A 115343-nucleotide genomic window follows, 5' to 3' on the forward strand; every position below is an offset into this window, starting at 1 on the left:
TAACCTGGTTAACATTAACGTTACGCGCATTATGGAGCGTTCGTCGGAGATTGGGGTGCGTAAGGCATTTGGCGCGTCGTCGCAAACATTGGTATACCAGTTTATTGTAGAGAACCTGATACTCACTTTTTTGGGTGGCCTTATTGGCGTAGTGCTGTCGCTTATAGCCATGTATTTTATTAACAATGCCAGACTTATAGCCAACCTCGAACTAACATTAAACTTCACGGTACTGGGCTATGCGCTGGCGATATGCATATTTTTCGGCTTGTTTTCGGGTGTGTACCCAGCCTGGCGCATGTCGAAACTTAACGTGGTAACGGCCTTAAAGGCTCAATAGATCGATCATTTTTAAATCAAGATATTATGTTAAAGCATTTATTTAAACTCATCTGGAACAAAAAGAAGCAGAACTCCCTGCTTATCGTCGAGATCCTGTTGTCGTTTATGGTGATGTTTGCGGTGTTTGCATTCGCTGTAAACTCGTATCAAAACTACGTAAAACCCATAGGTATTAAATACGAGCACGTATGGGTAATCAATTACAACAACACGCTTAAAACCCAAAATTCCGATTCGCTTACTATGTTTTATGAGGGCTTGCTTCGCAATATTAAAGCCATGCCACAGGTAGTAGATGCCGGTTTTTCGAGCACCAATGTGCCATTCTCGTCGGCTCACATGAGCGGTGGTATAACCGTTAATGGTAAGAGGATAACCTACGTTAATCAGTTCAATGTTGATGATAACTACCTTAACACGCTCGGTGCAACTATGCTTGAAGGACGTTGGTACAATAAGCAAGACGGTATTTCGAAAGAAAAAGTAACCGTAATTAACAACACTCTTAAAGAAAAGGCTTTTGGTAAGGGATCTGCCGTAGGTAAATACTTTAATGATTACGACAATAAGTTTAAAATCAAAGTAATAGGTGTGGTTAACGACATTAAGTTTGACGGTGATTACCAAACAGTAGGACTTAGCCAGTATAATCGCTTCGACACTTCAGCTTATCATTGGCTACAACGTATTTTGGTAAAGGTACAACCGAACGCCGACGCGGCATTTGAAAGCCGGCTGTATAAGTTTATGGCCAATCAAATGAAAAATTCCAACATCGAAATAGAGCATTTACCTAACAAGCTGGTAGCCTACAATAAGTTTACCTTGGTACCGCTTATTATTCTGTCTATTGTGGCTGCTTTCCTCATCATCAATGTTGCTTTGGGTATTTTCGGGGTGCTGTGGTATAATATTAACAAGCGCCGCGGCGAAATCGGGTTACGGAGGGCAATAGGGGCAAGCGGCAGTTCGGTATCATCGCAATTGGTGAGCGAGGCTTTGATATTGGCAACTTTCTCTCTCATCATCGGGACGTTTTTTGCGGTACAGTTTCCGTTGCTAAATGTATTCGACCTGTCGGCCGGGGTATATCTTACGGCTATTGGTTTTGCTTTAATATTTATTTATTTCATTGTACTGGTTTGCTCCCTGTATCCGGGTAAGCAGGCAGCGGCAATTTATCCGGCTGTTGCGTTACATGAAGAATAATTACGACCTTAACGCCTTGATATGATACTTGTCATAGATGACGATATTGCCGTACGTACCTCCCTCGTTTTACTTTTAAAAAACGAGGGTTACGGCGTTATAGCGGTAGCCACTCCTGTCGAAGCATTGTCGGCTATAAAGAAGCAAAAGCCCCAGCTCATTATTCTCGACCTTAACTTTTCTATTGGCACCACAGGCGAAGAGGGTATAGCCTTACTGGCTAAAATTAAACAGGTGGATACATCCATCCCCGTGATATTGATAACCGGCTGGGGCAGCATCGAACTGGCGGTGCAGGGGATGAAAATGGGCGCTAACGATTTTATTAACAAACCCTGGAGCAATGAGCATTTGTTGCAATCTGTTAGGACATTTTTAGACCTCGGCGATAATAAAAATCAGCAGCGTACACGTAAACAACTGGATACCCAGTATAACTTTCAGCAAATTATCGGGCACGATCCGCAGATGCTGGACATACTGGAAACCATTGGTCGCGTTGCCGGTACAGATGCTTCGATATTAATTATGGGCGAAAGCGGTACTGGCAAAGAATTAATTGCTGAGGCAATTCACCAAAACAGCAAGCGCCGTAATAAGCCATTTGTAAAAGTAAATTTGGGGGGAATATCCACATCGTTATTCGAGAGTGAAATGTTTGGCCATATCCGGGGGGCTTTTACCGACGCCCGGTTTGATAGGATGGGCCGGTTCGAAATGTCAAACAAAGGCACTATATTTTTAGATGAAATAGGCGATTTGGATGCGGGTAGTCAGGTTAAATTGCTGCGCGTATTGCAGGATCGTACCTACGAAGTGCTGGGCAGCAGCCGCACCAAAACTGTGGATGTGCGGGTGGTTTGTGCTACCAACAAAAACCTTAACGATATGGTTGCAAAAGCCAGTTTCAGGGAAGATTTGTTGTACCGCATCAACCTCATTACCATTTATCTGCCGGCCTTGCGCGAACGGGCGGGCGACATACCGTTGCTTGTCAATTACTTTATAAGCAACCTGAAAGAGATTTATAATCGTCCCGAGCTTTCTATAACGCCTGCGGCACTGAAATGGCTGCAGCAACTGCAACTACCAGGCAATATCCGTCAGTTAAAAAACCTGGTGGAGCGCGCAGTATTGGTTAGCAAAAAGGATAAGCTGGATATAGAAGATTTTCGGGCACAATTGGATAATTCGCCGGTTAAAAAGGATAGCAAACATCTGCCTGGAGTAGGTTCGCTCACGCTGGAGGAGATGGAAGTGGAGATGATTAAAAAGGCCATGGAATACCATAAACACAAGGTAACCAAAGCGGCACAGTCTTTAGGTTTAACCCGTAGCTCGTTGTACCGCAGGTTAGATAAATACCAAATACCTTACGATGAAGCTGAGGACTAAATATATCCTGTTTGTATTCATCCTGCACCTTACCACGCTGGTGCTTACTTACTTTATTTTTAAAGAAAATAAGATTCTGTTTTTGGTGGCCGAGGTGTTTGTGATCATATCCATCCTTATCTCGTGGAATTTATACATGCAGCTGATCCAACCGCTGAAATCTTTGATGGTAGGTATAGATGCCATCCGCGAGCGTGATTTTAATATCAAATTTTCGCCAACGGGCAAGTACGAAGTAGACCAGCTGATTGGTGTGTATAATCAAATGATAGATCAGCTTCGTACCGAACGTACCTTGCAAGAACAACAGCATTTTTTCCTCGAGAAGTTGATCTATACTTCGCCAACCGGTATTATTATTTTAGACTATGACGATCTGATTCAACAGGTTAACCCCAGGGCTTTGCAAATATTGGGCGTGGAGGACAACGCATTGATCGGCCACTCGTTAACCGATTCTAACAACGAATTGCTGGGGCATATTTTAGCGTTGAATTCGGGCGAGACCAGGATGATAAAATATGGTGGGGCTGCCACCTTCAAAATCCAAAAATCACACTTTGTAGACCGCGGCTTCCCACGAAATTTCGTAATGATCGAAGAATTGACGGCCGAGATACTAGCTGCAGAAAAGAACGTCTATGGCAAGGTGATCCGTATGATGGCCCACGAGGTGAACAATACCATTGGCCCGGTAAACTCCATTATGCAATCGACGTTAAAAACTGAGAGCCTCTGGACTGTGGATGATGATCTCTTAAAGGAAGCGCTGCAAATAGCCATTGACCGCAACCAAAACCTCAACCTGTTTATGCGCAACCTTGCCGACCTGGTAAAGCTGCCGCCACCTAATAAAAAACAACTGGAGCTACAGCACGTAGTTAAATCTGTGATGAAGCTGATGGAGATAAAGGCAAACGAAAACAATATCACGTTTACAACCAGCCTGCCGGAAACCCCTTTCTATATAATGGCCGATGAACAACAGCTAGAGCAGGCTTTAATTAATATTGTAAAAAACGCTATCGAAGCGATAGGAACGGATGGCCATATCGCTTGCATAATTAACCAAACCAAGAGGCAATTAACCATAACCGACACCGGTTCCGGAATCTCAGCCGAACAAAGCGAACAACTTTTTACCCCTTTCTACAGTACCAAAAAGGATGGGCAGGGAATAGGCCTTACTTTAGTGCGTGAGATATTAATGAATCACGGTTTCGAGTTTTCGTTGAAAACGATAGCAGAGAGACAAACGGAGTTTAGAGTGAAGGTTTGATCCCTCTATTTTTTCTCCCCATTTTCTTTGGTCCTCTCACTATCTTCCAATTCGCCTCGGCGGTTAACTACGTAGCGCGACCGCATAAGTGTTTGCTGGATTTGTTGCGACGAGTTGCCGCCTGTTCGCCGGGCACCCGTTAGGGGGAGGATGAGGAATGCCAGTATTACCGAGATCTTTAAAAATGTCATCATAGTAGCCCTGTTTTAGTAGAATATAAGTTAGCTATGGGCGCTATATAACAGGGGTACAACTAAAAGTACGGTTTTTATGCATTAAATGCGCTTTTCGTAGCAAAAAAACCTTAACCCGGGGCGTTTCGCCAGGCCAATTTCGCCGCTGTAGGTATAACCCAATTTCGGGAAAAGCGATTGTGTTACCTTATTTTCGCTATTGGTATCTACCCGCAAAATGCGGATGCCGCGCTGCACAGCAACGGTTTCGGCCTGTTGCATTAAAGCTTTAGCAATCCCCATGCCCTGAAAATCGGGGTTAACCGCTATGCGGTGGGTAACAATGGCTTCTTCAGTAATATCCCAGCCTGCGTCGGTATATTCCGGATCCTGATCTGTGGTGATAGCTGTTACGCCGGCAATGGCACCATTAACATCGGCTACCCAAAGCTGGCTAAGCTCAATGTCTTTACCGAATACAGTAGGGTTGGGATAATCATCGCCCCATTGAAAATTGCCTGCCGCGCGCATTAGCGGCACAACTTTAGCAATCATTTGCATTATGGCGGGTATATCGGCAGGGGTGGCAAGTCTTATCAGCATGGTGGCAAATATCGCTTTTGAGGACAAAATTAGGTAGTTGTATTTGTCACACAGTCGCAATACCTTGTTTAACAGTCTGATATTGTTAATTTTACTTGTAACGCTAGCATGCATTAAACTGTGCGGTTATGATACATGGTAAAGATGGGATTTTGATTTATATTGTTGATTATCAGTTGAATAGTGTAATGGCACGGTTTCTATATTTATAATGCCAGTCAATTTTTTGTTAAACTGTAAGTTATGATAAAGAGTTATTTTAAAATCGCGTGGCGAAACCTAAGTAAGCATAAAATATTTTCGATGATCAACGTTTTCGGACTGGCTATCGGTATAGCTTCGTTCTGGATCATTGCGCTTTATGTAACTGATGAACTGAGCTACGATCGCTTTAACACCAAGGCTGATCGGATATTCCGCGTAGCACAACACGGTACCTGGAATGGCGGTAAGTTCGACCTGGCCGTGACCTCAGCTCCTTACGCCCCAGCTTTAAAAGCCGAATACCCCGAAGTAGAAGACGTGGTACGTATCAATACCGAAGGGGGCGGAAAAATTAGCGTTGGCGAAAAGGAGCTTACCGCAAACAATATCATCTTTAGCGATAACTCTATTTTTAACATTTTTAGCTACCATTTCCTTTACGGCGACCCTAAAAGCGCGCTGGCTAAACCACAGTCCATAGTGCTGACTAAAAGCATGGCAGTTAACTTATTCGGCGACGCCTCGCAGGCTATAAATAAAACTGTATTGTTTGATGGAAATGTTCCCAATATGGTTTCGGGTGTTATTGACGATGTGCCTGCTAATTCACACCTTACATTTGGTGCCATTCGCTATATGCCCCAGGAATTGAGTACAGGCAAAAACTGGCAAAACTCCGAACTTTATACCTACGTACTGCTAAAGCATCATAACGACTATCAAAAAATAGAAGGTTCGACTACTCGCTTTTTAAAGAAATATAATCCTGGCGGCTCTGATAAAGTACACTTCCGCATGGAATTGCAGCCGCTTACCTCTATCCACCTGCACTCTAAATTGGATTATGAGCTGAGTGAAAACGGCAATGTTATGTATGTGTACGTGTTTACGCTCATCGGATTGCTGATACTCGGTATCGCTATCATCAATTATGTAAATCTGGCTACTGCGCGTTCATCAATCCGCGTAAAAGAAATTGGGGTGCGCAAGGTTATCGGGTCGGACAGGGTGCAATTAATGATGCTTTTCTTCGCCGAATCTGTTTTACTTGCAGCCCTGGCTACTGGTTTGGCAGTGGTTGTTATCCATACAGCACTGCCTTTCTTTAACCAACTTTCGGGCAAGGCGCTTACGTTAATGCAATTTGGTACCTGGCAAACTGTTGGCTTATTTGCTGGCTTTGCGTTGTTTACCGGAGGTTTAGCGGGTGTTTATCCGGCTTTGTTCTTGTCGGGATTTAAAACCATTCCGGCCATGAAAGGGCAGATGGGCAACCAGGCATCCACCGTTTTATTCCGTAAATCGCTGGTGGTTTTCCAGTTTATTATCACCATGGTGATGATTACCGGATCGTGTGTAATTTATACGCAGTTGCATTACGTAATGAACAAAGACCTCGGCTTTAATAAAGACCAGATCCTAACCTTCCATATCCATAGCCGCGATGTAAGGGCTAAAGTAGCTTCGCTGAAAAGCCAGTTACTTCAAAATCCATTAATACAAAGTGTTGCGGTGGCAGGCAATCCCATAGGAAATAACGATATAGGCACAGGCGATTTCTCTTTAGATGTAGGAGATGGAAGTGCTTCCAAAACAGTAGTGGAGAATCTGATTATAGACGAAGATTTTGTGCCAACCATGCAAATTAAAATGCTACAAGGACGCAACTTCATCAATAATAGCGACGCCGACAGAACCGGATCTGTTTTAGTGAACGAAACCCTGGTAAAAGAAATGGGCCTCAAAAATCCGGTTGGTAAAACGGTACGCACCCAGGTAAACTATGGCGGGGCAGAGCAGCGTACTATTGTTGGCGTTATTAAAGATTTTAACACCTATTCGCTTCAGCACAAAATTTCGCCCATGGTACTGGCAATGCCTACTGAAAGTAAAGATGGCGACAACTTGTATGTACGTATCAATAAAAACAACGTAAGCGGCGCGCTTAGTTATATCCGCAAAGTATACGCTACTTTCGACCCCGATAAATTAGACTTCAATTTCCTCGACCAAAATTTCGCCCGCAATTATCAAACCGAACAGAAGCAAGGTAGCCTGCTACTCATATTTACCATACTGGCCATCAGCATCGCCTGTTTAGGTTTGTTTGGGCTGGTTACGTTTACGGCACAACAACGTAATAAAGAAATCGGCATCCGTAAAATACTTGGTGCCAGCGTTGGCAATATTGTTAACATGTTATCCAAAGACCTTATTAAGCTGGTAATCATAGCCGCAGTCGTAGCCTGTCCAATTGCCTGGTGGGCAATGCAGACTTGGTTACAAGGTTTCGCCTACCGTATAAACATTCAGTTATGGATGTTTGCGTTGGCAAGTGGTGTTGCCATACTGATAGCGTTTGCCACTATTGGTTTTCAATCAGTAAGAGCGGCATTGGCTAACCCGGTACGTAGTTTACGGAATGAATAAGTATATAAAATACTGATTGTCAGTGTAACCAATTTTGAAAGTACGTGGTCAAATGATCTGACGAGGTTGTAAGCTGCCTCGTTTATAACCTTAAATTCAGATCAAATGATACTAAACTTTAAACGTGCCTTTGGCTGGTTCATAGTGGCTTATATTGTTGTGTCTATACTGGCTCCTGCTATTTCCATAACTTACGCAATGGTTAATCATTCGCCACCACCTGCACCCGGCGTAAGCGTGTTGCAGTCGGCCGAATTTGTTGCTACCGTGCCCTATCATGTGTTGGTCATGTTCCTCATCTGGCCGTTGTTTGCCGGTATCTATTTCAAAAAGCGGCATAGTGGAAGGCAAAATCTAACCAGGGAAGTTTGGGGGCTCGCCATTTTCTGGCTATTTGCTACTATCATTACCGACTTGGTTTGCTTTGTGCTCATCAAGCATCCTTACTCGCTAACTGCACATGAGTTTTATGTGCTTTACCAACCATGGATCAGCCTTATTTACCTAGCAATATTTCTAAGCCCGTGGATCTGGTACGCTTGCGTAAGTATTCGTAAAAAATCTTTTTAAAAATTTTTATAAAGTGGCTTATACATTTTAAAATTTGTACATTAGTTCAGTTTTACCAATAAGCCAATTCATGCGATACCTTTTTACAGCAGTGCTTGCTCTTGTTTTTTGCGTAGCCGAAGCACAAACCGATTTTAACGCCCGCGACCTATCGATCAGCTGGCAAGCAGTACAGAACGATTATCAGAATAAGCCTAATCGTTCGTTACAAGCCATTGTAATTACTAACAATGGCCACACAGCCTTACCTGCTTCGGGGTGGAAGTTATATTTTAACTCGGCACGCACTATAGAACCACAAACTGTAGCCGGCAACGCCAAAATTGAATTGGTAAATGGCGACTTGTTTACCCTAACACCTACCGAAGGTTTTAAAGGTATTAAAGCAGGCGACAGCACCCGTGTAGAAATTATAGGCGATGAACCGGTGGTAAATATATCAGACACGCCTGAAGGTTTTTACCTGGTTTGGGATGCGCATCCCGAAAAAGGTTTGCCAACAGGTAAGTTTACCATTAAACCGTTTAAGCCAAACTATGTAGGCCTGTATACGCCCGAGGTGATTTATCAGCAGAATAAAAGCATTCAAGATGTACCCGAATCGCAGTTAACAAAAGTTTTCCCAACTCCAATTGCATATCAGGAGAATGGTGGCTTTTTTACTATAGATGATAAAACTTCCATTTCGGCAAGCTCTGAATTTAAGAACGAAGCCGGCTATTTAATAACTGAGCTACAGTCTCTTGGTGTAAAGTTATCTTCTGTTAAAATAAAAAAGATTATCAACCTGAAAATGGTTGCCGGTATGGATAACGAAGCTTATGAACTGGTTATCGATCCGCAAAGTATCACCATTAGTGCGTCGAAGCCAGCTGGGGTTTTCTACGGTATCCAGTCATTAAAAACATTGATGTCGCCTACTGTTTGGGCAGCGCAGCATAAGCCTATTCAACTGCCCTGTGTAGAAGTAAAAGATGGTCCGCGTTTCCCTTACCGTGCATTTTTGCTGGACGTAGGGCGTAATTTTCAAACCAAGGCACAGGTGTTAAAACTGCTGGACGCTATGGCGCTTTATAAGCTCAATACCTTCCATTTTCATTTAACAGATGATGAAGGCTGGCGTTTGGCTTTGCCATCGTTACCAGAATTAACCGAGGTTGGTTCGCAACGTGGCCATACACTGGACAGCAAGCAACATTTGCCGCCATCGCATGGCTCTGGTGCAGAAACAGGTAAGTTGGCGGGCAGCGGTTTTTACAGCCGTGCAGACTATATAGAAATATTAAAATATGCTGCAGCACGCCATATTGCCGTTGTGCCGGAGATAGAAGCGCCCGGCCACGCTCGTTCGGCCATTAAAGCTATGGATGCACGTTATACCCGTTTGATGGCTGAAGGCAACAAGGCAGAGGCCGAAAAATATCTGCTGCGCGATCTGAACGATCAATCGCAATATGCATCGGTGCAGTACTGGCACGATAACGTGATTGATGTATCACTACCATCGACTTATAACTTTGTTGAGACAGTGATTAACGACATTATCGGCCTGTACAAAGAAGCAGGTGCGCCGCTTGCCACCATCAACTTCGGTGGCGATGAGGTTCCGCCACATGTATGGGAGAAATCACCAGCGTATTTAGCGCTTAAGGCAACTCATCCGGAGATTAAGGAAACCGGTGACTTGTGGTATTATTTTTACGGAAAAGTAAACCAGGCGCTTAAAGCTAAAGGTTTGTACCTATCTGGCTGGGAGGAGATTGGTCTCCGCAAAACTACCATAGACGGTGCTACGGCCTACGTACCTAATCCTGATTTCGAGCCGGAGCATTTTCAAACCGAAGTATGGAATAACACCATTGGCGGCGGACAGGAAGATTTGGCCTATAAATTGGCAAATGGTGGTTATCACGTAGTGTTAACGTCGGTTACGCATTTGTACCTGGATATGGCGCACTACAAATCATTTGATGAGCCTGGTTACTATTGGGGCGCGTTTGTAGATATCGACAAGCCTTTCTCATTTATCCCTTACGACTACTTTAAAAATACAACTGTTGATAAAAACGGTATCCCGATCAACAAGTCGATCTTTATTGGCAAGCAACGTCTTACGGATTATGGAAAAACTAATATTATGGGTATCCAAGGTGCTTTATGGGGCGAAAATATTCACGACGGCCAGCGTATGGAGTATATGATCTTCCCTTCTATATTGGGTATCGCAGAACGTGCCTGGGCTAAAAACCCGGAATGGGCTACCGAGAAAGATACCACCCAAAGCAAGCAACTTTATCAAACTGCCTGGGTAAATTTCTTAAACATCATAGGCAAACGCGAGCTGCCGAGATTAGACTATTACCACACCGGTTATAACTACCGTATCCCTAAACCGGGCGTGAGTGTACAAGATGGTAGGTATGTAGTTAACGAGCAGTTTCCGGGTCTAATGATCAGGTACACTACCGATGGCACAGAGCCTGACGCGAAAAGCAAGATCTACAAAGGAGACCTTTCGAGAAAGGAGACCAACGTGAAATTTAAGGCATTTAACAGCGCCGGCAGGGGTAGTAATACTTCCGAACCGGTGCAAAACGCTAATAGCACACTTTAATAAAAAATGCCCCCGAATTATCGGGGGCATTTTTTATTAAGCTATTTGCCGAAAGGCTGCCTGCCGACTAGCTGACGATAAACCGGAAACTCTTCGTGAGGTGTTTTGCTGATATGGAAATCTTTGCAGTAATAAACCTGTAGATGCATTTCGTCGACTCCGTTGCGTTTAATAATGATGTCGCGGAGTTGGGTTACAGTGTCAAAAAATGGCTTAACATTAATGTCGATACTGGCTTGATGATCTTGCCCAATGATCACAGCGTCGTCGCCGATTAAAGTTTTTGGTTCAATTAAAAAAGCAAGGTTTCTCGGGTCTTCATCAAATACAACGATGGGCTTTTGCCCCCGTAATGCCCAGTCTATCTTACCGGTAAGCCACCAACGGGTGCTGCCGGTAAAAATATGCTTGTTGTTTAACCAGCCCTCGCGTTGATACCTATCGCGCAAGTCATTATAGTCCACGCCTTGAATGGTTGGGTCCCACTTACCGCCGCCTAAGCTTACCACCCATTTTGGGCCGTATGATTGCCAAAAGCCAGTAACCATGTGGAGATTAGCAACCGCTACCGTAATTACCGTAAAATAAACCGAAAATGACAGCCACCTTTTGGTAAGCCGATGGTTTTTAAGACTCTGGTTATCGAGGCTCTGACTTACCGTGACTCCCAAAGGAATAAACAACATCATATAACCCGGTGCCTGCCAGTGAAAATGATATTGCAGATCGCTCCAAAGCGTTACTAAGGTGAAGAAAACCAAGGGAAGTACGGCAGTCCAGAAAATGAAGCCATATGCCTGTATGGATCGTCTCAATTTATAACTTCTTATTAATTGAATGATAAGCGGCAGCCAGATCCAGGGCAACAACCAAACCGCCTGTCCCGCAATACTGCGGAAAAACCAATCGAAATGTAATTTGAAGCCACCGCCAGTGCCTGCCCGCGAACCCTGGAAGACAAATGACACCCAATGGTGATGATAGTTCCACAAAAACACTGGAAAGGCAATTAATAATGACAATAGAAACGCCAGATAAGGGCCAGGATGACGCAACCAATGCCTTTGAGTTTTGTTGCTTACAATAAATATAAATGTGCCTGCAAATAAAAACAGCACATGGTACTTGCTTAAAATATCTAACCCCATGCTGATACCTATCAGTAGCCACAGCAAATATATTTTACCGCTATGCCGATTGACTGCAACTTCGCTGCGATAGGTAAATAATAGTTTTACAATAAAATACGTGCTTAATAGCCAGAAGAACATCAATGGAGCATCGGGCTGAAACCAGCAGGCGATGGGCATTGTAAATACCGCGCTTAGGTTAAGCAGCAATATAGCATAAAAGCCCGAACGGGAATTAAACAGCAGGCGGGTTATCAAAAACATTAGCCAGCTGGTGCCAGCAAAAAGTATAACTGACGGTAATCTCAGGCCCAATGCATTTAAACCTAAAATGCGTGTGCTTAGTCCACCCAGCCAGAAGAATAATGGGGGCTGGTCAAAATAGCTTAGATTGAGGTTAAGTGCCCCTCTGAAGTAATACGATTCGCCGATACCTAAACCTGTATATCCTGCAATGAACAGCCGAGCTATAAAGGTTACAAGTATGAGATAATATGTATAAATGCGCGCGTTAGCTTCTGTAATAAATTTCATAAAGGGGGGCATGAAAAAACACTGCAAAGCGATTGAAAATAAAATCAATTATCAACGATGCCAAGCTGATATTACATTGCTTTTACACGGCAATAATCAATTTAACACGCCACAGACAAATGAATTAACAGAGCAATTCTGAATTTTTATTGAAGTATCACTAAGGAGCTACTAAAGAAGAATATATGAGTGATTATATCTCAGAATGGTTGAACGACCGATTATTATATATTATGATTATTTAAAATTAGCTTAACATCAAAAACAAAAAATCGATTTTAAGGTACTTATGTCAAATGAGTTATAATTTATTAGGCCGGTTATAAAGCCTGCAGACTCATCTGTTATTTAAAATCCATTTACTGATAATGCTGAAACGAATACTATTTATTGCAGTGTGCTTGCTACCGGGGGCGTTATTTGCTCAAGACGCATCTAATATGTTGCCTCAAAAAGATTCTACCATAAAAAAGGATACGGCCAACCAGGTAGACTTAATTGATATAGCCAAAGATGTATTTCACTTTCACGGTACCAAGGTGAAGCAGGAGAAAGGCAAAAGAGTGTATTTCTCTTTTCTGCCTACCAGTTCGTCTGTGCCGGGTGGTGGGGGCAGGGCCCTGGTTACCAGTACAACAGCTGGTTGGTATTTAGGTCCTCGTAAAACCACAAATTTGTCCAGTATCAACTTTGCGCCTTATTGGAACTTTGGTAGCCGTTATGGTTTGCCTTTGCGCTCTAACGTTTGGTTGCCCAACAATACCTGGCTGATACAGGGCGATATGCGGTTTTTGGTTTATCCGCAATACACCTGGGGCTTAGGTAACCAAACTAACGAAGACCGGAAAATATTACTGGATTATAAATACATCCGCTTTTACCAAAGTGCGCTTAAACGTATTAAACCGTACTTATTTGCCGGTTTGGGATATAATTTGGATTACTACTTCGGTATAAAGTCTGACGAGCCTACCGTTGCCGCTAAAGATTTTGTTAATTATCCCTTCGGCACAGGTAGCCATTCATTTTCTTCGGGCTTAACATTTAATTTATTGTACGATACGCGTAACAACTCTTTAAACCCGCTGCCTGGTGCCTATGCTAATATTGTTTTGCGTGTTAATCCTACTTTCTTAGGCAGTAACCAAAACTGGCATTCACTCTTTCTTGATTTCAGAAAATACCTGGCCATGAACCCGGCCAACCCAACCCAGCAAAACACACTGGCTTTCTGGACATATTTTTGGTCGGTGTTGGATAGTAATGCCCCATATCTTAGTTTGCCAAGTATCGGCTGGGACCCCTACAATCGTTCGGGCGAGGGTATAGAGCAAAATCGTTATCGTGGTAAATCGTTGTTTTATTTCCAGGGTGAGTATCGCCGCGATATTACCCGTAATGGCTTGCTGGGCTTTGTAGTGTTTGCAAGCGCCACAACAGTAAGTAATTCGGGGCAGGATGTGTCTGGTAATATATTTACTTCATGGCATCCGGCTGCGGGTACTGGTTTAAGGGTTAAGTTTAACAAAGGGTCTAACACCAACATCGGTATGGACTTTGCTGGCAGCAAAGGCTACAGCACCGTTATATTTAACATTGGTGAGGCATTTTAGTGCATTGGCGAAAATATATTTTAACTATATTTATTGGGTAGCAAAAGCTGCCCTTTTTTATGGTACTTATCATACTCAATGTTATCTTCTGCCTGGCGTTTTTAGCCTTCGCGTATGTAAATTTAAATGATATTGATGCATGGCTTTGGGTTAGCATCTACGTTGCTGCTGCTGCATGCTGCGGGCTGGTGGTGTTTAAACTTTATTATCCTATGGTTTATCTTGGCCTTTGTGCATTTTATCTTATTTATGCCGCGATACTGTTTTTTGCTAAAGATGGTGTGCGCGACTGGATAGTGAAATACAACAAGCCGAGCATTGTAGAAACCATGCAGGCCGAAAAGCCCTATATCGAAAAAACGCGCGAATTCTTTGGGCTGCTTATAATTACCGGTGCTTTGCTGATCAACTACTTTGCCGTTTAATTTTTAACCTTACTGCTTATGGCAAATTATAAACAAGACGCAGCGAAAGCCTGCCTGCAGTTTTTAAAACCCTTGCAGGTAATTGGTTTGGGGGCGGGCGCAACCATTGCCTATCTGGTAGATTTTATTGCCGGGGATGTAGAACTGGCGAACTCCATTACGTTCGTATCCTCTTCCTTTCAAACAAGGTTAAACCTGGAACAAAAAGGGTTGAAGGTTAAAATGGCTTCACAGCTGTACGCTATTGATATTTATTTTGACGGCTGCGACCAGTTTGATGCCGAACTGAATGCCCTGAAAAGCGGCGGCGGTATCCATACCAGCGAAAAGATTTTGGCATCTACAGCCAAAGAGTTTATACTTATAGGAGACGAAAGCAAGTTTGTACCCGATCTTGACCATACCTATCCGGTGGTTATTGAGATACTTCCCGAAGCTTTGAATATTGTAACGGTTAAAATAGAGGACGATTTTCCGCTGGCTACCGTAAACTTGCGGAGCGGCAAAGAAAAGGACGGCGCTGTAATCTCAGACAATGGCAACCTATTGGCTAACGTTAAGTTTGATGAACTGCCCGATATTGCCGAACTGAACACCTACTTTAAAATGATGCCCGGTATTGTAGATCATTCGCTGTTTTACCAGATGGCCACTAAAGCCGTAGTAGCGGGCGAACATGGCGTTCGGGTTATTACGCCACAACGATTTTAGCCATTTATTCCGGATCTGACTCCGATTCTCGTCGTCTCACCAATTGAACCAGGGAGATGGTAACCAATATAACGATGATCGGAATAATCACACATAGATCTACACGCACAATATGCCCTGGCGTTGTTTTGCCCCAGTTGCGCACCAAATGCAACTCGTAATAGCTGTATGCAAGGAGAAAGAGTACGGTGAAAATTTGCGTCTTTGTCATTTTAGCAATGAATTATTAAAACCCGTGGTGGCATTTCAATATACAAAGCAATAGGCTATTTGTTATAAATGGCTTGCTTATTTAGCTGTATGCAATAGCCTGTAGCCCAGCTGTCGGCCACATCTACGTACAAAATATTGGGTTTGTTATTTTTGTTGAGGGTTCCATCGGCAAGCCATTTGTTCATTAATAAAAATATGGGCTTTTTACCGGTTAAAGACAGGTCGCGAATGCTGTGGTGTTTTCTGAATACGTTGGTTAAAAATATAGCACCATCTACAATTGGATTTAATTCTTCACTCTGAAAATCGTTGCATACCATAGCTGCTTCATCCGCCGTTTGGGTTAGTTGCCAGTCCAGCCGTACAAGGTCGTTATACTTTACTTTGTTGTTGCCAATAGTAGTAAAAAAGGCTCTCTCCTTGGTCACCAGGTTAGCCAGTACATTCGTAGCGGCGTACTCTCTCCTGAAATTGATGAAGGCCTTCGATTCTGCTGCTATCGTACACGAGTCGATCCGGTTGTCGGCAGAAGCATACTCTTCAAAAGTTATGATAGCTTTCCCTGCTACATCTTTGAGGGTAACCTCATTCAGTTTTCTTCCGCTACTGAAGAACATCTTGTCTTTACCCAAGCTATCCACAATAAACTGGGCCACCTCGGCGGCAGGTGCCTCCTTTTCGCAAAAATGACTGAAGGATATAATTACCGTTTCTTTTTTGTTGGCATCCAGAAAATCTTTTATCGCGGTAATAATGCTGCCCAACCGCTCGCCGTAACCACCGCCTATGGCATCGGCCATGCAGTCTGATGAACAGTGTTTAGTATAGAGCTTTTTATTGTAAGAGCCTATCCTCAAGTCGAGCATCCGGATGCCGGCGTTAAGTTGCCCTTTAACATCCTGGATTTGCGTAAGGGTATTACATTCATTAATAGTCTCGCTCTGCTGACCGCCTGCCGCAGTTAAAACAGACATGCCTGCATCGTGTGCCCCAGGTATAATAATGTCTGTTAAATGGTAATCCTCTTTGCCGTGGAAAAAGGTATCCTCCATCCAAGTGGCAGGGTTGTAAGTAGTAATTCGCGATTGATATATCTTATTATTAATGCCCACATAGCTTAGCAGATGATTTTCGCCCACGTCGGTAACACTTACCAAATTTAAGGTGCTAATGTACTCCGGTACAAAGGTTGCTTTTTTTGAACCCGTACCATTATCGTCTGTGAGGTAGTAAAGTTTGTTGTCTTTTTTAACACCTTTCCAAAGGTAAAATAGGTTGTCGGAGTTTTGGAATTGATGCACTGCAACCGCAGACCCTGCTGGTATTTGTGTTAACTTTTTAACGTCTGTCCAGTTGTCTTTACCTAAACTGAGATCAGCATAAGCCACAGCGCCTTTACCGCCCGACCAGATAACTCTTACGTTATTATCTTTAATATTTGCCGCACTCATGCTGCCATAGGGAATGTGATAAGGCGCCTTTTTTAAGGACGAACAATTGATGAGTCCGTCTGGTGCGAAAGTAACCGTAGCGTACCAGGTTTCGGTTTTGGTTTGCAGCAATACTAACGACTTGGTGTCATCAATCTTCAGCCCGAAGATATTAACCGCCACCGACGGCAGGTCGCAGTTTTGAAACTGGTGAGTGGCGCTGTCTTTAAAATCTGCTTCATTGGTGTTGAAGGTATAATTGATCTTCCCGGAGTGATCTATCCAAAGCACATAAATATGTTCCCGGCTCGAGATTAGAGCCGGAGCGGAACTGCTTTGACTACTTGTTATGCTTTCGTCGGTAATGCCGGATTTAGTGGCTGGTTCACCTAGGTTTGCGATGTGAATGCTGCCATCGGCTTTATCATTCCAGCATATAAAATTATTCCCTTTAAACACAATACTGCCAACAGGCTTGTCGGTAATGGCTGCGGTATTTATACTATCAGGCAAAGAAAAGCTTAACTGCTGTTGAGCAAAAGTAGTTGTATATAAAAAAGCGCTAGGTAACAGTAATAAAGCGATTCCTTTTATCATAAATTTATGATTATCAAGATGTAGCGGTAATTTAAAACTTAAAATCAAGAAAAGATGGCCAAACTTTATTTTGCGCGAATAATTTTCCTGTCCGTGTTTCTGGGTTTCGTTTTGAATGAAACCAAGGCTCAGGATACCAATTACTGGTCGTCGGAATACGGGCCTGCAGGGTTTCTAACACCCGGGGCGGCTGTTGCATTTACAAGAGATAGCGGAGTGCTTTATTATAACCCAGCTTTATTGGGTTACAATACTAAAAGCACAGCAAGTATAAGTGGGTCTATTTATCAGCTTAATTCAATCAAAATAAAAAACGGGGCGGGGCCGGGTTATAACCTTAATTCGAGTGGGGCGGCCATTATACCGGTTGCGGCGTCGGGTATTTTCGCTTTTAAAGGGAAAAAGAAGTTTACCATAGCTTACGCCATTATCCATAACCCGGTGCTCGGTTACCAAGCCTCCCAACAGCGCGATGATAAGTTTAATGTGCTTAACGATGCTTACAGCCCCGGTAACGAGGTTTTTATAGGCCAGTTTGATAATCAGAACACTATTAACGAAACCTCCGGCTCTTTAAGCACCGGCTTTAAATTATCAAAAAATCTGGCAGTAGGTTTCTCTACAGAGCTTTTATTCCGAAGGCAGTTCTATCAGAGCAATCAGAGCACAAGAGTAGAGATTAATACGCCAACTACTTTAGGTATACCACCCCTTTCAGACGTAGAATCGCTTTATCAAACTTCCTATAATTATCTGGGCCTGCGCTTTAAAGCGGGTGTTGCTTATAATATGGAACGTCATCATTTCGGGCTGAACATTTCGTCGCCATTGGCGCGATTGTACGGCAAGGCCGATTTATTGTCCAACACATTTATATCCAATCTCATATTTGCCAATAGCGACACCGCTAACCTGCTGGCTTCCACTAAACAAAGCAAGTTAAAAGCAACGTATAAAATGCCGGTAAGTATCGCCGCAGGTTATGCCTATGATACTGGATGGGGGCAGGTATACTTAAGTGCAGAGTACTTTAATAGCCTGGCCGAGTACAATATTATAACGCCTAAAAATAAACCCTTCATCCGTGATGACGGCCCGGCGGATGATCCATTTACCTCGTCTTTCCTAAAATCCATAGACGGACGAAAATCCATTACCAATTTTGGGGTAGGGGTAAGTTATAATGTTAACGCTACATTAACGGGCTATGTATCTGCCCGTACAGACTTTACTTACGCACAAAAGCAGGAGGATATTGATGCCGACGGTTATTTACCCCGCACCTCTTACTTCAACAATTATCACGGTCAAATTGGAGCTAATATTAAAAAAAGGAAGTTTAATCTGCGTACAGGGTTGTTGCTTACTTATGGGCATACCAACAACTACCCGCAGCCCATCAACTTCAGTAATCCAAACGAGAATAATTATTTAACAGGGAACACTACGCTAACAGCCCAGTCCTTTTTTGGCGTAGGGCTAATGTTTGCATATATCTATAATCTTTAAGCCAGTACTGGTGCCACGTTGGTTAAGTTCATGATCTCTTCAATCAGATCATCGCTTGGGTTTACCTTTATTGTTTTAGATGGCATCTGAATATTGTAGCCCTCGTCATCGCGCACTATAAATTTAAGCGTGCAATTTTTAGATGGGTATTTCTCAATATTGGTATCTACCGCTTGTTGTAGGCTTTGCAGTAACTCGCTGTTAATGTTATGCAGTTCCAGGTGCACGGTTAATGATTTGGTGAACTTATCCCGCATTTCCGATAGCAGGGAGATAGCGCTTATGCGCAAATCCCAGTTATCTTTTTGGCGAAACTTTTCTTCGATATTACCCTTAATATGCACAAAGTAGCCTTCCGACATCAGGTTGCGGAATTTAATATAGTCATCGCCAAAGAGCGCAAATTCGTACGATTCGTTATAATCTTCCAGCACAAAAGTTCCGAACGGCTTACCGGTTTTGGTCATCCGATGTTGCACGCTGCCCATCAGGCCGCCAATGCTTAGCTCGCCTTTTTTGCGCAGGTCAGCAAAGGCTTGGGCAATATCATCGCCACCCTCACCGCTGCGGGCTTTAACCATCAATTTAAGGTCGCTCACATTACTATTGCAAAATCTTTGCAACTCTAGTTTGTAATTATCTAAAGGGTGCCCGGTCAAATAAATCCCGATTACATCCTTTTCGTATTTCAGTTTCTCAATCAGCGACCACTCTTCACACTCGGGCATCGGAGGCTCTGGAATATACGAGGCTATAGATCCACCAAATAACGATGATTGCGAGCTGTTCTGCGTATTCTGGTAATCGTTCGAGAATTTGATCATGCGCTCGATACCGGTTAACAAGCCGTTTTCTGTTTTGGCAAAGAATTGAGCGCGCTTTAAATTGAAACCGTCGAAGGCACCACTGTAGACCAGGTTTTCGTACGATTTTTTGTTTACGTTACGGCCGTTAGAGCGTTTGGCAAAATCATATATAGATTCGTATGGTCCGTTGGCGTTGCGCTCGTCGATAATACTTTCAATAGCTTTTTCGCCCACCCCTTTAATACCTGAGAAACCGAAACGGATTTCGCCTTTTTTATTCGGTGTAAAGGCCATGTCGCTCTCGTTAATATCCGGTCCTAAAACCATGATACCCATGCGGCGACACTCATCCATAAAGAAGGTGATCTTCTCAATGTTGTTCTGGTTGTTTAGTACCGCCGACATATACTCCGAAGGGTAATGCGCTTTTAAATAGGCTGTTTGATAAGCCACAAAGGCATAACAGGTAGAGTGCGATTTGTTGAATGCGTATTGCGCAAATGCTTTCCAGTCGGTCCAGATTTTGGTTAGCTTATCTTTGGGATGGCCGTTTTTGATAGCCCCTTCAGTAAACTGAGATTCCATTTTATTCAGAATCTCAATTTGCTTTTTACCCATCGCCTTACGCAAAACGTCGGCATCACCTTTACTAAAGCCTGCCAGTTTTTGCGACAAAAGCATCACCTGCTCCTGGTACACGGTAATACCATAGGTTTCGCCCAAGTATTCTTCCATGTCAGGTAAATCGAATGTGATGGGTTCCTGGCCGTGTTTACGCTTGATAAAGTTAGGGATGTATTCAATCGGCCCCGGGCGATATAAGGCGTTCATGGCAATTAAATCCTCAAACTTATCGGGCTTTAGGTCGCGCAGGTACATTTGCATACCATCACTTTCAAACTGGAAAGTACCGTTGGTATCGCCACGCTGGTAAAGTTCAAAGGTTGTCTGATCGTCTAACGGAATGTAATCAATGTCTATATCAACACCGTGATTTAGTTTGATCATCCGCAACGCGCCCTTAATAATGGTCAGCGTTTTCAGACCCAAAAAGTCCATCTTAATTACCCCGGCATCCTCAATTACACGGCCATCATACTGGGTAACCAACAGGTCGGAGTCTTTGGCTGTGGCAACCGGTACAATATTTGTTAAATCCTCGGGCGCAATAATGATACCAGCGGCGTGTACACCTGTATTACGTACCGAACCTTCCAGCTTTTCGGCCTCGCGCAATACGATACCGCGCAGATCGGGGCTTTTGTATATATCCTGTAGTTCGGGTACTTGTTCAATGGCGGTCTTTAAGTTAATACCCAAAGTATCGGGTACCAGCTTCTTCATTAAGTTTACCTCGGATAGGGGCATATCCAACACCCTGCCCACATCCTGAATACTGGTACGGGCAGCCATCGAACCATAGGTAATGATCTGTGCAACCTGGTTGCGGCCATATTTATTAACCACGTAGTCAATAACCTTTTGGCGGCCTTCGTCGTCAAAATCCGTATCAATATCGGGCATCGACTTTCTGTCGGGGTTAAGGAAACGCTCAAATAGCAAGTTGTACTTCATCGGGTCGATGTTGGTGATCCCGGTACAATAGGCCACTACCGATCCGGCAGCCGAACCACGACCCGGGCCAATAAAAACGCCAATATCGCGTCCGGCTTTAATAAAGTCGGCCACGATGAGGAAGTAACCCGCAAAACCCATGGTGCGGATGGTGAATAACTCGAAGTTGATCCGCTCTTCTACTTCGGGTGTAATATCTATGTAACGCTCTTTTGCGCCACGAAAGGTCATGTCTTTCAGAAACTCCCACTGGTTCATTACATCCGCTTCCGGGCCGGTATGGATAGCAAATTCCGGCGGGATGGGGAAGTTAGGAAGCATAATATCGCGCTTCAGTTTCAGCACATCTACCTTGTCAACAATCTCATTGGTGTTGTCTAATGATTCGGGGATGTCATGAAACAGTTTACCCATTTCGGCCTGCGTCTTAAAATAAAACTGGTCGTTAGGGAAGCCGAAACGATAGCCCTTGCCACCTTCTTCGTCGGTTGCGATTGGGGTGCTCTGCATATCGCCGGTGTTTACGCACAGCAAAATATCGTGCGCGTTGGCATCCTGCTGATCCACATAATGCGAATCGTTAGAGCAAATTACTTTTACGTTATGTTTTTTCGCGTACTTAAGCAGCGTTTCGTTAATAATGGTTTGCTCGTTAATCTCGTGCCTTTGCAGCTCAATGTAGTAGTCTTCGCCAAACAGGTCAAGCCACCATTTAAACTCGGCTTCGGCCTCTTCTTCAGTTTTCTTTAAGATAGCCTGCGGAACAGATGCACCAATACAGCAGCTGGTAGCAATTAATCCTTTATGGTGTTTTAATATCAGCTCTTTATCAATACGCGGCCATTTGCTGTAAAGCCCTTCCATATAACCGTACGAGCACAGTTTGATAAGGTTGCGGTAGCCTTCGGCGTTTTTGGCAATCAATAACTGGTGGTGGCGTACATCTTTCTTCTCTTTGGTAAACTGCTTTTTGTGGCGGTCTTCTACCACGTAAAATTCGCAGCCAACAATGGGTTTTACGTTATGCTTACCAGCTTCGGCCACAAACTTAAACACGCCGAACATGTTACCGTGGTCGGTAATAGCCAAAGCCTTCATGCCATCCGCAGCAGCCTTTTTGTAAAGCTTGCTAATGTCGGCAGCGCCGTCGAGCAATGAAAACTGGGTGTGTACGTGTAAGTGCGAAAAATCTGGCATAACTAATCCTGTCGTTCAAAAAAAGAAGAGTACAAATTTACCAAAATTGTTAGTTTTTGGCCCGATTAAATGATCCGTTTTCTTAACATTTTTTTAATCTCATTACAAGGTCAATATTGCGAATTGGTTACATGCGCCGCTATAATAAACAATACTTTTGCCCGCATGAATGAACATGTGGAAAACGTTGCGGTTAAGCCCGCTTTGTCGTTTGGTTTTGTGGTGGGAGCAACCAGTCTTGCCTTTGTAGTGTCGCAGCTAGATGTCTCGATTGTAAATATAGCGCTGCCACAAATCTCAAATTCTTTTAAGGCCGACGTAAGCGAACTGCAGTGGATTGTTGATGCTTACACCATCGCTTTCGCAGTGCTGATGTTATCAGCAGGTGGCATGGCTGATCTGTTGGGCGCAAAGCGTTTGTTTCAGTTAGGCATGTTGATATTTGGTATTGCATCTGTGGGCTGTGGTGTGGCCTGGAATGCACCGAGCCTCATTGGCTTCAGGGTGTTGCAGGGCATAGGTGCTGCCATCATGATCACGAGTTCGTTATCCATTCTTAATCAAAACTTCGAACACGATAAGGCGCAGCGCGGCCGTGCTGTGGCCATGTGGACCGCCGCGGGAGGCGTAGCCATTGCCGCAGGCCCAATTTTGGGCGGCTTACTAATGCATGTTAGCAATTGGCGAATGATATTTTTTGTGAATATCCCGCTTTGCCTTTTAGGCTTATTGCTGAGCATAAAACTAAACGAAAGCGAGAAACATCCCAATAAGGGTTTTGATATACCCGGTCAGTTTACCTGGATGCTAACCATTACAGCGCTTATTGCTGCTATTATAGAGTGGCACCACCTTGGGTTTAATAATCCGCTGATATTTGGCGGGATCATATTTAGCGTCGTTATGCTGCTGCTTTTTCTTTACATCGAAAAGAAAGCTACATCACCCATCTTGCCGCTCGATCTTTTTTCCAATTCCAATTTTAATGTACTGGTGTTGCTCGGCATGATGCTCAATTTTGCTTACTACGGTACCGTGTTTGTGCTGAGTTTATACCTGCAAGATGTTTTGCATTATTCGTCACTGGCAGCGGGGATGGGCTTTTTACCGTTAACCGCCGGGTTTGTTATTTCTAACCTCATCAGCGGAAAAATAATGGCAACGCATGGTACGCGTTTACCCATTGTCATAGGCCTAATAATTGTTACGGCCGGGTATGCCGGTTTGCAAATTGCCCATGCAGATACACCTTACTGGCACTTGTTTTTCCCCTTTATTACTATCCCATTGGGAATGGGTATGGCTGTTCCGGCCATGACTACCAGTATATTGGCCAGTGTTACCAAAACCCGTTCGGGCACGGCATCGGCTGTGCTAAATACAACCCGGCAAGCCGCTGGGGCAACTGGTGTTGCCGTGTTTGGGGCAATGACCAACGGAGGTCCATTGGCCATTGTTAAAGCGATAAGCGTGAGCTCGCTGCTTTCGGTAGCTGGGTTGATAATTGTTGGGATACTAATTTTTAAATACCTTGTGCCTGCTAAATCGGCAACATAAATTCTATAAACATGGGAGTAGAGATAGAACGCAAATTTTTGGTTAACCAGGAGATCTGGCAACAACTGGAAAAACCAAATGGAGTCCATTACCATCAAGGTTACATCCCAAGCGACGATAGCTGTACTGTAAGAGTTCGTATTGCCGGCGAACGAGGCTATCTTACGCTAAAAGGCAAAACAAAAGGTTTCAGCAGAAAGGAATTTGAATACGAAATACCTTTTGCAGATGCCCAGGAAATGCTAAACGAATTTACCCGCACAGGCACAGAAAAGATCCGTTATCATATTGCTATTGGCACCCACGTTTGGGAGGTAGACGAATTTTTAGGCCCGAACAAAGGCCTGTTTGTTGCCGAAATTGAATTGCGCGATGAAAGCGAGCCATTTGCAATACCTGCCTGGATTGGCGAGGAGGTAACTAACGACAGGCGATATGCAAATTCTAACCTGGCAGTTCATCCGTTTTTGGAGTGGTAAATCGGCTATCATGTCAAGTAAAACCTTACCAATAAAACCATCCTGATAGTAACCGGCTTAGTAGCAAAGCCCATTTTGCTCGTTCATACAACTCAAAGTTGTATATTATTCACTTCACTTTCTTTTCTGCATTAATAATTTAAATTATTAATAAAAAGTGTCCTGTTTGCGGCCAATTCACAAACAAGTGATAGCGCCTGTTTGTAATACAAGCGTTAACATCAAACATCACCTCTGAAAACACACTAACTTGGAACGATTTGGGCGAATTGCTATAAAGACTATTCTTTGGATTATTGCGAGTGTCATCTTTCTGGTGCTGCTTGTATTTGTATTAATACAGGTTCCCGCCGTTCAGGAGTTCGCAAAAAACAAAGCCGTAAATTATTTACAGGGAAAGATACATACCAAAGTGGCCATTGGTCATATAACCCTTGGTTTGCCCAAACTGCTGGTGCTGGAAGATGTTTACTTTGAAGACCAGAAACGCGATACGCTGATAGCAGGCGATAAATTGAAAGTCGATATCAGCATGCTGAAGTTGCTGAACCATAAATTGGAAATCAACGAGATTAACCTCGATGGTATTACCGCCAACATAAGCCGTAATAAAGACAGCGTTTTCAACTACGATTATATTGTTAAGGCCTTCGCTGGTGAGCAAAAGAAAGAACCCAAACCGGAGGATACTACTTCGACCATGAAGTTTTCGGTTGATAAGATCATCCTCGATAAGATCAACATTAAATATAAAGACCTGACCACAGGCAACGACGTTAAATTTCTACTGGGCCACTTCGATACCCGTATCAAAACCTTTGATATGGATAAAATGAAGTTCAGCATCCCGAAAATTAATCTTTCGGATGTTAACGCGCGCATTATCCAAACTCCGGCAGGCTCATCGATAGCTCAAACTGCTGCTGTTGATACCGCCACCAAACCGCTCAACCTTACGCTCGATCTGGGGATTGTTGACGTAAGCAAGATCAAGGTTTATTATCAGAGTAAAGAGATGAAAACCAGCGTGGATCTGGGTAAGTTCTTAGTAGAGTTTAACAAGCTTGATCTGATTAAGCAAAAGGTAGATATCAAATCTTTAGAACTGAGTAATACCGATGCTGCTTTAAGATTTGCCAAACCGCAAACCGTACAAAAAGCCGCAGTAAAAGCTGTGAAAAAGTTAGACACCTTGGTTACGCCGGTGGCATCGAGCATGCCGTGGTCGGTAATGGTGGGCAAAATTACTATGGCAGGTAACCATGTTAAGTTTGATAACGATGCACAGGCCCCGCTTAAAAAAGGGCTCGACTATGCGCACATGGATATAGGTAACCTGAACACTGATATCGAAAACCTCAACTATACGGCCGACAGTACATCTGGCCGGGTAAATGATTTTACTTTTAGCGATAAGAGTGGACTAGCGCTACGTAAGTTTCATACTACTTTCTTCTACGGGCTTAAAAACGCCTATTTGAACGATCTATATGTAGAAACACCAAACTCTGTGCTGCAAAAACAGGTTGCTGTGGCATATCCTTCAATCGATGCCATTACTAAGGATCTGGGTAAATTGAGTATCAATGCCAATCTGGATGGTAGTCGTTTAGGCCTAAAAGACATTTTACTGGTGATGCCTACTATGGCTTCGATGGAGCCTTTTAAAAGTTCGCCAAACGCAACTTTCCGGATAGATGGTAAGGTGGCGGGATCGCTCAATAACCTGCGTATTCCGAATTTAGAAGTAAGGGGCTTGTCTGATACCCATATCAAAGCAACTGCTGTGATTAGAGGTATGGTAGTGAACGGTGTGACCGACCCAACCAAAGCTACATTCGACGTTACTGTGTCCGATATTACCACTAGTCGGCGAGATATTTATCGCCTGGTTGATAAAAAGATGATCCCGGCCAGCGTGAGTATTCCCGAAAAGCTGAGCCTGAAAGGCAAGTTGAAGGGTAATATGAAAGACCTGAACACCAATCTCAGCCTGCGGTCGAGCTATGGAGCTATTGATGCCATTGCGCACGTTAAAAACGCTGATGATATGAAACGCATTGCCTATACGGCTAACGTAAAGGTAAATAACCTTAATGCAGGCGCTCTAACCAAGCAGCCGCAAATGGTAGGCAACCTCACGCTTTCAGCTAATGTAAAGGGTAGCGGCGCTGATCCGAAACACTTGAATCTTCAGTTTGATACCCACGTTACCAGCGCCTACGTAAAAGGCTACATGTACCGCAACCTGGTAGCAAAAGGCACTGCTGTTGATGGCCGTTATACCGCTATAGCAACCATGAAAGACCCAAATATCAGCTTCAATATTAATATGAAGGCTGATATGAATAAGAAATACCCGTCAGTTGCCGGTACCGTAATGGTGGATAGCATTAATTTGCAAAAGCTGAAATTTGTAGCAGATGATATGCGTTTTCACGGAAAGCTGGCAGTTGATTTTAAAACCGCCGATCCGGACTATTTGAACGGCAACGCTATACTGACCGATATGGTATTGGTAACTAAAGGCGAGCGTGTTAAAATAGATACCGTTAGCCTGGTATCAACTGCTAATGCCGATAGCAGCAGCCTACGCTTAAAAACACCTATGTTATCTGCACATCTTGGGGGCAAATACAAGCTAACCGAAATTGCTACGGCTCTGCAGGCTACTATCGACAAATATTACAACACCACTATGGCCAGCGGGGCGGCCAAGCCCAAATACTCACCGCAGCAGTTTACATTTGATATCCGCGCGGTTAAAACCCCAATGCTGTCGCAACTGGTACCCGATTTGAAACAGATGGACCCGATAGTAATTAACGGTCGTTTTAATAGCACCACAGGCGAGTTATTGGTTAATGGATCGATACCAAAAGTGGTTTATGCCACGAATACTATCAGCAATGCCAAGCTGAATATCAATACCGATAACAACGCTTTAAACTATGCATTAACGGTTGACGATATTAAGGTGGGCACCTCTATAGATCTTTTGTTTGCCAGCATAACCGGTAATGCCCAAAACAATAAGTTGAATTTAAAAGTGCAGATTCGCGATGCGGCTAAAAAAGAACGTTTTAGGCTGGCAGGTGTATTTAATGCAATGCAGGGAGGCTATCAGTTCAGCTTTTTGCAGGATGGCCTGATGCTCGATTATCAGCCCTGGGCTGTTAACCCTAACAATGCCTTGCAATTTGGAACCAAAGGTATTTTAGCACGCGATTTTACCATATCAAATAGCAACCAGATACTAAGTGTAAACAGCACACCGCAGGAGTTGAATGCGCCTATTAACGTTAAATTCAACAATTTCAAAATTGAAGGACTGACCAAAATTGCCCGCCAGGACTCACTACTGGTTGGTGGTACTTTGGATGGCGATGCAACCGTAAGTAATTTCCAGAAGTCGCCGGTGTTTACGGCCGACATTAAGGCAACGGATTTTAATTTTAGGGGAGATACGGTTGGTAATATTGCGCTTAAAGTAAACAACCAAACAGAGAACGCCTATGCAGCTACCATGAGTATTACCGGAAAGGGTAACCAGGTTGATTTGGATGGTGTATATTATACCAAGCCTGATAGTAGGTTCGATATCAATCTCAACATTGTGAAGCTACGGATGAAGAGTATCGAAGGCTTTACCTTCGGCAGTATCCGTAATACGAAGGGAGATATTACCGGGCAGCTTAAAATAACAGGTACTACAACGGCTCCGGCCATTAGAGGAGATGTGAAGTTTAACCAGGTTGGTTTTAATGTATCGATGCTGAACTCTTATTTCCAGATGCCGAATGAGAGTATATCCTTTGCTGATGATGGAATCCATTTTAACGATTTTACCATGGTGGATTCTACCGGGGCTAAAGCGGTAATAACGGGAGCTGTTTATACCAAAACCTACACCGACTTTAAGTTCGGACTGGATATCAATGCCAAAAACTTCAGGGTGATAAATTCTACCCATGCTGATAATAAGCTATTTTACGGTAAGCTGTTTATAGATACCCGCATCCAGGTGCGTGGCGATATGGTTAAACCTATAGTTGATGGTATGCTGACTGTAAACGACAAAACAGACATGACCGTAGTATTGCCAACAGCCGACCCGAGCGTCGAAGACCGGAAGGGTGTAGTGGAGTTTTTTGACGAGGATGCACCAAAGTCTGACTCGGTATTGCTGGTGAAACAACTGGACTCACTCAAAAAATCGGAAGTTACCGGCATGGACATCAACATGGTGGTAAACGTGAGCAAACAGGCCAACTTTAATATTGTGGTTGATGAGCGTAACGGCGACGTTGTGCATATTAAAGGGGAAGCATCGCTTCAAGGTGGTATCGATCCAAGTGGTAAGGTTAATCTTACCGGTACATACACCGTAGCTTCGGGTTCGTATACCTTGGCATACGCAACGGTGGTTCGCAAGTTTAACTTTAAACCGGGAAGCACCATTGTATGGACGGGTGATCCAACATCGGCCAATATCGACCTTACCGCTACTTACATAGCCAAAGTGCCGCCTATCGACTTGATACAGGATCAGTTAGGCGATGTGCAAACTACTATGTTGAAGCAAAAGCTGCCGTTTAACGTTAATCTGAACCTCAAAAATCAGCTCATGTCGCCGGCGATCAGTTTCGACATTATATTGCCCGATAGTAACTACACCGTTACGCCTAATACGGTTCAAATTATTAACACCCGATTAGATCAGATCAGGTCAGATCCTAATGAGATGAACAAACAGGTTTTAGGCGTGTTGGTACTTGGGCACTTTATAGGTGATAACCCGTTGGAAAGCAGGGGAGGCAGCACTACTGCCGAAGGCCTGGTGCGCAACACAGTAAGCGATTTGCTTTCAGATCAGTTAAACCGTTTGGCAGGAAGCCTTATATCGGGTGTAGACCTGAACTTTGACCTCGAATCGGGCGAAGATTATTCGACGGGGCAGGCGCAAAACCGTACAGATTTGAATATTGGCTTGTCGAAACGTTTCCTGAATGATAGGCTAACGGTTACCGTGGGTAACAACTTTAACCTGGAGGGAGCAAACTCCGGCGAGAAAACCAGCAACATTGCGGGCGATATATCTGCTAATTATAAGTTGAGTAAAGATGGCAGGTATACCCTGAGGGCATATCGCAGGGATGAATATATTGTGTTACAAGGCCAGGTAATAGAAACAGGTGTAGGCTTTACCTTAACTATGGATTATAACAGGTTTAGCCAGTTGTTTAAACGTAGCACCAAGCACGAAAAAGATTTGAACAAGAAATATAAAAAGGATCAGAAGCAGGAGAAGAAAGAAGAGAAAGCAGCAGATGATGCTAAGCAGCCGCAACCTGCCGACGATAAGAAAACAGTAACCTCTGGAACAGCCGCACCGCAACAGGAAATGGAACCGGAAGAAGATGAATTATTTAATTAAAACATGACTAAAAATCTATCATATATACTTCTGTTTGCTATTGTATTAAACGCGTGCAGTAATACTAAATACTTGCCTAAGGGAGAGAAATTGTATACTGGCGGCCAGGTTAAAATTGTTAACAAGGACATTAAAAAAAGCGACTCGAAATTGTTAACCACACAGTTGGAGGCACTGCTTCGGCCTAAACCCAATAGTTCGTTTTTAGGCTTGCGCCCAAGCTTATATTTGTGGAATATTACCCAAACCACCAAAACTAAAGGCTTTAGAGCCTGGTTGCACCGAAAAGGGCAGCCACCTGTGTTTGTAAGTGATGTTGACCTTGACAAAAACAGCCAGATACTGGCCAATCGCTTACAAAACCTAAGCTATTTTCAGGCACAGGTAACGGGCGATACGATCCCCAAAGGTCGCACGGCAAAAGCTGTTTACACCGCCAACACCGGTCCGAATTATAAGATTAGAAAAGTGGTATTTCCAACAGGTACCGAGAGTATCGACACAGCTATTGCAGGCACAGCTAAAGAATCGCTGTTAAAAGTAGGCGACAACTACGACCTCGATGTAATTAAAAACGAACGCCTGCGCATTGATGCTCGCTTGAAAGAAAAAGGGTTTTTCTATTTCGCCCCAGAGGATATTAAAGTGAGGGTAGATAGTACCATTGAGGGTCATCAGGTTGATATGTTTGTGAAGCTTAAAGAGGAAACCCCAGACAAGGCCCGAACTATTTATACCATCAACAAAATTTATGTTTATCCTAATTATACCCTGCGCGATACGGCTTTAAAGCTCGACTCGGCCATTAGTTACCGTTGGTACAACATTGTACAAGGCAAGCGCCAAACTGTTAAGCCATGGGTGTTTAAAAACACCGTATTGCTGCATCCCGGCGAAGTTTACAATCGTACCGATCATACCAAATCCTTAAATCGTTTTGTTGAATTGGGCCCGTTTAAATTTGTTAAAAACAGGTTTGAAGATGTATCTACAGATTCGCCAAAACTAAACGTGTTTTACCAGTTAACGCAGTACCCACGAAAATCGATTTCGTTTGATTTACTAGGGCGTACTACCTCGGCAAGTTACAATGGTATCCAGGCCAGTGTAAGTTGGCGCAACCGTAACGCTTTCAAAGGTGGTGAGTTGTTAACCGTTACGGCCTTTGGTAGTACCGATGGTCAGGTAGGCCAATCAAATGGCGGGTATGCGGTGTCACAGGTGGGTTTAAAAACGTCGCTAAGCTGGCCACGCTTTGTTAGTCCGTTCCGATTTAAGGCCGATAACGCATACATACCACGTACTATTTTAAGCTTGGGTGGGTCATTGATTATCCGTAGCCAGCTGTATACTTTAGACTCATACAATGGTGCATTTGGCTACCAATGGAAACAAAGTCAATACAAAACACATGGACTTAATTTGCTTGAAGTAACTTATACTCACCCGCGTAATGTAACTGCCTTGTATATGGATAGTATCAGAAATACGGGTAATCCTACTTTGCAGCACGTTATCGATCCGCAGTTTACCTGGGGACCAAGCTATAGTTACACCTATGATAATACCGTAGATACTTACCGTACAAACTCAATTTTGTACTACGGAAAAATAAGCCTTTCTAATAATCTATACGGGATACTAAGTGGCGCCGACGTGAAGAAAGATGGCGAACAGAAAAAGTTTTTCGGATTGCCATTCGATCAATATGTAAAATTGGAGAACGAGTTTAGATACTTTCATAAACTTGGGCCGAATAGCAAGATTGCAACACGCGTATTTGGCGGGTTTGGTTTAGCTTACGGCAACTCAACCAATTTGCCTTACACTCAACAATTTTATACCGGTGGTGCCAACAGTTTACGAGGTTTCAGGGCGCGTTCTGTAGGGCCTGGTACTATTGATCCTTATTACTATGTGGGTGGCAACAGCTTTTTGCCAGACGAATCTGGTGATATTAAACTCGAGGCAAACGTAGAGTATCGTACAAAGCTTTTCAGTATTGTTAACGGCGCATTATTTGTAGATGCAGGTAACGTTTGGAACTTAAATCACCAGGATTTAAGAGATGGACAAGGTAACCCCGCACCGGGTCAGGACACCTTTGGAAAAAACTTCTACAAGCAATTGGCCGGCGACATCGGCTTCGGTTTACGCTTTGATGTAACGGTATTGATAATCCGCACCGATTACGGGATCCCTGTACTACGCCCATGGCAGGAGGGGAGCAATTGGGTTACACCAAAACTTAGGAATGGGATATTTAACTTAGCTATTGGGTATCCGTTTTGATAGTGTTGCTTAATTCTTGATAAATTGCCTGCATGGATAGTAATAGTTCGGCTTATTGGATAAAGCATTTGGGTTTACAACCTCACCCTGAAGGAGGTTTTTATAAAGAAGTTTTCCGGTCGGGTATAAAAGTATCAAAGGATTCGTCGCTGACGAAGAAGAATGCTTGCACGTCAATTTACTATTTGCTGGAAAGTAATGATTTTTCAGCTTTCCATCGTTTAGCTTCCGACGAGATCTGGTATTTTCATAAAGGTTGGCCAATGGCTATTCACGCTATTAGTGAGGATGGAATTTATACATTACATCAACTTTCGGATACGGCCGAGGGTAATCTCTCGGTCGTTATAGAAGCAGGAATTTGGTTTGCTGCCGAAATACCGTCATGTAGTGGCTTTACATTGGTAAGTTGTGCCGTAGCACCGGGTTTCGACTTTGCGGAATTTGAGATGGCCGAACTACAAACGCTTGCCAACCTTTATCCACAGCACACTAATTTACTGCAACGGCTCTGCCGCAAATAAAAAGATCCCGCCAGTTATGCTGACGGGATCTTCGGTTTAATTATTTCAATCGTTGTGTTTTATGCAGGGCTACCGGCCCATCTAATAGCGGGCCAACTTCTTTACCAAATTTTTGGTAGTGCGGTTGCTCGGTATGTAGTTTTAAGCTTTCGGCATCTTTCCAGGTTTCGTGAAAAATGAAAAGGTTTTCGTCTTCGCTATCCTGGTAAAGTTCATATTGCAGGCAGGCTTCTTCTCGCACCGATGCAGCAACCAGATATAATAATAGGGGTTTTGCGGCTTCGGCCTGGCCGGCTTTACATTTCAATAACGCTGTTAGATGAAGGCTCATGTTGTTCGTTTTTAATAAATAAATTGTTTAAGTGTGCACGGTAACGCGCCATTATATTTTCAATATCCGGATTTTTCATCACATCGTGAAAATGGATGCTGTCCAGCGGTGTCATCCCGGTAAAGGCGTTCATGCGGTGGAAGCCAAATAATACTCCTTCGTCCACACTTTTTTGGTTAAAGAATTCGCCCGGTAGGGTAAAAGCTTCTTCGGGGGCATTCCATGATGAGGTTACCATGTAATGCTTTCCGTGCATTAATCCCCCGGTGCCATAGTTAATAGCCGGATTGACTGATGATCTGCCATCGCTTTTATAAATGCCATTATTGTAGCCAGCGGTAAATACCTCATCTATATACTTCTTAAACTCATTAGGTAACTGAAACCACCATATTGGGGTGTGATAAATAATTACATCGGCCCATTTATAGCTCTCGGCCTCTTGTTGAGCATCGTAGCCATCGTTAATATCAGTATAACGTACATTGAAATCGGACTGATCTTCAAAAAATGCAACGGTAGCATCAAGCAACGATCTGTTAAATTTTCCGCCGGAATGAGCGAATACCTGACCGCCGTTTATTACAAATATATTCTTCATCTTATTTTCTGTGTTTATTGTTGAAGCAAAAATACTTGCATAGTTTCTACTATTAAAATAATATAAATCATAGATTTGTATTATAATTATGATAGATAGGTTATGGTAAATTTAGAATGGTTTCGCACGTTTAAGGCTATATATGAAACTGGTTCGCTAACCGGTGCGGCCGAGGCTCTGTTTATTTCGCAACCTGGCGTAAGCCTCCATCTCAGTTCGTTAGAAACCTATGTCGGTTATAAGCTGTTCGACCGTACTTCGCGCAAAATGGTGTCTACCGAACGTGGCAAGATCCTGTATAACTATGTGCAGGAGGCCATTTGTAAACTGGAGGATGCCGAGCGCCATTTTCATAAAAGCACGGAAAAGGATATACCGACCATTAGCATTGGTATGTGTTTCGAAACATTTCAGTTTACGCTGGAATCGTACCTGCCTACGCTGCCTTTTAACGTCTTTATCAAATTTGGCGAATACCCGGAAATGTTGAGCGACTTGGATTCGGGCGTTTTGGACATGATCATCACCCCGCAAAAAGGCGATTACAAAGGCTTGGAGTACAAAGCTTTTTCTAAGGAGAAAATAGTGGTTATTGCAGGCTCCGAAACCGCCACCCAAGATTTTGATAATTTAGATACAGCAAAGGACGTTAAAGGCATTCACGACTGGCTGATACAACAAAAGTGGTACGGTACTACAAGTGATATGGAACATTTGCGCAGATTCTGGCATGCCAACTTTGGCAAACGCCCCGATTTTAAGCCCAACTACATTGTACCTAACATGGGTTCTATTATTCGTTGCCTCAGTAACGGTACCGGCGTAGCCGTAGTGCCCGATTTTCTCTCTAAAAAAGAACTTGAGGCCGGCCACATTAAAATACTTTGGCAAGGCAATAATATCATAGAGAATACCCTATACTTCGGCACCAGGAAAAAAACGATCTATGCTGAGCAAATCAAAATGATAGAGGAGATTTTTGAGCGGGAAATGGTGTAACGATAGAATAATAGGCATTGGTCGCAAGTCGTAAATTCGCTCAATAACTTTCCTCTCTATGTTATCTAATTACGGTAACATAGCCCGAACGGTCTACCGGATTTCCCCTAAGGTCTGCAGCTTTAATTACGTAATAATAAACGCCTACAGGTACAGGGCTGCCATGAAAGTTGCCATCCCAACTGTTAAATGTACTTTGCGACTGGAACAGTGTTTCGCCATATCGGCTAAAGATGCGGATATTATAATTGACAAGATCAGTAAGCGACACTATAAACTCATCGTTAATTCCATCTCCGTTGGGAGTAAATGTATTAGGGATCAGAAGGCCGCCTCCATCCAAAAGTATGTAGTCGCCCTTGGTTATCGATGCAGAACAAGCGGATTGTTTAAATGCGGTGAGGGTAACTTTATAAGTACCCTTAACACCATAGCTATGTTGGGGACTAAAATCAGAAGATGTTACGCCGTCCCCAAAATCCCACAAATAGCTATCTGCATCGGTAGATTGGTTGTAAAATTTCACAATCGCCGGGATAGACAGCTTGGCGGGCGCGGCCGGTTCGGTATAAAAGGAGGCTTGAGGGGCGTCGTATATTTCGGGTATAGTTATGCTGGAAGGGTCGCTGGTACAGCCGCCTCTCGTTAAATATAGCTTATAAACGCCTGCTTGTTGCTTGCTGGTTATCGGTATATTAACCTCCGGCGAATCGGAAGTGAAGTTATTGGGGCCAGTCCATAAATAGGTGTCACCCGGTTGTTGACTGGCGCTCAATACCAAATTGTCTTGCAGGCAAAAGCTTGGTTTGTTTGCAATTATTTGCGGAGGTGTTGGCTTTTGGCCTACATTAAAGGTTTTAAAGTCAACATCAATGCAGCCATTAGCTGTAGAGGCTTCCAGCGTAACTGTTTTCGGTCCAGGTGTTGTATAGGTTATGGTATAGGGCCCAATCCCGTTCGCAGATGTTATACTGGCATCAGCCCCAAAATTCCATTTTAAACTCTCGTAGTTAGTAGCTTGGCTGGTAAAAACAAAGCTCTGTTTAGGTTCACAGCTATTTAAAGAAACCTGGTCTATAGCGGCCTTAGGCCCTGCAAATACAGCGTCGCCCCTAACACCTTCCTGATCTGCAAATTCGAGCGTAAAGCCGCTGTTTTGACTCACAAAGTTGTTAACGAGCAAGGCATAGTAATGGCCTTGCTGCAAGGTAAGGTATTCAACTTTGCCATTTTGGCCCGCGCCGCAACCGCCAGGTTCGCTAAGGTCAAAGTCGTGAAAATCCAACCCTGTTTTATAATAAGATGGTCCGGAGTTGCAGCTAACGCCACTTCCGGCAGCACACCTAACGGCGTTTACGGCATTAATATTTGCCTCATCGTCGGTTAACCCGAGGTCATACAATACAAAATCAAGATCATCTGTTTTTTTATTTGGGGTTAAGGTAAATACGAGGTTGCCGCTATTTGCCGCCTTCCATTTGTACCAAACGGTGTTTTGCTCGTTGGCTTGTCCGGGGTTATCAAGGCATGTACCCATGCTTTCGTTATTGTTGTTGCCCGCCCCGCTAACCTTACTTTGCGAAATGGTTTGCGTGCTGCAAAGCAGTAATGCAGTTGCATAATCTTGGCCAGCTTGTAAAACAGGGTTGTAATTGTTAATGCATAATTTAAAACTGCCTGGTACTCCGCTGCTGCTGCTCACAGCAATGTAATAAGTGGCGCCTACAATTAAACCTCCCTTATAAAAGCTCGTTACATTGTCTGTAATAGTTGAAGTTCCGGGCAACTGCGTGCCGCTACAATCTGCAGATAAAGTAATTTCCGGTGAAGCCAAAGTCGCCCCCGAAACAGTAATATTAACATCGTATTTGGTGGCTACAAATTTAAACCAATAGGTAGGTTTAGCGGCGGTAGTAGCATACTGAGCATCCGCTGAACAAAAATTGTTTACCTGGCTAATTAAAGTTGCTTCAACGCAATCCGGAATGTCGGCCGAAGGATGCGCATTGCAGATATTTATGAGAAGTAATAAAAGCAGGGAAGCAAAAACTCTCAATGATTTATTGGTTTGTATAACAAATTAATAAATCATTTACAATCTTACGCTCTATTTTCCGTTTTTATTAGATGTTTGTAGCTTAATTAGTGGAAAAAAAGCAAAATGTTGAAAAAACTTTAGTTAAAAGTTGTGAAAAATGCGATTATAGCATTAGCTTGCCTTTGCGATTGATATAGCTAAAAGTTGTAATAATTTTTAAAAAAATGAACCCTAATGGCGGGCAATACCGTATACCTGTGTTAGAACATGTATGCGCGTGTTTTTGCCCTGCTTTGCATTTAAAACTATTTAAAAGATAATGATTGCCGATCCGTCTAGAACTGAAATCATGGTAAACGAACTATTGGATTTAATTAACGACTACGTTTCGTGTTCAACCTACATGTGTGGTTCGCTAAAAGACTTTTATGATGTTGAGGGGGACACGTCTTTAACTTCACAAAATAGAAGTAACGCTATACCTGAGCAAGGAAACCTGCCCGATGGAATACACTTTACATTTCACGGAAACGGTTGCTATTTTGAATTTGAAAATGGCGGCATTGATGTCGACTTCGGGCCCAATAACCGCTGCGACGGCTTTGACCTTTATAGATTAAGGGAGTATTGGCTGATGTCAAAAAAGTCGGTTTATAAAAACCTTACCGAAGAGGCCTTTATGCAAGGTAAGTTTGACGAGATTGTAAAAAAAGGATTTATCTGCAACCCCAATTGGAACCCAGGGAAAGAACTTTTCTACCTTTCTGAATTAGTAAATTAGTCTTCGATTCTTAAACTTACAGACTCATAGTAAAAGCAGGTTAAAGCTTAACTATTTACACTTAACCGGAATTGTGAACGTAAATTCGGTACCAATACCGGGTTTGCTTTCAACCTCAATTTCTCCATTACATTTCTCGATCAGGTCTTTACAAAAGAGCAATCCCATGCCCGTGCCCGATTCGTTCTGTGTGCCGGCTATGCTATCCATACGGCTTTTAAACAGCTTATTCAACTGCTCCTTCGACATGCCAATGCCATGATCTTTGATCTTAACTATTACCTTACCTTCTTTCTCCTCGGCTGATATTTCGATGTTATCGTCGCGGTGCGAAAATTTAATGGCGTTGGTGATCAGGTTCCTTACCACAATGCGGATCGAATTCGGATCTGCTGTGGCGGTCAGGTTTTCGGCAACATCGGTCACAAAACCAATCCCTTTTTTTTGAGCCTCATCGCGGTAGTTATCAATTTCATTTAAAACCAGTTCGGATACCGAGAAAGGTTTAAGTGTGATGTCAAAGCTCTCCATCTGGCTGTTTACCCAAAACAAAAGCGTGTCGAGAAAATCTGAGGTATAGTCGAGTTGCTTAAGCACGGCGGGCAGCATGTCTAGCATTTCCTGGTGGGTAATACTACTATCCCTTAATAAATAAAACAAGCCTTTTAAGGTACTCAGCGGTGCGCGCAGATCGTGAGCAAGTATCGCAATAAGTCTGTCTTTTAAATGATTAAGCTCGTTTAGTTTTTTTGCCTGCTCATCGAGATCGGTTTTTTGATGCAGTACCTCTGTGTTTTTAAGCTCCAGTTTGGTGTTGATTTCCTTCTGACGTTTCTTCTCGCGGTAATAGATCCAGATGGTTAACAACATCCCCACAATAATGATCAGAAATATGGCAATAACCAAACGCTGCCTTTGTGAACGCTGCTGAAATAGCATTTCGCGTTCGTGCTGATGTTGTTTCAGCTGCCGTTCTTTAAGCGCAAAGGTAAGTTCGAAGTTGTAGGATGTAGATTTCTCGATACTCTCATTACTTTTCAACTGCTCTTTGAGGTTGATGTATTGATTTAAATATTGGTAGGCGTCGGCATTTTTGCCCAAACCCGCTAAGGCCTTGCTCATTTGTAAGGCTGCACTGGCCTTTACGGCCAAATTGCCCAGTTTAACCGACAATTGCTGGCCTTCCAATGCATATCCGTAAGCTTTTTGGTATTCGTGCTGTTGATTATACAGGTTAGCCAACCCCACGAGCGCATACGCCTGGTTGTAAACTATTTTGAATTTGCGCGCAATTTGTAAGGAAGTATCTATATAACTGTTAGCCCTCGCAAAATCGTTTTTAGCGGCATAGGCTAGCCCCAGGTCGGTGTAAACAGAACTTAGGCCATCTTTATCATTTTGGGTATTTACAATTTTGTTGGCTGTATTTAAATATCGAATAGCGCCGTCGTAGTCGTTTTGCGCCAATAATATTTCGCCAATGTTTTGGTTAATGGTGCCCAGCGCCTGTATGTTATCGGTGCCTTGTAGCAGATTTAGCGCTTTTTTAAAATGAACGAGTGCATTCGGATAAACCTCCATGTTTTGCAACACCGCACCAATATTGTTATACAAATTACCAGATAATAGCGCGTAATGATTCTTGATTGCAATAAAGAGCCCCTTATAATAGTAGTCGAGCGCTTTAGAAAGTTCGCCACGGCTAAAGTATACGTTGCCAAGGCCCTTATACAGATTGGTTTGTAGTAGCTCGTTGCCGTTGTCCTTATTAAGGTTTACAGCCAGGTTTAAATATTTAAGGGCCAGCTCATAGTCGGCAATTAAAGTATACATGCCACCATAAGCCTGGTAACAGGCAATTTGCCCTTTTATGTCGTTTAATTTTTTAAAGATGGCAATCGCCTCATCCAATTGTTGCTTTGCTTCAGTGGTACGGCCTTTAAAATAATCTACGTGCGCACTTTGCAGCAGGCCGTTAGCCAGGCCTTTATCATATTTGATGCTGCGCGATAGGGAGATACTTTTTTGTGCGTAATAATAGGCGCTATCTGGCGTAGATTGAAAGTAGTTTTCGGAAAGCAGATTTAACCTGTTTATAGTTAAAGTGTCGGCTTTGAGCCTGTCTTTTGGGCCGAGTAATTTTAGCAGGCTATCTACAGCACTATTTCTTGTAGCTGCATTGCCCGTAAAAATTATCAGTAACAGAAAAGATGTAAAAAAGTATCTCAAGACAGCAGGCTTTAGGCTATTTAATTTTAGGTTAACTCATCTCTAAATATAATACAAAAAGTATGCAATAGTGTGTTGTAACTTGTAATGAATATTCTGAATAAATCTACAATTGTTGGTTTTAGGCATCTTAGAAAGATAATTTGGTTTGTAAATTTCCCGTTATGCTTTTCGCTAAAATTAAGTTGTGGATTTAACGACTAATATTGAATCCTAAATTGGTGGTGCAGTGGTGCAATGCACCACATGCACCACTGTGTTCCTACTTAAAAGTCATTTTGTTTAAATGGACTTATTTATGTGGTTGATTTTTAGATGGTTATTAGAAATTGTTAATCGGTGTAGAAATGCCGATACACCACTTTTCAGTACTTAAAAGTCATTTTATTGCCCGAAGTTGGATCGTTAGATTCCATACCTGGCTGTTTACTTGTAACGTAAAAAGAACCGTAAACGAAAAAAGCCTTCATTACTGAAGGCTTTTCTCTTGCTTAAAATATGATCTGCAATTATACGTCGATGCGGGCGTATTTCGCGTTTTTCTCAATAAACTCGCGGCGAGGGGCAACTTCGTCGCCCATCAGCATAGAGAACGTATGGTCGCACTCGGCAGCATTTTCAATGCTTACCTGGCGAAGGGTACGGCGGGCAGGGTCCATAGTGGTTTCCCATAATTGCTCGGCATTCATCTCACCCAAACCTTTGTAACGTTGTATGTGTACGCTATCCTCTTTACCAGCGCCTTTTAAGCGTTGTACAGCGGCATCACGTTGCTCATCCGTCCAGCAATATTCAAACTCTTTACCTTTTTTTACCATGTAAAGTGGTGGGGTAGCAATGTAAACGTAACCAAACTCAACCAGCTCTTTCATGTAGCGGAAGAAGAAGGTTAAGATCAACGTTGTAATGTGCGAACCGTCAACGTCGGCATCCGTCATGATCACAATTTTGTGGTAACGAAGCTTGGTAAGGTTAAGTGCTTTATCATCCTCAGGAGTACCGATGCTTACACCTAAACCGGTAAACATGTTCTTGATCTCCTCGTTCTCGTAAATTTTGTGTTCCATGGCTTTTTCCACGTTCAGGATTTTACCACGTAAAGGTAAAATGGCCTGGTATTCGCGGTTACGGCCTTGTTTGGCAGTTCCACCTGCCGAGTCGCCCTCAACCAAGAATAACTCGCATAATGCAGGGTCGCTGTTGGCGCAATCTGATAATTTACCAGGAAGGCCAGAGCCGCTCATTACGCTCTTACGCTGTACCATTTCGCGGGCTTTACGCGCAGCCGCACGTGCGGTAGCCGCTAATATCACCTTGTTAACGATGAGGCGTGCTTCTTTCGGATTTTCTTCTAAGTAGATAGACAAAATTTCGCCTACGGCAACGTTAACCGCGCCACTAACCTCGTTGTTGCCCAATTTTGTTTTGGTTTGGCCTTCAAATTGAGGCTCGGCTACTTTTACAGAAATAACAGCAGTTAATCCTTCGCGGAAGTCATCACCGGTAATTTCTACTTTTAAGTTTTTCAGTAAGCCCGATTTATCTGCGTAGCTTTTCAGCGTACGGGTTAAGCCCATACGGAAACCTGCTACGTGGGTACCACCCTCAATAGTGTTGATGTTATTTACGTAAGAGTGTACGTTTTCAGAGTAGGTATCATTGTACTGCAAAGCCAATTCAACCGGGATACCTTGTTTATTACCTTCTACATAAATAGGCTCGGGAATAATAGGCGTACGGGTACCATCTAAAAACTTAACAAACTCTTTTAAGCCGCCTTCAGAGAAAAACTCTTCTGTACGGAAAGTGCCATCTTCTAATGTTTCGCGTTCGTCTGTTAAGGTTAAGCGAATGCCCTTGTTTAAGAAAGAGAGTTCGCGTAAACGAGCTGCAAGGGTATCATATTTATACTCTAATGTTGTGGTAAAGATTTCCGCATCTGGCTGAAACCATTGTGTTGTACCGGTACGGTCGGTTTCGCCAACCACCTTAACATCATACATTGGTTTACCTTTTTCGTATTCCTGTTGAAATATTTTGCCTTCGCGGTAAACGTTAGTTTTTAAGTGGATAGATAGTGCATTAACGCAACTTACACCTACACCGTGCAAACCGCCCGATACTTTGTAAGTGTCTTTATCAAATTTACCACCGGCGTGCAAGATGGTCATTACAACCTCAAGTGCCGATTTTTTTTCTTTAGTGTGCATAGCGGTGGGGATACCACGGCCATTATCTTTTACAGATATAGAATTTCCCGGATGGATAGTTACGTTGATAGTATCACAATAGCCGGCCATAGCCTCATCTATTGAGTTATCTACTACTTCATAAACTAAGTGGTGTAAACCTTTAACGCCGGTATCGCCAATGTACATCGACGGTCTTTTACGAACCGCCTCTAAACCTTCTAAAACCTGTATATTGTCTGCTGAATAATTGGATCTGTCCTGATTTTCTTCGCTCATTGGTTAATAATAAAATAACTAACAAAAGTACGAAATTTTGGCCACATTAGGGGTGTGTTGTGGATAAAAAAGCATCTGTTAATAAGCGATTTGAATAGTTAGGATAATTAGATTGAAATTTTATCTTTGTCGGTAAAATTTATAAACGTAGAATGGAAAAAATGAGTTCGGTTTTTACAAAACTTACTTTAGGTGTTGCATTGGCAACTGCGGTTGTTGCCTGTAACCAAAACAAAACCGCCGATAAGGCAACCGCTACAGTAGCGCCTGCTGCAGGTTCTACTGCTGCAAAATCAGAAATTGTTTACATTAATCAGGATACACTCCTTACAAAATATAACTATGTAAAGGATATGACCGCCAGGTTAGAAACCAAAGGCAAAGCTGCCCAGGCTGATCTGCAATCAAGAGGTCAGGCGTTTCAACGCGAAGTTGCCGAGTATCAGAAAAATGCCGCTACTATGGCTGCTGATGCACGTGCAACAACAGAGAAACACTTACAAAGCAAACAGCAAGAATTACAAGCTTATCAGCAAAATACCGGTGCACAAGTACAACAAGACCAAGGTGCTGAGCAGGTAAAATTGTATGAAAAAATTGCTGATTACGTAAAGCAATATGCTAAAGACAAAGGCTACAAACTGGTATTAACTTACCAAAAAGGTAACGCTAACATGTTATATGGCGATCCTAGCCTTGATGTTACTGCTGACGTTTTGAAAGGCCTTAACGACGCTTACGCTAAAGACAAAAAATAATAGCCAATAAAAATTTTTCGGTTGAAAGCCGCTCCATATTATATGGAGCGGCTTTTGTGTTTTAAGCCTACCTGTCATCCAGAGCGGTAGCGAAGGGTCTTCTTCGCCCTGTATGGCCGCTAAGCATAGTTAAGAAGATTATTCGCTGCGCTCTGAATGACAAATTGAATATGAGAAAATGACAGCGATAAACGATCAATTGAAAATAAGACTCATCCCCAATTAAACCTGCCGCGCTGTTCATAGTCAGACAATTCTGAATCTGCTTTTGAAAAATGCCTATGAAATCAGCCCTCAAATATTTGTTGTCTGTAATGTTGATCGTCGGTGCGGTAATAACCTTGTCGTCGTATTTTACAGATACTCAAAACAGGTATACATTTAAATTTCCGTATCAGAAAGCCGGACTCACCAAAGAACAAGCTGCCGCGCATTTGCTGAGCCGCTTTACTTATGGCGCAACGCCCGAGGAAGTGGATGAAGTGCGAAAAGAAGGCCTTGAAAACTGGTTTCAACAACAACTCAATGGCAACCTTGCCGACGACTCCCTCAACCGGTTGTTAAATAAGTATGATGCGTTGAAGTTGAGCAATACCGAAGTGGTAGCAAACTACCCCAAGCCGGCACAGGTATTGCGCATGGCGATAAAAGATAGCGTTATCAATAAAGATTCTGTTAAAACAGACCGCAAAGCATATAAAGACGATATACAGACATACATGACTCAAAAAGGTCTGAAGCCCGAACAGGAATTGTTTCGCCAGTTTATTAATCAAAAAATATTAAGAGCTGCCTATAGCAACAACCAGTTACAGGAAGTGATGACCAGCTTTTGGTTTAACCACTTTAACGTTTCGATCACTAAAAACGATTGTTCGCAATTTATCCCTGCTTATGAGCGCGATGTGATCCGCCCGAATGCCTTGGGCAAGTTCAACGATTTGTTATTGGCAACAGCGAAATCACCTGCGATGCTATATTACCTGGATAACTTTAGCAGTTCGGCAGCTAATGACAATAATATGCAGGCAGCAAACTTGCGACCACAGGTGATGATGACGCTGCAGAATGCAGTACCCGATTCTGCCAAACGCGGCGTTTTAGTTAATAAACTACAGCAAGCAAAAAAAGCGCAGGGTTTAAATGAAAATTATGCCCGCGAGGTTATGGAACTACACACTTTGGGTGTTGATGGTGGCTATACCCAACAAGATGTTACCCAGGCCGCCAAAGTGCTTACAGGGTGGACAGTTTACCCCATGGGAACTTACGGTAACGTTGCAAAAAATCTTTTCGAACGTTTTACGCCCGAACAACTGGCAAATAGGGGCTTTGTACATGATGGCGATTTTTTATTTAACCCTAACCGCCACGACCGCGCCGAGAAAGTGGTGCTTGGTAAACACTTCGGCTCCAATGGCGGCTATCAGGAAGGGGTAGACTTACTTAACATGCTGGCGCATAGCCAGTCGACCGCAAAATTTATATCGCGTAAGCTGGCTGTGAGGTTCGTAAGCGATAACCCTCCGCAAAGCCTGATAGATAAAATGACCAAAACCTTTACAGAGCGTGACGGCGACATCAAGCAAGTGCTGATTACGATGGTTTCGTCGCCTGAATTTTGGAGTGCGTCGGCCTTGCGCGAGAAAACCAAATCTCCGTTTGAGCTTACCATTGGTGCTGTGCGTGCCCTGCATGCCGACATTAAGCAGCCTTATCAGCTGTTTACCTGGATAAGCAAAATGGGCGAAAAGATATACTACTACCAGGCGCCGACCGGCTTCCCTGATAAAGGCCAATACTGGATAAATACCGGTGCTTTGTTAAATCGCATGAACTTCGGCCTGGCTATAGCGTCGAACCGCATACCAGGTGTTACGGTTGATCTGGCAGCTCTGAATAACCACCATGAGCCCGAGAGTGCGCAGGCCGCCTTAGTTACCTATAGTAAATTGATTATGCCCCAACGCAACCTCGACGAAACCATTAAGCGTTTAACCCCTATGCTTAACGATCCTGAATTGGTAAAAAAGGTAGACGAGGCCAGTGCTAAAACACCATCAAATACCGATATACAGGCTATGGCTAAAACCGGAGATGAAATGGATGGCAAAACACCTGCTTTACTGCGAAAGGGGAATAGCGAGCCGCTGCAAATGGCGGCTGGCAATAATACGATGCTGGCTCAAGTGGTAGGGGTAATTATCGGCTCGCCGGAATATCAACGACGTTAACTTTTAAAGATATACGATTATGTTATCAAGAAGAGGTTTTTTAAAGGCAGGTGGGTTAAGTCTTTTAGGTGTAGGCCTAATGGGCGGCATCCCCGCATTTGTTGCTGAAGCTGCCGCAAGTGATAAGTTCCTGGCTCCTTACAAAAAAGCGAAGACGCTGGTCTGCATCTTTCAACGGGGAGCAATGGACGGATTGATGGCCGTAACGCCTTTTACTGATCAATACCTACAGGCAGCACGCCCTAATCTATTTATGTCGGCAGCTAAAGGTAACGGAGTTTCGTTGATAGATCTGGATGGGCATTTTGGTTTGCATCCGTCTATGAGCGCCTTTGAACCCATGTTTCGCGAAAAACGATTGGGCATAGTGCACGGTATTGGTTCGCCAAATACTACCCGTTCGCATTTTGATGCGCAGGATTATATGGAATCGGGCACGCCGTTTAACAAGGGTACCTCAAGCGGCTGGTTAAACCGTGCCGTTGGTTTGCTGGGCCATGATGCCATAACGCCTTTTACGGCTGTGAGCATGACTTCGGCCATGCCAAGATCGTTGTATGGCGATAACCCATCGGTAGCCATTAGTAACCTTAATGATTTTACCATCCAAATGCGGGGTAATCAACAAGGCGCCAACATGGCCGCCAAAAGTTTCGAAGATCTGTACGATCAAACTTCCTCAAACTTGTTAAAGCAAACCGGTAAGGAAAGTTTTGACGCCGTTAAAATGCTACAGAAAACCGATGTGCGTAATTATAAACCGGCTAATAATGCCATTTATCCAAATTCGCCATTGGGTAATTCGTTAAAACAGATTGCTCAGTTAATTAAAATGGATGTTGGGTTGGAGATGGCCTTTGCCGAATCTAACGGTTGGGATACGCACTTTAACCAAGGTACTGATAATGGCATTTTTTCCCGAAACGTAGCCGATTTGAGCAATAGCATGATGGCATTTTGGAATGATCTGGAAGCTTATCAAGACGATGTAACCGTGATGACCATGACCGAGTTTGGCCGCACCGTACATCAGAACGGAACCGGCGGTACCGACCACGGCCGGGCATCGTGCAATTTTATTTTAAGTAACCGTGTAATAGGAGGGCAGGTTTATGGCGACATTAAACCCCTCGCTAATGAAAACCTGGAAGACGGCCGCGATTTAGCCGTAACCACAGATTTTAGAAGTGTATTTAGCAATGTAGCCGATAAGCACCTGCGAATTAATAATGATAAACTTTTATTCCCGGATTGGGACGGTAAAGCCGCCAATATAATGAGGGGATAACAGCGACTATTGAGTGTGTGTTAGGCGCCGGACTGTACCCTACAGCCGGCGCTTTTGTTTAAAAATGTACAATGTGTTTAAAACTTTTAAACTTTACATTTGATCCCGCTTTTATATTTACAAAAATGGAAACTACACAACACGATAAATTTATGCAGCTGGCAATTGAGCTGTCTGTAAAAAATGTGCAGGAAGGACTAGGTGGTCCGTTCGGCGCTGTAGTGGTTAAAAAAGGCGAAATTATAGCCGCCAGCGCCAATAAAGTTGTGCCCACAAATGATCCCACAGCACATGCCGAAGTGTCTGCTATTCGGTTAGCTTGTCAGCAATTAAATACCTTTAATTTAGAGGGTTGCGTGATATATACCAGCTGCGAACCTTGCCCCATGTGCCTTGGAGCTATTTATTGGGCCCGTATAGATAAGATCTACTACGCCAATACCAAAGCAGATGCAGCTGCGATAGGTTTCGATGACCATTTTATTTACGATGAGTTAGACCTCCCGATGGACAAACGCAAACTACCCGTTGAGCAATTGATGCGAAATGAGGCTTTAACAGCATTTAAACAATGGGAAGAAAATATTAATAAAACGGAGTATTAGGGATTTCGGATTTCGGATGTTCGATTTCAGAATTAATAAATGGGAGAAATACTAAATCCGAAATCGAACATCCGAAATCCGAGATCAATCGCCACTCTTTGTCAAAAGAAAACATTCGGATAATTTAATTGTCACATTGTCATACTTGCTCTTGTGGCAAGTAATTTGAATAGTATATATTTGTTGAATATTAAATAAAGAAAATCATGGCTTTAGAAATTACTGACGCAAACTTCGAACAGCTTGTGTTAAACTCAGATAAACCGGTATTAGTTGACTTTTGGGCAGAATGGTGTGGTCCATGTCGTATGGTTGGCCCGGTTGTAGAGGATATAGCAAAAGAATATGACGGTAAAGCCGTTGTAGGTAAAGTTAATGTTGACAATAACCCAGGTATATCAATGAAATACGGTATCCGTAATATCCCTGCTTTATTATTCTTCAAAAACGGAGAAATTGTTGACAAACAAATCGGTGCAGTGCCAAAATCGGTATTGTCCGGTAAACTTGAAAAACAACTGGTATAATCACCATAAATAATAGCTTAAGAAAAACGCCGTAACCTTAGTTACGGCGTTTTTTGTATTTTAGGACATGGCACAATTAAACAGCGATCAGCAGGTAAGGCATCTGGCCAATCTCGAACTTCTGGCCCGGCAGGTGGTAGAGGGCTTCATAACGGGCCTGCATCAAAGTCCCTTTCATGGGTTTTCTGTCGAGTTTGCCGAGCACAGGTTGTACAATACCGGAGAGTCTGTAAAGAACATCGACTGGAAACTTTTTGCCCGTACAGATAAGCTTTTTGTTAAACAATACGAAGAGGAAACCAACTTGCGCAGCTACTTGTTGCTGGATACCTCATCGTCTATGAATTTCCCGGCCAAAGGGATGAGTAAGCTGCAGTTTAGCGTGTATGCTATCGCATCGCTCATGTACCTTTTTAAAAAGCAACGTGATGCATTTGGCCTTTGCCTCTTCGCCGATGAAATTGAATTATTAAGCGCGGCGCGTTCAACTACCACTCATTTATTTTATTTGTACGCCCAATTAGAGAAGGCGTATAATCAGCCCAAAGTAAATACAAGCACTAACATTACTAAAGTACTACATCGAATAGCAGAGGAAGTTCATCAACGGTCTATGGTGATTGTGTTTAGCGATATGCTGGAAAACAGCATGAGCACCGAGAAAACCAACGACTTGTTTGCAGCCATACAGCATCTCAAGTACAACAAACATGAAGTAATTATCTTTAATGTTAACGATCGCGGGCAGGAGGTGGAATTTAATTTTGATAACCGCCCGCATCATTTCATAGATATGGAAAGTGGGGAAGAAATTCGCGTGCACCCCAACAAAGTGCGCGACAGTTACCGCGAGGCCTTGCAAAGCTACCGGGCAGAGCTGGAATTAAAATGCGCTCAATATCAAATAGATCTGATAGATGCAGGGATTCATAACGGTTACTACGATCTATTGAAAGCTTACCTCATCAAACGAAACAAAATGATATAAAAAAGGCTGCCCGGAACTTTAAACCGGACAGCCTCCAAATAGGGGTAACTCGAAACTAAAACTTTACATCTCAAAGATGCGGTTACTATATGAAGATTTAGTGAAGTTGTTGGTCCTCGTTAAACTTTAAGTTAATCGTTGTTCCCTTGTCTTTTTCCGACACCACATTGATGCCGATTTGGTGAAATGCAGCAATACTTTTTACGATAGCCAGCCCTAAACCGTAGCTCTCGCGTTCGTCGGTATCCAGTTTTTCGAAGCGTGTAAAGGCCTTTTCTATCTGCACATTGTCCATCCCAACGCCCGAATCTATAATCTCGAGTTCATAATGTCCGTTTGTTTTTTTATCGTTTATTATAATGGTGCCGCCCTGATGGTTGTATTTAATGGCGTTATTAATGAGGTTAAACAAAAGGGTATGCATCAGGCTGCGATTGCCGATAATCAATTGCGTACGTTGCAGGTTATTGGTTAACTTAATTTCTTTGTCCTCCAGCCTGTCTTCCAGTTCTTCCTCAATTTCGTGCAATACCTCGGGTATTTTAACCAGGTCGTTTTTATTGAATTGATTATTTTCTACCTGCGATATGAGCAATAAGCTATTTATAATTGATTTGAGCCGGATCAGTGTTTTCAGCGAAGCGAAAATCTTATTCTCCGTTTCCTCCGATAGATTTTCCTGCAGCAATATGTTTTCTAACCGCGAACTGATAATAGAGATTGGCGTTAGCAACTCGTGCGATACATTGGCTATGAATTGCTTTTCGAGCATAAACATATCCGTTATCTTTTTCATCAACGAATTGATGCTTTCATCCAGTAGCTTAAAGTCGTGTGTAGACGTTTCTACTTTGGTATAATCAAAGTTCAACGGATCATTTACCCTAATCAGTTTGTGCTCTATAATGCCATACAGTGGGTTCAATAAGTATTTGGTAAATATCAAATCGCTCACTAAGGTTAGCGACAGTGCAAGCACCAGTATAATTAGGGTAAAACCTTTAATGGTTTTTTTAAGCTCTTCTACAGCATCTATCGTATTACCAACCTCAAGCTGATAGGTATGATCTTTATAATTGAATCTGCAGGTTAAAATGCGGTAAGTATCAGTACTACCGTCTATAGTACGCCTGGCGGTGGTGAAAGTGTCTATTACGGTGGTAATAGTTTGGTGCTGTATTTCTTTAAGAATGATATAATCGTCGCGCAGAATATTGTAATCAGAAAACGTTTTCTTTTTACGGAGGATATGATCAAAATCGCCCGATTTAAGGTTGCCCAGTAATTCATTCTTCTTATCCTCCAAACGCAGCGAAATATGGTGATACGAGATATTCTCTAATGAAAGTAGAATAACCAGGCCCGTGACCAATATAATCGCAAGCTTTGTAAGCGTGTTATACAGGGCCAGTTTAAACTGCAGCTTCATAATCACTTTTTATAGATTTACCCGGTAGCCAATGCTGCGCACGGTTTCAAACCAATCGGTAGGGGCAAACTGGGCCAGCTTTTTACGCAGGTTTTTAACGTGTACATCCACAAAGTTAGAGTCGGAGTTAATTTCCAGTACGTCGCCCCAAACATGTTCTGTTAAGTTAGTGCGCGATATTACTCTGTTTTTGTTTAAAACAAGGTAGTTGAGTATTTCAAACTCTTTGCGGGTGAGGTTTATACGGTCGTTGCCAAAGTTAATGGTGCGGTTTTGGATGTTTATTTTAAAGCCTTTAACCGTAATTTCATTGCTTTCCAGCTTATGTTTGCGCCGGGTAATGGCATGCATGCGCGCCAGCAACTCGTTAAGCGAAAATGGTTTGGGCAGATAATCATCTGCGCCTTCTTCCAGACCGCGTACGCGGTCGTCAACCGCGGCGCGTGCGGTGAGAATTATTACAGCATCGTCTCGATCTTTTAATTGCTTAAACATTTTAAGCAACTCGAAGCCATCGCCATCGGGCAACCCCAAATCCAGCAGGATAAAATCATAATTGTTCACAAATATTTTTTCCTCTGCCGATTTGCGGGTACGGGCATGTTCAACCGTAAAACCTTCGTGACTTAAGTACTCGTCAACCTCCAGGGCTAAGCCTTTTTCGTCTTCAACAATTAAAACATTCATAATTAACGGCAAATTACAAAAAACTAAAACTTATCATCAAAATAAACGTGTTTGAATAAGCACAATATAAAGTTGCAAAACAACTTAAGGTTTCTGAAATTACTTCAATCAATTTTGCTGTGCTGGTGTTAATGTGTTAACTGTTTTTATATGAGACTTTCTATTGAGCGTAAGCCCGTAAGAGTAAACCCCGATCCAAAGCGTGTTATAGCGCGTTTCTTTTTCAATGGTAACGACCGTGCCAAAGAAGTAATTGAAAGGGTAATGGAGTTAACCGAAGATGAAGCATTTGGCATTATTTCGCCTTTGTTGCAAGAGTATTCCAAACGGCACCGTAATATTACCCGTGTTTTAAACCGGCATTGCAGTAAGCTTAAAAACTTATTCGAAGAGCTGAACATCGATTACGACAGCCTTACCGTTTATTTGAAACTGCTTATCGGATCGTATTTTACACACGAATATTCTATCGAATCTGCAGCGTTCTTTAATCCGTCTATAATTGAAGATCCCGATCAAACTGAACTGGAAGATGGCGAACGCCGCGTAATTATCAGCTTCAGGGCAGTGGGCGAGGGGCACATATCGTCTATTACCTTCCGTCGCGCGCTGATAGATCGTTATAATAATATTACCGTTATACCGGCTGGTAGCTATATTGATGAGGCCGAAATAGTACGCAATGCCGTTTATAATAAGAAGCTATTTTTTGATAAAGCGGTAATTACCCAGATAAATCTCGACGTATTGAACGAGATTGAAGGAAAGCTGGACCATCATTTCGAATACGCTAATCTACGCCGGATCCTCATCGATTCACAGCGGCTGCAGGAAGACGATATGAAAAAGCTGGAGTATGACAAAATTCTGTGGCTGGCTGATTCTTATTATGAAATTGTGTTCTCGATGGATACCGATATTTCTGACAGGGTTATATTTCCGATATCGGAATACGAACGTAAAGGTATTGAGGATGCGCGTTTTGTTAAATTTACTAATGATGACGGCAGCTCGGTTTATTACGCTACCTATACCGCTTACGATGGTGCATTGATTATGCCAAAACTGCTGCAAACCAACGATTTCTATAACTTCCGTATTATGCCGTTGTATGGCGACGGTGCACAAAATAAAAACCTGGCGCTGTTTCCGCGAAAGATCAATGGCAAATACGTGATGATTTCTCGTATAGATGGTTGCAACAACTACATCATGTACTCGGATAAGATCAACATTTGGGAGAAGCCGGTTCAGTTACAAAAACCAAAATTTAGCTGGGAGTTTGTGCAGATAGGTAACTGTGGTTCGCCTATAGAAACCGAGTACGGCTGGCTGATGATAACCCACGGTGTAGGTCCGATGCGTAAATATGTATTGAGCGTAAGCTTGTTGAAACTAGATGATCCTGCCGTGGAAATTGGCCGTTTAAAAGAGCCTTTACTGGTGCCTAACAGCGAAGAGCGCGAAGGTTATGTGCCAAACGTGATTTATTCTTGCGGTTCTATTATCCATAATGATAAGCTGATTATCCCATACGGACTGTCTGATTATTCTACATCCTTTGCCGAAGTTCCGGTAGGGGCACTGATAGAAAGATTGTTGAGCGATGGGGTGTAAATTCGGTTTTTGGACGAGGAGAAAAGACAACTGATATTAAGAAAAGCGGCCTTAGGGTCGCTTTTTTAGCGAAATCGTCATTGCGAGGTACGAAGCAATCTCAAATTAACCTAGCCGCTCTGCTCAACGGTGATTGCTTCGTACCTCGCAATGACGATCATAATTATTAGATGTTAATATGAGCACTACAACTTTATCCGCACGTCAAACACAAACATCTCTGTACGAAGTAACTTGATCTTTTTAAAATCAGGGTGTTTCGGGTTAAGCAGATAATTAGTTTCCTCTTCTATAATGGCCGAGGGTACCTGCATGGTAGCAGTTTTACCGCCCTTAATCCATTTTTCGCCGATGGCTTGGGTGAGAGGCATTTGCTGAAATTCGCGCCAGTCGTGCGGAAGTTCCGTATGGTTAACGATATCTTTTTTAAGCTCATCTGGTATCTCGATAGTCATAACGCTAAAGAGCTGGTTTAAACCCAGCTGGCTACGATGTACCACGTTTTCTAAGCAAGCTAACGATCGTGATGATGCCGTGTAGATAACTTCTGTTTCGTTAGGGTTCCAACGCGCAGCGCGGCCCGATGCAAAGAGTTTATCAGCATATTTGGTTAATGCGATTCTGTAAACCAGCATAACTTATGCTAAATCGCCATATTCGAGGCGGATAAGCTCTTCTTCGATGAGGTTGATGCCGGTAAAAGTATCTAAAAGATCAAAAGGAGTTTGGTTGCCCAAGCCGTAAGCAGGCTTATTAAGCCAGTTATGAAAAACATCGGCAGAGCCAAATAAACCTATGCCTTTTTCGAAGAGAGCGAAAGCCTTTAAGATTTTTTCGCTGAGGGATGCATCAAGCCTTTGTGCCTGGTTGGTGTAGTTTTGGATGGTTTTAACCGTAGTTTTAAACGTATCCTGAAACTGTTGATGGCTAAACCCCGATAAGTTTAAAAAATCGAGAGCTGCTTTAGCATCGAGGCCTTTTTTAGAACTGGTAAGCAAAGCTACCTCATTGGCATAAAATGGATGGTAAGCGGCTGCATCAACGCCGTTGGCAGTTTTTACATAAGCCACGGCATAATCATTTACTATGTTTTTGCTGGCATTGGTTTCTGCTTGATAGACAGCCTTTTTAGGGGTTGATTTTTTGTTTCCCTTTTCCATATCTCAAAGATAGAAATTTTTCTAATAAAAATGGAATTTTTTCCAATTTTGTTTTAGATAAAAAACATAGTTCACAGACGATAATTCGCCCAATACCCAATAACTAGCTCAATATCTTTTGATACAGTTTGTGGTAGTCGTTTACCATTTTATCGCACGAGAAATTCGCGGATGCCCAATCAAAACAATCTTTGCGCTTAATATTGGGTAACAGCGATACTGCTTCTACCGCTTCATCAATGGTATTAACCAAAAAACCCGTTTCCTGATGTTTGATCAATTCTTGCATCGAACCCCGGTTGAAGGCAATAACGGGCGTTCCGCAAAGCATGGCTTCGGCTACGCTCATGCCAAAAGGCTCGTTAAAATTTATGGGGTGCAATAACGCCGCAGCTTTACCTAAAAGTTCTTTACGCTTATCTGGTCCGGCATGGCCTACATACACAATTTGTTCGTTATCGATGTATGGTTCTACTTTGCTTTTGTAATAACCTTCATCTTGTATAATGCCGGCTATCAGTAATTTGCGTTTAGCTTTCTTCGCAATCTCAATAGCTTCGGCGGTGCCTTTATCATGATGTATACGGCCGAAGTATAATAGATAATCTTCGGGCTGCTCAACAAAGGTAAAATCTTCAGTATTCAAACCATTGTAAACCGTTGCCAGGTATTTCAGCTCCGGGCTACGGTCGGCATTGCTGATGGATACATAATAGCCCAGATCATTATACTTTTTATAAACAGGTACAATCCGTGTAGATGAAAATCCGTGTATAGTAGTTATCAACGGTGTCTTAATCAATCCCGAATAAGTAAGCGGCAAAAAATCGAAGTTATTATGGATGAGGTCAAACTCAGAAGCCTTTTCCATCAGATTGCTAATGTGCAGGCACTCCAGCACTTTAGCATCTTGTGTGCGGTCTTCTTCGTAACCCTTTTCGCAAATGGAATCCAGGGTACCTGCGGTAATGGAATCCCCCGTTGCGAAAAGAGTCACGTCGACGCCTTTTTTTATTAATCCTTCAGCAATGTTTGATGCTACTTGTTCCCACGGGCCATAGTGCCTGGGTGGAGTACGCCAGGCAACAGGGGCTAAAACGGCAACTTTCATTAACAAACTTTAATGTTGTGATCGTATTTTTTGTACTCGTACTCCAATTCAAAGGCCTTCAACACGGTTAAGTGTGATATCAGATACGCTAACGTACTTTCGGCACCCTGGTTACGGTTTATACCGTTCGGCATTAAGCCATCGCAACAACCTTTGGTTTCATAGTCGTACAGCGGTGCGCGTAGTGTGTTTTCGCCCAGAAACCACTTATAACTCAAAAACATTTTCTCGATGTATTCTGGCTTACGGAATGTTTCATACGCCTGGAAATGCATCATCACCATAGCCATTGTCTCAATAGCCTGCTGATCAAACGTTGGGAACACACCACCACGGTAATACCAGCCATCGTTACCAACAGGGCTTAAATAGCCGTTAGACAAGGTTAGCTTATCTAAAAATGCCATTGTGTTTAGTGCAATGCGTTTTGCGTTTTCATTTCCTGTAATTTCGTAAGAGTGTAACAGTGCTAACGGAAGTATGGCGTTATCATAAGTCATGCCCTCTTCAAACCACTGCCAGTCTGGTGATTGCGTGTTTTCGTAGGCATCTATTAATGGTTGGGTTAGCCTTACCATTTCGGCCATCATACCCTCGTCGGTAGGATAAACTTTAAGGTAGAGGCAGATACCAATGATAGTATTTGCCATACCGCGAATGTATCTCAGATTTCTAAAATGAGGGTACGATTTATGGAAGATCTCCATTGCAAACTCACGGTAAGAGTTATTGGCAGCGCAACTGATCAAATGACCAAGCGACCAAATGGTACGGCCGAACGAATCTTCAGACCCAACTTCGTCCAAATAACGACGGTCGAAGCTGAGGAAGTTGCGGAAGTTACCATCATCACACTGCATGTAGTGGATGTAGCTAAGGTATATCGGCAATAACTCCAACGCCTCTTCGCTCTTATTACGTTGATAAGCCATCAAGGCCATAATTAAGGCCCGGGCATTATCATCCAGGCAATAACCTTCTTTTAAGTTAGGTATGCCATATTTAGCATGTTGAACAATACCGGTGTCGTCTGTTAAACGTTTTACGTGCGCCAGGCTAAACTTAGGAAGTACTTCGGGGTCAACAATGCTGTTCCTTAATATCTTGTCGCTAAAATCGTGGTTAAGGCACGATTCCTGGGCAACACGGATAAACTCAGCACCGGTTTTCGGCCAGCGCAGGTGTAGGCCGTATTCGTAGGCATTTTGCTTAAGCGTATTTAAAATATCTTCATTATCCAGCAAGTCGTTTACATTATCGGCCAGGGCATCGGCATCTTTAAAATCAAACAAACGGCCGCGGTTATGGGCCAATAGTTCAGTAGCATGCCAATATGGGGTAGAAACCACGGCAGCGCCCGAACCTACTGCATAAGATAGCGTACCGCTGGTAATTTGCGCCTCATTATGATATGGCGTAACATATAGCGTACAGGCTGTAAGATAATTAATGAGTTCTTCTTCTGATACAAACTTATTGATGAAAGCCAGATGGTTCGAAACTTTTAACTGCGCGGCTAAAGATTTCAGGCTGTCGCGGTATTCTTCGCCCGAGTGTTTTACCACGCCAGGGTGGGTGTTACCTAGTACCACGTACATTACGTCGGGGTGTTTCTCAACTATCTTAGGCAGTGCTTTTACAACTGTCTCTAAACCTTTGTTACGGCTTATTAAACCGAAGGTTAACATTACGCGTTTGTTTTTAAAAGCGGTAAGCTCGCGCACCGGGTTTTGTTCCGGCTCTTCCAAGTCAGGAACGCCGTGTTCGATGATTTGAATTTTCTCCGGCGCTATGTCGTAAATAGTAGTAAGAAACTCAACTGCACGCTGGCTCATTACAATTACTTTTGAAGACTGCTCTGCGATTTCGCGAATGATAATGCGTTGCACATAGCTCGGCTCTTTCAAAATGGTATGCAAGATAGAGATCAGCGGTTTTTCTAATCTGTTAAGCAACGGTAAAATATAAATGCCGCTCTCGCCGCCATAAATACCAAACTCGTGCTCCAGTATGCAAACATCCGCATTGCTGGTGTTAATGTAGTTTGCCGCGCGGATATAATCCTTCTGATGGTTTTGGCGAATAACGTATTTTACCTCTTCAGGGTATTCATATTCCTGCAGGTTTTCAGAGTCGTTAACGGCAACAACAAAGCCGCTTTGTGACAGACTCTTCCGCTCAGGAAAGTTCGCACTGATGGCACGCATCAGGTTTTGGTTAAAGGTTGCAATACCGCATTCGCGCGGAGGGTAGGTTGAGATGTAAGCTATTTTCATTTTCAGTAGGATGTCTTTTAAAGGCAAGTGCATTTATGTATTTTTTCTTTTTTTATTGACAGTGAATGACTTAAAAAAAGGCCAACGTTAAGCTAAAAACAAGCTTTTTAGGTGGTTTATGTGCAGATGCATACTTGCGCACTATATAATGCACAAACTATACCAACGTGCTGGTTAGACCCCTGAAATAGGATCTGATACTGAAATGTTACAACAATAGTCTACTAACTGAAATAGCCTATCGCTTCGTTAATAATAGCGCAGGCCTGTTTAATTTCATCGGGGGTAATAATCAGGGGAGGGGCAATGCGCATAGAATTGTCGCAATGCAAAAACCAGTCGGTAATAAGGCCATTCTCGATGCAGCGGTCTATCACCTTTTTGTTAAATTCGAAGCTCTCTAACTCTACAGCCAACATCAGTCCTTTACCTCGAATCTGTTTTATGGCGGGGTGGGTAAGCAGCTGATGAAATAGTTGGCCTTTCTCTTCCACTCCATCTACAAGGTTTTGATCTAATAGTACATTTAACGCAGCAAGCCCAGCCGCGCAACAAACCGGGTGACCGCCAAATGTGGTAATGTGGCCTAGTATCGGATTGTTTTTTAAGGCACCCATAATTTCTGTTGATGCAATAAAGGCACCCACCGGCATGCCGCCGCCAAGTGCTTTAGCCAAAAGCAATATATCCGGCTCTATACCGAAATGCTGAAATGCAAATAATTTACCCGAACGCCCAAACGCTGCCTGGATTTCATCGAGTATTAATAAGGTACCTGTTTCATCACAACGTTGGCGGAGAGCCTGCATGTAGGCTAAATCAGGCACGCGGATGCCGGCTTCGCCCTGTATGGTTTCGAGAATTACACAGGCTGTTTGTTCGGTAATGTTAGATAAGTCACCGGGGTCGTTAAAGTTGATGAAACTTACATCGGGCAATAACGGGCGGTAGGCAGTTTTAAAATGCTCGTTACCCATTACGCTTAACGCTCCATGTGTGCTGCCATGGTAGGAGTTGTTGCAGGAAATGATCTCCTTGCGCCCGGTGTAACGTTTCGCCAGTTTTAAAGCACCTTCTACGGCTTCGGCGCCGGAGTTTACAAAGTACACCGAGTTTAGGGTTTGCGGTAGCAGGCTTACCAGTTTCTCGGCAAAGCGAACCTGAGGGGTTTGCACATATTCGCCGTAAACCATCAGGTGCATGTACTTATCAACCTGGTCTTTTATCGCTGCGATAACTTCATCATTGCTGTGGCCAATGTTGCTTACGCCAATGCCTGAGATCAGGTCCATGTAAGCTTTTCCTTCGGCATTATACATGTAAACACCTTTAGCACGCTCAAACTCCAGTAGTAAAGGAAAATCTGTAGTCTGGGCGTTGTTGGCTAAGAAAAGCTGGCGAAGAGTAAGCATGTTAATTTGTCGATTTGTTAATTCGATAATTATTAATAAAAAACCGGAATTCTATTGATGATCCGGTGAGTTATCAATAAAAAAGCTTCGATTTCAATCGACAAAGTTGCCAATTAAAATTGAAGCTTTTAATCTTTTTAAACGAATATTCGATAAGTCTCTTTAGCTAATACGACAAATTAGCGTTATCGATAAATTATTTCTGCGGATCCTGCTGTTTGCGTTCACGCAGTTGTTTGATCAATTCGTCTTTAAACTCGCGTTCGCTTTTATAGAGGAGGCTTACCTTGTCTGGTGGAAGTACTTTCAGGAATTCATCTTTATAGCGTTTCCTGATAGCCAGAATTTGTTGCTCGTAATTAATATCACGGTCAACCTGGTCTATGCCGTTTGCCTGGGGGTTAGAGTTATTGATACGGCGCTGACGCAACACACTACCCAAATCACTTTGATATTGGTTGTAAATTGGCCAGAAACGATCTGCCTCGTCGGGCGTAAGCTCAAGCCTTTTGTTGATATACGCGTTTCTAACAGCATTTAATTTATGCATGCCGTTATTGGCAGACTTATTATTATCGGTACTGTTAAAGTTAGGCTTGTAGGTAGGCGCAGTACTGCGATACGGAAGAGCCCCCGGCTGCGCACTTGTTTCATACCGCAGGCAAAAAAGCAGCAGCACAAAAAAGAGGTATTTCATCAGCTTATTCATTCCGTTTTATTAGATATTACTTAGATAATCTGCCAGATCATCGGTACTTACATTGTTAATTTTGCCCTGGTCGGCCTGATCTATCACGGTGCGGGTATCGCCAGCATCCATGTGCAGTTGCAAATAACTTTCGATAGCGTTATCCGGAACACCAGATAATGCTTTATGCAGGTAAGAGCTATCGTGCTTAGCCGTTGGCGAATTAATTTCGCCAATAAAAATGGCAGCACCAACTATCAGTGTAAAACATGCCGCAGTAGCATATTTAAAAGCTGTGTTTGATACCAGCCTGCGGATAACACCACGGCGGTTAGCAGCTTCTAAACCCGCGGCCTGATTTAACACTTTACGGTTTAATCCTTCAAAATAATTCTCCGGAACAGTAAATGGCGTTTTGGCATTCAAGGCTTCGTCAACCGCAATACGGCTTTTAATCTGCTGAGCCATGTCCTCAAAATAACCCTGAGGTACAGCAAAGCCCGGCTCTTCGGTGTTGAGGGCCTCCTCAACTGCAATGCGGCTCGTAATCTGTTGTGCCATGTCCTCAAAATAGTTTTGAGGTACGCTAAAGTTCTGCTCGTCTGCCTTTAAATTTTCTTCTATTGCAATGCGGCTTTTGATCTGCGCTGCCATATCCTCAAAATAATTTGCAGGTACGGAAAAGCTCGTTTCATCGGCCTTTAATTTCTCTTCAATATTTATCCTTGCGGTAATATTGCTGCTTAATTCTTCAAAATAATTGTCTGGTACAGCAAAAGGCTGCGACGATGGTGACACGGTCTCATTTAAACGAACGCCCGATAATATCTGCTCCTCAAGTGCAGAAAAATAGCCGTCAGGCACTGTAAACGGGTTATTTGCGTTAACCTGTTTCAATGACGGATATTCATCTGCCCACTCTTTGTTGTCTATATCGCTTGTCATATCGTATTATAGATATAAATAACGTTTAAAGGTTTAAAGCAAAAATTAAAATTAATCATGAGATAACAGAAAACTTTCGATTTTTTTAACGGCGAGGTGAAAGGATGCCTTTAAGGCTCCCACGCTAGTGCCCAGTACGTCCGAAATCTCTTCGTACTTCATGTCGTCGAAATATTTCATGTTAAATACCAGCCTTTGTTTATCGGGCAAGGTTAACAGCGCCTGCTGCAATTTCATCTGTGCCTTATCGCCATCAAAGTATGATGATGAAGCCAGTGTATCGGCCAGCTCGTACGAAACCTCGTCTAACGGAATATTATTCTTCTGCTTCTTTTTATTTAAAAAAGTAATGCATTCGTTGGTGGCTATCCGGTACATCCAGGTGTAAAGCTGGGCATCGCTACGGAAACCTTCGAGGTTTTTCCAAACCTTTATAAATACGTCCTGCACCAGGTCATCCGCATCGTCATGATCAATAACCATACGCCTCACATGCCAATAGATCTTCTGCTGATATTTTTTCAGCAGAAGATTAAAGGCCTCATTCCGGGTTTTTTCGTCCTGGAACTTACTTAGTATTTCAGCATCTTCAACCTGTACAGACATTTACTTTGTTTGATAGTTTAAATACTATAATGCAGTTACGTTAACTTTGTTTTCTTTTGATGGCACGCTTAGCCGCTTCAACTATGTGAGCTGCATCTAAACCGTACTTGGTCATCAGTTGCTCTGGCGTACCGCTTTCGCCAAAAGAATCGTCCACAGCCACATACTCCTGCGGAGTTGGCAGTTTGGTTGCCAATACCTGTGCAACGCTATCGCCCAAGCCGCCTAAACGGTTGTGCTCTTCGGCAGTAACCACGCAACCTGTTTTACGTACCGATGCTAAAATGGCTTCAGCATCAAGCGGTTTAATAGTGTGTATGTTGATGATCTCGGCGTTGATGCCTTCTTCAGCAAGTTTTTCACCAGCTTGTATAGCTTCCCAAACCAGGTGGCCTGTAGCAAAAATACTTACGTCTGTACCTTCGTTAACCATCCATGCTTTACCGATCTCAAATTTTTGATCAGGATCTGTAAAAATAGGTACAACCGGGCGACCGAAGCGCAGGTAAACCGGACCTTCGTGCTCGGCAATAGCAATAGTTGCTGCTTTGGTTTGGTTATAATCGCATGGGTTAATAACCGTCATGCCTGGCAGCATTTTCATCAGGCCGATATCTTCCAGTATTTGGTGAGTAGCACCATCTTCGCCCAAAGTTAAACCGGCGTGTGAAGCGCAAATTTTAACGTTTTTGTTTGAGTACGCGATAGACTGGCGAATCTGATCATAAACACGACCAGTTGAGAAGTTAGCAAATGTACCTGTGAAAGGAATTTTGCCACCAATGGTTAAACCTGCTGCCATGCCCATCATATTGGCCTCGGCAATACCGGTTTGGAAAAAACGCTCCGGAAAAGCAGCAATAAAATCCTGCATTTTAAGAGAGCCAATCAGGTCGGCGCAAAGCGCAACTACCTGGTCATTGCGTTTACCGGCCTCTAATAGTCCGGCGCCAAAGCCCGAACGGGTATCTTTTTTATCTGTGTAAGTGTATTTTTTCATGCCTCACCCAACCCTCTCCTGAAGGAGAGGGCTTTGATTTTATGGTTTTATGTCTTGATTTTTGTCTCTTGATTTTTGCATCTTATGCTCCCCCCTTTAGGGGGCTGGGGGGTTAATAATCCCCAAGCGTTTCTTCTAACTGCGCTAATGCTTGTGCTAATTGCGCATCATTAGGTGCTGTACCGTGCCATTTGTGGGTACCCATCATAAAGTCTACGCCGTAGCCCATATCAGTATGAAGTAATATTACAACAGGTTTGCCCTGTCCGGTACGAGATTTAGCTTCAGCCAAGGTTACAAGCAGGGCATCGATGTCGTTTCCTTTAGTTTCCAAAACTTCCCAACCAAAGGCAGTCCATTTAGCGTTTAGGTCGCCTAATGAAAGCACTTGTTTAGTAGAACCATCAATTTGCTGGCCGTTAACATCGATAGCAGCAATCAGGTTGTCAACTTTATTATGCGGGGCGTACATAGCAGCTTCCCAGATCTGACCTTCCTGTAATTCTCCATCGCCGTGTAGGGTGAACACCAAATGCTTGTCGCCGTTTAGCTTTTTAGCCTGTGCAGCGCCGATAGCTACAGACAAGCCCTGACCCAATGAGCCCGATGCAATACGGATACCCGGAAGGTGCTCGTGAGTAGTAGGGTGTCCCTGTAATCTTGAATTTAACTTACGGAATGTAGCAAGCTCGGCTTTATCAAAATAGCCGGCGTGTGCCAGTACGCTATAAAAAACCGGAGAAATATGGCCGTTTGATAAGAAGAAAAGATCTTCGTTAATACCGTCCATTTTAAAATCGGGATTGTGCTCCATTACAGAGAAGTAAAGGGCAACCAGGTAATCGGTACAACCTAAAGAACCACCAGGGTGGCCGCTTTGGCATCCGTGCACCATACGTACAATGTCGCGGCGTACCTGTGAGGCTACGCGCTTCAGTTCATTAGTATCAGTAGTCATTAATTAAAGGTGGTTGAATTCGTATTCTAATTATTATTTCAGCAAGTCTAAAACTTGCTGCGATGAGTTCTTGGTATCTACTTTCTCGATGATCTTGCTAATGGTGCCTTCTGCATCAATAATAAAAGTAGTGCGGGCTACGCCCATATATTTTTTGCCGTACATGTTTTTTTCTACCCATACGCCGTAGGCTTCTACAATGTTATGGTCGGTATCGGCAATCAGGGTAAAGGGCAAGTTGTATTTGGTTTCGAATTTTTTGTGCGATTTTTCGTCGTCAACACTTACGCCAATTACTTCGTAACCCTGGCCACTCAAAAACTGATAGTTATCCCTAAAATCGCAAGCCTCGGCGGTACAGCCCGGGGTGTCGTCTTTAGGATAAAAATACAGGATCACAGTTTTGCCTTTGTAATCGGCTAACGAAACTGTTTCGCCATTCTGGTTTTTGGCGGTAAAGTCTGGAGCTTTGGTGCCTTCTGTTAAAGTTGCCATTATCTGTAAAAATCTGCGGTGTATGTTGCCGCGTTATCTTTATTATCTGTAACTGTTAGTTCGAGGGTATGCTTGCCTGGGGTAATGCTGGTATCAAAGGTATAATTTAGAACCTTAGTTTTAAAATCCCATTCCATCAGCACCCATTCACCATCAATTTTGCCAATGTAAGATTTTATGCCCGATAAGCTGTCGCCAATTTTAAATGAAATTTTTGGCTTGTGCGCCATGCTACCACCTTTAACAATATTTATGGGCCTGATGAAAGGCGGCTCGTTATCAACCTTAACATAAAAATCGCCGAAGCCTTTGGCCTTTGCTTTAACATAACCATCCTCGTAAATGGCGTCGCCAGCGCCAATGATAACGGCTTTGTTGGCTAATTGACCGATGGTGCTGTCGGGTTTTATCCAAACGTCAAACTCATCATGAATAGGTGTTAAACGGTTATGCAAATGATACGTAGCTGAGTAGGCCCCAACGTGTTTAGGCAATTTGGAGAATGTAAAATCCAGATCGTCATATAAATTGCCCGGAGGGATAATTACTTTCAAACCGTCGTTAGTAAAGGTGTTGGTTTGGTCATAATGAAAACGTGTACTGCCCGGAGTGGTTGGTACAATTGTGCTTTTTTCGTCGGAGCCTGCTTTTACTTTAATAGCGATAGTTGAGGTATTGCCCGCAACGTCTTTCACTACATATTCCACATCGTGCACCTCATCGTCGGTTAACTTAATAATACCACGATTGATTGCCTGCGGGTAAATGGAAATTTTGCTACCAGGAAGAACGAAACATTTCTGGATCATCCGGCCGGTGGTTTGCGCCGTTGGATAATCAATATAAGCGTTAATGGCATGCGTTTGGTCGAAGGCAAAGCGTTCCATAGCCATAGTGTAAATTGTTGTGCCATCCAGTTTCACTTCGATGGAATAGGCGCCATTGCGGTTGGCGGATGCGCTGTTCTGATCGATACAGGCAATACCTAAACCTGCCTCGCGACCAATTTCTAATACCTGCGGTTGCAGCATGCGGTAATGGCCCGCTGCTCCCGTAACAGCATAAAAGTTATGCGCTGTTTTTTCGCTGAAAGGGTTACCGTTAAGTCGATATACCGCAATGGCCGAAATGGATGGAGGTACCTGATCTGGAATTGTTAATCCAAATAGTTGCGCGTTAATGGTTTGTTCAGTTTCGCTATCGCGCAATTCAAAGTGTAAATGCGGACCGGCTGAACCACCCGTATTACCCGACCACGCCACAATTTGCCCCTTATAAACCGGGAACTGCATAGGGGTAAGGCTAAAATCGACTATGTCCTTCTGCTGCTTGCGCTGTTCGTCGCGTATGGCTTGCAATAATTCGGGGCTAAACCTCTGCAGGTGACCATATACCGAGGTATATCCATTGGGATGGGTTATATAAACGGCATTGCCAAAACCGCCAAACTGAACGCGCAAACGCGAGATATAACCATCGTAAGCAGCATGCACGGGGTAGCCTTCGCGCTGGTTGGTGCGAAAATCTAAACCCGAGTGGAAGTGGTTGCCCCGCAGTTCGCCAAAGCCACCGGCAGTGCTAGGCGGTATATCTAACGGATAACGGAAAATATTTTGGGGGTAGGTTTTGCTTTGTATTACTGGTGTTTGTGCTTTAGTACTTTGGTTAGATAAGAATGCAAGAAAAAGTAAAAAAGCAGTAACGGGGTATTTTGGCATGCGTTATTTGATGTAGAAGTCTAACAGTTTTTCGTGCTCCAGGTAACCCTCCAGGTGGTCGCCAACGTTTACTTTGGCCACGCCTTCGGGAGTGCCGGTGTAAATAAGATCACCTTTTTTTAGGGTGATGTACTTAGATACAAAAGCAATGATCTTTTCGAACGAGAACAACAGGTCTTTAGTATTACCAACCTGACGTGCTTCTCCGTTTACGTCGAGTTTAAAACCTATGTTATATAGATCGGCAAATTTATCTTTAGGCAAAAAGTTGCTGATAGGTGCAGAGCCGTCGAATGCTTTGGCCAGTTCCCATGGCAGGCCTTTTTCTTTATGCTTTTGCTGGATGTCGCGTGCAGTAAAATCAATGCCGATAGCGATCTCGTCGAAGTAATTGGCAGCAAACTTCTCGTCGATGTGTTTACCTTCTTTGCTCACTTTTAAAACCACTTCTATTTCGTGATGAACGTCATTAGAGAAATCGGGCAGGTAAAAAGGTTTGTTATCTTTTAACAAAGCCGTGTCGGGTTTCATAAAAATAACCGGTACGGTTGGTACAGGGTTGTTAAGTTCTTTGGCGTGTTCGGCGTAGTTACGGCCGATGGCAATTATTTTCATAACAGGATAAACAGGTGTAAATGCCAAAGCTAAACATTATTAACTCCAGGATGTTGGCTGTAACTGATTTTTTGCCGAGGAAGGTTGGATAATTGTGTCGTTCACGGTCGATGACAGCACCGACCATAGGTTGAACTGGAAGCCGTCTTGATTCTTGTATCCCGATTCCTGCTTCTCTTTTTAAAGTACTGAGATCCTTCTGATAATAGATTCAGTACCTACCATAACGCGCACAAAGTAAAAACCGCTGGTAAGTTGCTTGTTAAGGTTGTAAGAGAATTTTTGTTCTCCCGGGTCCATGCGCTGAGAAAGCAGGGTTAATACGTTGTTACCCAATACGTCCATGATTTTTATGGTAACGTTGGTATTTCGGGTAATGGTGTATTTAAGATTAATCTGATCGGTAACCGGGTTAGGGAAAATGGTTACGTTGCTTAATAATTTATCATCTGCCGGTTTGGCCATGCCTGCTTTTGACGATGGCGATACCAAAGATTTTAACGAAGGAAAGGGTAAATGAAAGCCGCCTTTTAAGTAAGACTTGTTAGCAGTTTTGGCATTTTTAATACGCAGATATGCGGTGTCTGTCTGCGCTCGAACCGCCGAAGCAAAGGCAAAATTTATGGACATTGCTCCCGCAATTATAAATATCCATAAAAAATTAAAAGTAAATTTTTGCCTCATAAATCAAGTTCACATTGCAAAACTATAAATTAACAAGCTTAATGTACTATATACAATATGTTTTTATTAATAAATTTAACAATTTTTAACAAAATTAACGCTTCTATTGTTGTGCAGTAGTCCCTCTCTTAAGTATACGAATATTAAGAGGGTTATGTTATAACCAAACATTTAATACTTTTGCAGAATCTTTTAACAATATAGTGACACAACACAAAGATTTAAACAAGCTCACCGCCGCTGGTATCCTTATCAGTTTGGGTATTATTTACGGTGACATCGGAACATCCCCCCTGTATGTTTTTAAAGCTATAGTAGGAGGCCAGCACATTTCAGAGATACTGGTTCTCGGTGGGGTATCATGTATTTTCTGGACGTTAACTTTACAAACAACACTTAAGTATGTAGTAATTACGCTTAGAGCCGATAACAAGGGTGAGGGCGGTATTTTCTCCCTCTTCTCGCTGGTTAGGCGGCGGGCCAAATGGCTCATTATACCGGCTGTGCTGGGAGGCTGCGCTCTTTTGGCCGATGGTATCATTACACCACCTATTACGATATCGGCAGCAATTGAGGGTTTAAAAACCTATTATCCCGAACTTCCTACCGTTACCATCGTAATCATCATCATTGCTTTTCTATTTTTTATACAGCAATTCGGAACCTCGTTGGTAGGTAAGGCATTTGGGCCTATTATGTTTTTGTGGTTTAGTATGATGGGGGTTTTGGGCATTATCTACATTGCCCAGGCACCTTATGTAATTAAAGCACTTAACCCATATTACGCTTTCGAACTGTTAAGCACAAGCCCTAAGGCTTTCACCATATTGGGCGCAGTTTTCCTGTGTACAACGGGTGCTGAGGCATTGTATTCTGACTTAGGCCACTGCGGTCGTGATAACATCAGAGTAAGTTGGGTTTATGTAAAAAGCTGTCTGATCCTTAACTATCTTGGCCAGGCGGTGTGGTTGTTAAAGTACCAAGGCCAAACAATGGACCTTAACTTAAACAACCCTTTCTATAAAATTATGCCGGCTTGGTTCCTGCTTTATGGTATCAGCATTGCCACAATAGCCGCTATTATCGCCAGCCAGGCGCTAATTTCGGGATCGTTTACCCTGATCGCCGAGGCTGTACGTTTGAACCTTTGGCCTAAGGTGAAGATCAATTACCCGTCTGAACAGAAAGGCCAACTCTATGTACCAAGCGTTAACTGGCTTTTATGCGCCGGTTGTATTGGCGTGGTACTGTTGTTCCGGGTGTCGGACAAGATGGAGGCAGCCTACGGTTTAAGTATTACCGTAGCCATGTTGATGACCACTATTCTAGTGTCTAAATTCCTGCGGAGGCGTAAATACCCGGGATATATTATTACCATATTCCTGGTGGTATACCTTAGTATCGAGGGCACCTTCCTGTTTGGTAACCTGGTTAAATTTGTGCACGGTGGCTGGTTTACGCTATCGGTAGGTGCTATACTGTTCGCCATTATGTGGACGTGGCACACCGCCCGGAAGATCCGTAACCGCTATGTTAAGTTTGTAGAAATAGAAGATTACTACACCATTATTAAAGAATTGAGCGACGATAATTCCGTTTCGAAATATGCCTCGCAACTCGTTTATTTAACAAGTGCCAACTTTAATTCGGAAGTAGAATCTAAGATCATTTATTCGATACTACAGAAACAGCCAAAACGTGCCGACGTTTACTGGTTGGTGCACGTTGATGTAATGGACGAACCTTACACCCGTGAGTACGAGGTTGACTTTTTAGTGCCGAACAAGCTGATCCGTATCGACTTTAAATTAGGTTTCCGCGTTGAGCAACAAATTAACCTGTTGTTTAGAAAAGTGGTAGAAGACCTGGTTAGAAAAGGAGAGGTGGATATTACAAGTAAATACGATTCGTTAAATAAGCACAAGATCATTGGCGACTTCCGTTTTGTGGTGATTGAGAAAGTAATGTCGCGCTCGCACTACCTTTCATTGTATGAAAAAGGGGTAATGGCGTTTTATCAATATCTTAAAAATCTCAGCCTTTCTGAAGAACGGAACTTTGGCCTCGACTTGAGTTTCGTAACCATAGAAAAAGTACCGTTGATGTTGGCCGACCCGGAAACGGTGGTGATACATCGCATTCAATAAAATAAATAAAGAAGGCCGCAGATGCGGCCTTCTTTATTTTGTCTCCCGTATAAATATTATTATTCTTCCAACGTCGCCATCAAACCTTCGATATCCAGGTGACGTGTAAACATGGTTAAGTTACCATGCTCGTCCAGCGGCCATTTGTCGCGTGGGCGGTCCCAGTATAGCTCAACACCGTTTTCATCGGGGTCGTTAAGATATATGGCTTCGGAAACACCATGGTCTGATGCACCTGTTATCTGATATCTGGCATCAATTAAACGTTTTAGTATGGCTGCCAGATCTTTTCGCTCGGGGTACAAAATTGCGGTATGATATAAACCGGGCGCTCGCTCGGGGGCTGGAGGCGAGTTCTTGCTATGCCATGTATTTAGTCCGATATGATGATGGTATCCGCCGGCCGAAATAAAGGCAGCAGCATCGCCATAGGTAGTCATCAGTTCGAAACCGAGCAAACCACAATAAAAATCTAACGACCGTTGTAGATTACTCACCTTTAAATGAACGTGGCCAATGCGTGTTTGGGCTGGAATTTGATAATCGCTCATAAAATATATGTTTAAACATTCAAATTTAATACTAACCTTTGTAAATCGTGTTAGGGCATTGTAAAATTGGGCATTGCTACCTTGCTTAAAACTAAAACCCTACCTTTGCACTATGATTGTAAAATCGGCAGAATTTATTTGCAGTAATACGCAGGTATCAAAGCTCCCTCCACCCGAGAAACCCGAGTACGCATTTATCGGGCGATCAAATGTAGGCAAGTCGTCGCTTATTAACATGCTTACGGCAAAAAAGGGGCTAGCGAAAACTTCGCAAACTCCGGGTAAAACGCAGCTTATTAACCATTTTTTAATCAATGATGAATGGTTTCTGGTAGATTTACCTGGCTACGGCTACGCACGAATTTCTAAAAGCAAAAAGGAGGACTGGAACAAGTTTATCCGTTTTTATCTCGATAAACGCGAGAGCCTGCAATGCGTAATGGTGTTAATTGATAGCCGTTTGGAGCCTCAGAAAATAGATTTGGAGTTCTGTAACTGGTTGGGCGAACATGGATTGCCTTTTGTGATTATCTTCACCAAGGCCGACAAGCAATCGAGCATAAAAACAGACCAAAACGTAGCCGCGTTTAAGCGGAAATTGACAGAAACCTTCGACTCCATGCCCGATTATTTTATCACGTCATCAGAAAATAAACTTGGCCGTGAAGAAGTGCTGGGTTTTATTGATAGCGTAAACGCAAGGTTTAAAGGAGTGGATAGCCAGGAATTTCCTTTGTAAAAGGGGGTATTAGAAGAACACACCCCTAACCCCTCTCAAGAGGGGAATTGAATACTAACAACAAAATGAAGAAATATTTTTCCTTAGTAACATTTTCGCATACCATTTTTGCAATGCCGTTCGCCTTTATCGGCTTCTTTTTGGCGGTAACCACTACCAACCACACGTTCGAATGGCAAAAGCTGCTTCTGATGGTGCTATGCATGGTGTTTGCACGTAACTCGGCTATGGCTTTTAACCGATATCTGGATAGGGATATCGATATTAAAAACCCACGTACCAAGGTGCGTGATATTCCCGCTGGGCGAATTAGTCCGGCTGCTGCGTTAACTTTTACGCTGGTTAACTGCGGGTTGTTTATAGCAGCAACGTGGTTTATTAATCCGCTGTGTTTTTACCTATCTCCGGTTGCTTTGTTTGTGGTGATGGGTTATAGTGCTACCAAGCGTTTTACGGCATTATGCCACATGGTGTTAGGCTTAGGACTTTCCCTGGCGCCAATAGGTGCTTATCTGGTGGTAACCGGCGAATTTAATTTACTGCCTTTATTTTTCTCACTGTCTGTGTTATGCTGGGTAAGCGGATTTGATATTATTTATGCCCTGCAAGATGAGGAGTTCGACCGCAACGAAAAGCTTCATTCTATACCCGCTTATCTGGGTAAAGTAAAAGCGCTTAACCTATCGAGTTTCCTGCATGTGCTATCAGCCTGCTTTATTATTATGCCGGTGTTTTTTACGCATGTTGGCTGGCCGTATTATCTGGGCATCGGCGTGTTTTGCAGCATGCTGTTTTATCAGCATAGCCTGGTAAAACCTAACGACCTGAGCCGTGTTAACTTTGCCTTTATGACAACCAATGGTATTGCAAGTGTGGTGTTTGCTGTATTATTTTTGGTTGACAGAATATGGATTCGCTAAAGGCTAAACAAAATTTCAGGCTGCATTTGGAGCCCTACGCCGTTTTTACCGACAGCGAATGGGAACTGTTTTGCAACCACCTGGAGTTTGTTAGCTTAAAAAAGAAGGAGTATTTTGTTGAAGCCGGAAAGGTATGCCAGCACTTCGGTTTCGTGCACAAGGGTTCTGTCCGATATTTCCATGTTTCGGATGGTACGGACATCACCGGATATTTTAGTTTCGAAAACGAGTTTATGAGCTCGTACAAAAGCTTTTTAAAGCAAGAGCCTGCCGTTAATTATATTCAGACTTTAGAAGATACCGAACTGATCCTTATCAGTCATAAAAGTCTTCAGCAAATGCTGGCTGACGAAAGGCTTGCTTATAAGATGGAGCGTTTTGGCCGTTTAGTGGCCGAATATTATCTGTGTTGTTACGAAGATCGTGTGGCTGCATTCATCACCCAATCGCCCGAAGAGCGTTATCTCAAACTACTCGAAACCGGGCGCGATATTCTGCAGCGGATGCCTCAGCATTATGTAGCCAACTTTTTGGGTATAACCCCAGTTTCTCTCTCGCGGATTCGCAGGCGCATACTGGCTTAATTAAAACTTCTTATTTTCTTATCTTAAGATAACGTTTTCTGTTTCAATGCTGTTGTACGTTTGTATAACACTAAAACAGAAAACGATATGATACACACAATATTCGGTGCTGGTGGCCCGGTAGCCAATGCACTAACTAAGCAACTAATCGATCATAACGAAACTATTCGCCTGGTAAGCAGGCGTCCATCTACCATCGCAGGTAAAAACGTAACCTGGCAAAAGGCCGATCTTTTAAATTATGCCGAGGTGCTACAGGCTGCAAAAGGATCGGGCGTGATTTACCTTTGCGCAGGGTTGGTTTATAATGCAAAGATATGGCAGCAGCAATGGCCGGTAATCATGCAAAACATGATCAACGTGGCTAAAGAAACCGGTGCACGCTTAATATTCTTTGATAACGTATATATGTACGGCCAATTAAATGGACCGATGACCGAAACTACGCCCTACAATCCCATGAGCAAAAAGGGCGAAGTTCGCGCTAAAATTGCAACCCAGTTAATTGACGCAGCCCTAGGCGGAAACATCAAAGCCAGCATTATCCGCGGGGCTGATTTTTACGGGGCCGAAAGCATGAATAGCTTTTTCGATAGTATGGTATTGGCTAAATATGCTAAGGCACAAGGAGCGCAGTGGATAGGCAAGCCTAAAACCTTGCATTCGTTCTCCTACATTCCTGATTGTGGTAAAGCGATGTATTTATTGGGCCAGACTCCCGGAAGTGATAACCAGATCTGGCATGTGCCAACTGCGCAGGCCATAACCGGAAATCAGTTTATAGAGCTTGCTGCAGATGTATTCAACACAAAAGCCAGGTACAGCACCATTAATAAATTAATGATGCAATTAGTGGGATTATTTAATCCGCTGGTAAAAGATTCGGTAGAGATGTATTACCAGTATGACCACGATTATATTTTCAACTCAGATAAGTTCGAGAAATACTTTAATGTAAAACCGACCACTTACAGAGATGGAATTGTAGAGCTTTCAGAAACGCTGTTTAAAAGTTGATTAGAGAATTTGAAGATTTCATGATGTGCCGATTGTCTAAGCTTTCTACATTTGTCTATATTGCAAGGCAATTTTCAAATTGACAAATCAGCAAATTGACACATCCAATACCATGATCCATAAAAAAGCAAAACATTATATACCAGAAAACCTGGAAATGAAGTGGGAAAATTTAGAGCCACTTTTGATTGAATTACGCGACCGCCAGATTAATTCTGTTGAGGAATTAGAGCAATGGTTGCGCGACCGCAGCGAGTTTGAGGCTGCCCTGGAGGAGAACTTCGCATGGCGCTACATTCGAATGACTTGCGACACCGCCAGCGAACAACTATTACAAGATTTCCAGTATTTCGCTACCGAAATTGAACCTAAAATTGCGCCTTACAGCAACGAGCTGAATAAGAAACTGGTTGATAGTGCCTTCTTTGACAAGTTGGATAATGATAAATATTTTGTTTATCTGCGCAGCATTAAAAAGTCGTTGGAGCTGTTCCGCGAAGAAAATATTCCGATTCAGACTGAAATTCAGGTAGAGCAACAGAAATACCAGTCGATCACCGGCGCTATGTCGGTTATGATTGGCGATAAAGAATTTACTCTGGAGCAAGCCGCTGCTATCTTAAAAAGCCCGGATCGCGCTAAACGCGAAGAGGCCTGGGAAAAGATAACAGGTCGCCGTTTACAGGATAAGCTCGAATTGGATAAACTGTTCGATCTGTTGCGCGTGCTTCGCCATAAAGTAGCCTTGAACGCAGGTTTTGAAAACTTTCGCGATTATATGTTCCAGGCGCTGGGCCGTTTCGATTACACCCCGCAGGATTGCTACAGTTTCCACGAGGCTATTGAACTGGAGGTTGTACCAGTACTAAAGGAACAAGCCGAAAAACGCAAAGAAGCCCTGGCTTTAGAGTCTCTTAAACCATGGGATATGGACGTGGATATCAGCGGTAAAGCTCCACTAAAGCCATTTCAAAATGGCGAGGAATTGATTGAGAAATCAATCCAATGTTTCAGCAACATCAGCCGTTACCTGGGAGAGCGTTTAGAGATTATGAAAGAGAATGGTCTGTTCGACGTGGAAAGCCGTAAGGGTAAGGCTCCGGGTGGTTACAACTATCCACTGGCCGAAACGGGTGCGCCTTTCATCTTCATGAACTCGGCAAATACTTTCCGCGATCTTACTACCATGGTACACGAAGGGGGGCACGCAGTTCACACCTTCCTTACAGCAGATCTGGAACTGAACGATTTTAAACACTGCCCATCCGAGGTTGCCGAATTGGCCTCAATGTCTATGGAGTTAATCTCGATGGACAACTGGGACGTATATTTCAACGACCCTGAAGAATTGAAACGCGCCAAACGAGATCAACTGATCGACGTGATTAAAACCCTGCCGTGGGTGGCTATTGTAGACCAATTTCAGCATTGGATTTATACCAACCCCGATCATAACGACGAGCAGCGTCGCGAAGCCTGGACACAAATTTACGAACGTTTTGGCGCCAGCTTTGCCGATTGGAGCGGATTAGAAGATGCAGAAGCCAACTTATGGCAAAAGCAACTGCACATATTTGAGGTGCCTTTCTATTATATTGAGTATGGCATGGCTCAATTAGGCGCCATTGCAGTATGGAAGAACTACAAAGAAAATCCCGAAAAAGGGCTTCAACAATACCTGGATGCGCTAAAACTTGGGTACACCAAAACCATTAAAGAGATTTACGAAACGGCTGGAATTAAGTTCGATTTCAGCGCCGAATACGTGAAAGAGCTGGTTGCCTTTGTTAAAAGCGAGCTCGATAAATTGTAATATAAGGGTAACAACCTGAACGTCTTTTAAAACCTATCGGTGTTTTTTTAGTTATAAGTTAACTATGAAAAAGTTACTGATAGGTTTTTACTTAACCATATTTGCATTTGCAACAGCCCACGCACAGGTAATTAAGCCTGTGAAACTAGATAGCCTGGTAACGGTTTCCTTACCGGCAGAATTTCAAAAACGCGACACCCTTGGCCAGTCTATATGGACCGGTACAGGAGCCCTGGGGTACATGGTAGTTATTAAGGCTCCGAACCCCACTAATCAGCCGCTGAAAAAAGAGAAAGACCTTAACAAGGTATTTAAAGAGTACACCAACAAGCTGCTCAAAAGCTCGGGAAATGGTACTATTTTGAATAGCCACGATACTATTGTAAATAATGTTGAGGTAAGGGATTTTGCGTTGAGCACAAGTGATGATGCACAAGGAGAGCAAATCCGTAAGTTCAGGATATTATATACTAAGGAAGCTACTTATACCTTCCAGTTTATGTATCCTCAGCAGCGCGAGGATATAGCCAAAAAGGAAGCCGATCAGTTTTTTGCATCTATAAAAACAGATCCAAGTTTTGATGGTACTGATCAGTACTCAACCTTTGGTAAATTTACTGGTATGCACAAGGCCCTAAAAATGGCGTTGATTGCAGGAGGTGTAGTGCTAATAATTATAATTGTGATGGTAGTGCGCCGAAAAAAGAAGGTAGCTACTACTTAACCATTTTTCTTATTTAATAAACCACGGCTCCATTTTGGAGTATGTATAAATGGCTTGCTATCTATGATAGTGAGCCATATTATTGTTGTAAAAGTGCCAATTATAGAACCTGCCATTACGTCCTCAAAAAAGTGCTCGCTTAAATACATGCGCGAGTAGCCTATACATAAAGCGAGTATGAGATAAATAAATCCCCAGCTTTTTTGCCTTGCAAAGTAAGCCAACACTACAGCCATGGTAAAAGCCTGCACCGTATGACCCGACGGAAAGCTGTTTGAAGTGAGCAGTTTTACCCCTTTTACATAGTAGATATTGGTATGATTTGTAAAATATAAAGAGGGGCGGGGGGCACGTACAATTCGTTTTATGGTTTGGGCTACAATGGTGGTGGCTAAAAATGATGTCGCCATTAAAAACGCCTTACGATAACTATACAAAACCAGTATGATAGCTACCAAAAGCATAAATAAGCCGTCGCCAACTGCGGTTGCGCCTATAAAAAAGTAGTCGGCAAAGTCGTTGTGGTATTTGTTAAGGGTAAAATAGATGTCTTCGCGGCTGTAGAGCAGCTTAATGAGCAAACACGAGCTTAAAATAATCAAATAAGGAATAAAAAATAATCGTAATCGGTATAATACCTCGGTTATACGCATCTTCATGGGCGCAATTTAACACAATACGCCTTAACAGACCGAAAAAATAGTTATGTTTGACTTCCGTATACTTTGATTAAAATTTAATGTCGAAAAATATCTTCCGTAAAAAGTCGATCGATACCATTCTTGCTGACGTAGCCAGTGGGTTTAGCGATAGCGAACACTCGGGCGCAGAATCGCACCTCAGTAAAGTACTAAATGTAAAAGACCTTACCCTTATGGGCATTGCCGCCGTTGTGGGGGCAGGTATTTTCTCAACCATCGGTGTGGCTTCGTTTAATGGCGGTCCGGGAGTAACTATATTATTCGTATTAACTGCCATTACCTGCGGCTTTTCGGCCATGTGTTATGCTGAATTTGCCTCGCGCATCCCAGTCGCCGGTAGCGCTTATACCTATGCTTATGCATCTTTTGGTGAGCTGATTGCCTGGATCATCGGGTGGGATCTTTTGATGGAATACGCCATCGGTAACATTGCCGTGGCTATATCATGGAGCGAATATTTTGTAAATCTGCTCGAGGGTTTCCATATTCACCTACCCGAATATTTAACCATGGATTACCTCAGCGCCTATCGTGCCGAGGGAACAATACAACAGCTTACAACAAGCGGACATGCCGCCGATATTACCGACAAACTACGTAGCGAAGCCATTGCGTGGTCAACCGCACCGGGTTTTGGCAATTTGAAACTGATTGCCAATATGCCAGCTTTGCTCATTGTAATCATTATCACTTACCTGGTGTATGTGGGTATCCGCGAAACTAAGAAAGTAACCAATGCCATGGTACTGCTTAAAATAGCGGTGGTGATAGCCGTTATTGCTTTAGGCTTTTTCTACGTAACACCAGCCAACTGGCATCCCTTTTTGCCAAATGGTTTTGGTGGTGTAATGAAGGGGGTTTCGGGCGTGTTCTTTGCTTATATCGGTTTCGATGCGATATCGACTACGGCCGAAGAATGCCAGAACCCTCAGCGCGACCTGCCCCGCGGTATGATTTATTCGCTGGTGATCTGCACCGTGTTATATGTTCTGATCGCATTGGTACTTACCGGGATGGTGAGTTACAAAAAACTTGACGTCGGCGATCCGCTGGCGTTTGTTTTCGCACATGTAGGACTTAAGAAAATCAGTTATGTGATTTCTATCAGTGCTGTAATTGCGACAGCAAGCGTGTTGCTGATCTTCCAATTGGGGCAGCCGCGTATTTGGATGAGCATGAGCCGCGACGGTTTATTGCCGAAAGCTTTCTCACGTATCCATCCTAAATTTCAAACCCCATCCTTTGCAACAATCGTCACAGGTTTCGTAGTAGCAATACCGGCCCTGTTTATGAATCTTACCGAAGTTACCGACCTAACCAGTATCGGTACGCTGTTTGCGTTCGTGTTGGTTTGTGGCGGCGTATTGCTGTTGCCTAAAGAAGCTACTGTAAAAGGCAAATTCCAGATTCCGTATATCAATTCGCGCTTTATTGTGCCCGTTTTATTTGTGGTAGGCGTCTACTTTTTCTGGAAGCCTATCATGGGCTTATTTTCAGCAACAAACAGTCACGAAAATTTCCCTTACTTTTTATTCATCATTTTATCAGCTGGCTTAACGGTATTGGCTTTTGTTAAAAAGCTATCCCTTATACCAGTGCTCGGTCTCCTAAGTTGCTTCTATCTTATGACTGAGTTAGGTTACACCAACTGGCTGCGTTTTCTTATCTGGTTGGTAATAGGTTTGGTGGTTTACTTTACCTATGGTTATAAGCATAGCAGGGTAGGGAAAATGACGGAGTTGGCTAAATAAATAAAGTCATAACATAACCTAAATACACCTAGCACAATGATACTAAACCTTCCTTTTTTTGGCGATTTGAACTCGGAATCCTTACAAGACTATTACGATAAGGATGTAATATTTGGATCAGCTAAAATTCAGCTGGATTTGAATTTTTATGAAACAAGTATCGATGAAGATAAGCTGTCGATCTTGAAACAATATTTAAATGACCTTGAAAAAGTTGTTGAGCTGGCTAAGAAGGAAATAAACAGTGATTTTAAAGGCGGAGAAAATGTAGTAGAGTTTTTGGAGCATCACATTGATGTGCTTGACGAAACCGAACTGGAAGCAATCATAGATACTAAAGACAAATCTTTGTCAGTAGAACAAAGATTGCTTTCAGCCTTAAAGCTTATGCGAATTGGTTTTTATCCGGAGGACGACGACTTTGCCATTTTTGATTTTACCTTGGGTGAAGAAATATCACAATATTTATTGGTTGTGAAATTTAATAATCAAATGCAACTCCAGGAAATTACAATGGAAAGCTAATAGTTTACAGTGTATTTAAAAAGTAACTTAATAACTCAATAACAAATAACTTAATAACTTTGCCTCAGAAATGAGCAAAACTATAACTCCTTATAATAGTCAGCAGGCCACCAAAAAAGAGCAGGTGGCCGATATGTTTAACAATATATCTCACACCTACGATTTCCTGAATCACTTTATGTCGCTGGGGATCGATATCATCTGGCGAAAGAAAGCGATTAACGAACTGAAAAAGGATAAGCCTCAATACATTCTGGACGTGGCTACCGGCACAGGCGATTTTGCGTTTGAGGCTCTGGGTATGCTTAACCCCCAAAAGATAACCGGTGTTGATATTTCTGAAGGAATGCTGGAAGTGGCTAAGCAGAAAATTGCAAAACGTAATCTGGCCGATCGTTTCGAAGTGTACAAAGGCGACTCGGAAAATCTACCTTTTACAGATAACACATTTGACGCTTTAACGGTTGCATACGGTGTTCGTAATTTCGAAAATTTGGAAGCAGGTTTGGCTGATATGCTGCGTGTGCTAAAACCGGGTGCCAAAGCCGTGATATTAGAGTTTTCGAAACCTAAGGCTTTTCCAATAAAGCAGTTATACAATTTTTACTTTCATTATATAACACCAGCAATTGGTAAGCTTTTTTCAAAAGATTCGAGAGCTTATTCGTATCTTCCCGAGTCTGTTGCTGCTTTTCCGGATGGAAAAAGTTTTGTAGCATTAATGGACAAGGTGGGATATAAGCAAACCAAACACAGATCGCTAACATTTGGCATCTGTTCTATTTACACTGGGATTAAATGATACGAGCCGGGTACCTGATTGTTTTTTTACTGGTTATTTGTACATGTAAATCGTGGGCGCAGTATACCATAGTCCCGTCATGGGGTGGTGGCGCCGATCAGCAGGACCTAAGCTTTGGCTTCACTTTTCAATACGTAAACAGCGATTTTAAGATCGTAAAAAAGCCCGATTGGCAAACAGCAGTTCCTCCTTCAAATATAAATCCATTCTCTTATAACGGGCGTTTAACGTCTATTAGTTCCAGTAGTGTGCCGGGCTTCGGCATTGGCTTTATAACCCGCTACAGTTTTACCGAACATTTGGAGGTGCGTACCACGCCACAATTAGTATTTTCCGACAAATCAATTTCCTATACCTATGATGATGATAAGAGTACATCAAAAACCGTTTCGACAACATCGGTTGATGTTCCGCTTTCGCTTAAATTTAAATCAGACCGTATTGGCGATTTTAGGATGTATGTATTGGGTGGCGTAAAAACTTCATTTGCTATCAGCAAAAAGCCCGATGACGTTGACGCCGCTTTGGACGACAAAAAGGTGAAGATGGGGCGTAACTATAATGCCTGGGAAGCTGGTTTTGGTTGCGATATTTATTTCGAATACTTTAAGCTTTCGCCCGAACTAAAATTCAGCAACTCATTTGGCAATGTACTGCAAGCCGAACCCGCTGTCGGAAATAAGCCAGCCAATCCTTTTTCATCTCCTATAAGTAAATTATTTCTCCATACCATAAGTTTTAGCTTATACTTCGAATAAGTAAGATCAAAAAAACATAATTTCGCTGCGGTAGTTACACTCCTATGGCTAAAATTGCATTAATAACAGGCGCCACCGCAGGGATAGGCGAAGCTTGTGCCCATTTATTTGCTGCACAACATTATAATTTAATACTTACCGGCCGCCGGCACGATCGTTTAGAGAAGCTGGCGCATCACCTTAACGATAAGTACAACGTCGAAGTTGCCGTTGCTGCATTCGATGTTCGTAACCGCGATAGCGTAATCAGCAACCTGGAAAGCTTGCCTCAGCATTGGAAAAATGTTGATGTGTTGATTAACAACGCTGGCCTTAGCCAAGGGCTTGACCCGATACAAAAAGGCAGCTATGACGATTGGGATACCATGGTTGATACCAATATTAAAGGTCTGCTTTATGTAAGCAAAGTAGTATCAAATTGGATGATTGAGAACGGGCATGGTCATATTGTTAACCTTGGTTCGATAGCGGGCAAAGAAGTTTATCCAAACGGAAACGTATATTGTGCTACCAAGCACGCAGTTGGCGCGCTTAACGAAGGCATGCGTATCGATTTACTGAGCCATGGCATTAAAGTAACCGTAGTACACCCCGGCGCGGTAGAAACAGAGTTTTCTGAAGTGCGCTTTAAAGGCGACAAAGATCGTGCAAAAAAGGTATACGAGGGATTCGACCCGCTGGTGGCTAACGATATTGCAGAAACCATCTGGTTTGTGGTTTCGCGCCCGGCGCATGTAAATATTAACGAAATAGTAGTAATGCCAACAGCACAGGCTACAGCAAGCAATATATTTAGAAAATAGGCGAGTGGTTGGTTGAGTTGAATAAGTTGATCAGGTTCCAGCTTTAACTCAGTCAACTGCTTAACTTAATCCAACTTAATCAATAATAAAATGTCACTAAAAGAAACAATAGACCAGGATATTAAGAAAGCCATGCTGGCTAAAGAAGCAGATAAATTGCGTGGTTTACGCGCTATAAAATCGGCCTTATTATTGGCTCTTACTGAGAAAGGTGCCTCAGAAGAAATTAGCGAAGAAGCAGAAATTAAGGTGCTGCAAAAGTTAGTTAAGCAACGCAAAGAATCAGCAGATATTTACAAAGCCCAAAACCGCGACGACCTATATCAGATAGAGGTAGAGGAGCAAGCCGTAATTGAAGCTTATCTGCCAAAGCAAATGAGTAAAGAAGAAGTTGAAACATACCTGAAAGATCTTATAAGCAGGGTAGGAGCAACATCTGTTAAGGATATGGGCAAGGTAATGGGAGCTGCCAATAAAGAGCTGGCCGGCAAGGCTGACGGTAAAACAATATCAGAAGTTGTTAAACAATTATTGGCATAAATAAGTTGCTAATATTGTTGCAACTCAAATTCTTAAAAGTATCTTTATAGCGTATAAATAGTACTTTTATACTAAAATATAAATCGGTACACATAAAAATATCAGTTAGTTTATATGAGTTACGAGCTTAAGGAAGAAAACGGTTTCAAATATATAGACGAGGGGCAAGGCGAAACGTTGTTACTTCTGCATGGTTTGATGGGGGCGTTAAGCAACTGGGAAGATGTGGTTGATGCGTTTAAAGATCAATACCGTGTAGTGCTGCCTATCCTCCCAATTTATGATCTTCCTTTACTGACAACAGGCGTAAAGTCGTTGTCAAAATTTGTTCATAAGTTTATAAAGTATAAAAAATTAAGTAACATTACAATTATAGGTAATTCGCTGGGCGGGCATGTGGCATTAATTTATTGCCTGGCGCATCCGGAAATGATTAAAACGCTGGTATTAACCGGTAGTTCGGGTTTATATGAAAATGCCTTTGGTGGATCGTTCCCTCGCAGGGAAAGCCGCGAGTTTATAAAGGAGAAAGTTGAATATACTTTCTACGATCCGGCAACGGCCACACCCGAACTGGTTGATGATGTTTACGAAACCATTAACGACCGTAACCGGGTGATCAAAATATTGGCTATGGCAAAATCGGCTATACGCCATAACATGGGCAAAGACGTTCATAAAATAAAGATTCCCGTGGGTTTAATATGGGGACGAAATGATAAAATAACTCCGCCGGAGGTAGCTGTTGAATTCAATCAATTGTTCCCCAATAGCACTTTGTACTGGATAGACCAATGCGGCCACGCGCCAATGATGGAACAGCCAGAACAATTTAACCTATATTTGAGCGAGTTTTTAAATAAGGTAACACAAAAAGTATAATATGCTTGCAGCAGAGCTGATTGTCGACGCGATACCGCCATTAAGAACCTCTGATACCATTCAGAAGGCTCTTGACCGTATGGCAGAGTTTAAAGTCCGACATCTGCCTGTTGTAAACGACGATCAGTACCTGGGCTTACTGGCCGAAGATGAATTGACCGACCCCGATCACGCAAAGTTATTGGCTTCGTTACCCTTAGCACTTATTACTCCTTACGTAACAGAGCATCAGCATATATATGAAGTGCTTGGTTTGTTTTACGACAGTAAGATAACCGCCGCCCCTGTGCTTAGTACCAGTAAGACCTACATGGGGGTGATTACGGTTAATGCTATGGTAAATGGTATTGCCGAGCTAACATCGGCTATCGGCCCGGGAGGCATTATTGTTTTGGAGATTACCAGCAAAAATAATTCACTGGCGCACATGGCTCAGATTGTTGAGTCGGACAATGCGCAAATTTTAAGTTCATACATCCGTACCTTCCCCGACTCTACGCGGATGGAGGTTACCTTGAAGATCAACAAACAGGATACATCGAGTATATCATCATCATTCTCAAGATACGGTTACGATATCAAAGCGGTATTTGGGCACAACGATGATAATGACGATACCATGGATCGTTATGATTCGCTGATGAACTATCTCAATTTTTAATACTCTATGAGAATAGCAGTTTACGGCAGACAGTTTAACGACTCTGTTTTACCTTACGCCCAAAAAGTATTTGATCAGCTGGAGCTAAAAGGCGCCCAGGTATACGTGCATCAACTGCTTAATGATTTTCTTTCTGAAAAAATTCCCGCGTTTAACTATCCGATATTAGACGAAAGTGTACCGCTTAAAGGTTTTATTGATGTGTTCTTGACCCTTGGTGGCGATGGTACCCTTCTGGATACCGTTACCATGATACGCGATAGTGGCATACCGGTTATGGGTATCAATTTCGGTCGCCTGGGCTATCTGGCAGGTGTAAACAAGGGCGAAATTGACAGTGCAATAGAGGCTTTGCTAAACGGAGATTATACGCTTGATAGCCGCGAGCTGATCTGTATTAAATCGGACGAGGAAATATTTGGTGATTGCAATTTTGCGTTGAACGATATAACCATTCATAAGCGCGATGATGCAGCCATGATAACTATGCACGCCTACCATAACGAGGAGTTTTTAAACACTTATTGGGGCGACGGTATTATTATTTCAACTTCAACAGGTTCTACCGCTTATTCATTAAGTTGCGGTGGCCCTATTGTTTTTCCCGACTCTAACAACGTGGTAGTTACGCCGGTTTCGCCACACAATTTGAATGTAAGACCGATTGTATTTCCAGATACCAGTGTACTTTCGTTTGATGTGGAAACACGTGGCGCAAACTATCTGATCTCGTGCGATTCGCGTACGGCGGTGATTGATAAGAATATGAGGTTCAGTATATCAAAGGCGGGCTTTGGCCTTAACCTGGTTAGGCTGAACAATGAGAGTTATTTAAAAACGTTAAGAACCAAGTTACTGTGGGGATTAGATGCCCGCAACTATTAATTTTTTTGGATGCGGAAACTTTTTACGCTTTTACTTTTATCGATAATAGCCCTAACAGTACATGCGCAGGCTTGGGAAGCGGGCGTTACCCTGGGTGGCGCCGGATACATGGGCGATTTAAATAATCGTAACCCTGTGCAGGTTAGCGGAGGGATGGCAGGTGTGTTTGCACGTAAAAATTTTAGCGAGTACTTATCGGCAAAGGTTGCGTATAACTACGGCTTTATTCACGCTGACGACGCAAATTCATCTAATCAAATAGACCGTAACCGTAACCTTAGTTTCACCACTTATCTTAATGAAATAAGCGCAGTTGCCGAATTTAACTTTTTCGAGTACCGCCCAAGCGTGTTCAGGCATGCATTTACACCATATGTATTTGCTGGTTTAGGTGGCCTGTACTACGTGCCCACAGCCAAACTTGACGACAAGTGGTATGACCTCCGGTCGTTTAAAACGGAAAACGAGGCCAAGCCCTATTCTAAATTCGCCGTAAGCGTACCTTATGGAATCGGTATTAAGTATAGTTTTTCTAACAAATTGGGCATTACTGCCGATGCGGGCTACCGATATGTTAAAACAGACTATCTGGATGATGTAAGCGGAAACTACGCAAACCCGGCAAATTTTACCACCACCCAATTCAGATTAGCCGATAAGAGGTTGGACCCTAATCAAAGAGGAACCTATGGTATGCAGCGTGGCGATGGACGCCCGCACGATAGCTATATGTTTTTCAGCATTTCAATATCCTATACCTGGATAACCGACCGTTGTTATTTTCAATACTAATTAGCGCTTTAGCTGATTAATTTTATTGCCTCGGCTTGGTAAATAATTGTGTTATTTGTTGCAACAAGTAATATGGTTTATGCGTTTTAATATTATACCGCACAAGGGTATAAAACCAATTTTTAACCTTAAACTTTACTATTATGGCCGAGTTAAATTCAGCTCCCGCAAAAGGCGGCAGCAGGTCTGTACGTAACCGTGCAGCAGTTAGGGTTGATCTTACCGCAATGGTCGACCTCGCATTTTTACTCATCACCTTTTTTATGCTCACCACCACCCTGCAGAAAAACGAGGCATTAGCTCTTGCCATGCCCGACAAGTCCTCGCCTAATGATATTTCAGACGGTGTTGGTGCCAGCCGCACTATTACCGTTTGCTTGGGCAAAAACAGCCAGGCCCTATGGTATATGGGTATGGCTGATGCACCTTTAACGGAGCCGCAGGTTGTAGATTACAGTAAGATGGGCTTGCGTAAAGCCATATTAAACAAACGGAGCCAGGTAATGGCGCAGACCGGTAGAGACCTTATTGTGCTGGTAAAGCCAAGCGACCACAGTATTTACGATAATTTAGTTACCACCATAGACGAACTGAACATAGCGAGGGTAGACAGATACGCCATTGTTGACATCAGCAGTAAGGATGTTGATCTTTTAAAACAGCACCACGCTTATTAGTAGTTGATAATTAATGAATTGCAAACAGCCTGGCCTTAGTGCCGGGCTGCTTTGCTTTATGTGCTGGCCGTTTACCCGTATCTGTAAGGCTTTAAAGCACAATTCTTTTTGATTTTTTTCTTTAAACACTTATAATAAAAAAATCCAAAGTAAGTTTTACCTTTGTACCCTGAAAAATTTTGGTTTATTGGGCGAAAACATGCCCGAGTGCCTGATTAATTTAAAGAAATAGTTTAAACAATAAACAAGGAATCACGCGTAAAATATACGCTCTATTATAAGCCGGTTTCGGGCTTTTGGTCAGGTAACAAATGAATAATATAGAACAGATAGATACATCAAAGCTACCCCAGCATATTGCTATTATTATGGATGGCAATGGCAGGTGGGCAAAAGGTAAAGGTAAACTGCGCATTTTTGGCCATCACAACGGCGTACGCTCTGTTCGCGATGCTATAGAAGGTTCGGATGATTTGGGTATTAAATACCTAACGCTGTACACATTTTCGTCTGAGAATTGGAACAGGCCTAAATTTGAGGTATCGGCCATTATGGAATTACTTATCAGTACCATCCATAAAGAAATAAAAAACCTGATGGATAAGAACGTTAGGCTTAACACCATCGGCGATATAGAGATGCTACCGAAAAAGGCATTACGCGAGCTTAATGATGCTATCGAGAAAACATCGGGCAATACTGGTTTAACTTTAACCCTTGCTTTAAGCTATAGCTCTCGCCGCGAAATTACACAGGCTGCAAAGACCCTCGCTTTAAAAGCACAACAAGGTTTAATTGATGCAGCCGACATTGATGAGAGAATGTTTTCCGAAGCTTTATATACTGGCGATATGCCCGATCCTGAACTTTTGATCAGGACCAGCGGCGAATATCGCATCAGCAATTACCTGCTTTGGCAGATAGCATATGCCGAACTTTACTTTACACCTAAGCTTTGGCCCGACTTCCGGAAGGAAGACCTTTTTGAGGCGATCCTCGACTATCAGAAGAGAGAACGCCGTTTTGGAATGATCAGCGAACAGGTTAATTAATTTTTCTTTTAACAATTTTTAACAACTGTTTAAACTATTTTTAGCCCACTTAAATATTCGAATGAATAAATTTCTTTTTGCAATTCTTTTTGTTGTTTTTGGTACTGCGGCCATGGCGCAGGTGGCCCCACAGCCACAGTCAGCCCTTACCAGATCAATCCCCGCTGATAGTTTAAGTTATCTGAATCCTAAAGATTACATTATTGGTGGTATTACAGTTAGTGGCGCTCAATATCTGGATAAAGATGTATTGATCCAGATCTCTAAACTAAACAAAGGCGATAAGATTAACCTGCCAGGCGAAGCCTCATCAAGCGTTATTCGTAACCTTTGGTCGCAGGGCCTTTTTGACGACGTACAATTAAACGTTACCAAAATGAACCTCGACACTATTTACTTCGATATTGCCGTGGTAGAACGTCCACACTTATCGCGCCTGCATATTTTAGGCTTGCGCAAGGGTGAGATAGAGGATGTTCAGAAAAAACTGAGCGATAAAACGGGTAAAATTGTTAACGAAAACTTACTGAACACAACTACGGCTATTATTAAAAAGCACTTTAATGAAAAAGGCTATTTAAATACTACAGTTGATATTAAACAACGCAAAGATCCGGGAGATGCTAACAGCGTGATACTGGATGTAAGCGTTAATAAGCACGAGAAGGTAAAGATAAACGATGTTTCGTTTGAGGGCAATAAAGCGTTCAAGGCTTCGCAATTACGTAAATTCTTACCTAAAACCCGTGAGCGTAAGTTCTATAACATTTTCGGTTCGAAAAAATTTAAACAAGAGCAGTACGAAGAGGACAAACAAACCCTGGTTGAAAAGATGCAGGGTAAAGGTTACCGCGATGCTGCTATTATAAGCGATTCGGTTTGGAAGCATGATGAACAAACCGTTAACGTTAAAATTAAAGTTTACGAAGGCCCTAAATATTACTTCGGTAACATTAACTGGTCTGGTAACGCCAAATATCCAACCACTTTATTAAACAGGTTGCTGCGTATTAAAAAAGGTGACGTATTTAGCGAAGAAGAGTTAAACAAACGTCTAAGCGGCCCTACGCCAAACAGCGACGACGTATCTTCATTATACCTTAATGATGGTTACCTTACCTACAATGCTGATGCCGTGCAAACCCGTATCTATGGAGATACTGTTGATTTGGACATCCGAATTTATGAAGGCCCTCAGTACACCATTAACCGCGTATTGTTAAAAGGTAACGATGTTACCAACGATAAAGTAGTAATGCGTGAGATCCGTACTAAACCGGGTCAGAAATTCTCGAAAGAGCTGATTATGCGTAGTACACGTGAGATCTCTCAACTGGGTAACTTCGATGAGCAAAAAACTGAGCCCAAACCTACCAATATTAACCCGCAGGATGGTACAGTGGACATCTTGTATAATGTGGTTGAGAAACCTTCTGACCAGATTGAGCTCTCGGGTGGTTTCGGTGGTGGCCAGTTAGTTGGTACCTTAGGTTTAACGTTCAACAACTTCTCTATCCGTAATATTTTCCACCTTAAAGCTTACCGTCCATTGCCAAAAGGCGACGGCCAGAAACTGAGCTTACGTGGACAGGCTAACGGTAAAAACTACCAGAACTACTCGTTTACATTCTCCGATCCATGGTTCGGTGGTAAAAAACCTATCTACTTTGGTTTAACCGGTTATACCCAGTTAAGTTCAACAGGTCAGTATTATCCAAAATCGAGCCCTTACTATAACTACCTGCGTATTAACGGTGTGGGTATTACCTTGGGTAAACGCTTAAACTGGCCGGATAACTACTTCCAGTTAAACTACTCATTAAACGTAGATCACTATACGCTGGATAACTATACCGGTTATATCTTCAGCAATGGTACCTCATACAACATTAAATTAACGCAAGAGTTAAGCCGTAACTCGTTAGATGCGCCGATATTCCCTACTTCGGGTTCAAATATCAAGTTCACTATTCAGGCTACGCCACCATACTCATTGTTTAACAATACCAACTATAAGATTGCAACACCAGAAGAGCGCTACCATTTTGTGGAGTACCACAAATGGAAATTTGATGCACAATGGTTCTCGAGGGTAGCAGGTAAATTTGTAATCATGTCGCAGGTACGCTTTGGCTTCCTGGGTATGTATAACAAAGATGTTGGTCCTTCACCTTTCGAGCGCTTTAAATTGGGTGGTGATGGTATGCAAACTTACCAGTTCTTACAAGGTAGCGATATCATCGGTTTAAGAGGTTACAAAAACTTCTCCATTATTCCGGTGGGTACCAACTATACTGCAGATACCAATCCGGGTAGTACCATCTATAACAAATACACTATCGAGTTAAGGCACCCGATTATTGCAAGTCAGTCGGCAACTATATTTTTACTGGCCTTTGCTGAGGGTGGTAACGTATGGAATGACTTCTCCCAATTCAATCCATTTAACGTTAGACGTTCAACCGGTATAGGTGCACGTATATTTTTACCTATATTTGGTTTGCTTGGGCTTGACTATGGTTATGGCTTTGATAAAATACCAGGTATACCTGATGCTAACAAAGGCCAGTTCCACTTCTCAATTGCTCAAAGCTTAACAGGAGGTTTTAATTAATTTTATGAAGAGGATAATTTTAACAACAGTTTTAACGTTTGTAGCATTTGCAGGTGCGTTTGCACAACGTTTCGCCTTTGTTGATTCGGAGTACATTTTAAGACATGTGCCAGAATATTCGGCAGCCCAAACACAGTTAAAAACACTGTCAGACCAATGGCAAAAAGAAGTTGACGGCCGCTTTCAAGAAATTGACCGTTTGTACAAAGCATATCAGGCAGACCAGGTTTTGATGACTGCTGATATGAAAAAGAGACGTGAAGCTGAAATTGTTGACAAAGAAAAGGCAGCAAAAGATTTTCAACGCTCTAAATTTGGGCCGGATGGGGAGCTTGCAGCACGCAGCACACAGTTAGTTAAACCGGTGCAAGACCGCGTTGCAAAAGCTATACAGGCAGTAGCCGAAGCCGAAAACCTTGATATGGTATTCGACAAAAACAGCGAGGTGATAATGTTATATGCCAATCCTCGTTATGATAAAAGCGCAGATGTGATCACCCGTTTAGGTTTAAAGCCTGGGGTGTTTGCGAAGTGAAAAATTTTATATAAAATCGCATAATTAAAAAGAACAAAAAAAGAACAATGAAAAAACTATTGAAGGTTGTTTTAGTTGCAGGTTGTATGTTGCTGGTGGGTGGCTTTGCAAAAGCGCAAACTAAAATTGGTTACATTAACTTTAACCAATTGATCGACCAAATGCCAGAAACAAAAACTGTACAAGCATCTGTACAAGCTTACCAGAAACAATTTGTTGATGTATTACAGTCAATGCAAACTGAACTGACCACTAAAGGCCAGGCTTACGATGCAGGTAGAGCTACAATGACCGACGCAGTACGTACCCAAAAAGAAACTGAATTACAGGATCTGAACAAACGTATGCAAGACTACAATGCTTCTGCGCAACAAAAAGTACAAGAAAAATCAAACGAGCTTGCAAAGCCGTTAATTGATAAAGCTAAAGGTGCTGTTGCAGCTGTTGCTAAAGAAAAAGGTTACACTTATGTAATGGACACTACTCAAGGCGAGCCAATTGTTGCTCCACCGGCTGATGACCTGTTACCAGCAGTAAAACTTAAATTAGGTTTAAAATAATTTAACCCTAAAATGATTTTAAAAGCGCTCCAATTAGGGGCGCTTTTTTTATTTTTACCCAAGTGACCAATAAACATCCCATCGGAATTTTCGACTCAGGCTTCGGCGGTTTAACCGTTTTTCGTTCTATAGTGGCGCAATTGCCCCAGTACGATTATATGTATTTTGGCGATACTAGTCGTTCGCCTTATGGCAACCGCTCATTTAAAACCATTCATCAATATACCTGGGAAAGCGTACAATGGCTTTTTGCACAAGGCTGCCCGTTGGTGGTGCTGGCTTGCAATACGGCTTCAGCCAAAGCGCTTCGTACTATTCAACAGCAGGATTTGCCTAATGGCTATCCCACACAACGTGTACTCGGTGTTATACGCCCTACAGCCGAAGTTATAGGCAACTACTCGGAGAGTAAGGAAATAGGTGTGCTGGGCACTAAAGGTACTGTGAATTCAGAATCGTATCTGCTGGAGATTGCTAAGTTTTTCCCTGAAGTAAAAGTACATCAACAGGCCTGCCCCCTTTGGGTTCCCTTAATCGAAAACGGAGAGCACGACCAACCCGGCGCCGATTACTTTGTTCACAAATACCTGGATGAGATTATGGCAAAATCCGACAGTATCGACACCTTGTTACTTGCCTGTACCCATTATCCCCTGATACAAGATAAAATCAAAACCTATCTTTCGCCCGATATAAAGGTAGTATCGCAAGGCGACATCGTAGCCAATAGTTTGTCAGATTACCTGCAACGTCATAAAGAGATCGAACAAAATCTCACAAAAACCGGCACCCGCGAATTTTACACCACTACGGATGATACCGATGACTTCGACAAGTACGCTTCGTTATTTTACGGTGGTGAGGTAAAGTCGGGGTATGTGGCGATGAAGTAATTAAGGGGAAAGACAAGATAAATTCCAGAGCATCATTGCGAGCCTAGCTTTGTCAGGAGGCAATCGAAGCCCCCAATCTACAGGGCAATAATGCAGAACCGTTTTTCATTAGGGGGGCAATGTGTTCAAATGAACGTCGGTGGATGTCACTTTTCTTTGACCGCCAAAGAAAAGTAACCAAAAGAAAGCTCGTGGCTGCTTTATTTTCTATGAAGGGTAGTGTTCGGGCAGGGCCAGTGCTATCCGAAAATCAAGAGGCCACATAAAAAGGTGATGTTAGGTTAGCGCGGGCAGTTGGTCTTGATTTTCCAAGAGAGGTGGCCTGACGAAAAAGCGGGCCATGCGTTGGTCTTGAGCGGAGAAGCTTTTTTTCGTCTTGATTTTGGTTCCTTTTTATCAAGAAAAAGTAACTAGGCCCCCGCGGCTATGAGCGGACTGACTTTCATTACGGCAATATGCGACCATCATAGCATCACCCCCCCCCTCGTCCCCCTAATTACGAATCAATCTAAATTATTCCTACTAATTAAGTAGATTTGCAGCCACTGAATTCGCTATAGCATTGGTTATCTATTTAATATACATAGGCGTTGCCATTGGGTTGTTTGCTTTCGCTGCCGTATTTGCCTTATTTGCTGTTTATTACGAGCGTAAGCTATCTGCCTTTATTCAAGATAGGATAGGCCCAAACGAAACAGGTAAGTACGGAACCCTGCAAACTATTGCCGATATTGTAAAGCTGATTCAGAAAGAAATGATCAACCCCACTGCAGTTGATAAATGGTTGTATGCATTGGCGCCTGCCGTTATTTTTATTGCAGTTTACATGGGCTTTGCCGCTATGCCCTGGGCACCCGGGCTGGTTCCTTCTAAAACCAACATCGGCCTATACTATATTTTTGCCATTATTTCTATCGAAACCCTCGGCATCCTAATGGCTGGTTGGGGTTCGAATAATAAATATTCCATATTGGGCGCTATGCGCTCGGCAGCGCAGATTATTTCGTATGAAATACCTGCGGGCTTTGCCTTGATCTCTGCCGTTTTGATCTGCGGTTCGCTGGACTTGCAAGAGATCTCCATGCAGCAGGGCGTATTAGTTAAAGAGCAAGTTAAATTTTTAGGTATCTGGGATGTAACCGGAATGGGCGGTATTTTATCCTGGAATATCTTTAGGGCGCCCCATTTGATTATTGCCTTTGTGATCTATTTTATAGCTTCGCTGGCCGAAAGTAACCGGGCTCCATTTGATATTCCCGAAGCTGAATCAGAATTGGTAGCGGGTTTCCATACCGAGTATACCGGTATGCGATTCGGGCTGGTATTTTTAGCAGAATATTCGATGATGTTTCTTGTATCTATGATAGGGGTGATCCTGTTTTTAGGTGCATGGAATACACCGTTACCAAACATAGGCAGTATCCATTTGGCAGACTGGACCACCGGAACAGCCTGGGGGATATTTTGGATTTTTGTTAAAACATTGTTATTGGTAACCGTACAGATCTGGATCCGTTGGACGCTGCCCCGCTTGAGGGTTGACCAGTTGATGGATCTTTGCTGGAAAGTGCTGACGCCGCTTGCTTTTATATGTATGGTTGTATCGGCCATATGGCGTGTTTGGGTAATGAATTAAAGAGATGCTGATAAAGAGTACGATAGATAGTTTGATAACGTCTTGGAAGGGGTTAACCCTTACCTTTAAGCATACTTTTGCCTTTAAAAAACGTAAAGTTATACCCATTAAGGCCGAAAATTACTTTGAGCGCCAAAACGGTACCGCTACCATCGAGTATCCGGAGCAACAGTTACCCATCCCAGAAGTTGGGCGTTACCAGTTGGACGTGGAGATGGACGATTGCATTGTTTGCGATCTTTGCGCCAAGATTTGTCCGGTGGATTGTATCGATATCGAGTCTATCAAAGCCACCGAGGCCATCGGGCAAACTTCCGACGGAACAACTAAACGTTTGTATGCCGCCAAGTTTGATATTGATATGGCTAAATGCATGTACTGCGGTTTGTGTACGGTAGTATGCCCAACGGAGTGCATTGTAATGACCAACCAGTACGATAAAACGGTATTTGAACTAAGCGATCTGGTTTACGAATTTTCGGACATGACCAGAGAAGGGGCCGATGAAAAACGAGCACTGCTCGAAAAACAAAATGCCGAAAAACAAGCTGCTAAATTAGCAGCCATGCAAAAGAAGAACGATTAAATGACTGCAGCCAATATACTTTTCGATATCATGAGCTTTATTGCGCTTGCTTCTGCACTGTATGTGGCAGCAAGCAAGAACCTCGTGCGTTCGATATTTATGTTCTTTGTTACACTGTTTGCCTTGGCTGGCTTGTATGTATTGGCCCTGGCCGATTTTGTGGCCGTAACGCAAATAGTAGTATATGTGGGCGGTATTTTGGTATTGATTCTATTCGCCTTTATGCTTTCGGGGCGTGAAACATTAGACGTGCTGCAACAGCCCGAACGAAAAGTGTGGAAGGTAAGTAACCTGCCTGCTTTGCTTATTGTTGGTTTGCTGTTCGTAGTACTTATCAACGTAATATTAAAAACTGACGCAGACCATTTAGGCTGGGTCAGTGATTCTATTAAATCGAAAAATTACATCGCCAATTCGGGCGACATGACGGCCAACATCGGCATTAACCTGATGACTCGCTATTTGTTGCCGTTTGAGGTTATCTCGATATTATTGATGATGGCGTTGGTGGGTGCGGCGCACCTATCGAGAAAGGAGCAGGCGGTATGATCTCGCTAACCCACTACCTTGTAGTAAGCGGTATTTTATTTTGCATAGGCCTTTATGTGGTGTTGGTAAAGCGTAATGCAATTCAGATTTTAATCGGTATTGAAATGATGCTTAACACAGCCATTTTAAACCTTGTTGCCTTCGGCCGTTACGATAAGCTAAACAACGGCGGCCAAATGTTTGCCCTGTTTGCTATCGTTCTCGCGGCTGCTACCACTGCCGTAGCCCTGGCCATTATACTCAATGTTTACAGACGTTACAAAACCATCGACCCGGACAAGGTTGACCAGCTAAAAGATTAACCTTGAATAAAACTTTAACATACGAAGAAACCAAGATGGCTTACCATGCTTTAGCAGCGGTATTATTGCCTTTGCTTGCCTTTGTAATTAACGGTTTTCTAAAAGGAAAGGCATCGGGTTGGGTATCTACTATTGCTATTTTGCTTAGTGGGGTTTTGGCTATTATCGTATTCAATCATACCTTTAATGGCGGCACCATCCACATCAGCCGGTTGTGGTTTACTATTGGCGATACGCAGTTGCAGGCGGGGGTATTGCTTAATAACCTGTCGACCATTTTACTGCTATTGGTTAATTTGATTGCCCTGCCGGTGCATATTTTCTCCATGGCCTATATGGGGCACGATCAGCGCTACGGCCGGTATTTTACCTGCTTAAGTCTGTTCTGTTTCAGTATGCTGGCTTTGGTAGTGGTTGATAACATGGTGTTGTTTTACGCTTTCTGGGAACTCGTGGGCTTTTCATCATATCTGCTCATTGGTTTTTGGTATAAGAAAGAAGTGGCGATACAGGCCAACAAAAAAGCCTTTATCATGAACCGGATTGGAGATGTGGGCTTACTGATCGCTATCCTTGTTCTATATAGTCAGTACCATACTTTCGATCTGATCAAATTATTTGGTGAGGGTGGCCTCATATCTCAATCGTACATTAAAGACGGTATGTGGATTGCCCCAGCATCTAGTATACCTGCAGTTTGGCAGTACATTGCTTGCGTTGGCGTGTTCCTGGCGGTTTGCGCTAAGTCGGCACAATTCCCTTTGCACACCTGGTTGCCCGACGCTATGGAGGGGCCTACTTCGGTTTCGGCCTTGATTCATGCGGCTACTATGGTTGCAGCGGGCATCTTTTTATTAGGCAGGGCATTCCCGATGTTTAACACCAGCGAGCTGGATGTGTTAGCTATCATAGGTTGTTTTACAGCTTTTATGGCAGCTACTATCGCCCTTACACAAAATGACTTGAAACGTATTCTGGCTTTCTCTACCATATCACAATTAGGTTTTATGGTGATGGCAATGGGTATTAATGCCTATGCTTCGTCGTTGTTCCATCTGGTTACGCATGCGTTTTTTAAATGTCTGCTGTTTTTGGTAGCCGGCGTGGTGATCCACGAAATGCAGCACGTAAAGGATGAAAATCATCTCGATATCGATCCGCAGAATATTCTCTATATGGGAGGCCTCCGCAAGCGGATGCCTTTGACATTTATTGCAGCCATAATTGGCGGCGCAGCCTTGGTAGGTTTGCCGCTTACGTCAGGCTATCTATCAAAAGATGGCATTCTGATCCAGGCATTTGAATGGGCGGATACAAAGAGCGCCGTTTATATGACCATCCCGATTATGATGATCATTACCAGTTTGCTTACTGCTTTTTATATCGCCAGGCTAATTTTTAAAGTGTTTTTTGGAAAACTTAGAGTATTGGATGTAAAACCGGCCGTGCTATGCCATATCAGTGACGGCGGCTGGCAATACAAAGTTCCCCTGATCTTATTGTCTGTTTGCTGTTTGTTCCCCGTGTTTTCGTTGAATCCACTTTTGTACGAACACTCGTGGGTTTATCGGGCGTTTATGTCGGCCGAACACTTGGAGCGCATGAATATTTATCATACCATCATTCCGGTAGGTTTGAATATCATGGTAGTGGTGGTAATTTATTATGCCTACGCTGTTTATGTGCAGGAACGGAAAATGTTGCCTTTTGCTCAAAATAACTGGGCTTTCGATTTTTCGTACCACCAGTGGTATTTTAATAAAGCTTATAATACCCTGTTTGTAAAACCAGTGTTGGCACTAAGCGGCGGACTGTTTTGGTTTGATCGAACTATTATCGATGGCTTTATCAGCCTGCTCCAAAATATATTGCTGTGGCTATCTAAGATGGCCGATGTGTTTGACCGTTATGTGATTGATGGCTTCTTACATTTAATAACTGCAATAGTGCAGTATATTGGTAATTTTGTCCGGAGTTTTCAAACCGGACGGGTGCAATACTACCTGCTGAGTATGCTGGCCGTAATTGTTGCCTGGTTTATTTTTAAAACTTTGATCTGAGCCCGATGAACCTGCTAACCCTGTTAATTTTTATACCGCTTTTATTCGGCTTACTCATTGCAGTGCTGCCTTCGGGATGGCGCAATAGCTTTAAATATATTACACTGCTGGCTACATTGGTGCAGTTGGGCATCAGCCTGCAAATGTATTTTCAGTTTAAAATCGGAGCGGCTAATGCCGGCATTAATAACGAAGGTCAGTTTCAGTTTGTGCAGAAATTACCCTGGATCAGCCTCGATCTCGGTACCATGGGTAAAATGCAAATCGATTATTTTGTTGGAGTTGATGGGATATCGATCACCATGCTGGTGATGTCGGCTTTGGTTATGGTAGTTGCGGCTATCGCATCGTGGGAGATCACGAAGAACCTGAAGGGATTTTTTGTGCTGTTTCTGATGCTGGATATGGCTGTTTTCGGTGTGTTCTGCGCGTTGGATTTCTTTTTGTTCTACCTGTTTTATGAACTGATGTTGTTGCCGTTATATTTCCTTATCGGTATGTGGGGCGGGGCAAGGCGCGAATATGCGGCTATCAAATTCTTCTTATATACTTTATTTGGCTCGGTGTTTATGTTGCTGGTGATGGTAGGTTTATACTTGTCGGTGAAAGATCCGGCTACGGGCAGCCACACGTTCAACATCATCCAGATGATGAACCCGGCAAACTACGATGCCAATTCGATATTCTCGGTAGTAAATCATCAAACCATATTTGGCTTCCCGGCACGCACGGTAGGGTTTATCGTGCTTTTTGTGGCGTTTGCTATTAAAGTTCCGGTAGTGCCTTTACATACCTGGTTGCCAGATGCACACGTAGAAGCACCCACACCAGTGTCTATTATTCTGGCGGGGGTATTGTTGAAGATTGGTGGTTACGGAATTATCCGGATCTGCGCAGGTATCTTTCCCGATGTTGCCGTATCCGGAAGCTTTGTGATAGGCTTGCTCGGCGTGATTTCTATCATTTATGGGGCACTTAACGCCCTTGCACAACGGGATCTGAAACGTTTGATTGCTTACTCATCCGTATCGCACATGGGCTTTGTGCTGTTGGGAATTGCCTCTTTAACTGCCGAAGGTATCAGTGGAGCAGTAATGCAGATGGTAAGCCACGGCTTCTTGTCGTCAATGTTATTCTTCCTGGTAGGAGTTATCTACACCCGAGTGCACGATCGAGATATCTATAACTTCCGCGGACTGGGCACCATGATGCCGCAGTTTACTGTGTTTGTGATGATCGGTTTTTTCGCTTCTCTGGGTTTGCCCGGCTTTTCGGCATTTATTGCAGAGGCTTTCACATTAGCAGGAGCATTTAAATCGACTTCAATAAATGGCTTGTTGCCGCATTGGATGGCCGCTTGCGGAGCGCTGGGTATCCTGCTTAGCGCGTGCTATTTCTTGTGGACATTGCAACGTATGTTCTTCGGTACCGAGCGCCTAAAAGGCGGTGAGCAATGGAAACACGCCTTAAAAGATCTTAATTGGCGCGAAAAATCGGCGCTTGTGCCCCTGGCTCTAATGGCTTTGCTGTTGGGTGTTATGCCATCGCTGGTGTTCGGCAAAATCAATGATTCGGTACTGGCATTAGTAAGCTTTTTACAGCATAAATAATTAATTGTGTTAAATCGTAATTTCATTTATGGAATAGCACCAATTGATGCATCATGTATTTGTTCAGCTTCAATATTAAATAAGAAGCATGGCCAATTAACAGAATGTATTTATTTAAGCTTAAAACCATGACCAGAAAATTATTACTTATCACATTTTGCTCCCTGTTTACTTTTCTAACAGCGCAGGCAAGCGATCAACAAAAGGTTTCATCTAAAATACAGCACGTGGTTGTGTTTTTAAACGGCGCACAAGTTACACGAAATGCCAGTGTAAGTATACCAGCAGGTAATTCGGTGGTGTCTTTCGGAGGGATATCGCCGGATATCGATATGCAAAGTTTGCAGATAAAATCTGGAGGCGATTTTACCATACTGTCCGTTAACCACGAGTTCGATTATCTAAACAAGCAGGTTCAACAAAAGCATGTTGAGGAACTGTTAGCTCAGCAAAAGCTGATAAGAGATAAAATAGACCTTCAAAGTAACGCGCTTAACGTTTATACCGAGGAGCAGAATATGCTGCTTAAAAACCAGACGGTAAGCGGGCAAAACGCAAATCTCGATGTGCTGAGATTGAAACAAGCGCTCGATTTTCAAACCCTGCGTTTGACAGAAATTAAGAAAAAAGAACAGAGTGTAAACGACGAAATTGCATTGCTGAATAAACAATTGCAGCAGTACAATAAACAAATAGCAGAAGTAAATAAGGGAGGGGCTAAACCTACCAGTAACATACTGGTAACGGTTTCGGCAAAAGCTGCATCGCAATCTGCATTTACGTTTACTTACGTAGTTAAAAATGCAAGCTGGTACCCAACTTATGATATTCGTGCAAAAAACATCAATAGCCCTATACAGGTAGCCTATAAAGCCAACGTAGCACAACAATGCGGCGAGGATTGGAACAATATTAAGCTTACCCTTTCTACCGGTAATCCGTCTGTAAACGGAAGTAAACCCGAGCTTACGCCTAATTATTTAAATATGGGAATGATGTATGCCGATAAAGCAGCCAGCATTACCAATGTAACAGGAAGAGTTTGCGACGAACAGGGGCAGGGGCTTCCGGGTGTAGCAATAAAGATAAAGGGCAGTTCCATTGGCACAGTTGCGGATCAGTCTGGATTTTATAGTGTTCAGATTCCGCAAGGAGGGCAACAAGTGTTAGTTTATTCTTTTATTGGTTACCAGGCACAGGAATTACCGGTTAATTCGACAATTATAAATACTTTTTTAACGCCGGCTATAAATCAACTAAATGAGGTTGCTGTTGTCGGATACGGTACTGAGGCAAAAAGAGATGTTATTGCTCAATCACTTTCAGGTCGTGTTGGCGGTGTATACATTAGGGGGGCAAACTTGCTTCAAACAACCCCGGTTTTGGTTCAGCAAAACGAGAACCAGACTAACGTTGAATTTAATATCGATAACCCGTATAGCATACCGAGCGACGGTAAACAATACCTAGTGGAGATTAACCAGGTTAGCATACCGGCCGATTATGAGTATTTTACTGCTCCAAAATTAAGTACAGATGTGTTTTTAACTGCTAAATTAGCCAACTGGAACCAATACAGCTTTTTATCGGGTGAAGCCAACCTGTTTTTTGAGGGCACGTTTATCGGTAAATCATTGTTGGATACCCGGTCTACAGCCGATACCTTGAATCTATCTTTAGGGGTCGATAAGAGTATCATTGTAACGCGGGAACTACAGACTAAGGTAACAGAACGCCAAAGCTTGCTGGGCTCTAATAAAAAGGAAACACGCGATTGGTTAATAACAGTTAAAAACCGTAAATCGCAACCTGTAAACTTGCTGGTTCAGGATCAGGTGCCGGTATCGCAAAACTCGTCGATTGAGGTTGAAACTCAAAACTTGTCGGGTGGTAAAACGGATGCCAATACAGGGCTGGTTTCGTGGAATGTTAATTTGAACCCGCAAAACGACAAGAAGTTAAATTTAAAGTACCAGGTGAAATATCCTAAAAGTCAATCTGTAATAGTACAATAAAGAAATAATGAACGATCTGTTACCATCTCTATCCTTACAGTTGAGCAATACTATAGGTAGTCTTCCATATTTTAATCCGGAGATTTACCTGGCTGTGCTTTTCTTATTGGTGCTGGTAACAGATCTTATTTTTGGTCGTCAGTCTGCCTGGATCTGCCGCACTATTGCGATAGCCGGCTTATTTATTGTACTGTTTAAAGATCTGCAACAAATAGGCTTATTACTGCAACATGCAGATGGTTCGGTGTTTTTGTTTAATAACATGTTACTGCTGCACAAGCTGGCAGTATCGTTTAAGTTGATCATCGACTTTTTTGCCATCATCCTCATTGTTTACTTCGGGCTTGATAAACGTTTGAAAGAACACCAAAAGGGCTTATCGGATTTATATACCATTGTAGTGGCATCTGTATTGGGCCTGCATTTAATGGTGATGTCGGTAAACCTGTTGGCGGTTTATCTGGCTATAGAGATGGTTTCGTTGGCATCGTACCTGTTGGCCGCCTATCGTTCTGAAAATGGTTTCAGTGCCGAAGCTGGTTTAAAATATGTGTTGTTTGGCGCGGTAGCGTCGGCTATAATGCTATATGGTATATCGCTTTTATATAGCCTTACCGGTACTTTGGGTTATTTTGATGCCAATTTGGTGCCGGGACTTATTGCTGCTAATCCGGCTATAGTGTCTGTAGCAATTATCCTTACACTGGTCGGCATAGGCTTCAAATTATCTTTTATACCGATGCACTTTTGGGTGCCAGATGTTTATCAGGGAGCGCCAACGCCCGTTACGGCTTATTTATCTACACTGCCTAAGATTGCTGGCTTTGCTTTATTGATTAATCTACTTACACCATTTGTATTTAATACGCATTGGGTAGCTTTTGACTTTAGGTTGTTTTTGTCTGTTATAGGAATTATTACCATGATAGCGGGGAATTTTGCAGCCGTATGGCAGAAGAATATTAAACGCATACTGGCTTATTCAAGCATTGGGCATACCGGTTTTGCGCTGATGGCTGTAGCTACTTTTTCGCAGCAGGGGGTATCTGCTTTGACATTTTATTTGGCGGTATACGTGTTCGCCAACATCGGCGCGCTTATGTTGGCTTCTTATTTTGCAGATTTAACAGGTGCCGAGGATCTGGATGCCTATCGCGGATTGGGCTTAAAATATCCATTAGCTAGTGTAAGCTTTGTAATGATCCTTATCTCTTTAACCGGCTTACCTGTAAGTGCGGGTTTTAACGGTAAATTATTAGTGTTCTCTTCCGTGTATTCGGTTTATCAGCAAAATCATAATATTTGGTTGCTTTTGCTTATGGTTACAGGAGCTTTAACAACCGTGGTGTCGTTATTTTACTATATTAAGATTCCATTATACCTGTTTTTAAAGAAACCGGCGGCAGAAACTGAGGTTGCAGAAACTTCATCTGCAAATTGGCTGCTTATTATTTCTTTCGTTTTGGCGCTTGTGGTGCTTTTGTTCGGAATATTCCCCACTTATTTAGTAGGCTTATTGTAAATTGAGGCTGTTAAGGCTATTTATTTTATAATTTTTATAAAATAAGTGCGGAAAACATTAATTATTTGTATTTTCAGCCATTCTAAGTCTGCATAATACAGTTAAATGAAACGTTTCCTCCCTTTCTCTTTGATCATTGTAGTTCTTATACTCACATTCGTTCATCCATCTATCGATATTAAACCTGCTGCCCCAGGCGAAGTACCACACTTTGATACAGGCGACATTGCCTGGATGCTGGTATCAACCGCATTGGTATTGATCATGACCCCCGGGCTGGCCTTCTTTTACGGCGGTATGGTGAACAAAAAGAATGTGATCTCCACTATGTTGCAGAGTTTGATCTGTATGGTTATTGTAACCGTAATGTGGGTGGTATTTGGTTTCAGTTTAGCTTTTGGCGATGATGTTAACGGTATAATTGGTAACCCCGGCACCTATTTTATGATGAAGGGTATGCTTGGCGACGCGGTATGGCCTGCTGCCAAAACCTTCCCGCTGTTGTTGTTTGCCATGTACCAGTTAAAGTTTGCCATTATAACCCCGGCGCTTATTACGGGCGCATTCGCAGAGCGGATCCGTTTTAACTCTTACCTCATATTTGTGGTGTTATTTGCCATATTTATATACTCCCCGCTGGCACATTGCACCTGGCACCCAGATGGTTTCCTGTCTAAATTGGGTGTGCTGGATTTTGCAGGTGGTACGGTAGTGCATATGTCGGCTGGATGGGCTGCATTGGCATCGGCTTTGTTTTTAAAGCGTAGGGCAGAGGCTAACCACTCGCCGGCGCGAATTACCTATGTAATTATCGGTACCGGTTTATTATGGTTCGGCTGGTTTGGTTTTAACGCAGGCTCGGCTTTAGGTGCATCGGCACTGGCTGCAAACGCGTTGGCTACTACTACATCAGCGGCTTCGGCAGCGGGCTTAACCTGGGTGTTTTTTGATATGTTCCGCAAACGTAAGCCTTCGGCTATGGGCACTTGTATCGGTGCTGTGGTTGGGTTGGTTGCCATTACACCGGCGGCTGGCTTTGTATCCGTACCGCATTCATTGGCTATCGGTATTATTGCCGCCATAGTAAGTAATTTAGTGGTAGAGTGGCGTACGCGTACCAGTATTGATGACACTTTGGATGTATTCCCTTGTCACGGTGTTGGCGGTTTGGTGGGTATGTTGCTTACCGGTGTGTTTGCCCATCATAACGTAAACCCGGCGGTTACATCAAACGGCTTGTTTTTTGGTGAAACACACTTATTTTTGGTGCAATCTGCGGCATTGATAGGAGTTTCTATCTTTGCTTTTTTTGGTTCGTTATTATTGCTGAAAATTACCGATATTATATCGCCATTAAGAGTGTCTGTAGATGAAGAAGCTGTGGGGCTGGATATCAGTCAGCACGGCGAAAAATTATAAGATAGCCTTTCCTTTAATTATTTAATACATGTTCCGAGAACCCGGTTTTGCGAAGGCCGGGTTTTTTTGTGCATACCCCCTGACCCCCTAAAGGGGAAGTTTGAGTCGGGAGACAAAACTCACAACATGCTCAAACAAAATAACAGAAGTTCCTAAACCCGATTGAAGTGGAAAACCCGGAGCCGCCGGCAGGCGGTGAGGATTTGCAGCGGAAAGCGGGAAGATAGTTTGATAGTAGCACTGGCTTTGCTTTTCGAATCTACTTATAGCGCTAACCCTAAGTTGAATAAGATTCTTCGCTATCGTTCTGAATGACAAAGTTCTGTAATCGTTAAATCTGCGTTAATTTAAAATGCTTTTAAATGACAAATTAGCGGTAGCAACATCATTTTAAAATGATACCTTTGCAGTCTCATTCCCAACCATGAGCGATCAGATAAAACACGAATGCGGCGTTGCTTTTATTCGCCTATTAAAGCCTCTCTCTTACTATCAGAAGAAATACGGAACCGCGCTTTACGGTTTAAACAAGCTGTATCTTTTAATGGAAAAACAACACAATCGTGGCCAGGATGGCGCAGGTGTTGCTACTATTAAATTAGATATCGAGCCTGGTAAACGTTACATAAGCAGGCACCGTTCTATGGCACAAAATGCCGTGGCAGACATTTTTGAGTACATCATGAAAAAGTTTGCCGAGGTAGAGAAGGAGCACCCTGAAAAAATGAAGGATGCCGTTTGGCTTAAAGAAAACATGAGCTTTACCGGCGAAGTACTACTGGGCCATTTGCGCTACGGTACTCACGGTAAAAACAGTATCGAAAACTGTCACCCTTTTCTTCGTCAAAATAACTGGATGACCCGTAACCTGGTAATTGCCGGTAACTTTAACATGACCAATGTTGACGAGTTATTACAGCAATTATACGATCTGGGCCAACATCCTAAAGAGAAAGCCGATACCGTAACTGTACTGGAAAAAATCGGTCACTTTATGGATACCGAGGTACAAGGCTTGTTCGATCAGTTTAAGCGCGAGGGTAACGACGATAATATTGCCATTACCAAAATGATTGCCGACAACATGGACCTTGCTAAGATCCTTAAAAAATCGGCTAAGAACTGGGACGGTGGATATACCATTGCAGGTATACTAGGCCATGGCGATGCATTTGTAATGCGCGACCCGGCTGGTATCCGCCCTGCTTACTACTACTATAACGATGAGTTTGTGGTTGCTACCTCAGAGCGACCAGCTATTCAAACTGCCTTCAATATTCCTTTCGAGGAGATCAAAGAAATTCAACCGGGGCACGCCTTGATCGTTAAGAAAAACGGTCATGTTTCGGAAGAACAGTTTAGCGAACCTACGGTAAAGAAATCTTGCTCTTTCGAGCGTATCTATTTCTCTCGTGGTAGTGATGCTGCTATTTACCGCGAACGTAAGCAATTAGGTAGATTACTTTGTCCGCAGATATTGGACGCTGTTGACAACGACATTAAAAACACAGTGTTCTCTTACATTCCTAACACTGCCGAGATTGCCTTTTATGGTATGGTAGAAGGGGTGAACAAATACGTGAAGAACTATCAGCGCGAACGCCTGCTAAACCGTGAGGACAAGATAACCGACGACGAGTTGAGCGAGGTATTAGCCCTGGCACCACGTGTTGAGAAAATTGCCATCAAAGACGTTAAACTGCGCACTTTTATTACCCAGGATGCAGACCGTACCGAAATGGTTGCCCACGTTTATGATACCACCTACGGATTAATCAAAAACTCTACCGACTCGTTGGTTGTGCTGGACGACTCGATTGTACGCGGTACCACACTGAAACAAAGTATCCTTAAAATATTAGACAGGTTAGGCCCTAAGAAGATCATTGTGGTATCATCCGCCCCGCAGATCCGTTACCCGGATTGTTATGGTATCGACATGTCGCGCATGGGTGAGTTTGTAGCCTTTGAAGCAGCTGTTAGCTTGTTGAAAGAGACAGGCCGCGAAAACGTGATATTGGATGTGTACCAAAAATGCGTTGCCGCTAAAGGCACACCTGCAGAGAAAGCTGAGAACTTTGTAAAAGCCATTTATGAGCCATTTACAGATCAGGAAATATCTGACCGTATTGCAAAGATCATTACACCTAAAGGTACTAAAGCCGAAATTAAGGTGATCTATCAAACACTTGATAACCTACATGTCGCTTGTCCAGAGCATTTAGGCGACTGGTATTTTTCTGGTGATTATCCAACCCCAGGTGGTAACAAAGTGGTTAACCGCGCCTTTGTTAACTGGATGGAAGGTAAAAACCAAAGAGCTTATATGTAATCAGAAATAAGTTTATAAGTTGATTGGGTTGAATTGTTGATTGAGTTTTCAAGCAATGGTTCAACCCAATTTTGTTTGGTATTGTTTAGGTTTTAAACTAAGTGGCCTGAATCGTTGTCAACGATTATTTATCCAAATAGTATAAATAAGAACTAACCAAGTCGTGTATATTCTCTTTGTAATTGTCGTAATATGGGCATAAGTCTGGATTAGCTTGTATTTCATTCCATTTATTTTGTATCATGCGCAAATCGGCTTTCCTAAACTCGAATGTCTGCTCTTCAAGTATGGCAGTCGCTTCTACCTTTACTTCGTAAGTTCCATAAAATAAGAGATCAAAGATCTCACTAAATTTACTTGAGCAATCTAATCCTCCTAATGCGAATACTAGCGTACCGTTACTATTTGTATTTTCTGGTTTTGTAATAGCTTGAAATAAAGGTTCTAACGCCCTGCTGTCGGCCAAATCATGTAAGCCCAAAGCTGATAGACTTCGCAATGCTGGCTTCGTGCTGTCTAATAGCGTAATCAGATAATCAACCGCTATTTCTTTATCTAATTCGATTAAGCGATTAACAGCGCTAAGCGCGTGTGGATCGTTCGATTCTATTTTTGATTTAAGTGTGACTATCTCGTTATCTTTATCTATTGGCATGGATTATCTGCTAAGTAGTAAATCAAAGATCTCAATTTTGGGGTGAACTTTTGGATATATAGAACCTAATCAACCACTTAACTCAATCAACCAATCACCAAACTCAGTCTGTAGTCGGGATAGGAGAGAAGACGATATGCGTTACCAGCTTGTCTAAAATTACAAAAGCCGCAATAATAAGGGCAACACCGGCTACGTAGTTTAGGCGGTGTACAAATTTTACAGAGATCCTGTCGCGCAGTTTGTTGGCATAGAAGGCCTTTACCGTGTCCATGCCAAATTGCACGGCAAGAATGGTGGCAAACATAATGGCAATCTTTAACTGCCTGTGATGTACACCAATGTGGTACATGGTGCTGGCTGTACCGATAACGGTAATCCAATGGAAAAGTAAGCTTGGGTTGAAGATGCACATCAAAAACCCTTTAAGAAAGTAGCCCGCGCGGTTTACACTTGCAGGTGTGTGTGTGTTGTAATCAACCTCGGCTTTTTTAAGCAGGTAATAAACGCCAATAGTAAATAATATAGCACATCCAATTACCCCTAGCCATACCTTAACGTTAGGAGGGACATCGAAAAATTGCGAACCAAATATAATAGCGCCCACAAATACAACATCGCTGGATACCACGCCAAGAGCTAAGGCAACCCCTGCGTGAAAGCCTTTCTCGATACTCGTTTTAATCAGAGCGAAAAATACCGGGCCGGTTAAGAAGGTCAATACCAGCCCTATACCTATGCCCGAAAATATAGCTTCTATCATTAATACAATTTAGTGTGCATTACAGCGGGGTAAAGCAATGCAATTTTAGGCATTTAACAAAGAAAGTAGCTAATTGTATTTATTTATTTTTTCAAAGTGTGTTCGTATTAAAAAAAAACTTTATGTTAGTGCCTCAAAACCCAATTATATTACATTGATGGAACAAAACAACGCTAACAGTAACCGATCGGCATTATACTCTCTAATAACGGTTTGGTTTTTCTGGGGCTTTTCGGCAGCATCAAACGGAGTGTTCATTCCTTTTTGCAAAGCTCACTTTCACTTAACACAGTTCGAATCACAATTAATTGACTTTACCTTTTACGGAGGTTATTTTATTGGCTCGTTAGTGTTGTATTTTGCATCGCAAGCTAGTAAAGTTGATATCCTGAACAAGATTGGATATAAAAATGCGATTGTTTTAGGTTTAGTAATCTCTACAGTAGGTGCATTATTGATGGTTCCTGCCATCAATGCAGGCGTATTCGGGTTTATCTTAGGTGCGTTTTTCATCATCGCAATTGGTTTTGCATTACAACAAACTGCCGTTAATCCATTTATTGTGGCTTTAGGCCCGCCAGAAACAGGTTCAACCCGCTTAAATCTGGCAGGTGGTGTAAACAACTTTGGTAGTATTTTAGGCCCGGTGGTTGTAAGCTTCCTGTTATTTGGTTCGGCAAGCAGCAACAGTAACGCAGTAGTATCTATATCATCTGTAAACAACCTGTATTATATATTGGCAGCTTTGTTCCTGGCGTTGGCGATCTTCTTTTGGGTAACTAAATTGCCTAAAGTAACCAGCGATGAGAAAATCGAAGCGAGTACAAAAGCTAACTTCCCGTTGTTTATCATTTTTATCGCTTTCTGTTTAATATTGGCGGCTACGCCTTTAAGCAATGCAACCGGCTTATCAGCGGCCTATTATGTATATGGTTCGTTGTTCGCAATCCTGGTTACGCTTGCGGTTTCATCTTCTACAGCAACCAAACAAAAAGAAGGCTGGGGTGCTATGAGATATCCTCAACTTATTTTGGGTATGCTCGCTATCTTTACTTACGTAGGTACAGAGGTTACTATTCAAAGTAACTTTGGCGCTTTGTTAGAAACTAAAGCATTTGGCAGCATTTCTGGTAAAGATATTGCACCATACATCTCATTATATTGGGGGAGCTTGATGATAGGCCGTTGGACTGGTGCCATCGGTGTATTCAACCTTTCGAAGAGTTCACGTATGATAATGACGATATTAGTTCCTTTTATAGCTTTTGCCGTAGTACTTGGAGCTAATGCGATTAGCCATGCAGATATTGCAAAACTTGCTCCTTACGGTATTTGCGTAGTATTTTTAATTGTGGGTTTCCTATTAGGTAAAGAAAAGCCTATCCGTACACTGAGCATATTTGGTTTAATGGGGGCAGCATTTATGCTAATCGGAATGCTTACCAGCGGTATTGTTGCTACTTACGCCTTCATCAGCGGTGGCTTATGCTGCTCAATTATGTGGCCTTCAATTTTCGCGTTATCATTAGCTGGTTTAGGCAAATACACTAGCCAGGGTTCGTCATTACTGATCATGATGATCTTGGGTGGTTCTATCATCCCTCCGGTGCAAGGTATCCTGGCCGATGGTAGTGGTAACCTGATCTCTGGCATGAGTGGTATTCACTTCTCATACATTATCCCGTTAATTGGTTTTGCTTACCTGGCGTTCTTCGCATGGAAAGCCGGAGCCGCGCTTCGTAAACAAGGTATCGATATTGATCATATCGAAGCTGGGGCAGGACACTAATTTTAGGGTATTTAGTCAACAGTCATTGTGCATTGGTTACTCAAATGTGTAAATGACCAGTGACAAATGACCAATGACTAAACGTAGTCTCAAACATATTTTATAACTTGGCCGACCTGTAATATGCAACAATTGCATACTACAGGTCGGCTTCGTTTTTAACACAAAATAATATATAATTACACCATCGATATGAGTGCTGCTAGCTCTAAAAGCAAAAGTTATGCTTTACCCCTAATTACCCTGACATCGCTTTTTTTTATGTGGGGATTTATTACCTGTATGAATGACGTGTTGATACCGCATCTTAAAAACCTGTTTCAGTTGAGCTATTTGCAGGCAATGCTGGTGCAGTTTTGCTTTTTCGGGGCGTACTTTATTGGGTCACTTATTTACTTCATCATTTCCTATTATAAAGGCGATCCTATCAATAAAATAGGCTATAAAAGCGGTATTCTGTTAGGTTTGGTAGTATCGGCTATAGGTTGTGCCTTGTTTTACCCAGCTGCATCATACGCAACTTATGGCCTGTTTTTAGGCGCATTGTTTGTGCTTGGGTTAGGTTTTACATTATTGCAGATATCGGCAAATGCCTACGTATCATTACTAGGCCCGGAGGAGAGCGCTTCGAGCCGATTGAACCTTACACAAGCATTTAATGCATTGGGTACCACAATAGCCCCGGTTTTAGGAGGGTACCTAATCCTGGAGTTCTTTGCTACCAATGGCGTTGTTACGGCAGAGTCGACCAAGATTCCTTATCTCGTTTTTGCAGGATTATTTATACTGCTTGGCGTTATCATTTATTTTGTAAAATTACCCGAATTTACTTCCGAAGCGATTGAAAGCAAAGGTTTAGGTGCGCTGAAATTCACTAATCTTAAATTAGGTGTTTTAGGTATTTTCTTTTACGTAGGTGGTGAGGTTGCTATCGGTAGTTTTATCGTTAGCTTTTTAAAGCAACACGATATTGCCGGTTTTACCGAGGCCGTAAGCAAAAACTACCTGGCACTATACTGGGGCGGCGCCATGATCGGGCGTTTCTTAGGTGCTATCTCTTTAAACAAGGGCATTGGTGCCGGTAAAAAAGCAATTTATATGCTTCTGACTGCGGCCGCGGTGTTTGGTGTGATCCTGTCTATTGTTGATCTTACATTTGCCCAGATCAGCTACTTCCTGATATTTATTGTATTGAACCTGTTGGCCTTTATGGTGGGTAAATCATCGCCGGGCCGTACGCTTGCTTTGTTTGCGGGTGTCAATGTTATTTTATTGCTGATCACCATTTTTACCGGCGGCCATTTAGCAATGTGGACTATCCTGGCTATCGGCTTATTTAACTCGATCATGTACTCTAATATTTATACGCTGGCCATTGCTGGCTTGGGTAAATATACCAGTCAGGGTTCGTCGTTATTGGTAATGGCTATTTTAGGGGGCGCGGTTATTCCGGTTATCCAGGGTGCTGTTGCCGACTTTGCGGGTATCCAGAAAGCCTTGTTCCTGCCGGCATTGTGCTATGTATATATCGTTTACTTCGGCTACTATTGCTGGAAGCATTTAAGCCACATCGAATTAGACGCACCGGCTAAGGGCGGGCATTAATTAATTTAGATCATAGTTGATGGTTCATAGATCATAGCCTGAACGGCGCTGTTATGAACCATCAACCATGAACTATGAACTAACAACATGAAACCAAGTTTCGACCTCATATTTATGAACCTGGCGACCGATCTGGCTAAACGCAGTCATTGTGTTAAGGCACAGGTTGGGGCTGTGTTAACTAAAGACTCGCGCATTATATCGATAGGATATAACGGCCCGCCGGCGGGTACGCATAATTGCGATATAGAATGGCCTGATACAGGCTGCCCACGCGACTCTAAGGGTAGCTGTTCACTTGCACTCCATGCCGAGGAGAACGCTATCTTATACGCCATGAAAAATGGTGCAGGGTTGGAAGGATCAACGATGTATACCACACTGTCGCCATGTTTGCCATGTGCGCGGCTGATCTTTTCGGCAGGGATTAAACAGGTTTATTTTCGCCACTCGTATGCCGAATATAAAGGACTTGCGAGTGACGAAGGTGTTGATTTTTTAAACCGGTTTGGGGTTAAAGCAGCTAAGTTTGAAGAGCCGCTTATTGACGTTTCGCTTTAAGTAAGGGCTCAACCCTGTCTAACGCAAATTGTAATTGTTCTTCTGGCGTAAGGTTAGTATTATCCAGAATGATAGCATCCTCGGCACGCACCAAAGGGCTTTCTTTACGTGTGGTGTCAGAGTAATCGCGGTGGGCAATGTTTTCAAATACTTCTTCGAGGGTAATATCTGGATTAGTTGGCTGCAATTCTTTAAAGCGACGTTCTGCACGTACTTTAGGGTCGGCGGTCATAAACAACTTCAATGGAGCGTTGGGGAATACAGCAGTGCCAATATCGCGTCCATCCATCACAATATTCTTTGATTTGCCCATGCGCTGCTGCTGCTTTACCATCTCTGTCCTCACGGCTTTAATAGCCGAAACAGGGCTTACATTGTTTGATACTGGCATTAAACGGATCTCGTCGGATACCTCTTCATCATTCAATAAAATATGAGTTTGATAATCCCGCGAGTGGAAGTTTAAATGGATATCGGGCAATACGGCTTCTACCGCTTTTTCATCGGTAATGTCGATGTTGTTGCGCAATAAATAAAGGGTTACTGCACGGTACATCGCGCCGCTATCAACATATATAAAGTGAAGTTTTTTGGCTAAGGCCTTGGCTAATGTGCTTTTTCCGCATGATGAATATCCATCAATAGCCACTACAATATTAGTACTCATTCGAGGGGCTAAATTACGAATATCTTTTTAGGATTACACCGATGGGAATTCTTTCCACGATCCCTGAAGTCAAAAATATAATTAGTTTTGGGTATGAATATAAGTAAGGCCGATATACAACGCGAGGTTTCTTTTAAGGCCTCACGCAGCGGCGGTAAGGGTGGGCAAAATGTAAACAAGGTATCAACCAAGGTCGAACTCAACTTTGATATAGATGCCTCGCAGTTGTTCACCGATGAAGAAAAGTTGATCCTGCATACCAAATTCGACTCGCGCTTAAACAAAGACGGATACATACAAGTAATATGCGATGAAGAACGCAGCCAATACTTAAACCGCGAAAAAGCGCTCGAAAAGCTACATGCCCTAATGGTGAAGGCTTTTGAAAAAACCAAACCACGCAAAGCCACTAAGGTAAGCAGGGCTGCAAAAGCTGCACGCTTAGATCAAAAGAAACTGCACGCAGGTAAAAAGGAAAATCGCCGTAAAAATTTCGACTACTAATTGAAGTGATACATTACCGTTAAGGATCCCCATTGGTGAGATCTCAGCATCTCTTTGGTATCTTTGGTATGGAAAGTAGCCGAAAGGTCAACAGTCCACCTGTCGCCGCTATTCCATGCTCCGCCTATCTGGTTGCTCACAATCAATCGTTCCGGAGTGCCCGTTACTTCTGCCATGCTTAAAACAGTTGGGTCTTCATTTGGGTTAGTAAATTTACCCGGTACCTGGCCCGATTTACTTTGTATAGTGGCGTCGTAACCAACGATATTAACCATGGGCTTATAGTAAAAGAATAATTCTTCATCGTTAGCTTTAACACCATTACGGTTCATCACCGTACTCTGAGTACTTACCGAGTTAAATAACTTATTAGTACGCCCCAAACGGAATAAAGGGCCAAAGCCTGCACCGGTAAATGCGTTACCCAGATTTGCATAAGAGCTAAAGTTAATATCAAATATCTCCTCTCTCAGGAGCATTTTATTATACTCGCCGGTTAAGGTGAACTTTAAGCCGCCTTTAACCTCATGGTCCCAGCCAAATGGGGGATAAAATCCGAATGTGTTATGAATAAACTTTTGCACCGGTTCGCCTTGCGCTTTTGAGCCTGTAAAACCAATTTGCGCACCTAGCTTTAAATTGCTTTGCTTTTTATAGAGCAGGTTGTAGGTAGCGCCTACATATAAATATGCTGCAAAAGGGCGGTCGATATTCCTTACGTCATCATAGGGGATATCAGGGTTTGAGCTTTGGATATTTCCCGATTGCGGGTTATACATCTTTTGTCCAAATTCTAACCCAAACACTTTATTGGCCAACTTGCCGCCTTCGTCAAAAGGCATGCCTTGGCGATAATAAACAAAAATACCGTTGGTATAGTAACGATCAGACCCCTGGCCTAAATATGCATCATTGTCTGATTGTATCCCAATCTCCTGCGAGCGGTATTGAGCTTTGATATGTAAAGAACAAAATATCAGTAAAATTGCGGCGGGTATAATTCTTTTCATTTAGTCAGGGGACATTTCTTAACTCAGCTAAAATATAAAAAGCCCCGAAATTTCGGGGCTTCTATAAATATTTAATTAAGAAATTTAAAAACCTGTTAATGAACCATTAATGGTTTGGGCTCTTCTTTTACGGTAAGGTCAATGGCATCTTCAACTTTTTCGTTTAATAAAGCCATTTCAATCACTTCGCGCATTTCTGTAACGTAATGAAACTGCATATCCTTAATGTAATCTTCCTTAATATCAAGGATATCCTTCTGATTCGATTTACACAAGATAACTTCCTTGATATTGGCCCGTTTAGCAGCCAGGATTTTCTCTTTAATTCCACCTACAGGCAGTACGCGGCCGCGCAAGGTTATCTCGCCAGTCATAGCTAAATGCGGTTTTACCTTACGTTGGGTAAACGCCGAAGTTAAAGCTGTAAGCATGGTAACACCTGCCGATGGTCCATCTTTTGGTGTCGCCCCTGCAGGTACGTGGATGTGAATATCCCATTGATCAAATAAACGCTGATCGATATTAAAGCGACCTGCATGCGAACGGAGATAAGCCAAAGCAATCGTAGCCGACTCTTTCATTACATCGCCAAGGCTACCGGTTAAGGTTAAACGGCCTTTGCCCGGGCTTAAACTAGCTTCGATAAATAATATATCACCACCAACTGAGGTCCAGGCAAGGCCTGTCACTACACCAGCTACTTTGTTGCCTTCATAAAGGTCTTTATCAAATATAGGTGCGCCTAATATTCTTTCGATATCGGTTTTGCTTACTGATGGATTGTAATCTTCTTCCAGCGCAATACTTTTAGCAACACCACGAATTACAGAACCTATCTTTTTATCGAGGTTACGTACGCCCGACTCGCGGGTATATTCTTCAACAACTTTCTCAATTACATCATTCTTCAACGATACCTGTTTGGCTTTTACGCCGTGCGCTTCGCGTTGTTTAGGTACCAAGTGCTGTTTGGCAATCTCAATTTTTTCTTCGATGGTGTAACCGTTAACCTCTATAATTTCCATACGGTCTAACAATGCCGGTTGGATAGAGCTTAATGAGTTGGCCGTAGCTATAAACATTACGTTAGAAAGATCGAAATCCAATTCTACATAGTTGTCATAAAACGTGCTGTTCTGCTCAGGGTCAAGTACCTCTAACAAGGCAGATGATGGATCACCACGGAAATCATTTCCCACCTTATCAATCTCATCTAAAATAAATACCGGGTTAGCAGCGCCAGCCTTTTTAATAGACTGGATAACACGACCAGGCATTGCCCCAATGTAAGTTTTGCGGTGACCGCGAATCTCGGCCTCATCACGCAAACCACCCAACGCCATACGCACATAACGGCGGCCCAGCGCCTTGGCAATTGATTTACCCAAAGAAGTTTTACCAACTCCCGGAGGGCCAACCAGGCAAAGGATAGGGGCTTTCATGTTGTGCTTTAGCTTAAGCACAGCCAGGTATTCGATAATACGTTGTTTAACCTTATCTAAGCCAAAGTGGTCTTTATCCAAAACCTTTTGTGCACGTTTAAGGTCGAAGTTATCTTTAGTAAATTCGTTCCAAGGCAGATCGAGAAGCAATTCCAGATAATTCATTTGCACTGAATAATCTGCTGCTGCAGGGTTAATGCGGTTAAGCTTATCCAGTTCTTTATTGAAGTGGTCGCTTATTTCTTTAGCCCATTTCTTTTTGGTAGCACGCTGACGGAGGTTATCCAGTTCCAGGTCGGGCGTATTGCCACCCAGCTCTTCTTGTATGGTTTTAAGCTGCTGGTTCAGGAAATAATCGCGTTGCTGTTTATCCAGATCTACACGTACCTTGGTTTGGATCTGGTTTTTTAATTCCAACATCTGCAATTCGGTAGTCAGATGCTCCAATACCTGATTGGCACGTTCGCGTAGGTTAATGGTCTCCAGCATGCGCTGCTTAACAGACATATCGGCATTCATGTTAGACGATATGAAGTTGATGAGGAACGAAATGCTTTCGATATTTTTAATAGCAATGCCAGCCTCGGTTGGAATATTGGGCGACATTTGCACTATGCTCATGGCCATGTCTTTAATAGACGATACCATGGCTTTAAATTCTTTATCTTCTTTAGGCCTTATCTCTTCAAAAGGTTCAATAGTAGCCTTGATATAAGGCTCGCTCTGAATTTCTTCTTTCAGGTGGAACCTCTTTTTACCCTGCAAAATAACGGTGGTATTACCATCGGGCATTTGCAGCATTTTAACAATAAGCGCTGTGGTACCAATGGTGTTAAGCTGGCTAAAGGTGGGGTCTTCGATGCTCACATCTTGTTGCGAAACCACCCCGATAATGCGTTCGCCTTTGTTAGCTTCGCGTACCAGTTTTATAGATTTATCCCTGCCAACTGTTATCGGAATAACCACGCCGGGGAATAATACAGTATTACGAAGAGGGAGAATTGCTAAAACTTCGGGCACCTGCTCATTGTTCATTTCTTCCTCATCCTCAGAAGACATCAGCGGAAAAAACTCGGAATCTTCGTTTATTACCGGTAATGTATTTTTAAAATCAAATGGATCGTAGCTCATTAGGGCGCCCTTTCTAAAATATATATAACGTCAAGTTGTCAGCTTTATTGGTAATAACCGCTTTTTGAGTGCCGTATTAGTATAAATTGCTGTTCCATCGCTTATGGTTCAAGAGATGTGCCAAGATACGATTATCGATTGGGATAAACATTTTGCTTTGGTAATAACTTGATTTTTATGATTTTAAACAGAATGTTAAAATAGTGTTTGATAAATATTAATGGTGTGTTAGCATGAAAAATAGTCAGCAGATGGCCCGTAGTGGCCTGGTATTTGCAAATATTTGACAAATAATTGCTCTGTTTGCATAATAAATTTTAACATTGGCAGTTATTTGTATATTCATTTTGTTACTGTTTTAGTCCCTGATGAGGTTACCGGTCATACTTGTTGTATTAGCTATAACATCCGCTAAAGTCTCTTCGGCGCAAAATGCTTATGTTAAATTAGGCCAACAGGCGCTAATGGAGGGAGATTTTAAGGTTGCGGTTCAGCGACTGGAACGCGCATGCATTATTGACTCTACCAATACCGATGCCTTATGGATGCTTGGCTACTCTTACTATCACAGTGCTAATTACAAAAAATCGATTACTGCCTATACACGTGTTGTAGCTATAAAGCCGGCAGATGCAACATCGTACTACTATCGTGCAAGAGCTAAAACGTATATGGCGAAGGATAATTCACTTTCGGCGCAGGAACGGGATAAGTATCTTTATGGCGCAATTGTAGATTTTACCAAGTCGATATACCTGGAGCCAACTGATGCCAAATATTATCAGAACAGGGGGATAGCTTATCGGGAATACGGTGTTTTTAAACTCGACCCAACATCCAAATCAACCTATGATAAAGTACGCGGCATCAATGCCCTGAGGGCTTCTATAGGCGACCTGGAGAAGGTGTTAAATGATAACCCCAGCCGGGCAGATATTGCATCGCTACTTGATATATCTAAAGAAAAGCTGGCCACTGCCGTTGGCCATCGTTAAGCTTATTTTACAAACTTTCCTTTAATAATATACCTGTTGTTACCCAGCAAAATAACGTGCTGCGTTTTGTCAATAGTATAAACCGAATCTGGTAGATAGGTAAGCACTTCGCGGGTTTCGTAAAGCATGTTTTTAATGTGGTTTACGATGCGTATACAGCTTACCTTA

General features: G+C 42.8%; 98 protein-coding genes (2 of these 98 cut by a window edge). 63 read left to right on the forward strand and 35 right to left on the reverse strand.

Annotated features, from left to right (window positions below; genetic code table 11):
- The 4 genes in view from GSY63_RS03575 to GSY63_RS03590 are tightly spaced (at most 26 nt apart) and all read left to right on the forward strand, a layout consistent with a single transcriptional unit that may run on beyond the window.
- A protein-coding gene (locus tag GSY63_RS03575) for an ABC transporter permease (protein WP_166584452.1) crosses the window boundary here: on the forward strand, window positions 1-340 show its 3' portion. It extends 893 nt beyond the left edge of the window; the window shows 340 of its 1233 coding nt (coding positions 894-1233); the start codon falls outside the window, past its left edge; the stop codon is at window positions 338-340.
- Between the two features lie 26 nt (window positions 341-366).
- Window positions 367-1551 carry an ABC transporter permease gene (locus GSY63_RS03580; RefSeq protein WP_166584453.1) on the forward strand — a complete coding sequence of 395 codons (1185 nt, stop codon included), beginning with the start codon at window positions 367-369 and terminating at the stop codon, window positions 1549-1551.
- Window positions 1552-1572: 21 nt separating this feature from the next.
- Window positions 1573-2946 (forward strand): sigma-54-dependent transcriptional regulator, encoded by a 1374-nt coding sequence (locus tag GSY63_RS03585; protein WP_166584454.1) that lies wholly within the window; start codon window positions 1573-1575, stop codon window positions 2944-2946.
- On the forward strand, window positions 2930-4225 hold the full coding sequence (locus GSY63_RS03590) for a sensor histidine kinase (RefSeq protein WP_166584455.1): 1296 nt from the start codon (window positions 2930-2932) through the stop codon (window positions 4223-4225). The genes GSY63_RS03585 and GSY63_RS03590 overlap by 17 nt, the downstream gene beginning before the upstream one ends.
- Window positions 4226-4230: 5 nt before the next feature.
- Here GSY63_RS03590 and GSY63_RS03595 read toward each other — a convergent pair whose 3' ends face one another.
- Both GSY63_RS03595 and GSY63_RS03600 read right to left on the reverse strand, forming a co-directional pair.
- Window positions 4231-4419: a hypothetical protein gene (locus tag GSY63_RS03595; RefSeq protein ID WP_166584456.1), complete on the reverse strand. Its 189-nt coding sequence runs from the start codon at window positions 4417-4419 to the stop codon at window positions 4231-4233.
- An 81-nt stretch (window positions 4420-4500) separates the two neighbouring features.
- A complete protein-coding gene (locus GSY63_RS03600) occupies window positions 4501-5001 on the reverse strand; it encodes a GNAT family N-acetyltransferase (protein ID WP_166584457.1) in 501 nt (166 codons plus the stop codon).
- Window positions 5002-5244: 243 nt separating this feature from the next.
- On the opposite strand from GSY63_RS03600, the gene GSY63_RS03605 reads away from it, so the two are divergent.
- The 3 genes from GSY63_RS03605 (at window position 5245) to GSY63_RS03615 (ending at window position 10819) form a co-directional block, all read left to right on the forward strand.
- Window positions 5245-7635 (forward strand): ABC transporter permease, encoded by a 2391-nt coding sequence (locus GSY63_RS03605; RefSeq protein ID WP_166584458.1) that lies wholly within the window; start codon window positions 5245-5247, stop codon window positions 7633-7635.
- 105 nt (window positions 7636-7740) lie between these two features.
- Window positions 7741-8205: a hypothetical protein gene (locus tag GSY63_RS03610; RefSeq protein ID WP_166584459.1), complete on the forward strand. Its 465-nt coding sequence runs from the start codon at window positions 7741-7743 to the stop codon at window positions 8203-8205.
- Between the two features lie 70 nt (window positions 8206-8275).
- Window positions 8276-10819, forward strand: coding sequence for a family 20 glycosylhydrolase (locus GSY63_RS03615; protein WP_166584460.1), 2544 nt, complete (start codon window positions 8276-8278; stop codon window positions 10817-10819).
- A 41-nt stretch (window positions 10820-10860) separates the two neighbouring features.
- Here GSY63_RS03615 and GSY63_RS03620 read toward each other — a convergent pair whose 3' ends face one another.
- Window positions 10861-12483 (reverse strand): ArnT family glycosyltransferase, encoded by a 1623-nt coding sequence (locus GSY63_RS03620; RefSeq protein WP_166584461.1) that lies wholly within the window; start codon window positions 12481-12483, stop codon window positions 10861-10863.
- Between the two features lie 368 nt (window positions 12484-12851).
- Between GSY63_RS03620 and GSY63_RS03625 the strand changes: the two genes are divergently transcribed.
- Genes GSY63_RS03625 through rpiA form a run of 3 tightly spaced genes read left to right on the forward strand, consistent with a single transcriptional unit; the run spans window position 12852 to window position 15232 of the window.
- Window positions 12852-14096 (forward strand): BamA/TamA family outer membrane protein, encoded by a 1245-nt coding sequence (locus GSY63_RS03625; RefSeq protein ID WP_166584462.1) that lies wholly within the window; start codon window positions 12852-12854, stop codon window positions 14094-14096.
- 59 nt (window positions 14097-14155) lie between these two features.
- Window positions 14156-14521: a transmembrane 220 family protein gene (locus tag GSY63_RS03630; protein ID WP_166584463.1), complete on the forward strand. Its 366-nt coding sequence runs from the start codon at window positions 14156-14158 to the stop codon at window positions 14519-14521.
- Between the two features lie 18 nt (window positions 14522-14539).
- Window positions 14540-15232 (forward strand): ribose 5-phosphate isomerase A, encoded by a 693-nt coding sequence (gene rpiA / locus GSY63_RS03635; RefSeq protein ID WP_166584464.1) that lies wholly within the window; start codon window positions 14540-14542, stop codon window positions 15230-15232.
- A 4-nt stretch (window positions 15233-15236) separates the two neighbouring features.
- Here rpiA and GSY63_RS03640 read toward each other — a convergent pair whose 3' ends face one another.
- Together GSY63_RS03640 and GSY63_RS03645 are read right to left on the reverse strand one after the other, a co-directional pair.
- Window positions 15237-15443, reverse strand: a complete 207-nt coding sequence (locus GSY63_RS03640) for a hypothetical protein (RefSeq protein WP_166584465.1) — start codon at window positions 15441-15443, stop codon at window positions 15237-15239.
- A 55-nt stretch (window positions 15444-15498) separates the two neighbouring features.
- Entirely contained in the window at window positions 15499-17472 is a 1974-nt protein-coding gene (locus GSY63_RS03645) for a phosphatidylinositol-specific phospholipase C domain-containing protein (protein ID WP_166584466.1), read from the reverse strand.
- A 54-nt stretch (window positions 17473-17526) separates the two neighbouring features.
- Here GSY63_RS03645 and GSY63_RS03650 point away from each other — a divergent pair, with 54 nt between their 5' ends.
- The gene (locus GSY63_RS03650) at window positions 17527-18981 is read left to right on the forward strand and encodes a hypothetical protein (protein WP_166584467.1); all 1455 of its coding nucleotides are present in this window, start codon (window positions 17527-17529) and stop codon (window positions 18979-18981) included.
- Here GSY63_RS03650 and dnaE read toward each other — a convergent pair.
- Window positions 18978-22559 (reverse strand): DNA polymerase III subunit alpha, encoded by a 3582-nt coding sequence (dnaE, locus tag GSY63_RS03655; RefSeq protein WP_166584468.1) that lies wholly within the window; start codon window positions 22557-22559, stop codon window positions 18978-18980. The two genes, GSY63_RS03650 and dnaE, sit on opposite strands and share 4 nt — an antisense overlap.
- A 165-nt stretch (window positions 22560-22724) precedes the next feature.
- Between dnaE and GSY63_RS03660 the strand changes: the two genes are divergently transcribed.
- From GSY63_RS03660 to GSY63_RS03680, 5 genes are all read left to right on the forward strand, one after another.
- On the forward strand, window positions 22725-24116 hold the full coding sequence (locus GSY63_RS03660; protein WP_166584469.1) for an MFS transporter: 1392 nt from the start codon (window positions 22725-22727) through the stop codon (window positions 24114-24116).
- An 11-nt stretch (window positions 24117-24127) separates the two neighbouring features.
- Window positions 24128-24595, forward strand: a complete 468-nt coding sequence (locus GSY63_RS03665) for a CYTH domain-containing protein (protein ID WP_166584470.1) — start codon at window positions 24128-24130, stop codon at window positions 24593-24595.
- Window positions 24596-24845: 250 nt separating this feature from the next.
- Window positions 24846-30032 carry a translocation/assembly module TamB domain-containing protein gene (locus tag GSY63_RS03670; RefSeq protein WP_166584471.1) on the forward strand — a complete coding sequence of 1729 codons (5187 nt, stop codon included), beginning with the start codon at window positions 24846-24848 and terminating at the stop codon, window positions 30030-30032.
- 3 nt (window positions 30033-30035) lie between these two features.
- A complete protein-coding gene (tamL, locus tag GSY63_RS03675; protein WP_166584472.1) occupies window positions 30036-32324 on the forward strand; it encodes a translocation and assembly module lipoprotein TamL in 2289 nt (762 codons plus the stop codon).
- 32 nt (window positions 32325-32356) lie between these two features.
- Window positions 32357-32848 carry a cupin domain-containing protein gene (locus tag GSY63_RS03680; protein ID WP_166584473.1) on the forward strand — a complete coding sequence of 164 codons (492 nt, stop codon included), beginning with the start codon at window positions 32357-32359 and terminating at the stop codon, window positions 32846-32848.
- Window positions 32849-32888: 40 nt separating this feature from the next.
- Here the strand turns inward: GSY63_RS03680 and GSY63_RS03685 are convergent, their stop codons facing one another.
- Together GSY63_RS03685 and GSY63_RS03690 are read right to left on the reverse strand one after the other, a co-directional pair.
- Window positions 32889-33179, reverse strand: a complete 291-nt coding sequence (locus GSY63_RS03685) for a putative quinol monooxygenase (RefSeq protein WP_166584474.1) — start codon at window positions 33177-33179, stop codon at window positions 32889-32891.
- Complete coding sequence (locus GSY63_RS03690) at window positions 33145-33780, reverse strand: NAD(P)H-dependent oxidoreductase (protein WP_166584475.1); 636 nt, start codon at window positions 33778-33780, stop codon at window positions 33145-33147. Before GSY63_RS03690 ends, GSY63_RS03685 begins: the two co-directional genes overlap by 35 nt.
- Window positions 33781-33882: 102 nt before the next feature.
- Here GSY63_RS03690 and GSY63_RS03695 point away from each other — a divergent pair, with 102 nt between their 5' ends.
- Window positions 33883-34779 carry a LysR family transcriptional regulator gene (locus tag GSY63_RS03695; RefSeq protein WP_166584476.1) on the forward strand — a complete coding sequence of 299 codons (897 nt, stop codon included), beginning with the start codon at window positions 33883-33885 and terminating at the stop codon, window positions 34777-34779.
- Between the two features lie 61 nt (window positions 34780-34840).
- On the opposite strand, the gene GSY63_RS03700 is transcribed toward GSY63_RS03695, so the two are convergent.
- Window positions 34841-36835, reverse strand: a complete 1995-nt coding sequence (locus GSY63_RS03700) for a T9SS type B sorting domain-containing protein (protein ID WP_166584477.1) — start codon at window positions 36833-36835, stop codon at window positions 34841-34843.
- A 331-nt stretch (window positions 36836-37166) separates the two neighbouring features.
- Here GSY63_RS03700 and GSY63_RS03705 point away from each other — a divergent pair, with 331 nt between their 5' ends.
- Complete coding sequence (locus GSY63_RS03705; RefSeq protein WP_166584478.1) at window positions 37167-37598, forward strand: DUF6896 domain-containing protein; 432 nt, start codon at window positions 37167-37169, stop codon at window positions 37596-37598.
- A 51-nt stretch (window positions 37599-37649) separates the two neighbouring features.
- Here the strand turns inward: GSY63_RS03705 and GSY63_RS03710 are convergent, their stop codons facing one another.
- Both GSY63_RS03710 and gyrB read right to left on the reverse strand, forming a co-directional pair.
- Window positions 37650-39827: an ATP-binding protein gene (locus GSY63_RS03710; protein WP_166584479.1), complete on the reverse strand. Its 2178-nt coding sequence runs from the start codon at window positions 39825-39827 to the stop codon at window positions 37650-37652.
- Window positions 39828-40336: 509 nt separating this feature from the next.
- Window positions 40337-42295, reverse strand: coding sequence for a DNA topoisomerase (ATP-hydrolyzing) subunit B (gene gyrB, locus GSY63_RS03715; RefSeq protein WP_166584480.1), 1959 nt, complete (start codon window positions 42293-42295; stop codon window positions 40337-40339).
- A 161-nt stretch (window positions 42296-42456) separates the two neighbouring features.
- Here gyrB and GSY63_RS03720 point away from each other — a divergent pair, with 161 nt between their 5' ends.
- The 6 genes from GSY63_RS03720 (at window position 42457) to GSY63_RS03745 (ending at window position 48695) form a co-directional block, all read left to right on the forward strand.
- Entirely contained in the window at window positions 42457-43053 is a 597-nt protein-coding gene (locus GSY63_RS03720) for an OmpH family outer membrane protein (RefSeq protein ID WP_243749148.1), read from the forward strand.
- Window positions 43054-43334: 281 nt separating this feature from the next.
- Window positions 43335-45287, forward strand: coding sequence for a DUF1800 domain-containing protein (locus tag GSY63_RS03725; RefSeq protein WP_166584482.1), 1953 nt, complete (start codon window positions 43335-43337; stop codon window positions 45285-45287).
- Between the two features lie 19 nt (window positions 45288-45306).
- A complete protein-coding gene (locus GSY63_RS03730) occupies window positions 45307-46575 on the forward strand; it encodes a DUF1501 domain-containing protein (protein WP_166584483.1) in 1269 nt (422 codons plus the stop codon).
- 125 nt (window positions 46576-46700) lie between these two features.
- Window positions 46701-47180, forward strand: coding sequence for a nucleoside deaminase (locus GSY63_RS03735; RefSeq protein ID WP_166584484.1), 480 nt, complete (start codon window positions 46701-46703; stop codon window positions 47178-47180).
- Window positions 47181-47386: 206 nt separating this feature from the next.
- On the forward strand, window positions 47387-47707 hold the full coding sequence (gene trxA / locus GSY63_RS03740; protein ID WP_166584485.1) for a thioredoxin: 321 nt from the start codon (window positions 47387-47389) through the stop codon (window positions 47705-47707).
- A gap of 67 nt (window positions 47708-47774) precedes the next feature.
- The gene (locus GSY63_RS03745) at window positions 47775-48695 is read left to right on the forward strand and encodes a DUF58 domain-containing protein (protein WP_166584486.1); all 921 of its coding nucleotides are present in this window, start codon (window positions 47775-47777) and stop codon (window positions 48693-48695) included.
- A gap of 97 nt (window positions 48696-48792) precedes the next feature.
- On the opposite strand, the gene GSY63_RS03750 is transcribed toward GSY63_RS03745, so the two are convergent.
- Together GSY63_RS03750 and GSY63_RS03755 are read right to left on the reverse strand one after the other, a co-directional pair.
- Window positions 48793-50124, reverse strand: coding sequence for a sensor histidine kinase (locus GSY63_RS03750; RefSeq protein ID WP_166584487.1), 1332 nt, complete (start codon window positions 50122-50124; stop codon window positions 48793-48795).
- Between the two features lie 9 nt (window positions 50125-50133).
- Window positions 50134-50811, reverse strand: a complete 678-nt coding sequence (locus tag GSY63_RS03755) for a response regulator transcription factor (protein ID WP_166584488.1) — start codon at window positions 50809-50811, stop codon at window positions 50134-50136.
- Between the two features lie 150 nt (window positions 50812-50961).
- Here GSY63_RS03755 and GSY63_RS03760 point away from each other — a divergent pair, with 150 nt between their 5' ends.
- Entirely contained in the window at window positions 50962-52428 is a 1467-nt protein-coding gene (locus GSY63_RS03760; RefSeq protein ID WP_166584489.1) for a glycoside hydrolase family 130 protein, read from the forward strand.
- Window positions 52429-52613: 185 nt separating this feature from the next.
- Here GSY63_RS03760 and GSY63_RS03765 read toward each other — a convergent pair whose 3' ends face one another.
- The 14 genes from GSY63_RS03765 to GSY63_RS03830 all read right to left on the reverse strand — a co-directional run bounded on the left by GSY63_RS03765 (window position 52614) and on the right by GSY63_RS03830 (window position 66042).
- On the reverse strand, window positions 52614-53063 hold the full coding sequence (locus tag GSY63_RS03765) for an RES family NAD+ phosphorylase (protein ID WP_166584490.1): 450 nt from the start codon (window positions 53061-53063) through the stop codon (window positions 52614-52616).
- A gap of 3 nt (window positions 53064-53066) precedes the next feature.
- Window positions 53067-53588, reverse strand: coding sequence for a type II RES/Xre toxin-antitoxin system antitoxin (gene parS / locus GSY63_RS03770; RefSeq protein WP_166584491.1), 522 nt, complete (start codon window positions 53586-53588; stop codon window positions 53067-53069).
- A 103-nt stretch (window positions 53589-53691) separates the two neighbouring features.
- A complete protein-coding gene (locus GSY63_RS03775) occupies window positions 53692-54699 on the reverse strand; it encodes a glycosyltransferase family 4 protein (RefSeq protein ID WP_166584492.1) in 1008 nt (335 codons plus the stop codon).
- Window positions 54699-56975 carry a glycosyltransferase family 4 protein gene (locus GSY63_RS03780; protein ID WP_166584493.1) on the reverse strand — a complete coding sequence of 759 codons (2277 nt, stop codon included), beginning with the start codon at window positions 56973-56975 and terminating at the stop codon, window positions 54699-54701. The genes GSY63_RS03775 and GSY63_RS03780 overlap by 1 nt, the downstream gene beginning before the upstream one ends.
- A gap of 224 nt (window positions 56976-57199) precedes the next feature.
- A complete protein-coding gene (locus GSY63_RS03785; RefSeq protein WP_166584494.1) occupies window positions 57200-58387 on the reverse strand; it encodes an aspartate aminotransferase family protein in 1188 nt (395 codons plus the stop codon).
- A 196-nt stretch (window positions 58388-58583) separates the two neighbouring features.
- Complete coding sequence (locus GSY63_RS03790) at window positions 58584-59096, reverse strand: hypothetical protein (protein WP_166584495.1); 513 nt, start codon at window positions 59094-59096, stop codon at window positions 58584-58586.
- 9 nt (window positions 59097-59105) lie between these two features.
- Window positions 59106-60020 (reverse strand): hypothetical protein, encoded by a 915-nt coding sequence (locus GSY63_RS03795; protein ID WP_166584496.1) that lies wholly within the window; start codon window positions 60018-60020, stop codon window positions 59106-59108.
- Between the two features lie 51 nt (window positions 60021-60071).
- The gene (locus GSY63_RS03800; RefSeq protein WP_166584497.1) at window positions 60072-60626 is read right to left on the reverse strand and encodes an RNA polymerase sigma factor; all 555 of its coding nucleotides are present in this window, start codon (window positions 60624-60626) and stop codon (window positions 60072-60074) included.
- A 40-nt stretch (window positions 60627-60666) separates the two neighbouring features.
- Window positions 60667-61626 carry a transketolase family protein gene (locus tag GSY63_RS03805; protein WP_166584498.1) on the reverse strand — a complete coding sequence of 320 codons (960 nt, stop codon included), beginning with the start codon at window positions 61624-61626 and terminating at the stop codon, window positions 60667-60669.
- A 112-nt stretch (window positions 61627-61738) separates the two neighbouring features.
- The gene (locus tag GSY63_RS03810; RefSeq protein ID WP_166584499.1) at window positions 61739-62584 is read right to left on the reverse strand and encodes a transketolase; all 846 of its coding nucleotides are present in this window, start codon (window positions 62582-62584) and stop codon (window positions 61739-61741) included.
- Window positions 62585-62617: 33 nt separating this feature from the next.
- Window positions 62618-63079, reverse strand: coding sequence for a thioredoxin-dependent thiol peroxidase (gene bcp / locus GSY63_RS03815; protein WP_166584500.1), 462 nt, complete (start codon window positions 63077-63079; stop codon window positions 62618-62620).
- Complete coding sequence (locus GSY63_RS03820; RefSeq protein WP_166584501.1) at window positions 63079-64797, reverse strand: M23 family metallopeptidase; 1719 nt, start codon at window positions 64795-64797, stop codon at window positions 63079-63081. Before GSY63_RS03820 ends, bcp begins: the two co-directional genes overlap by 1 nt.
- 3 nt (window positions 64798-64800) lie before the next feature.
- Window positions 64801-65412: a fumarylacetoacetate hydrolase family protein gene (locus tag GSY63_RS03825; protein WP_166584502.1), complete on the reverse strand. Its 612-nt coding sequence runs from the start codon at window positions 65410-65412 to the stop codon at window positions 64801-64803.
- A gap of 180 nt (window positions 65413-65592) precedes the next feature.
- Entirely contained in the window at window positions 65593-66042 is a 450-nt protein-coding gene (locus tag GSY63_RS03830; protein ID WP_166584503.1) for a T9SS type A sorting domain-containing protein, read from the reverse strand.
- 257 nt (window positions 66043-66299) lie between these two features.
- Between GSY63_RS03830 and GSY63_RS03835 the strand changes: the two genes are divergently transcribed.
- Window positions 66300-68243 (forward strand): KUP/HAK/KT family potassium transporter, encoded by a 1944-nt coding sequence (locus tag GSY63_RS03835; RefSeq protein WP_166584504.1) that lies wholly within the window; start codon window positions 66300-66302, stop codon window positions 68241-68243.
- A gap of 59 nt (window positions 68244-68302) precedes the next feature.
- Here GSY63_RS03835 and GSY63_RS03840 read toward each other — a convergent pair whose 3' ends face one another.
- A complete protein-coding gene (locus GSY63_RS03840) occupies window positions 68303-68794 on the reverse strand; it encodes a VOC family protein (RefSeq protein WP_166584505.1) in 492 nt (163 codons plus the stop codon).
- 112 nt (window positions 68795-68906) lie between these two features.
- Between GSY63_RS03840 and yihA the strand changes: the two genes are divergently transcribed.
- The 6 genes from yihA to GSY63_RS03870 all read left to right on the forward strand — a co-directional run bounded on the left by yihA (window position 68907) and on the right by GSY63_RS03870 (window position 74591).
- Window positions 68907-69533, forward strand: a complete 627-nt coding sequence (yihA, locus tag GSY63_RS03845; protein ID WP_166584506.1) for a ribosome biogenesis GTP-binding protein YihA/YsxC — start codon at window positions 68907-68909, stop codon at window positions 69531-69533.
- Between the two features lie 65 nt (window positions 69534-69598).
- Entirely contained in the window at window positions 69599-70453 is an 855-nt protein-coding gene (locus GSY63_RS03850; RefSeq protein ID WP_166584507.1) for a UbiA-like polyprenyltransferase, read from the forward strand.
- The gene (locus GSY63_RS03855; RefSeq protein ID WP_166584508.1) at window positions 70441-71037 is read left to right on the forward strand and encodes a Crp/Fnr family transcriptional regulator; all 597 of its coding nucleotides are present in this window, start codon (window positions 70441-70443) and stop codon (window positions 71035-71037) included. The genes GSY63_RS03850 and GSY63_RS03855 overlap by 13 nt, the downstream gene beginning before the upstream one ends.
- A gap of 87 nt (window positions 71038-71124) precedes the next feature.
- Entirely contained in the window at window positions 71125-72054 is a 930-nt protein-coding gene (locus tag GSY63_RS03860) for an NAD-dependent epimerase/dehydratase family protein (protein ID WP_166584509.1), read from the forward strand.
- A gap of 112 nt (window positions 72055-72166) precedes the next feature.
- Entirely contained in the window at window positions 72167-73867 is a 1701-nt protein-coding gene (locus GSY63_RS03865) for a M3 family oligoendopeptidase (RefSeq protein ID WP_166584510.1), read from the forward strand.
- Between the two features lie 64 nt (window positions 73868-73931).
- Complete coding sequence (locus tag GSY63_RS03870; RefSeq protein ID WP_166584511.1) at window positions 73932-74591, forward strand: hypothetical protein; 660 nt, start codon at window positions 73932-73934, stop codon at window positions 74589-74591.
- On the opposite strand, the gene GSY63_RS03875 is transcribed toward GSY63_RS03870, so the two are convergent.
- Window positions 74588-75250 carry a phosphatase PAP2 family protein gene (locus tag GSY63_RS03875; RefSeq protein WP_166584512.1) on the reverse strand — a complete coding sequence of 221 codons (663 nt, stop codon included), beginning with the start codon at window positions 75248-75250 and terminating at the stop codon, window positions 74588-74590. The genes GSY63_RS03870 and GSY63_RS03875 overlap by 4 nt on opposite strands.
- A gap of 80 nt (window positions 75251-75330) precedes the next feature.
- Here GSY63_RS03875 and GSY63_RS03880 point away from each other — a divergent pair, with 80 nt between their 5' ends.
- From GSY63_RS03880 to GSY63_RS04005, 26 genes are all read left to right on the forward strand, one after another.
- Window positions 75331-77043, forward strand: coding sequence for an amino acid permease (locus GSY63_RS03880; RefSeq protein ID WP_166584513.1), 1713 nt, complete (start codon window positions 75331-75333; stop codon window positions 77041-77043).
- Between the two features lie 36 nt (window positions 77044-77079).
- Window positions 77080-77568, forward strand: a complete 489-nt coding sequence (locus GSY63_RS03885; protein WP_166584514.1) for a DUF2004 domain-containing protein — start codon at window positions 77080-77082, stop codon at window positions 77566-77568.
- Window positions 77569-77638: 70 nt separating this feature from the next.
- A complete protein-coding gene (gene ubiE, locus GSY63_RS03890) occupies window positions 77639-78370 on the forward strand; it encodes a bifunctional demethylmenaquinone methyltransferase/2-methoxy-6-polyprenyl-1,4-benzoquinol methylase UbiE (protein WP_166584515.1) in 732 nt (243 codons plus the stop codon).
- On the forward strand, window positions 78367-79128 hold the full coding sequence (gene porT / locus GSY63_RS03895; protein WP_166584516.1) for a type IX secretion/gliding motility protein PorT/SprT: 762 nt from the start codon (window positions 78367-78369) through the stop codon (window positions 79126-79128). Before ubiE ends, porT begins: the two co-directional genes overlap by 4 nt.
- A 44-nt stretch (window positions 79129-79172) precedes the next feature.
- Window positions 79173-79931, forward strand: a complete 759-nt coding sequence (locus GSY63_RS03900) for an SDR family oxidoreductase (RefSeq protein ID WP_166584517.1) — start codon at window positions 79173-79175, stop codon at window positions 79929-79931.
- Window positions 79932-80021: 90 nt separating this feature from the next.
- On the forward strand, window positions 80022-80471 hold the full coding sequence (locus GSY63_RS03905) for a GatB/YqeY domain-containing protein (RefSeq protein WP_166584518.1): 450 nt from the start codon (window positions 80022-80024) through the stop codon (window positions 80469-80471).
- A gap of 114 nt (window positions 80472-80585) precedes the next feature.
- Window positions 80586-81353: an alpha/beta fold hydrolase gene (locus tag GSY63_RS03910; protein ID WP_166584519.1), complete on the forward strand. Its 768-nt coding sequence runs from the start codon at window positions 80586-80588 to the stop codon at window positions 81351-81353.
- Window position 81354: 1 nt separating this feature from the next.
- Window positions 81355-82014, forward strand: a complete 660-nt coding sequence (locus GSY63_RS03915) for a CBS domain-containing protein (protein WP_166584520.1) — start codon at window positions 81355-81357, stop codon at window positions 82012-82014.
- A 6-nt stretch (window positions 82015-82020) separates the two neighbouring features.
- Entirely contained in the window at window positions 82021-82899 is an 879-nt protein-coding gene (locus GSY63_RS03920; RefSeq protein WP_166584521.1) for an NAD kinase, read from the forward strand.
- A 9-nt stretch (window positions 82900-82908) separates the two neighbouring features.
- Entirely contained in the window at window positions 82909-83691 is a 783-nt protein-coding gene (gene porG, locus GSY63_RS03925) for a type IX secretion system protein PorG (protein WP_166584522.1), read from the forward strand.
- A gap of 143 nt (window positions 83692-83834) precedes the next feature.
- Window positions 83835-84368, forward strand: a complete 534-nt coding sequence (locus GSY63_RS03930) for an ExbD/TolR family protein (protein ID WP_166584523.1) — start codon at window positions 83835-83837, stop codon at window positions 84366-84368.
- Window positions 84369-84679: 311 nt separating this feature from the next.
- Window positions 84680-85420, forward strand: a complete 741-nt coding sequence (locus GSY63_RS03935; RefSeq protein ID WP_166584524.1) for an isoprenyl transferase — start codon at window positions 84680-84682, stop codon at window positions 85418-85420.
- A gap of 61 nt (window positions 85421-85481) precedes the next feature.
- Window positions 85482-88034: an outer membrane protein assembly factor BamA gene (bamA, locus tag GSY63_RS03940; RefSeq protein WP_166584525.1), complete on the forward strand. Its 2553-nt coding sequence runs from the start codon at window positions 85482-85484 to the stop codon at window positions 88032-88034.
- A 4-nt stretch (window positions 88035-88038) separates the two neighbouring features.
- A complete protein-coding gene (locus tag GSY63_RS03945; protein WP_166584526.1) occupies window positions 88039-88569 on the forward strand; it encodes an OmpH family outer membrane protein in 531 nt (176 codons plus the stop codon).
- A gap of 47 nt (window positions 88570-88616) precedes the next feature.
- Window positions 88617-89129 carry an OmpH family outer membrane protein gene (locus tag GSY63_RS03950; RefSeq protein ID WP_166584527.1) on the forward strand — a complete coding sequence of 171 codons (513 nt, stop codon included), beginning with the start codon at window positions 88617-88619 and terminating at the stop codon, window positions 89127-89129.
- Window positions 89130-89191: 62 nt separating this feature from the next.
- Complete coding sequence (gene murI / locus GSY63_RS03955) at window positions 89192-90022, forward strand: glutamate racemase (protein WP_166584528.1); 831 nt, start codon at window positions 89192-89194, stop codon at window positions 90020-90022.
- Window positions 90023-90584: 562 nt separating this feature from the next.
- Window positions 90585-91658 carry an NADH-quinone oxidoreductase subunit NuoH gene (gene nuoH / locus GSY63_RS03960; protein ID WP_166584529.1) on the forward strand — a complete coding sequence of 358 codons (1074 nt, stop codon included), beginning with the start codon at window positions 90585-90587 and terminating at the stop codon, window positions 91656-91658.
- A 4-nt stretch (window positions 91659-91662) separates the two neighbouring features.
- On the forward strand, window positions 91663-92244 hold the full coding sequence (locus GSY63_RS03965; protein ID WP_166584530.1) for a NuoI/complex I 23 kDa subunit family protein: 582 nt from the start codon (window positions 91663-91665) through the stop codon (window positions 92242-92244).
- Entirely contained in the window at window positions 92245-92793 is a 549-nt protein-coding gene (locus GSY63_RS03970; RefSeq protein ID WP_166584531.1) for an NADH-quinone oxidoreductase subunit J family protein, read from the forward strand. It begins immediately after the preceding gene.
- On the forward strand, window positions 92790-93095 hold the full coding sequence (gene nuoK, locus GSY63_RS03975) for an NADH-quinone oxidoreductase subunit NuoK (protein ID WP_166584532.1): 306 nt from the start codon (window positions 92790-92792) through the stop codon (window positions 93093-93095). The genes GSY63_RS03970 and nuoK overlap by 4 nt, the downstream gene beginning before the upstream one ends.
- 2 nt (window positions 93096-93097) lie before the next feature.
- Complete coding sequence (locus GSY63_RS03980) at window positions 93098-95155, forward strand: NADH-quinone oxidoreductase subunit 5 family protein (protein ID WP_243749149.1); 2058 nt, start codon at window positions 93098-93100, stop codon at window positions 95153-95155.
- 5 nt (window positions 95156-95160) lie between these two features.
- Window positions 95161-96765, forward strand: coding sequence for a complex I subunit 4 family protein (locus GSY63_RS03985; RefSeq protein WP_166584533.1), 1605 nt, complete (start codon window positions 95161-95163; stop codon window positions 96763-96765).
- Between the two features lie 128 nt (window positions 96766-96893).
- A complete protein-coding gene (locus GSY63_RS03990) occupies window positions 96894-98780 on the forward strand; it encodes a mucoidy inhibitor MuiA family protein (RefSeq protein WP_166584534.1) in 1887 nt (628 codons plus the stop codon).
- A gap of 7 nt (window positions 98781-98787) precedes the next feature.
- The gene (locus tag GSY63_RS03995; RefSeq protein WP_166584535.1) at window positions 98788-100302 is read left to right on the forward strand and encodes an NADH-quinone oxidoreductase subunit N; all 1515 of its coding nucleotides are present in this window, start codon (window positions 98788-98790) and stop codon (window positions 100300-100302) included.
- A gap of 105 nt (window positions 100303-100407) precedes the next feature.
- Window positions 100408-101721 carry an ammonium transporter gene (locus GSY63_RS04000; protein ID WP_166584536.1) on the forward strand — a complete coding sequence of 438 codons (1314 nt, stop codon included), beginning with the start codon at window positions 100408-100410 and terminating at the stop codon, window positions 101719-101721.
- 424 nt (window positions 101722-102145) lie between these two features.
- Window positions 102146-104053, forward strand: coding sequence for an amidophosphoribosyltransferase (locus GSY63_RS04005; protein WP_166584537.1), 1908 nt, complete (start codon window positions 102146-102148; stop codon window positions 104051-104053).
- A 124-nt stretch (window positions 104054-104177) separates the two neighbouring features.
- Here the strand turns inward: GSY63_RS04005 and GSY63_RS04010 are convergent, their stop codons facing one another.
- Together GSY63_RS04010 and GSY63_RS04015 are read right to left on the reverse strand one after the other, a co-directional pair.
- Window positions 104178-104708, reverse strand: coding sequence for a HEAT repeat domain-containing protein (locus GSY63_RS04010; RefSeq protein ID WP_166584538.1), 531 nt, complete (start codon window positions 104706-104708; stop codon window positions 104178-104180).
- 103 nt (window positions 104709-104811) lie between these two features.
- A complete protein-coding gene (locus tag GSY63_RS04015; RefSeq protein WP_166584539.1) occupies window positions 104812-105471 on the reverse strand; it encodes a LysE family translocator in 660 nt (219 codons plus the stop codon).
- A 157-nt stretch (window positions 105472-105628) separates the two neighbouring features.
- Between GSY63_RS04015 and GSY63_RS04020 the strand changes: the two genes are divergently transcribed.
- The 3 genes from GSY63_RS04020 to GSY63_RS04030 all read left to right on the forward strand — a co-directional run bounded on the left by GSY63_RS04020 (window position 105629) and on the right by GSY63_RS04030 (window position 109426).
- A complete protein-coding gene (locus GSY63_RS04020) occupies window positions 105629-107260 on the forward strand; it encodes a sugar MFS transporter (RefSeq protein WP_166584540.1) in 1632 nt (543 codons plus the stop codon).
- A gap of 192 nt (window positions 107261-107452) precedes the next feature.
- Window positions 107453-108865, forward strand: a complete 1413-nt coding sequence (locus GSY63_RS04025) for a sugar MFS transporter (RefSeq protein WP_243749150.1) — start codon at window positions 107453-107455, stop codon at window positions 108863-108865.
- An 87-nt stretch (window positions 108866-108952) separates the two neighbouring features.
- The gene (locus tag GSY63_RS04030; RefSeq protein WP_166584541.1) at window positions 108953-109426 is read left to right on the forward strand and encodes a deoxycytidylate deaminase; all 474 of its coding nucleotides are present in this window, start codon (window positions 108953-108955) and stop codon (window positions 109424-109426) included.
- On the opposite strand, the gene cmk is transcribed toward GSY63_RS04030, so the two are convergent.
- Window positions 109407-110093 carry a (d)CMP kinase gene (cmk, locus tag GSY63_RS04035; protein ID WP_166584542.1) on the reverse strand — a complete coding sequence of 229 codons (687 nt, stop codon included), beginning with the start codon at window positions 110091-110093 and terminating at the stop codon, window positions 109407-109409. The two genes, GSY63_RS04030 and cmk, sit on opposite strands and share 20 nt — an antisense overlap.
- A 93-nt stretch (window positions 110094-110186) precedes the next feature.
- Here cmk and arfB point away from each other — a divergent pair, with 93 nt between their 5' ends.
- Entirely contained in the window at window positions 110187-110597 is a 411-nt protein-coding gene (arfB, locus tag GSY63_RS04040) for an alternative ribosome rescue aminoacyl-tRNA hydrolase ArfB (protein WP_166584543.1), read from the forward strand.
- Here the strand turns inward: arfB and GSY63_RS04045 are convergent.
- Both GSY63_RS04045 and lon read right to left on the reverse strand, forming a co-directional pair.
- On the reverse strand, window positions 110594-111607 hold the full coding sequence (locus tag GSY63_RS04045) for a lipid A deacylase LpxR family protein (protein WP_166584544.1): 1014 nt from the start codon (window positions 111605-111607) through the stop codon (window positions 110594-110596). The genes arfB and GSY63_RS04045 overlap by 4 nt on opposite strands.
- Window positions 111608-111702: 95 nt before the next feature.
- Window positions 111703-114180: an endopeptidase La gene (gene lon / locus GSY63_RS04050; RefSeq protein WP_166584545.1), complete on the reverse strand. Its 2478-nt coding sequence runs from the start codon at window positions 114178-114180 to the stop codon at window positions 111703-111705.
- Window positions 114181-114548: 368 nt separating this feature from the next.
- On the opposite strand from lon, the gene GSY63_RS04055 reads away from it, so the two are divergent.
- The gene (locus tag GSY63_RS04055) at window positions 114549-115175 is read left to right on the forward strand and encodes a tetratricopeptide repeat protein (RefSeq protein WP_166584546.1); all 627 of its coding nucleotides are present in this window, start codon (window positions 114549-114551) and stop codon (window positions 115173-115175) included.
- Window positions 115176-115177: 2 nt separating this feature from the next.
- Here GSY63_RS04055 and GSY63_RS04060 read toward each other — a convergent pair whose 3' ends face one another.
- Window positions 115178-115343: the 3' end of a hypothetical protein gene (locus GSY63_RS04060; protein WP_166584547.1), read on the reverse strand. The gene runs 323 nt beyond the window's last position; 166 of the gene's 489 nt are visible here — the last part of the coding sequence; its start codon lies beyond the right edge, outside the window; it ends in the stop codon at window positions 115178-115180.

Source organism: Mucilaginibacter agri, assembly GCF_009928685.1.
Lineage (GTDB): Bacteria > Bacteroidota > Bacteroidia > Sphingobacteriales > Sphingobacteriaceae > Mucilaginibacter > Mucilaginibacter agri.

What these genes read in the sequence shown, in the direction of transcription:
- GSY63_RS03720 (WP_243749148.1), top strand. Translation starts at nt 42,457, where the DNA reads ATGAGTTCGGTTTTTACAAAACTTACTTTAGGTGTTGCATTGGCAACT.
- nuoK (WP_166584532.1), top strand. Translation starts at nt 92,790, where the DNA reads ATGATCTCGCTAACCCACTACCTTGTAGTAAGCGGTATTTTATTTTGC.
- GSY63_RS03865 (WP_166584510.1), top strand. Translation starts at nt 72,167, where the DNA reads ATGATCCATAAAAAAGCAAAACATTATATACCAGAAAACCTGGAAATG.
- GSY63_RS03790 (WP_166584495.1), bottom strand. Translation starts at nt 59,096, where the DNA reads ATGAATAAGCTGATGAAATACCTCTTTTTTGTGCTGCTGCTTTTTTGC.
- GSY63_RS03805 (WP_166584498.1), bottom strand. Translation starts at nt 61,626, where the DNA reads ATGAAAAAATACACTTACACAGATAAAAAAGATACCCGTTCGGGCTTT.
- GSY63_RS04045 (WP_166584544.1), bottom strand. Translation starts at nt 111,607, where the DNA reads ATGAAAAGAATTATACCCGCCGCAATTTTACTGATATTTTGTTCTTTA.
- GSY63_RS03850 (WP_166584507.1), top strand. Translation starts at nt 69,599, where the DNA reads ATGAAGAAATATTTTTCCTTAGTAACATTTTCGCATACCATTTTTGCA.
- GSY63_RS03820 (WP_166584501.1), bottom strand. Translation starts at nt 64,797, where the DNA reads ATGCCAAAATACCCCGTTACTGCTTTTTTACTTTTTCTTGCATTCTTA.
- bcp (WP_166584500.1), bottom strand. Translation starts at nt 63,079, where the DNA reads ATGGCAACTTTAACAGAAGGCACCAAAGCTCCAGACTTTACCGCCAAA.
- GSY63_RS03780 (WP_166584493.1), bottom strand. Translation starts at nt 56,975, where the DNA reads ATGAAAATAGCTTACATCTCAACCTACCCTCCGCGCGAATGCGGTATT.
- GSY63_RS03590 (WP_166584455.1), top strand. Translation starts at nt 2,930, where the DNA reads ATGAAGCTGAGGACTAAATATATCCTGTTTGTATTCATCCTGCACCTT.
- GSY63_RS03665 (WP_166584470.1), top strand. Translation starts at nt 24,128, where the DNA reads ATGGGAGTAGAGATAGAACGCAAATTTTTGGTTAACCAGGAGATCTGG.
- GSY63_RS04005 (WP_166584537.1), top strand. Translation starts at nt 102,146, where the DNA reads ATGAGCGATCAGATAAAACACGAATGCGGCGTTGCTTTTATTCGCCTA.
- GSY63_RS03870 (WP_166584511.1), top strand. Translation starts at nt 73,932, where the DNA reads ATGAAAAAGTTACTGATAGGTTTTTACTTAACCATATTTGCATTTGCA.
- GSY63_RS03685 (WP_166584474.1), bottom strand. Translation starts at nt 33,179, where the DNA reads ATGAGCCTTCATCTAACAGCGTTATTGAAATGTAAAGCCGGCCAGGCC.
- GSY63_RS03810 (WP_166584499.1), bottom strand. Translation starts at nt 62,584, where the DNA reads ATGACTACTGATACTAATGAACTGAAGCGCGTAGCCTCACAGGTACGC.
- GSY63_RS03785 (WP_166584494.1), bottom strand. Translation starts at nt 58,387, where the DNA reads ATGCTTACTCTTCGCCAGCTTTTCTTAGCCAACAACGCCCAGACTACA.
- bamA (WP_166584525.1), top strand. Translation starts at nt 85,482, where the DNA reads ATGAATAAATTTCTTTTTGCAATTCTTTTTGTTGTTTTTGGTACTGCG.
- GSY63_RS03695 (WP_166584476.1), top strand. Translation starts at nt 33,883, where the DNA reads ATGGTAAATTTAGAATGGTTTCGCACGTTTAAGGCTATATATGAAACT.
- yihA (WP_166584506.1), top strand. Translation starts at nt 68,907, where the DNA reads ATGATTGTAAAATCGGCAGAATTTATTTGCAGTAATACGCAGGTATCA.
- porT (WP_166584516.1), top strand. Translation starts at nt 78,367, where the DNA reads ATGATACGAGCCGGGTACCTGATTGTTTTTTTACTGGTTATTTGTACA.
- GSY63_RS03640 (WP_166584465.1), bottom strand. Translation starts at nt 15,443, where the DNA reads ATGACAAAGACGCAAATTTTCACCGTACTCTTTCTCCTTGCATACAGC.
- GSY63_RS03840 (WP_166584505.1), bottom strand. Translation starts at nt 68,794, where the DNA reads ATGAGCGATTATCAAATTCCAGCCCAAACACGCATTGGCCACGTTCAT.
- rpiA (WP_166584464.1), top strand. Translation starts at nt 14,540, where the DNA reads ATGGCAAATTATAAACAAGACGCAGCGAAAGCCTGCCTGCAGTTTTTA.
- GSY63_RS04020 (WP_166584540.1), top strand. Translation starts at nt 105,629, where the DNA reads ATGGAACAAAACAACGCTAACAGTAACCGATCGGCATTATACTCTCTA.
- GSY63_RS03610 (WP_166584459.1), top strand. Translation starts at nt 7,741, where the DNA reads ATGATACTAAACTTTAAACGTGCCTTTGGCTGGTTCATAGTGGCTTAT.
- GSY63_RS03760 (WP_166584489.1), top strand. Translation starts at nt 50,962, where the DNA reads ATGAGACTTTCTATTGAGCGTAAGCCCGTAAGAGTAAACCCCGATCCA.
- GSY63_RS03690 (WP_166584475.1), bottom strand. Translation starts at nt 33,780, where the DNA reads ATGAAGAATATATTTGTAATAAACGGCGGTCAGGTATTCGCTCATTCC.
- GSY63_RS04030 (WP_166584541.1), top strand. Translation starts at nt 108,953, where the DNA reads ATGAAACCAAGTTTCGACCTCATATTTATGAACCTGGCGACCGATCTG.
- GSY63_RS03615 (WP_166584460.1), top strand. Translation starts at nt 8,276, where the DNA reads ATGCGATACCTTTTTACAGCAGTGCTTGCTCTTGTTTTTTGCGTAGCC.
- GSY63_RS03745 (WP_166584486.1), top strand. Translation starts at nt 47,775, where the DNA reads ATGGCACAATTAAACAGCGATCAGCAGGTAAGGCATCTGGCCAATCTC.
- GSY63_RS03945 (WP_166584526.1), top strand. Translation starts at nt 88,039, where the DNA reads ATGAAGAGGATAATTTTAACAACAGTTTTAACGTTTGTAGCATTTGCA.
- arfB (WP_166584543.1), top strand. Translation starts at nt 110,187, where the DNA reads ATGAATATAAGTAAGGCCGATATACAACGCGAGGTTTCTTTTAAGGCC.
- GSY63_RS03990 (WP_166584534.1), top strand. Translation starts at nt 96,894, where the DNA reads ATGACCAGAAAATTATTACTTATCACATTTTGCTCCCTGTTTACTTTT.
- GSY63_RS03595 (WP_166584456.1), bottom strand. Translation starts at nt 4,419, where the DNA reads ATGATGACATTTTTAAAGATCTCGGTAATACTGGCATTCCTCATCCTC.
- tamL (WP_166584472.1), top strand. Translation starts at nt 30,036, where the DNA reads ATGACTAAAAATCTATCATATATACTTCTGTTTGCTATTGTATTAAAC.
- GSY63_RS03680 (WP_166584473.1), top strand. Translation starts at nt 32,357, where the DNA reads ATGGATAGTAATAGTTCGGCTTATTGGATAAAGCATTTGGGTTTACAA.
- GSY63_RS03645 (WP_166584466.1), bottom strand. Translation starts at nt 17,472, where the DNA reads ATGATAAAAGGAATCGCTTTATTACTGTTACCTAGCGCTTTTTTATAT.
- trxA (WP_166584485.1), top strand. Translation starts at nt 47,387, where the DNA reads ATGGCTTTAGAAATTACTGACGCAAACTTCGAACAGCTTGTGTTAAAC.
- GSY63_RS03625 (WP_166584462.1), top strand. Translation starts at nt 12,852, where the DNA reads ATGCTGAAACGAATACTATTTATTGCAGTGTGCTTGCTACCGGGGGCG.
- GSY63_RS03985 (WP_166584533.1), top strand. Translation starts at nt 95,161, where the DNA reads ATGAACCTGCTAACCCTGTTAATTTTTATACCGCTTTTATTCGGCTTA.
- GSY63_RS04000 (WP_166584536.1), top strand. Translation starts at nt 100,408, where the DNA reads ATGAAACGTTTCCTCCCTTTCTCTTTGATCATTGTAGTTCTTATACTC.
- GSY63_RS03930 (WP_166584523.1), top strand. Translation starts at nt 83,835, where the DNA reads ATGGCCGAGTTAAATTCAGCTCCCGCAAAAGGCGGCAGCAGGTCTGTA.
- GSY63_RS03600 (WP_166584457.1), bottom strand. Translation starts at nt 5,001, where the DNA reads ATGCTGATAAGACTTGCCACCCCTGCCGATATACCCGCCATAATGCAA.
- GSY63_RS03730 (WP_166584483.1), top strand. Translation starts at nt 45,307, where the DNA reads ATGTTATCAAGAAGAGGTTTTTTAAAGGCAGGTGGGTTAAGTCTTTTA.
- GSY63_RS03885 (WP_166584514.1), top strand. Translation starts at nt 77,080, where the DNA reads ATGATACTAAACCTTCCTTTTTTTGGCGATTTGAACTCGGAATCCTTA.
- cmk (WP_166584542.1), bottom strand. Translation starts at nt 110,093, where the DNA reads ATGAGTACTAATATTGTAGTGGCTATTGATGGATATTCATCATGCGGA.
- GSY63_RS03585 (WP_166584454.1), top strand. Translation starts at nt 1,573, where the DNA reads ATGATACTTGTCATAGATGACGATATTGCCGTACGTACCTCCCTCGTT.
- GSY63_RS03880 (WP_166584513.1), top strand. Translation starts at nt 75,331, where the DNA reads ATGTCGAAAAATATCTTCCGTAAAAAGTCGATCGATACCATTCTTGCT.
- GSY63_RS03795 (WP_166584496.1), bottom strand. Translation starts at nt 60,020, where the DNA reads ATGACAAGCGATATAGACAACAAAGAGTGGGCAGATGAATATCCGTCA.
- GSY63_RS04015 (WP_166584539.1), bottom strand. Translation starts at nt 105,471, where the DNA reads ATGATAGAAGCTATATTTTCGGGCATAGGTATAGGGCTGGTATTGACC.
- dnaE (WP_166584468.1), bottom strand. Translation starts at nt 22,559, where the DNA reads ATGCCAGATTTTTCGCACTTACACGTACACACCCAGTTTTCATTGCTC.
- GSY63_RS04055 (WP_166584546.1), top strand. Translation starts at nt 114,549, where the DNA reads ATGAGGTTACCGGTCATACTTGTTGTATTAGCTATAACATCCGCTAAA.
- GSY63_RS03725 (WP_166584482.1), top strand. Translation starts at nt 43,335, where the DNA reads ATGAAATCAGCCCTCAAATATTTGTTGTCTGTAATGTTGATCGTCGGT.
- GSY63_RS03995 (WP_166584535.1), top strand. Translation starts at nt 98,788, where the DNA reads ATGAACGATCTGTTACCATCTCTATCCTTACAGTTGAGCAATACTATA.
- GSY63_RS03920 (WP_166584521.1), top strand. Translation starts at nt 82,021, where the DNA reads ATGAGAATAGCAGTTTACGGCAGACAGTTTAACGACTCTGTTTTACCT.
- GSY63_RS03750 (WP_166584487.1), bottom strand. Translation starts at nt 50,124, where the DNA reads ATGAAGCTGCAGTTTAAACTGGCCCTGTATAACACGCTTACAAAGCTT.
- porG (WP_166584522.1), top strand. Translation starts at nt 82,909, where the DNA reads ATGCGGAAACTTTTTACGCTTTTACTTTTATCGATAATAGCCCTAACA.
- GSY63_RS03755 (WP_166584488.1), bottom strand. Translation starts at nt 50,811, where the DNA reads ATGAATGTTTTAATTGTTGAAGACGAAAAAGGCTTAGCCCTGGAGGTT.
- GSY63_RS03970 (WP_166584531.1), top strand. Translation starts at nt 92,245, where the DNA reads ATGACTGCAGCCAATATACTTTTCGATATCATGAGCTTTATTGCGCTT.
- GSY63_RS03800 (WP_166584497.1), bottom strand. Translation starts at nt 60,626, where the DNA reads ATGTCTGTACAGGTTGAAGATGCTGAAATACTAAGTAAGTTCCAGGAC.
- GSY63_RS03965 (WP_166584530.1), top strand. Translation starts at nt 91,663, where the DNA reads ATGCTGATAAAGAGTACGATAGATAGTTTGATAACGTCTTGGAAGGGG.
- GSY63_RS03660 (WP_166584469.1), top strand. Translation starts at nt 22,725, where the DNA reads ATGAATGAACATGTGGAAAACGTTGCGGTTAAGCCCGCTTTGTCGTTT.
- GSY63_RS03630 (WP_166584463.1), top strand. Translation starts at nt 14,156, where the DNA reads ATGGTACTTATCATACTCAATGTTATCTTCTGCCTGGCGTTTTTAGCC.
- GSY63_RS03620 (WP_166584461.1), bottom strand. Translation starts at nt 12,483, where the DNA reads ATGAAATTTATTACAGAAGCTAACGCGCGCATTTATACATATTATCTC.
- GSY63_RS03580 (WP_166584453.1), top strand. Translation starts at nt 367, where the DNA reads ATGTTAAAGCATTTATTTAAACTCATCTGGAACAAAAAGAAGCAGAAC.
- lon (WP_166584545.1), bottom strand. Translation starts at nt 114,180, where the DNA reads ATGAGCTACGATCCATTTGATTTTAAAAATACATTACCGGTAATAAAC.
- GSY63_RS03950 (WP_166584527.1), top strand. Translation starts at nt 88,617, where the DNA reads ATGAAAAAACTATTGAAGGTTGTTTTAGTTGCAGGTTGTATGTTGCTG.
- GSY63_RS03775 (WP_166584492.1), bottom strand. Translation starts at nt 54,699, where the DNA reads ATGAAAGTTGCCGTTTTAGCCCCTGTTGCCTGGCGTACTCCACCCAGG.
- GSY63_RS03765 (WP_166584490.1), bottom strand. Translation starts at nt 53,063, where the DNA reads ATGCTGGTTTACAGAATCGCATTAACCAAATATGCTGATAAACTCTTT.
- GSY63_RS03900 (WP_166584517.1), top strand. Translation starts at nt 79,173, where the DNA reads ATGGCTAAAATTGCATTAATAACAGGCGCCACCGCAGGGATAGGCGAA.
- GSY63_RS03855 (WP_166584508.1), top strand. Translation starts at nt 70,441, where the DNA reads ATGGATTCGCTAAAGGCTAAACAAAATTTCAGGCTGCATTTGGAGCCC.
- GSY63_RS03705 (WP_166584478.1), top strand. Translation starts at nt 37,167, where the DNA reads ATGGTAAACGAACTATTGGATTTAATTAACGACTACGTTTCGTGTTCA.
- GSY63_RS03905 (WP_166584518.1), top strand. Translation starts at nt 80,022, where the DNA reads ATGTCACTAAAAGAAACAATAGACCAGGATATTAAGAAAGCCATGCTG.
- gyrB (WP_166584480.1), bottom strand. Translation starts at nt 42,295, where the DNA reads ATGAGCGAAGAAAATCAGGACAGATCCAATTATTCAGCAGACAATATA.
- GSY63_RS03735 (WP_166584484.1), top strand. Translation starts at nt 46,701, where the DNA reads ATGGAAACTACACAACACGATAAATTTATGCAGCTGGCAATTGAGCTG.
- parS (WP_166584491.1), bottom strand. Translation starts at nt 53,588, where the DNA reads ATGGAAAAGGGAAACAAAAAATCAACCCCTAAAAAGGCTGTCTATCAA.
- GSY63_RS03910 (WP_166584519.1), top strand. Translation starts at nt 80,586, where the DNA reads ATGAGTTACGAGCTTAAGGAAGAAAACGGTTTCAAATATATAGACGAG.
- GSY63_RS04010 (WP_166584538.1), bottom strand. Translation starts at nt 104,708, where the DNA reads ATGCCAATAGATAAAGATAACGAGATAGTCACACTTAAATCAAAAATA.
- GSY63_RS03860 (WP_166584509.1), top strand. Translation starts at nt 71,125, where the DNA reads ATGATACACACAATATTCGGTGCTGGTGGCCCGGTAGCCAATGCACTA.
- GSY63_RS03605 (WP_166584458.1), top strand. Translation starts at nt 5,245, where the DNA reads ATGATAAAGAGTTATTTTAAAATCGCGTGGCGAAACCTAAGTAAGCAT.
- GSY63_RS03935 (WP_166584524.1), top strand. Translation starts at nt 84,680, where the DNA reads ATGAATAATATAGAACAGATAGATACATCAAAGCTACCCCAGCATATT.
- ubiE (WP_166584515.1), top strand. Translation starts at nt 77,639, where the DNA reads ATGAGCAAAACTATAACTCCTTATAATAGTCAGCAGGCCACCAAAAAA.
- GSY63_RS03875 (WP_166584512.1), bottom strand. Translation starts at nt 75,250, where the DNA reads ATGAAGATGCGTATAACCGAGGTATTATACCGATTACGATTATTTTTT.
- GSY63_RS03825 (WP_166584502.1), bottom strand. Translation starts at nt 65,412, where the DNA reads ATGAAAATAATTGCCATCGGCCGTAACTACGCCGAACACGCCAAAGAA.
- GSY63_RS03650 (WP_166584467.1), top strand. Translation starts at nt 17,527, where the DNA reads ATGGCCAAACTTTATTTTGCGCGAATAATTTTCCTGTCCGTGTTTCTG.
- GSY63_RS03830 (WP_166584503.1), bottom strand. Translation starts at nt 66,042, where the DNA reads ATGTCCATAAATTTTGCCTTTGCTTCGGCGGTTCGAGCGCAGACAGAC.
- GSY63_RS04025 (WP_243749150.1), top strand. Translation starts at nt 107,453, where the DNA reads ATGAGTGCTGCTAGCTCTAAAAGCAAAAGTTATGCTTTACCCCTAATT.
- GSY63_RS03915 (WP_166584520.1), top strand. Translation starts at nt 81,355, where the DNA reads ATGCTTGCAGCAGAGCTGATTGTCGACGCGATACCGCCATTAAGAACC.